Source organism: Acinetobacter sp. YQ_14 (assembly GCF_043102985.1).
Taxonomy (GTDB): Bacteria; Pseudomonadota; Gammaproteobacteria; order Pseudomonadales; family Moraxellaceae; genus Acinetobacter; species Acinetobacter venetianus.
In genome coordinates this window covers 57,184-172,526 of the sequence record NZ_JBICJJ010000019.1, presented here as the reverse complement: position 1 = coordinate 172,526, position 115,343 = coordinate 57,184, and the positions used below count along the sequence as shown (strand labels likewise).

Genomic DNA, 115,343 nt, shown 5'->3' with positions numbered 1-115,343 from the left:
ACAGGTTTGGTTAGGCGATGTGCAAATTTGCTTAGATGGTGGTGCAAATCCAGACTATACCGAAGAAGCTGGTGCCGCTGTCATGGCGAAAAAAGAAATTAGCATTCGTATCGATCTAGGTCGCGGTTCAGCAACGGATACGGTCTATACCTGTGACTTTTCTTACGACTACGTCAAAATTAATGCCGATTATCGCTCGTAAATTTGCGTTATAATAAAAGCCTCCACAGTGGGGCTTTTTTATATTGCCTATTTGTGGACGATGTGATTGACCTCGAATGATCACCATACCCACGTTATAAGTTTGCAGTGATGCAAGCACGCAGGATAGAGAAGACGTTTTATGAATGATGCGAATTTAATTGCGAACGAAGCCAAAAATATTGTGCAAGCGCATTTAGATCGTTTGGGCGAGCCTAAGGACAATAGCCTTAGCCCAGAAGTGAAACAAGAGAAGTTTGCGCAGATCGCAGCAGAGCTCAAAAAACGAGATGCTGTACTTGTGGCGCACTATTACTGTGATCCTGATGTGCAAGAGCTTGCAGAGCTTACGGGTGGTTGTGTTTCTGACTCATTAGAGATGGCACGTTTTGGTCGTGATCATGCTGCTTCAACCCTTGTGGTTGCTGGAGTAAAGTTTATGGGCGAAACTGCAAAAATTTTATCTCCTGAGAAAACAGTATTAATGCCGACATTAGAGGCAACCTGTTCTTTGGATTTAGGTTGTCCAGTCGATGAGTTCACAGCATTTTGTGATCAGCATCCCGACCATACTGTTGTGGTTTATGCAAATACCTCAGCTGCGGTGAAAGCACGCGCAGATTGGGTGGTTACATCTAGCTGTGCTGTAGAAATCATTGAGCATTTGGATAGCTTAGGTGAGAAAATTATTTGGGCACCAGATCAACACTTAGGTCGCTATATTCAAAAGAAAACAGGCGCTGACATGTTGCTGTGGGATGGTGCTTGTATCGTGCATGAAGAATTCCGTGCCCGTGGTATTGCACAAATGAAGGCACTTTATCCAGATGCAGCTGTTTTGGTACATCCAGAGTCACCTGAATCTGTGGTTGATATTGCTGATGCGGTGGGAAGCACATCGCAGCTGATTAAAGCAGCACAGACCTTGCCGCATAAACAAATGATTGTGGCAACTGATCGTGGTATTTTCTACAAAATGCAGCAAGCAGCGCCGGATAAAGAATTATTTGAAGCTCCAACTGCAGGTGAGGGGGCAACCTGTCGTTCATGTGCACATTGTCCGTGGATGGCAATGAACGAACTCGATGGTATTTTGCATGTACTACAACATAGTGATCAAGAAATACACGTTGATCCTGCTTTAGCTGAGCGAGCTAAATTACCATTAGATCGAATGTTGAACTTTAGTGCTTCATTAAAGCGTTAAAAAACGCCAAGGTGTTTGTTAAATATACATTTGATAAGGATTTATTACATTTTTGAAAAATAGGTGTTGACGTTCTAGGGCGTCGCGCCTAGAATGCACACCGTACCGCACGATGTGCGATACAATAAAAGCTGAGAAAAATCGGAGCATAGCACAGCCTGGTAGTGCACCTGGTTTGGGACCAGGGGGTCGTAGGTTCGAATCCTACTGCTCCGACCATTTAAAATAATGTTGCAAAACATTGTTTTAAGATCGGCGAAGTATCGCTTGATATTAATATCATCGTTATGCGCCTGTAGCTCAGTTGGATAGAGCATCCGCCTTCTAAGCGGATGGTCACAGGTTCGAATCCTGTCAGGCGCGCCATTTGGTCGCTTGGTACATAGAACTAAATGTTGATGGTGGATGTAGCTCAGTTGGTAGAGCCCCGGATTGTGATTCCGGTTGTCGCGGGTTCGAATCCCGTCATTCACCCCACAAACGGAGCATAGCACAGCCTGGTAGTGCACCTGGTTTGGGACCAGGGGGTCGTAGGTTCGAATCCTACTGCTCCGACCATCATCTTAAAGATGAGATAAATTACCGCTAAGTTAGCGGTTTTTTTATATCTAAATTTTAATATTCTCATAGCTATATTCATTTAAAAAGTTCTATCCATACTCTTTATTTTATCTAATTTTATATTAAGGATTACTAAGTTAAATATCTGAATGATTTAATAAAAAATCACGACTAAATTTTAATTTTTAGCCACTAAATATATGTCTATCAAAAATATAAGAAAAATAGATCGTTTGCATTTCAGCGGTTTTAAGTGATAAGTATAGGAGTACAAAACTTTAATAAAGATTCAAACAGTTGATTTAAACAATAAAAAGAGAGGTCGCGAATGCATAATATCAGCTATGTATTGATTAGTATTTTAGGTGGTTTAATCGTTCCTCTACAATTGGCAATGGTGAGTGCCTTTCGTAATGCCAGCGGTGCTTCACAAATACAATCAACACTTGTGCTTTATGTGGGTGGAGCGGTGGCTTCATTGATCATTGCATTGATGATTGATGGAAGTGTTAAGCCGTCTTTATATCAGCAAGCCTCTTGGTGGATGTGGTTGCCTGGTCTTTTAGGTTCACTCTATATTTTATGTATGTTCCTTGCTGCTCCTAAAATTGGTGCAACTAATACCTTACTCTGGGTATTTTTAGGTCAGATGCTGTTTGCCACACTTGTCGACAGTACAGGCTTTCTTGGGATGCAAGTAAAAAAAGTAGATGGTTTAAAGCTATTGGGACTTATGTTTATTGTGATTGGCGGTTTAATCATGATTTATAATGAATATAGAAATATGAATGCTTAAGCACATTTTTGTTAAATTTTCTCCGTAATAGAACGTATTTATCAGCAACAAAACTAGATCGCTTTCGGGAAGTTAAGAAGAATCTTCACCAGTTCAGATTGTTTGTGTGTTGATGTTTTTCTATAAATTGACTGTATTTGCTTTTTGACAGTATCTGCACGCACTTTATTTTTCTGTGCAATTTCTTTAGTTGAAAAACCGTCTAAGAGACTTAGTGCGACTTTACACTCGGCAGGTGTAAATTTGAACACAGAGCTTAATAGTTGAATATCTACAGAGATTGAATGTTCAGGATGAAATAAAGTGAGCATCACTAGAGGACGAATGCCAAAAGCTTTTAACTCTTGCTCAGTCGCAAGTAGGCTGGCAAAGATATACAGTGTTTCACCACTTTCTGACTGTATTTTTATACCGCCGTCTTGAAGTAATTCATTATCAAATGTTTGTTGCCTAAAAAGTGCTTCGATTTCGCGGAGATTATCTTTTAATTGCTGTTGATAAGGTTGATCTAAGTAGATTTGATTATTCTGCAGTTGAATGAGATTGGTTTTTTCTAATAGTGTTGAAACCGCAGTATTGTAATGAACCACACCTCCAGATAAGTTAAGCAATACGATCGGCTGATGCAGCTTATTTATCAATGAATAACCCACAATACTATCGGTAGAAAATTTATATAGTTGGCGTTGAGTTTTGAGGACGCGTTCCAAATGCGGAAGCAAGCGATTTAAGAAGTCAATTTTTTCATTTTGTAGGGGCTGTTGTTTTTCTGATGTATGAATAATGAAGGCAATACAAAGCTGCTCATCTAATACCAATGCTTTCACGGCAACATAGCGTAAATCAAAAGGCAGTAACACTTGCTGATATAGCTTGGACTGTTCAACAAAGGCATGATCAATATGGTGATGACATTGATACCATTTATGCTGATCTTCTAAGCTAAGTTGTAAGAAATATTCCCAGCGAGGATCTGAATCAACTGGATAATGTAAATAAGCAAGATCAGATGCTACACGGTCAACATCATTTAATCGACCGCCACCTGCACTAAAGGAAATCGCTTGATTACAGACATCTAGTGCTTGAACTTGAATATAGGTCGCATCCAAAATCTGAGTTAAACGTTGTCCAAAATGAACCCAGTTCTCAGGTGTATCTAGAATTTTATAAATTAAATCAATTAATTCATCGTAGTACTGATTTAGAGTTGATTGAGACATCTTTATTGCTGAATCTATACATGATTTAAATGTAACTGATATGTATCAAATTAACAATATTTAACAAAAGTGGATTTTTCACTAAAAATAATTGAATGGATCTTAATGCAATTAGAATATTTTACATTTTGCTGAGATGACCAAAACGATTTTCTATGTTTTGAAGAATCGTATTTAGATTTAATAAATGAAAGCATATAAAAGTTTTGGATATTTTTGTAGATTGATGAATTATGGCAAAGGGGATGCTGCATTTAGCTATTGAGATTTTGAGTTGCAAAAGCTAATTTTAATTATTTACATCTGTTAGACAGGCGATCGTTTGTTTATAAGATATCTTAGGCATAATGCTTTAACTTTTATAAAGAAAATAACAGGGAAAGAAATGACACAAACAGCATTTGATTTTGTAGTGATTGGTGGCGGCTCAGCTGGTTGTGTACTGGCTGGGCGATTGTCTGAAAACCCAAATGTTTCAGTTTGCCTTTTGGAAGCTGGTGGTGATGGAAATAGTTGGCTGGTAAATACACCTGCCGCTGCCGTAATTAGTATTCCAACAAAAATAAATAATTGGGCTTTAGAAACAATTCCGCAAAAAGGACTAAATGGACGTAAAGGATATCAACCACGAGGAAAATGTTTAGGAGGGAGTTCAGCCATCAATGCGATGGTTTATGTTCGCGGCCATCGTGATGATTATGATCACTGGGCTGCTTTAGGAAATACAGGGTGGTCTTATGATGAGGTGCTCCCTTATTTTAAAAAATCTGAGCATAATGAAAGAATTAAAAATGAATATCATGGACAACATGGCCCGTTAAATGTCAGTGAGCTACGTTCAGATAATCCATACCAAAAAACCTTTATTGAGGCCGCTAAGCAGGTGGGTTATCCATTGAATGATGACTTTAATGGTGCTGAGCAAGAAGGCTTAGGTGTTTATCAAGTTACTCAAAAGAATGGTGAGCGCTGGAGTACGGCGCGAGGCTACTTAGTTCCGCATCTAGGTAAGCGCCCAAATTTACATGTCGTGACTCAAGCAAGTGTTTCGAAGATCGTCATTGAAAATGATCGGGCTGTCGGTGTTGAATATAAACACAAAGGTCAACATTTAACGATTCAGGTAAATAAAGAGGTCTTATTATCTGCTGGTGCTTTTCAGTCACCGCAAATATTAATGCTTTCAGGTATTGGACCACGCCAAGAATTAGAAAAACATGGGATTCCTGTTGTTAAAGATTTAGCGGGTGTTGGTGAAAACTTGCATGACCATCCAGATTTTATTTTCGCGTATAAAACTAAGCAAATGGATGGAACATTTGGGGTTTCGGTTGGTGGTAGTGTCGATTTAGTGAAGCAAATAGGGCGTTATCGTAAAGAGCGCCGTGGTTTGATCACCACTAATTATGCAGAATGTGGTGGTTTCTTAAAAAGTCGTCCTGAGCTAGATAAGCCGAACCTACAGTTGCATTTCGTGATTGCAGTGGTGGATAACCATGCTCGAACCATGCATACAGGTCATGGTATTTCATGCCATGTGTGTTTGTTGAATCCGCGTGCACGTGGTTCAGTTAAACTCAGTGGTAAAAATGCCGATGATCCATTGCTCATTGATTTTAAATTCTTAGAGGATGAACAAGATCTTCAGGATATGGTTGATGGTTATAAAGTCACGCAAAAGTTAATGAATGCACCTGCTTTAAGTGAAAAAATTAAAGAAGATATGTTTACAGCCAATGTGCAGTCTGATGATGAAATTCGTGAGATTTTACGCCAACGTGTTGACACGGTGTATCACCCAGTCGGCAGTTGTAAAATGGGCGTGGATGATATGGCCGTGGTTGATCCTGAACTGAAAGTGTATGGTGTCCAAGGTTTGCGTGTGGTTGATGCGTCGATTATGCCAACCGTCGTAAATGGTAATACCAATGCGCCAACGGTGATGATTGCTGAAAAAGCGGTGGATTTGATTCGTCAAACTTGGAAGTAAACTATAATTTACTGGAGCTAAGGTAGAAATATCTTAGCTTTTTTCATTTTCAGTGTTGCTGCGAGGCGTTTCCAGCATACGCGGAAAAGTGAAGTTATAATCTTGTAGTGCTGACTTAATTGCTGCGATATATAGATATTTAGGTCATAGTTTTTGACAATCATCCTTGTCAGGATTGGGTCGTATGTTGTTTGCTAGCCTTTGTAATAGATCAAAGTGCTACAGTTAAACAATGGGAATAAAACAAAAAAGGAAAGCATCCTATGAAATCTCTAGTTTGTCATAATGCACAGCTACAACTTGAAGATTCACTTGAACTCATTCCGACGAAAGGGCAGGTGTTACTTGAAGTGGTACGTTGTGGTATCTGTGGTTCAGATTTACACATGCAGCATCACTGTGATCATATGCATGATTTGGCAGCACGTGTGGGTTTCGATGGAGTTGCGAAATCCTCGGATAAATTGGTTTTCGGGCATGAGTTCTGCGGTAAAGTCTTGGATTATGGTCCAAAAACACGCCGTAAATTAAAAGAAGATACTTTAGTTTGTGCAATGCCACTCTTAAATGTTGATTCACAGGGTTATATGCCTACAGGACTTTCAGCGATTGCATCAGGAGGATATGCAGAACAAGTCTTGGTTCAATCGAGTTTGATGTTTGAAGTTCCAAATGGTTTAGATGCCGATAGTGCAGCGTTGACTGAGCCAATGGCTGTTGCTTTACATGCGGTACGTCGTAGTCGAATCAAGAAAAATGAGCCTGCAATTGTCATTGGCTGCGGCCCTGTTGGTTTGGGTGTGATTATTATGCTCAAAGCAGCGGGCGTTAAAACTGTCGTTGCTAGCGATTTTTCACCGAATCGACGTCGTTTGGCTGAACAGTGTGGCGCAGATATCTTGATTGACCCTAAACAACAATCTCCATTTAGCAGTTGGAAAGAGCTTGGCTTATTGGGTAACGTCTCTGAAGCAATCAATATGGGGATGGGAATTTTTGATAAAGTTCAGACCTACTCATTACCTTGGGTCAATGCGATGCGCGTAGGCGATAAGCTCGGTTTATTACCGAAACGTCCTGTGATTTTTGAATGTGTTGGCGTGGCTGGAATCATGCAGCAAATTTTAGAAGGTGCGCCATTGTTCTCGCGTATTGTCGGCGTTGGTGTCTGTATGCAAAGCGATAAAATCGAACCTGCATTGGCAATCAACAAAGAGTTGGAAATCCAATATGTACTGGGCTATACACCGCTTGAGTTTCGTGACACGCTACATATGATTGCTGAAGGTAAAATTGATGTCTCACCGCTGATTACGGGTGTGGTTGGTTTGGAAGGTGTGGGGAATGCCTTTGATGCTTTACGTGATCCTGAACAACACGCAAAAATTTTGATTGATCCTAAAAAATTAGGCTCAGATATTCAGTTGATTTAATTTTAATCTTGGTAATAAAAAAGCTGCGATAACGCAGCTTTTTTATTACCAAGATTAAAAGCTCTTGGTGAGAGAGAAGGTCACAGTTGAATCAATAGGATCAGATACTTTTGCGTTTGGATTACCATTGCTGTATTGCTTGTAGTAATCATCTTTATCCCATGCTTTGCTGTAGATCAGACTTGCTGCAAGATTGTAAGGCAACTCTTTATTCACTGAGAAACTCGCATCCTGAAAGTTTGCATCAGAGAAGTTTTTAATTCTTTGATTGCCGTAGTGGGCATCGACAGACCAGCCTTGCGTAATCGGTTGATGCCAATTCACATCTAAATAACCTGAACCACGGGAATGCTTATTGTTACCTACACCTAGGGTATCTGAGTTATTACCGAAATAGTCTTGGGTATAAGTCACTGCATATCGAATGGTTAGTGGTCCATAAGTAACTTCTGGGATAATTTCACCATAGTTAAAGCTTGTATGACCTGTCTCAGCGGTCGTTTCAGCACCCGGATAATAATAGTAAGCAACTTTGGTGCCTACAGTTAAATCACCAAAGCTACGGCTATAACCTGTATAAACATCCCATTCGACAGACGCATCGCGGATAAAATGGTCACTTACAGTGGATGCCCATGTTCCCGCATAAAAACCGCTATCATGGTTATAGTCTAGGCCACCTTGGATCGCTGGTTTGCCCCAAGTTTGTTGGAAGCCGCGCGAAACATATTGGCTGGCAACAGTAATATTGGCGCTGAAAGGAGATGCCGTTTCAGCTGCGAGGTCTGTTGCATTTGCTGTGTTGAAACATAACCCTAAAGGTAGAGTGAGTAAAAGTTTTTTCATTTCCTTCCCCTTAAGTTTTCAGCACTCCGCATCATGCGAAGTGCTGATCAAAATAATTTGTTTTAATAAAACGGACGTACTGGTGGTTGTCGAACAGATGCTGTTCCAGCCTTGTAATAACCTGCTTGTGAACGTGGTAATTTTTGCCCACGAATTTGATCCGCAATTTTTTCTGCCATCATAATCGTGGTGGCATTTAAGTTACCTGTGATAATGATCGGCATGATTGACGCATCGATCACACGTAGGCCTTGCACGCCATGTACACGACCTTGCCCATCGACGACAGCCATATCGTCTTCACCCATTTTGCAGCTACAAGATGGGTGGTATGCAGTTTCAGCATGTTCCCGTACAAATGAATCCAGTTCAGCATCGGTTTTTAATTGCATGCTTGGGCTAATTTCCTCGCCACGATAAGGATCGAGCGCAGGTTGATGCATGATTTCACGCGTGATACGAATGCCATCGCGGAATTCGCGCCAGTCTTGTTCTGTTGACATGTAATTGAACAAGATACTTGGATGCTCAAACGGATCTTTCGATTTGAGTTTGATCCGACCACGGGAAGGTGAGCGCATTGAACCAACATGGGCTTGGAAGCCATGTTCATTCACAGCATTACTACCGTTGTAGTTAATCGCAACAGGTAAGAAGTGATATTGAATATTTGGCCATTCAAACTCATCAGATGAACGAATAAATCCACCAGCTTCAAATTGATTGCTTGCGCCAATCCCTTTGCCGAGGAATAACCACTCCGCGCCAATTGCAGGTTGGTTATACCATTTCAAAGCAGGGTAAAGAGAAACGGGCTTTTTACATTTGTACTGAAGATACATTTCCAAATGATCTTGCAGATTTTCACCTACACCCGGTAAGTCTTGTACCACCTCAATATCCATTGATTTGAGGAAGGTACTTTGTCCAACACCTGAGCGTTGTAAAATTTGTGGTGATGCGATTGCACCTGCACAGAGTAAGACTTCACGCTTTGCATGCGCTTGTTTCATATTGGCTTGATCTGAACCAATAATATATTCAACACCAACAGCTTGCTTATTGCTAAACAAGATTTTATTGGTCATAGCATGTGTGACGATGGTGAGATTTGGACGACTTTTTGCCATATCCAAATAACCACGAGCAGTACTTGAACGGCGGCCTTGAGGTGTGACCGTACGATCCATTGGACCGAAACCTTCTTGCTGATAACCGTTTAAATCATCTGTGCGTGGATAGCCTGCTTGTACGCCTGCTTCGACCATTGCATTAAATAGTACATTATTGCCTTGTTTGGGTGTTGCGACTGAAACAGGACCTTTACCGCCGTGATAATCGTTCGCGCCAATGTCGCGTGTTTCTGCTTTTCTGTAATAAGGTAAACAGTCTGCATAAGTCCAATCTTCAAGCCCTTTATGAGTTGACCATTGGTCTAAATCCATTGCATTCCCACGGATATAGCACATGCCATTGATCAGTGATGAACCACCTAAACCTTTACCTCGACCACATTCCATACGGCGATTATTCATATGTGGTTCAGGGTCAGTCAAATATGCCCAATTGTAGCGACGACCTTGTAATGGAAAAGCCAATGCAGCAGGCATTTGCGTGCGGAAATCAAGGCGATAATCTGGGCCGCCAGCTTCTAATAATAAAACCGAAACATCTGAATCTTCAGTTAAACGTGCAGCGAGGACGTTACCCGCAGAACCTGCACCAATAATAATATAATCGTATTCTTGCTTATTCATAATCTGCCTTTATTTGTTGCAAGATCAACTGAATGTTTGAGATTCAGTTGATCAAGATAAGATAAAGCGCAATGCTTTTAGAAAATGCTTTGGTAATCACCAAGCTCAACTTGAACGGATTTGATGCGTGTGTAATGAGACAGTGTAGAAATACCATTTTCACGGCCTACACCTGATTGTTTATAACCACCTACTGGCATCTCAGCAGGGGATTCGCCCCATGTATTGATCCAACAAATACCAGCTTCGATTTGATGAATAATACGATGTGCTTTGTTGATGTCTGGTGTCACCACACCAGCAGCTAAACCAAAAGTCGTGTTATTGGCACGACGAATCACTTCATCTTCAGTTTGATAACTTAGGATACTCATGACAGGGCCAAAGATTTCGTCCTGTACAATGCGCATATCGTCAGTACAATCTGTAAATACCGTTGGTAACACATATGCACCCTCGGCCAATTCACCTGATGCTCTATCGCCGCCGATCAGTAGTTTTGCACCTTGTTGTTTGCCTGCATTGATGTAGGAAAGAACCTTTTCCATATGCGGGAAACTGGTCAATGGGCCGAAATTGGTATCTGCGTTCATTGGGTCGCCGATACGAATACGTTGCACACGTTCCAAAATCGCTGCTTCAAATGCAGCTTTTAAGCTTGATGGAACAAAGACACGCGTACCATTGGTACAGACTTGACCTGAACTAAAGAAGTTTGCCATCACCGCAATATCAGCGGCTTTGTTGATATCCGCATCTTCACAGATGATCAAAGGCGATTTACCACCAAGTTCCATGGTCACTTCTTTCAGGCTTGAAGCGGCAGCACTTGCCATCACTTTTTTGCCTGTTTCAACGCCACCAGTAAAGGAGATTTTTTCAATCACTGGATGTTCTGTAAGCCATTGTCCGATGTCACGACCAACACCTTGCACGACATTAAACACACCATTTGGTACGCCAGCTTCGGTATAAATTTCTGCAAGTTTGTATACAGTTAAAGGTGTGATTTCACTGGGTTTGAAAATCATGGCATTGCCTGCTGCAAGCGCAGGAGCTGATTTCCATAAAGCGATTTGGATCGGATAGTTCCAAGCGCCGATACCTGCCACGACACCTAAAGGTTCACGACGAGTATAGAAAAAACTCGTTTCACGCAGAGGAACTTGCTCACCTTGAATCGCTGTCGCCAAACCTGCGTAATATTCAAGAACATCTGCACCCGTCACGATATCAACAGTAGAGGTTTCGCTATAAGCCTTACCTGTATCTAAAGTTTCAAGTTCAGCAAGCTCATCATTACGTTCACGTAAAATATCAACTGCGCGGCGTAAAATGCGTGAGCGTTCCATAGCAGTCATTGCTGCCCAGACTTTTTGACCGTCTTGAGCGCTTTGAACTGCTTTTTCAATATCTTGTTGAGAGGCTTGTTGAATTGTGGCAATGACTTTGCCATTGGCAGGGTTGATGCTGTCAAAGCTCACACCACTGGTGGCATTGACGTATTGACCGTGGATATACAATGGATGAATCTGCACATCATTCATTTTGTCTCTCCTGTAATTTTGGTTTTGCAAGTTCAAGTTGCGTATCTAAATAATCATATGCAATGCTTCGCGCAGCCTGACGATCAAACCCGTCATCTTCAATCAGACCACCACGTAACCATAATCCATCAATCAGTGCAGCAAGACCGCTTGCCGCAATATTTGCTCTGTCTTCTGGCATCAATTGCAAGAATTGGTGCTTCAAATTGGAATACAAACGTCGATCATTAATCCGTTGTAAACGAGCAAGTTCTGGAATATGCATACTGGCAGACCAAAAATCTAACCAAACGCGCATTGCGATTTTGTTGACCTGACTAATGTCAAAGTTTGAGTCAATAATTGCCTTAATCTGGTTTTCTGGCTGTGAATCTATTGTGGCAGCCTTGTATTGCAGAGAAATTAGATGCAAGCGCTTCAGCATTTCTCTCATACAGTTGTTGATCAAGCCCTGTTTGTCACCAAAATAGTGACTTACGATACCTGTCGAAACTTGGGCTTTTTTGGCAATTTGAGCGATGGTGGTTTGCGATAAACCGACCTCATAAATCACTTCAAATGCAGCGTTTACGATTTCTTCACGCCGCTCATGCTCTGGTTTAACTCTGCGTTTAGTCATGTGTATATGCCATAAATGCCTATAAAAATTAAGGCGTTATATAAAACACTGGATGCACAAAAATTATAACACAATATAATGATACTTTTTATTGATTGAACGTTCAATCAATAAAAAGTATCATATTTGCAACAGGGTCGTTTTACACAACTCTTAAAGGTATCATCGGAGATACCTGTTAAGGTGTCAGAATTGTAGGTTTAATTGATTGAATTTTGTGTTCGGATCAATGGTCTGATCATCAAAGGGAAATCATTTTTTACAATACTGTTGATTACAAAAATACAGCTTCACTCGCGATAGGTTATTCACCAAATGACTGTTCGCTGCTGTGCCTTCTCGTTGTTTTCGTCAATAAATCGTGGTTGAGTTATTGAGAAAAACAACATTTTTATAATTTAATTTTACTTGAGGATTGTATGGTAACAGATAATCCAAGAGCAGTTGATGATTCATCTATTCAAACAAAAGATCAGTTAAATCGTGTGGTCTTTTATGTTTCAGCGCTCATTATTTTAATATTTTCACTCACTACGATTTTATTCAATGACTTCGCCAATCACATGTTGAATGTGGTGCTCGCTTGGGTCAGTGATAAGTTTAGTTGGTACTATTTATTAGCCGCTACGCTTTACTTAATCTTTGTCGTCTTTATCGCTTGCTCTCGTTATGGCGATATCAAATTAGGCCCAAAACATTCCAAACCTGAATTTAGTTTACTGAGTTGGTCGGCGATGCTATTCGCCGCAGGGATTGGTACGGATTTAATGTTTTTCTCGGTGGCTGAACCACTATCGCATTATATGAATCCACCTGTGGGTGAGGGGCAAACCTATGAAGCTGCTCGTCAAGGGATGGTTTGGACATTATTTCACTATGGCTTAACGGGTTGGGGGATGTATGCCTTAGTTGGAATGGCTTTAGGTTATTTTAGCTATCGTTACAATCTGCCTTTGACGATTCGCTCAGCTCTTTACCCAATCTTTGGTAAAAAGATTGATGGTCCGATTGGTCATACCGTAGATACGGCCGCAGTGATTGGTACGATTTTTGGTATTGCCACAACTTGTGGTATCGCCGTCGTACAAATTAACTATGGTTTGCACGTTCTATTCAATACGCCTGAAAGTTTATGGGTGCAGTCGGGTCTGATCTTGGTTGCGGTCATCGTGACGATTATCTCGGTAACGGCAGGGGTCAACAAGGGGATTAAAGTCTTATCGGAAATCAACATTTATGCCGCTATTGGTTTGATGTTGTTTATTTTATTACTCGGTAATACTGAATTTTTACTCAATGCCTTAGTTCAGAACTTTGGTGACTATATCAGTCGATTCCCAAGTTTGGCTTTAGAAAGTTTTGCTTTCCAGCAACCGAAAGAGTGGATGAGTAGTTGGACACTATTCTTCTGGGCTTGGTGGGTTGCATGGTCTCCATTTGTCGGTCTATTCCTTGCACGGATTTCTAAAGGTCGTACCATTCGTGAGTTTGTGTGTGGGACATTGATTATCCCATTATTATTCACGATTACATGGTTATCTATTTTCGGTAATAGTGCGTTGTATAACGTTATTTTTGACGGCAATACCGCATTGGCACAAACCGTATTGACTGATCCTGCACATGGTTTCTATGATTTACTTGCACAGTATCCATGGTTCCCATTTGTTGCTGGTGTCGCGACAATTACAGGCTTACTGTTTTATGTAACATCAGCCGATTCTGGCGCACTGGTATTGGGTAATTTCACCACTAAATTCTCCAATGTTGATAACGATGCGCCACGTTGGTTACGCGTATTCTGGGCAGTTGCGATTGGTTTATTAACCCTTGCGATGTTGATGGCAAATGGTATTACTGCTTTACAAAGTGCCACCGTGATTATGGGCTTACCGTTTAGCTTTGTGATGTTGTTAGTAATGGCTGGATTGTACAAGTCATTACGGCTTGAGGATTATCGTAAAGCCAGTCGAAGCCTGAACGCCGCACCTGTCGTGGGGAACGTCGATATCCTAAATTGGAAGCAACGTTTGTCACGAGTGATGCATCATCCCGGAAGCAGTGAAACGAAACGGATGTTGGATAACGTCTGTGCGCCAGCTGTGAAGACTGTTGCGGATGAATTGATTAAGCGTGGAATGAATGTCGAAGTTACACAAGGCGAGCTTGAAGATAGCGATATGCTCTATCATCTTGATTTAACAATCAATATCGAAGAAGAGCATAACTTTGTCTATCAGATTTGGCCTGTACGTTATATTGCGCCTACATTTAGTGAGCGTGGTAAACGTGGTAAGCAACACTATTATCGTTTGGAAACCTTCTTATACGAAGGCTCTCAAGATAACGATTTAGTTGGTTATACCAAAGAACAAGTGATTAATGACATTTTAGATAAGTATGAACGTCATATGACTTTCTTACATATCAACCGCATTAGTCCGGGAAATCGTCCGTTATATCCTGATTCTCAGGATTAACAAATAAAAAAACCTCACGTCAATGTGAGGTTTTTTATCGCTTATGATTACAAAGCGCCGTATTGCTGCCACGTTTCACCTGTCTCATAATGTGAATAATGGTTTTTTAATTCATGTAACGATTGAGTTTGATAAAGCGCAAAGATGATCATAATTAAAAACAGGCTAATTAACTTAATCAAACGCTTATGTTTATAATTTCCTGAATACAAATAAAAAATACAATAAAAAGCCAAGATCAAATAAGTACAAAACAGTGAGTTAAAGATCAAATAAATCAGTAGTGCTGCGGTTAAAACGAAAGCAGTTCGATTTTTTAAAATATTAGGGCGTAAGCTCAACACTGTCAGCGCCAATAGACCAAACGCAGTCCAAAACAAATAGCCATTGCCACCGATAATGACGATATAGGTTGCTTGTGCCCACAATAAGATGAGCCATACAAAGACAGAAAAAATAATAAATTTAGACGAGCCTAAAGAAGCGGGCAAAGTGTGTTTCATATTGAATTAAATTTTAAAATAGCCAATAAGGTGAAATTTAAAAACGAAAATTAAATAAAGCTTTGGTTTTGCTTTTCACGAGAAAAACACAGACCAAAGAAAGTGAACCACCAATTAACATCGCAGGAATCACGCTAAAAAGACGTGCCATCACGCTCGACTGAACAGCACCCAGCTCGTTGCTAGAGGTGACGAAGATACCGTTAATGGCAGCTACACGACCAAGCATGTCTTTGGGTGGGATAAGTTGCAGTATCGTTTGACGAATGACAATGTTGATGCTGTCACAAGCTCCCATAATAATGAGAACTACAGCAGAAAAATAGAGGTGTCTGGTAACAGCAAATAACAGCGTACATAAAGAGAAGCCCGTAATTGCAATTAGCATGGTACGCCAAGGCTGATACTGAGGAGGAAAACGTACTAAAAGTGCCATCATCACCAGACTACCAACGGCAGGAGCTGCACGTAACACACCAAAACCATCTGCACCGATATGTAAAATATCTTGAGCAAAAATAGGCAATAGGGTGATGATTCCCGCAAAAAATACGGAACTTAAATCGAGGAACATCACCCAAAAGATAATTTTTGTTTTAAAAATAAATTCTAGTGCTTCTTTCAGACTGTTGGAGATTGATTCAGTTTTGAGTTGAGGAAAGTCTCTCGGCTGCATACACCATAGTGCAATACTTCCAGCAGTAAATAAACTGCAAATCACAGCAAAGGTAATGTTCAAGTTGAGATGTGCCAGTAGTAATCCACCGAGTACGGGTGCAAGAATGCCGCTTGCTTGCCAGCACATGCTAGTCCATGTTGCTGCATTGGTATAAAGATGTTCTGGAACGATAAAAGGTCGTAAAGAATTAAAACAAGGGCTATAAATTCCACGAATACAACCAAATAAAAATAAGATTGAAAAAGTTGTAATCAATAGAACATTTGAGCTGATGTGCTGTGTATGGAATGAATCAAAGCTGAGCCAAAGTGCGAGTGATAGTGGAATCGAAAGACTAAAACTGATTTGTAGGATACGTTGGCGATTAAAGCGATCAGCAATATAGCCGCCCCACAATGACAGAGCTAGAAAGGGCAGAAAATCCATTAACCCGACTAAACCAAGCATCAGGGGATTTTTGGTGATTTGATATAAATGAAATGCCACGAGGACTTCTTGGATCAGCACTGCAAAAGTAAGACAGCATTGGTTCAGCGTCAATAACCTAAAGTCACGACTAATAAATGCAGCAAAAGCAGACTGAGCAGAAGTAGGAGACATGATCAAAAAAATTAAGCGATAAAAGAACAAAAAGGGAAGAGTCGAAACTCATCCCTTTTAAAGTTGGATTATGAAAGGTTTATTGAGCTACAGCTTCTGCTTTAGCTGCCTTGTTCGCAGGCGTTAAATTTGCAGGAGTTGTATAGTTCAAACCTAAAGTAGAACTGGTGTAATGACGGATTTGATCAAGTAATGCTGGATTCGCAGAAAGATCTTGACCATAAGAACGCACGATTTCATGCAATTTCTCATTCCATTCGCCATTTGCTTTTTCTGGGAACGCTTGTTCAATCAAGTTCAACATGATGTATGGTGAAGTTGAAGCACCAGGAGAAGCACCAAGCAATGCAGTTACAGACTTATCTTGCGATGCGAAGATTTCTGTACCAAATTGCAATTTAGCTGGTTTACCTGGTTCTTTCTTGATGATTTGAACACGTTGACCACCTTGCTGTAAGTGCCAATCTTTAGGATCTGCTTCAGGGTAGTATTTTCTTAACTCATTGAAGCGATCTTCATCAGACATCAACACTTGGCTTACGAGATACTGAACAAGATCAGCATTTTGTAGACCGATTGCAGCCATTGGTAAAACGTTGTTTTTGTTGGTAGATGCAAGCAAATCTAACTGTGAACCATGTTTAAGGAACTTGTTTGAATACGTTGCAAATGGTCCAAACAACACATATTTTTTACCGTCGATATAACGAGTATCGATATGTGGAACAGACATTGGAGGCGCACCAAGATCAGCACGACCATACACTTTTGCAGTATGTTTTGCTGTGATCGCTGGATTGTCAGTTACTAGGAATTCACCGCCAACAGGGAAGCCTGCATATTGTTTCGCTTCAGGTAAGCCAGTCATTTGCAATAATTTAATGGCTGCACCACCTGCACCAATAAATACAAAACGTGTTTTCACATGGTTGACTTCACCAGACTTCAAATCTTTGAAAGCGACAGACCAAGTGTTGTCATCATTTTTGCTGATGCCAGTCACTTCAGTAGAGGTTCTGAGTTTAAAGTTTGGACTTTTCTCAAGGTGATTCACCAATTGAGTTGTGATCGCACCGTAGTTCACGTCAGAACCGACATCCATACGTGTTGCTGCAATTTTCTGTTGTGGATCACGACCATCCATCACCAATGGAGCCCATTGCTTAATTTCAGATGCATCTTCGCTAATCTTCATACCAGCAAATAGAGGATCTTGAATCATGGCTGCATAGCGCTTTTCCATGAAATCTACATTGTCACCCCAAACGAACGCGATGTGCGGTACTGGGTTGATGAATGTGTTTGGTGTATTTAAAACACCTTGTTTAACTTGATACGACCAGAATTGCTTGGCAATTTCGAATTGACCTGCAACTTTCACTGCTTTAGAAATGTCCATTTTACCGTCTTTTTCAGAGGTATAGTTCATTTCCATAAAGCCTGAGTGACCTGTTCCCGCATTGTTGAAACCATTTGAACTTTCTTGAGCAACTGCATCAAGACGTTCATACATGCGGATATTCCAGTCAGGTTGTAATTCGTTGAGATAAGTACCAAGTGTGGCACTCATGATACCGCCGCCGATGAGTACAACATCAACAACAGGTTCATCGCTTTTAGTTTTTATTGCCTTAGACGTAATTGGTCTAAAAAGAAAGGCAATAGCAATAACTATCAGTACTAAGAGTAGTACCAATAAGTACTTCCAAAATTTTTTCATTCAATTTACCTTAAAAATTAAATGACTCCCTATATGGATGATATAGAGAGAAGAGATTTAAATGATGAGTGAGCGCAAAGGCACATCAGAATAGGGGGTTGCCCGTGCTGATGTTAGAGAAAATAGTTTGTGAATTTTACTTTAAAATAGGCAGTGTTTTTGTTTACCAAATGTTAAAAAATGTGATTTACAAGTCATTTTAAATTGTGTCTTATAGATATTATTGTTTCATATTCTAATAGTACTTGGGTTTAAATTATTGATAATAAGGTTTTTGTCTGTTTTATGGGCGATCTATACGAGGTATATAGTAGTTTTTACAGAAAGGCTGGAGAAACAATGAATTTATCCACCTACATAAATAATCGATTTATATATACATGAAAAATTACATGATTAAAAATCGGATTTGAATCATGTTTAATGTCATCAGTTGATAGTTTGAAAAAATTAAATCTCGTTGATTTAGCGTTTCAAAAAATATTTTTATATAATCATTTTGGAAAAATAATAATAAATTTCAGACCTTAGCATTTACCCAACATTGACACTCATAAACTCTGAGATTATTCTTTGAGTGCTGGCCTACATCGCCAGTCGGTTTTGACGGACCGTTTTTGGACTACATCAGGATTATTTCTTCTGAGGAATAGTTTTGCATGTAAACTTCTCGTCCCCTCCCGTAGCGGTAGGACGGGAGTGGGACACCTTCGGGTGTGCTGGGGTCCAACCAGTCCGTCAACCCACTTTCGTCCTGCCACCATAATTTTAAATGCAATGGCAGAGTTCCGAATCGTTTAGGAGTTGGCCATGTATTTTATTCTCACACTTCCTGATTAGTCTTTCATTCGGTTTGATTGCTTTTGGCTTTCAAGTCTTAGTTCGTTGCGACTAAAAAAACATATCGACAATAAAAATTGAGATGCGCTAAAGCCGTCTTTAAGGGCTTTTGTATGCCTTTTTTGCTCAGCGTGAGAGCAAAGGCATTTTTATCTCATTCAAGTACAACAAAAAATGATGAGTAGATGGGAATTTGTATGTCAAATCGAGAATTATCACCAAGAGCATTGCAGGTTGTTCAGACTTCAATCCAGTTATTTAATAGTTATGGTTTTCATAGGGCAGGCATAGACTTTATTTTGCAGCAAACCAAAATCGCTAAAATGACGTTTTATAATAATTTTCAGTCTAAAGAACGATTTGTTGAAATATGCATGACCTTGCAAAAAGATCGGCTCAAACAAGATGTACTTGCAATGATTTATTCATGCAGACACTACACAGCAGTCGATAAACTCACAGAGATTTATCTTTTACATGCAGACCTGAATAGTCCTTACCATCTTTTGTTCAAAGCTATTTTTGAGATTGAAAAACTATATCCTCAGGCTTATCAAGCCGTGATTGAGTATCGGGAATGGTTGGTGGATGAGGTTTATCAATTGCTTTTAGTGGCTAATGTGAAAGCCTCTAAAATTGATGCAGAGATATTCCTGTTTGTGGTGGATGGGGCGGTGGTGCAGTTGTTGGGAGGAGGTGAGGTGGGTATAGGGACGTTGTTGGAAGGGTGGTTGGTGGGGGCTAGAGAAAAGTAAAATCTTTCTAATGTTATTGCATTTTTATTTTACGTAGTAATATTGAAGAATTAAACCCTAACTAACTTATAGAAATCTCTAGCTTTATCGAATATTACCTATCAAGACTAACTCCCATATTTGTTGCAAGCATTTCAAGGATTTTCCAATCTAATGGCCATTCATCTTTTGCTTTACTCCTCTTGGTTTCAATTAACCAATATATAAAAAGGACAATACTTTGTTGGTAAATATTGAAAAAAATATATTTTTCATTAATTATTTCAATCAAATAGGGTTTTCTCTTGATAAAAGAATTAATATCTTCTATTGTCTTTTCATCAATCAGATATTCAAATGTATCAAGAATGATAAGTGCTGATTTTTGGTTGTTTGGTGCTAATTGAGTGTACGTTGAATAAAGTGAATCTAAAGATTCAACTATTTTATAATCCTTTATAGGACCAGCATTAATTTCTTTAGTTGCATCACAGAAAAAAGAATCTGTTGTCTCAATAAGTGCCATACATTTGGCTACTGTTCTGTGAACAATAGGTTTAATTTTTTTTTGCGATTTGTATATAGCATCGTGTGTAAGTTCAGCATGTGCATGCTGTAATAAAGTTCTTATTTGAACTTCACAGGCCGTATTCTCTGATATTAAATAGCCCTGATATTCAATTTTTTCTTTAGGTCTTAAAATGTAATGCATTGATTTATAGGCAAATAAGAGAGGCTCTTTTTCCATTTCTTGCTCATAATCTTTAGCATTTGTTGCATCCCATAAGTTATTATTTTTTATACACTTAGTGATTTTCTTTATGTCATCTGTTAATAAAACAACAAATCGAATACCTACTTTATCCTCTATGTCGTTGTAAGGATCTTTATAGTTTTTACCACGATTGAACGCTTTATCTAATAAAGATTGATTATCTTTGGTGCGCTCTTTAGGTTGGATTTTAAGTAAAATATTCGGATCTAGCTGTTCTTTGATCAATGAATCTATAATTTGAGAGATGATAAACTCTCCCCAAGCTTTATAAGAGGGTTTATCATTTTCCCATTTAGATAAGAACTCAGTCTGATTCATTTTTTTACAATTAATTCAGACTTAACAATAATTTGTGTCCACTTTTGGCTATTTTTACCATCTTCGCTCTCTTCTATATATGGTTTTATAATTACATCAGTTTCAAATGTATGTGGATCTGCTTCAAGTTTAACGTTGTTTCCAAAAGTAACTTTATGGAGTTTTAATTTTGTTTCTATAAATTTAATATCTTTTGTAAAGGCAGTGACAGGTAAAGAGTTGTTAGTTAAGTGAGCTTTATAACTGTCTCGTATATCAATATCTAAATAAGATTCTGCAAAATCATTAGGGTCTATAGTGGGGGACTTATCAACTTTGAGATAAGTGTTCAATGCATTAAAAAGTTCATATTTCTTTTCTGTAGGTATATTAAGATTTTGAATGAACTCTCTAGTTGTTTCAAAAAAAAGTTTTGTTGTTCTTGCACTTGTCTCTGGATACCCGCATCCTGCAAACTTTCTATAAAAGTATTCTGCAGAAACTTTACCATCTGCTTGATTGATTTGGCTATCAAAAATTAGAACTGACCATTTATCATTCAAATCTTTAGATGCAGGATCAAAATTTTGCTTTTTACAAAATCCGACTGTTTTAAAAAGTCTAGAGTTCGGGGTTAAAAGCAATTCTTCTATATGATTTAATGAAATTTGCTTTGTAATTGGGTCAATGTATTTTTCATAGCCGCTATGTATTTCAGCTTTAAGAACTCCAAGTATCTCACTTTGAGGATAACCTTGTTTTCCTGTAAATATGACTACAATTCCACCGCTAATTCCTCTTCCTTTATCAAACTGAGCTTGTGCTAATTTATATGCAATTTTATAAGATGACTCTTTAAAATCGTAGTCAGAGTCATTGATACAATTATCAATTAAAGTTGGTAAGTCATCAGATCCTTGATCAAGAATCTGCATTTCAATTGCTTTGGAATCTTCACCTAAAGAAATAATCACTCTGTGTTCAAAATCAGCCATGGCGCTAGGGGCAAAATTTAAGTATTGCTCTCCTTTTTCTGGCGGTTTAATGTGATCTGATTCTTTTCTATAAATTTGATGAATAATAATTCTATCTACTTTTAGATTACAAATTGACATTTAGCCCCCTAAAAAATAATAAATTTTTGAAAGCATATTGCCTTATCATTATAAATAACTCAATAAATTAAAATTATAAATTAAAATCTCTAACGACATTTAGTGACGCTTTAATGGGTTTTAGAATGATGTTTCAAGAGCCTATTTTTATTTAATGAAAATAAGAAGCCGCTATTCTAAATAGCGGCTTCTTATTGAAAATATAAAACTCTATGTAACTTACCAGCTTAACGCACCACCAGTTTGGTAGTCTGTTACGCGCGTTTCGAAGAAATTCTTCTCTTTACGCAAGTCCATCATCTCAGACATCCATGCAAATGGGTTTGTTACACCAGCAAATTGCTCTGGTAAACCAAGCTGAGACAAACGACGGTTACAGATGAACTTCAAGTATTCTTCCATCATGCTTGCATTCATACCCAATACACCACGTGGCATCGTGTCACGAGCATATTCGATCTCAAGCATTGTACCTTCAAGAATCATTTGAATCACTTCTTGTTGGAAAGTCGCTGTCCACAAGTGTGGGTTCTCGATCTTGATCTGGTTGATCATGTCGATACCAAAGTTCAAGTGCATTGATTCATCACGTAAGATGTATTGGAATTGCTCAGCAACACCATTCATCTTGTTACGGCGACCCATACTCAAGATTTGAGTAAAACCACAGTAGAAGAAGATACCTTCAAGTACACAATAGAACGCGATCAAGTTACGAAGTAAAATTTGATCGTTCTCAGGCGTGCCTGTGTGGAAAGTTGGATCACTCAAAGACTGTGTATATTTCAAGCCCCAAGCTGCTTTACGCGCAACAGATGGAACTTCACGATACATGTTGAAGACTTCGCCTTCGTCCATACCCAAAGATTCGATACAGTATTGGTAAGCATGTGTGTGAATCGCTTCTTCAAATGCTTGACGCAAGATGTACTGACGACATTCAGGATTCGTAATATGGCGGTAGATCGCCAATACCAAGTTGTTTGCAACTAACGAGTCCGCAGTCGAGAAGAAACCTAAAGAACGCATGATGATCGTACGCTCATCTTCGGTTAAGCCATTTTCAGACTTCCAAAGCGCGATATCGTGGTTCATGTTGACTTCTTGTGGCATCCAGTGGTTTGCACATCCGTCTAGGTATTTCTGCCAAGCCCACTCGTATTTAAATGGAACAAGTTGGTTCAAGTCCGCACGACAGTTGATCATTGCTTTATCATCAACTTGAACACGCTGTGCGCCCATTTCGAGTTCTTCTAAACCGGGTGCAACATCTAAATGTTCTAAGGCTTCAGATGCTCGAGCCAACGAATTGGTTGGATTTGTTGATCGCACGGAATCGGTTCCAGCGGGTTGTGCAGCTGCCACACGCGGCGATGATGGCTCTGCATCAGATACCACCTGCGTATTAACCGTTTTTTGCGAGTCGAGGGACGTAGACTTGTGTTCAGGTGTAGTCGGTTTTTGCGAATCATCTTCAAAATCGTCCCAACTTAGGATAGACATTTTTCGTTCTCTCTTCGTTGTGTATAGCCGTTAGACATCACTAAACAACGATGTCTTAAAATATACGCTTATTTTGTGTAAGCAAAATTAAGTTTTATTGATATTTATTTCAAAGGCGAATTCACGCCAACATCCCTAAGACTTATTTTGCTTACGCTGTTGTTTACGAATGGCTAAAAATGCATAGACCATCGGTACATAAAAGAAAATAAAAGCAAAGATTAAAACCGCAAGTCCCAACATATAGTTATGGCTGATATGCAACATAATCTTTGCCTCTACTTCAATATTTTAACGCTCTCAAATTTCCTTTAAACAAAGCGGATTTTTATTTCCGCATTTGCTTCGAGGAATTCCCCTCCGTTTAGGAGGGGATAAGCGAGTCTTACTGACAAGCCTCACAATCTGGATTGTCGATTGAACATGCCATTGGTACTGGAGCAGCAGTGGTAAAACCATCTTCTTCAGCTTGAACTTCTGGTTTTTTGTCTTCAACTGCTTGAGCTGCAACTACTGGTGCTTCAACAGATGCCGGTTTAACAGCATTTAATGCACCTGTATTGATTGTTGATTTCTCAGCAGATGTCGCACCCAAAGCTCGGAGGTAGTAAGTCGTTTTAAGACCACGTAACCATGCCATCTTATACGTGATGTCAAGTTTCTTACCATTTGCACCAGCGATGTAAAGGTTAAGAGACTGTGCTTGGTCGATCCACTTCTGACGGCGTGAAGCAGCATCTACGATCCAACGTGTATCCACTTCAAACGCAGTTGCAAAGATTGCTTTTAATTCTTCAGGAATACGCGCGATCTTTTGTACTGAGCCTTCGAAGTGTTTTAGGTCATTCACCATCACTGTGTCCCAAAGACCACGTTCTTTTAATGCACGAACAAGGTAAGGGTTGATCACAGTGAACTCACCAGAAAGGTTCGATTTCACATATAAGTTTTGGAACGTTGGCTCAATAGATTGAGACACACCACAAATGTTTGAAATAGTTGCAGTTGGTGCAATCGCCATCACATTTGAGTTACGCATACCATCTTTTTGAACTTTAGAACGTAAGCTGTCCCAATCCAAACGTTGTGTACGGTCAACTTCAAACATGCGCTCTGGACGAGATTTTGCAACAAGCTCTAAAGAGTCGATTGGAAGAATCCCTTGATCCCACAATGAACCTTTGAATGTTGAATAAGAACCACGTTCGATCGCAAGGTTGCTTGAAGTTTCGATTGCGTAATAGCTAATCACTTCCATCGATTCGTCAGCGAAATCAACAGCTGCATCTGAACCATAAGCGATGCCCATTTCATAAAGTGCATCTTGGAAGCCCATGATACCCATACCCACTGGGCGGTGTTTCATGTTTGAGTTTTTCGCTTGTGGTACAGCATAGTAGTTAATGTCGATGACGTTATCGAGCATACGAACAGCTGTTTTAATCGTGCGAGCTAATTTCTCACGATCTAACACACCACCTTGAACGTGTTGTACAAGGTTGATCGAACCTAAGTTACATACCGCGATTTCATCTTGGTTTGTATTTAAAGTGATTTCTGTACACAAGTTCGATGAGTGAACTACACCAACGTGTTGTTGTGGTGAACGCAAGTTACATACGTCTTTGAATGTGATCCATGGATGACCTGTTTCAAACAACATTGAAAGCATTTTGCGCCATAAATCTTTTGCACGTACTTTCTTGTGTAGCATGTTTTGTTCTTTTGCTACAGCTTCATAGTGTGCATAGCGCTCAGCAAACTCAGCACCAGTTAGATCGTGAAGATCAGGTACTTCTGAAGGTGTGAACAGTGTCCACTCAGCATCTTCAAACACACGTTGCATGAATAAGTCTGGAACCCAGTTTGCAGTATTCATATCGTGTGTACGACGACGGTCATCACCCGTATTTTTACGTAGCTCTAGGAATTCTTCAACGTCTAAGTGCCAAGTTTCTAAGTATGCACATACTGCACCTTTACGCTTACCACCTTGGTTTACCGCAACAGCTGTATCATTGGCAACTTTAAGGAATGGAACAACACCTTGAGATTTGCCGTTTGTGCCTTTGATATAAGAGTTCAACGCACGAACAGGTGTCCAGTCATTTCCTAAACCGCCTGCCCATTTTGATAGCATAGCGTTATCACGCATTGCACCGTAAATGTCATACAGATCATCACCAATAGTTGTTAAGTAACAGCTTGATAATTGTGGGCGTAATGTACCTGAGTTAAACAGGGTAGGCGTAGAAGCCATATAGTCGAAGCTAGACAATAAGTCATAGAATTCGATTGCACGCTCTTCTTTATTTTCTTCATTGAGCGCAAGACCCATTGAGACACGCATAAAGAATAATTGTGGTAACTCAAAACGCACGCCATTTGAATGGATGAAGTAACGGTCAAATAAAGTTTGTAGACCTAAATAGGTAAACTGGTTTGAGCGTTCTGGTTTGATCGCAGCAGCTAATTTAGCAAGGTCGAAATTCAGCAAATCTTCTGAAAGTAAATCAAGCTCGATACCTTTCTTTAAGAAAGTTTCTAAAGCATTGCCTTCAAGTGTATCTGAAGGTAGACCTAAGAATTCAAGACCTGTGCTCACCAATTCATTTGATAATAAACGTGCAGTCACATAAGTATAGTTTGGCTCTTGTTCGATACGCGTACGGGTCGCCATCATCATGGTCGTCGCGATATCGCTTTCTTTTACGCCGTTATATAAGTTTTTAACGGTCTCATCAACGATCGCTTGAACATCAATCCCTTCCAAACCGTCACTTGCAGTCTGGATGGTTGCAGTCAACGCATCAAGATCTAATGGCTGGAGCTGGCCATTGCTGTCAGTGATTTGTAATGTTGGATGGTGGTTTGCGCCTGCTTGCTGACGAGCAGATGCACGTTGTTCACGATAAATGACGTATGCACGAGCAACTTTTTGTTCGCCAGTACGCATCAGCGCTAACTCAACTTGATCTTGAATTTCTTCAATATGAATCGTACCGCCAGAAGGTAAACGGCGGTTGAAAGTGTTCATAACCATCTCTGTGAGTTGAGAGATACGGTCATGGATACGACTAGAGTCAGTACCTTGTTGACCTTCAACGGCTAAAAATGCTTTCCCAATCGCAACAGAAATTTTCTCGGCATTAAATGTCGCAATCTCACCGGTGCGCTTAATGACCTGAAGTTGGCCAGGAGTAGAAGTGATGATGCTCATGTCAGCATAGCTCCATTATCATCTATTTTTATGTTCATGGACCGTTTGAATCGAGCAAAAAGTATGCCACGATGTTTGAGGGATAAACACAATACTTAGTGGTTAAAGTTTATTTTCAACACAAGATACGGGATTTTTGGCAGCAGATCAATCCTTGACATTTTGGTAAAGTTTTTTTCATGTCTTAACTGCTGAATTCACAGGCACATAGCATATCAAAGCAGTTAAAAAAGGCTTATAGATAACTCTGTGGATAACTCAAAAAACAAACACTTAAATTATTTTTGGATAGATAAGAAACAAATTGTTTAATACTGGTACAAAATTTATACTCAATATTCATCCTATTTAAAAGTAGCTGTAAAAACAGAAAAATATATTAAAATTCATAATTTTAATAAAAATATAACAAAACTATGTAGGCGTGTATCAGTTTGGTGAACGCCTACTTGTTTACAATGTAAACGTGTGTATATTGCAAATCATAAACCAATGTATCTGTCAGATTTTTATAGATAGATTCTCTCCAATTGTAGGGGCAAACAAATGAGCCAAGAAGAAAAGTTACCGAAGATTTTGATCGTTGAAGATGACGAACGTTTAGCACGCTTAACACAAGAGTATTTGATCCGTAACGGTTTAGAAGTTGGGGTTGAAACTGATGGTAATCGTGCCATTCGTCGCATTATTAGTGAGCAACCAGATTTAGTGGTGCTAGACGTGATGTTACCGGGTGCAGATGGTTTAACCGTTTGTCGAGAAGTTCGTCCACATTATCACCAACCGATCTTGATGCTTACTGCACGTACTGAAGATATGGATCAGGTACTTGGTTTAGAAATGGGTGCAGATGACTATGTTGCTAAGCCTGTTCAACCGCGTGTATTGCTCGCACGTATTCGTGCATTATTGCGTCGTACAGACAAAACTGTAGAAGATGAAGTTGCACAGCGTATCGAGTTTGACGATCTTGTCATTGATAACGGTGGTCGCTCAGTAACGTTAAATGGCGATTTAGTAGACTTCACAAGTGCTGAATATGACTTATTATGGTTATTAGCTTCAAACGCTGGTCGTATTTTATCTCGTGAAGATATCTTTGAACGTTTACGCGGTATTGAATACGATGGTCAAGATCGTTCAATCGATGTTCGTATTTCTCGTATTCGTCCAAAAATTGGTGACGACCCAGAAAATCCAAAGCGTATTAAAACAGTGCGTAGTAAAGGTTATTTATTCGTTAAAGAAACCAACGGGATGTAAATCTCATTCTTCAGAGCTTTAATCACGCCGTACTTTTCAAAGAAAAGCTTACCTCCCTTGATCAGTGGGAGGTGAGGGGTGATTCAAAATTAGCTTGGAACTATTTACCTTATGGTGAGTCGAGTACTTAAAAACAGCATATTCTTGCGTATTTATGCTGGGTTGGTGGTATTGGTTGTTGTGGTTGCCGCATTTTGTTATTTGTTGGTGCAAATCATTAACTACCAAAGAGCGCAAGAATATCGCGAGTCTCTTACAGATGGTATTTCCTATGTCATCAGTGAGGGGGTATCTCGTCAGCCAGAAAAACAACAAAAATTAGATTGGATCTCAGATGCTTCTGATTTGTTGGAACTGCCGATCTATTATGTTGGCGCTGAGCGTGTAGAACTTTCTCGTACGGAGAAGAAACGAATTGCTGAGCAAAAATCGGTGGTTCGCTACGATGCAAATAATGGTATTGGTTATATCATTATTGGATTGAAAGATGATCCAGAGCATTTTATTTATATCAAAGTAGATAAGATCGGTGAGCGTCAAATGAAGGCGCTGCCAATTTTTGTGCTGGATTATTTGATTTTTTATCCGGGACAAGAACGAGAATATTTAGCCAAAATCAAAAAGCATTTCTACTATCCAATTGAAATTGCAAATATTCGAGATATCAATTTAGATTCAGAGCAAATTGGTCGTCTGCGTCAAGATCAAAGTGTGCTTCTATATAAAGATAGTGCAACTGTGCGTGGTACGACGATCTCGATTGTTTCACCAATGCCAAATCATCCTGCCCAAGTGCTGATACTCGGTCCAGTTCCAATGTTTAATTGGATGCCGTTCCAACTTTCAGCTGGTATTACCTTATTTAGCTTGTTCTTATTGAGTCTTGGTGTATATGGTTTGATTTTACCGCTTGAGCGTAAGATTCGTCAGGTGCGTTATGCCTTGAATAAAATGAAGTCTGGAGATCTTTCATTGCGTGTACCTATTGAGGGTACGGATGAAATGGCAAATTTGGCGTCAAGTTATAACAACATGTCAGATCATATCCAGCGTTTGATCGAAGCACAACGAGAATTAATGCGTGCGGTATCACATGAGTTAAGGACACCTGTTGCCCGTATTCGTTTTGGTATGGAAATGTTGGCTGAGGAAGATGACTATAGTTATCGTATTCAACAAGTCGATATGATTGATAAAGACATTGAAGCTTTAAATACTTTGATTGATGAAATCATGACCTATGCCAAGCTAGAACAAGGGACACCATCACTTGATATTGAAGATATTGTCTTGGTGGAAGTGCTTGATCAAGTTGCGATGGAAACGGAAGCATTGAAAACTCAAAAAGAAATCGAGTTGATTGCACCGCCATTATCATTGCGAGTTGATGCTGAGCGACGTTATCTGCATCGTGTTGTGCAGAATCTCGTTGGAAATGCGGTGCGCTATTGTGACAATAAAGTTCGCATTAGTGGCGGTATTCGTGCTGATGGCAAGGCTTATGTATGCGTTGAAGATGATGGTCCTGGGATTCCTGAGCAAGAGCGAGCGCGGATCTTTGAAGCCTTTGCACGTTTAGATGATAGTCGAACCCGTGCTTCTGGCGGTTATGGACTAGGTTTATCGATTGTAAGTCGAATTGCATATTGGTTTGGTGGTGAAATCCAAGTGGATCAAAGTCCTAACCTCGGTGGTGCTCGATTTATCATGACATGGCCAGCAAAACGTTATAAACAGCATGTGAAAAAATAAAACCCCAATATTGGGGTTTTGATCAAAAGCTTACTATTCTTGCACCGAAGAGTCTGGTTCTATCAATGGATGGCCAGACTTTAAGTTTTTTAGCGCATCTGCATTAAAGTCAATGAGTAGTGCATTGTTCTTAATATCAATTTTATATTTTTCAATAAGTGCCGTGTCACCATTCAGTGTTTCTACTTTATACGCATCAGCAATATTCAGAATACCTTCAAGATTTGTCGTTGTCGCAGCAAAATCCTCTCTAAAAACTTCGTATATATCTCTTAAGTCGAAAATCGCATTGTCAGCATCAGGATGTTTTCGGATATAACTTTCAACGTGACGCATCAAGAGCTGTGAAAAAAAGAAATAATCTGAGTCATGTGTGTATTCTAGATGCATATTTTTCTCCTTGTTTGCTTCTTTTAGAATACTCATCTATTCGGCCAGCAGTGTATAAAGTTAATTAAACCATGTAGCTGAATTGCAACATATTATGTCGAAAATACGACTTGGTTACGACCTTGTCGTTTTGCTTGATAAAGCGCATCGTCTGCTTGTTTAAATAATTGCTCAATCGAATGTTGATTTTCAGGTGTGCAAATGCAAATTCCGATACTGAGTTGAATAGAAAACTGCTGTTTTTTGTCGAGTTGAATAGGGGTGTTACTGACTTGTTGACGAATACGTTCAGCACATTGATAAACTGCTTCAGGATTTGTATCGGTAATAAATATTGCAAACTCTTCACCTCCTAATCGTCCCAGTAAATCATTTGGAGCTAACAGTGCTTGAATATTTTGCACACAACTTTGTAGTGCGAGATCTCCTGCTTGATGGCCATAGTTATCATTCACTTGTTTGAAGTGATCAATATCTAGCATTAGAAAAGCAGTGGTTTGCGAAGCATTGGATGCTTGGTGCTGTAAGAGTTGCACAGACTGTAGAAACTGGCGACGTGTTAAGCTTGACGTTAACTCATCATGAGCAATGGTATGTTGTAGCTCTTGAATCAATTTGCTTCGAACCATATTGATGCTGGAGACGGTCAAAGGAGCGATCGTCATCATAATTAATCCAAGGCGAATGGAAATCGTATTGTTGAGATATTGTTCTGGATAAAGTAGTAGATAGTTTTGCGATACATGGTAAATCACAAAAGCACAGCTTATCGAAGTGATAATAGCAACTGAAAAATGACGATAGCGAAGTGCACACCAAATCAGTGCAGCTATTGGGTAAAGAAGTGAGCCGGGGCCATTGTCATAATAACCTACAGCAATAGAAAAAATAACGGCAAATAGGGGGAGGCTTTCTTGAACAGTTTGTGTTTTAAACTCAATAAGTTGTTGCTTGAATTCTGAAAAACGTGGCGCACTGATGATTGCGGGTAAAAGCAATAGTGCGTTTTGAATTTCAGCGGTAAACCAATAACCAAAATCTATCCAAAATGAACCTAAAGAAAATTGAGTATTCATATATGGAAGTGTACTTGCCGCAAACAACGAACTTGCTAAACCACCAATACAGCAAAAGCTAAATAAGGTTAAATAAAAGTAGCCTTGATGCATCGAACGGATGTAGGAATTAAACTTTATATAAAGTGTTAGTGTGGTGATGACATAAACCAAGTTGGCCGAGTTTAGGCATATATTTAATAAAAAAGGCGTACCTTGTAACGCATCTGCCAGAAGATAACCTACCGCAGCACCGATAAAACTAATTGGATGGCGGGTTTGTGGAAATCGAATTAATAACCCAAGAAATACAGAGTTTGCTGGCCAAAATGAAGCAAGAAAAGTGAGATGACGTGTGGCAATCCCAAGCAGACAGCAAAGCAGAATGACCCCAGTAAAGAGTGCAAATAGTTGGAAAAATGATTGTGGTTTTAACGCAAGGTTCGCTCGTGACATCCTGACGTATTTCTATGGGTGGATAAGGTTGGCTATTATATAAATTTTGTTCAAAATTTCATCATAAATTTATATTAATGCAGTGATTTAGTTCATCGCGCCAGATTTTTGAACATTGGCTATAAAATAAGAATGTTTTTAATGCATGAATAAAGAAAAAAATGATCAATATTGTGCATTTGATTTGATTATTCGATTTTTAGGGGCGAATTAACAGTGATCTTGGATATATCCACAAATTTATGGACAAAATCATCCGAAAGACTAAAGCGCTTCAACTAGCATGAGAAATTAGAAATCAGGTACAATTGGCGGGATTAATTTTGTGTTTGGTGTATTTGAAGGCCAATACATACATTCTTTGTTAAAAATAGGCCTGCCAGGAGTTATCCCCGCATGAGTGCCATTACTCCATACGATTGGGCAATTATTGCCTTCGTGATCGGCGTTACATTTCTTTGCGTTTTTATGCTCACTGTTCCCTTACTCCTAGGGGGTAAAGCATGGGGACGTGCAAAGCAAGAGCAGTTTGAATCAGGTGTAGTTAGTGCGGGCGGTGCTCGTATCCGCTTGTCAGCCAAATTCTATTTAGTTGCAATTTTCTTTGTGGTTTTCGATTTAGAAGCCCTCTATCTCTATGCCTGGGCAACTTCAGTACGTGAAGTTGGTTGGGTTGGTTTTGCAACTGCTGCAGTCTTTATTCTCGTTTTATTAATTGGTCTGATTTATGAACTTTCAACTGGCGCGCTGAACTGGGCACCTTCTGATCGTCGTAAAGCGGCTGGTATTAAAACGAATATCGGTTCGCCAAATATGAATATTGCTGACATTACTCGATTCAATAACATTGAAGAGTTGGTTGTCGATCCTACTGGTCATATTCCAGCACAGTCTTCTGGTCGTGTTAAATCTAAAACACCGACTACATCATCATCTGAACAGGAGTAAGTCGGGATGAAATATACTTTAACCCGTGCGAATCCGGATGCCGATCAATATCCATTACAAGATCGTCAAATCGTAACTGATCCTCTTGAGGAAGAAGTTAATAAAAGCGTGATGATGACACGTCTTGAAGATGTGTTGCATACAGCAGTGAACTGGGGGCGTAAAAACTCTTTGTGGCCATTTAACTTTGGTACATCTTGCTGCTACGTTGAGTATGCAACGACATTAACAGGCGTACATGACTTGTCACGTTTCGGTGCTGAGGTTATTCGTGCTTCACCACGACAAGCGGATTTGATGATCGTTGCAGGAACCTGCTTTGTCAAAATGGCACCTGTAATTCAACGTTTGTATGAACAAATGCTTGAGCCTAAATGGGTGATTTCAATGGGTGCTTGTGCTAACTCTGGTGGTATGTACGACATCTATTCTGTGGTTCAAGGTGTAGACAAAATCATTCCTGTTGATGTGTACATCCCGGGTTGTCCACCTCGTCCAGAAGCATTAATCCAAGCATTGATGTTACTTCAAGACCAAATTCAATTAGAGCGCCGTCCACTTTCAGCCGTTATTGGTGATGATCTTCAGCCTGTGTATAAGCCAAAGATGATGCCAGAACGTGATCGTAAAAATGCTGATCGTATTGCGGTGAAAAACCTACGCTCTATGGATGAAATTAAATAATTTTAACGATGAGTTTTTGACATATTCGTGATGAATATGGTCATCGAAAAAATTGCCAGAATTTGTATTAAATAGGAAGCCAAGCCAATGGCTGAAACTGACATTGCTATGCCAGAATCAACGCAAGTTGATTCACGCCCAGCATTTGCAATCGTAGAAGAGCTCAAAACCAAATTTGGTGAGAATTTCTACGTGCAGGCGACTTTTGAAGAGTTTCCAACAGTCTGGGTTGAGCGCGCACGCGTGCAAGAAGTCCTCATGTTCCTCCGTAAAGTGGAACGTCCTTATGTGATGTTGTTTGACTTGTCTGCTGTTGATGAGCGTTTACGTGTTCATCGTGACGGGTTACCAGCATCTGATTTCACTGTGTTCTATCACTTATTATCGTTAGAGCGTAATAGTGACATTCGTATTAAAGTTGCATTGAATGAAAATGATTTAAGCATTCCAACTGCAACCAATATTTGGCCAAATGCTAACTGGTACGAACGTGAAGCATACGATATGTTCGGTATTGATTTCGCAGGGCATCCAATGCTCCGTCGTATCTTGCTACCAACTTATTGGGAAGGTCATCCTTTACGTAAAGAATATTCTGCGCGTGCGACAGAATATACCCCGTATATGCAAGACCAAGCGAAGCAAGATTTCGAACAAGAACATTTACGCTTTGTGCCAGAAGACTGGGGTCTAAAACGCGGGAACGATGACGAAGACTTCATGTTCTTGAACTTAGGTCCTAACCACCCATCTGCACATGGTGCGTTCCGTATCGTTTTACAGCTAGATGGCGAAGAAGTTAAAGACTGTGTGCCTGATATTGGCTATCACCACCGTGGCGTGGAAAAGATGGCTGAACGTCAAACATGGCATTCATTCATTCCTTATACGGATCGTGTCGACTATCTTGGTGGTTGTGCGCAAAACATGCCATACGTTATGGCAGTTGAGCAACTTGCAGGGATTAAAGTGCCTGAACGTGCACAAGTGATTCGTGTGATGTTGAACGAATTATTCCGTATCAACAACCATTTACTTTACTGTGGTACAGCAATTCAGGATGCGGGTGGTATGACCCCTGTATTCTACATGTTCGCTGACCGTCAAAAAGTCTATGACATCGTTGAAGCGATTACGGGTTACCGTATGCACCCAGCATGGTTCCGTATCGGTGGTACAGCACACGACCTTCCAAATAACTGGCAAAAGTTAGTTAAGGAACTGTTGGAGTGGATGCCGAAACGCTTAAATGAGTACTATACCGCTGCGCTTAAAAACTCAGTATTTATTGGTCGTACCCGCAATGTTGCGCAATACGATGCAAAATCTGCGTTGGCATGGGGTATTACAGGTACTGGTTTACGTGCGACAGGTATTGATTTTGATGTTCGTAAATATCGTCCATACAGTGGCTATGAAAACTTCGACTTTGATATTCCAGTGGAATATGAAGGCGATGCTTATGCTCGTGTCTTGGTTCACTTCCGTGAAATTACTGAATCATTAAAAATCATTCAGCAGTGTTTGGATAATATGCCTTCTGGTCCATATAAAGCGGATCATCCATTGGCAGTTCCACCACCGAAAGATAAGACATTACAAGATATTGAAACCTTGATTACGCACTTCTTAAGCGTGTCATGGGGCCCTGTAATGCCTGCGGGTGAAGCATCATTTATGACTGAAGTGGTGAAGGGTGCAAGTACCTATTACCTCACATCAGATAAGTCAACAATGAGCTATCGTACCCGTATTCGTACACCAACGTTCACACACTTACAGCAAATTCCTTCCGTGATTAACGGCAGCTTGGTATCTGATTTGATCATTTACTTAGCAACCATTGACGTGGTTATGGCTGACGTGGATCGCTAGGGGTAAACGATTATGATGATTTTGACTGATAAAAAACCACGTGTGAATGTTGAAGGAATTTTGACTGCTGACGAAATTCATGAAATTGAACATCACATTGGTCACTATCCGTACCCACGCGCAGCCTCTTTGGATGCATTGAAGTGTGTACAACGCCGTAATGGTTGGGTAGATGATGCACAAATGAATGCAATTGCGCAGTTGTTGACTATGAGCGTGGCGGATCTTGAAGGTGTTGCAACCTTCTATAACCGTATCTACCGTCAACCAGTTGGCCGCCATGTAATTCTATTGTGTGACTCAATTGCATGCTTCTTGATGGGTGCAGAAACTTTAGCTGAAGCATTTCAGCGTGAGTTGGGTATCCAGTATGGACAAACCACAGCAGATGGTCGTTTTACCTTGCTCCCAATTTGCTGTCTAGGCAACTGTGACAAAGGTCCAACATTAATGATTGATGAGGATACGCATGGTCTTGTAGACGTATCATCAGTTAAACAGTTATTGGAGAAGTATGTATGAATACTGAACCAAAACCAATTTATGGCGACGGTAATCCAGAAACTCATCCGCTGACTTGGCGTTTGAGCAAACAAGAACACGTTCGCGCTGCTGATGACTACGAAGCACTTGAAGGTTATGCTGGCTTTAAAAAAGCCCTAAGCATGCCACCAAAAGACGTGCTTGAAGTCATTAAAGCTGCAACGGTCAAAGGTCGTGGTGGTGCAGGCTTCCCAGCAGGGATTAAATGGTCATTGATGGCACCAAATGATGGTGGTCCACGCTATTTGATCTGTAATGCCGATGAAATGGAACCAGGTACTTTTAAAGACCGTTTGTTGATGGAAAAACTTCCTCATCAATTGATCGAAGGCATGCTGATTGCAGGTTATACCTTAGAGGCAACTCAAGGTTATATCTTTATCCGTGGTGAATATGTTGAAGCTGCTCAATACTTAAATGAAGCATTAGAGCAAATCCGTGCCAAAGGTTACTTGGGTGACAACATCCTTGGAACAGGCTGGAACTTTGATATGCATGTTCACACAGGTGCTGGTCGTTATATCTGTGGTGAAGAAACGGCATTGATCAACTCATTGGAAGGCCGTCGTGCGAACCCGCGTACTAAGCCACCATTCCCGCAAGTTGCAGGGGCATGGGGTCGCCCAACGATTGTAAACAACGTTGAGACCTACAATAACTTGCCTGCAATTATGTTGCGTGGTCCAGAGTGGTACATCAACTTATCAGCACATAAATCTAAAGACCCAGGTACTAAGATTTACGGTGCTTCTGGCAAAGTAAAATTCCCAGGACTTTGGGAACTACCTTTTGGTACAACTGCGCGCGAAGTGATTGAAGATCATGCGGGCGGTATGCGTGACGGTTTAACGTTGAAAGCATGGTTACCGGGTGGTGCATCAACAGATTTCTTAGCGGCTGAACATATTGACTTGCCTATGGATGCTGAAAGCATCATGAAAGCAGGTTCACGTCTAGGTACGTGTTTGTTGATGGTTGTTGATGAAACTCAATGTATGGTTTCTGCTACACGTAATTTAGAAGAATTCTTTGCGCGTGAATCTTGTGGTTTCTGTACACCATGCCGTGATGGTTTACCTTGGGCAGTGAAAGCGCTTAAAGCACTCGAAACAGGCGAAGGTAAGAAAGAAGATATCGACCATTTACAAGAACTGACTCGTAAATTATGGATCGGTAAAACTTTCTGTGCTCACGCACCAGGTGCGATGGAGCCGCTTATGGGCGCACTTAAATATTTCCGTAGCGAGTTTGAGGCAAAGGTTAAAACCCATGCTCCAGCTCTAGACGTAGAACAAGCTTAAGGAATTCGACTATGGCTACAATTCATGTCGATGGAAAATCGTATGAAGTCAACGGCACAGAAAACTTGCTACAAGCATGTCTTAGCCTTGGCATCGACATCCCGTATTTTTGTTGGCACCCATCCTTAGGTTCTGTTGGTTCTTGTCGTCAATGTGCGGTGACTCAGTATGCAAATCCTGAGGACACACGTGGACGTTTGGTGATGTCATGTATGACACCCGCTGCTGACAATACCTATATCTCGATTGAAGACAAAGAAGCAACGGATTTCCGTGCGTCGATCGTTGAATTCTTGATGACGAATCACCCACATGACTGTCCAGTGTGTGAAGAAGGTGGTCACTGTCATTTACAAGATATGACGGTAATGACTCAGCACGACCGTCGTCGCTATCGCTTTACGAAGCGTACTCACTATAACCAAGAGTTAGGTTCGTTCATTGCGCATGAGATGAACCGTTGTATCGCTTGTTATCGTTGTGTGCGTTACTACAAAGACTATGCGGGTGGCACGGACTTTGGTGTATATGCCAATGCTTCACGTGTTTACTTTGGTCGTCCAGAATCAGGTACTTTAGAATCTGAATTCTCTGGTAACTTGACTGAAGTTTGCCCAACAGGTGTATTCACGGATAAAACACATTCAGCACGTTATAACCGTAAGTGGGATATGCAATATGCACCAAGCGTATGTCATGGTTGTTCTTCTGGTTGTAACATCTCTCCGGGTGAACGCTATGGTGAAATCCGTCGTGTTGAAAACCGTTTCAATGGCTCTGTAAACCAATACTTCCTTTGTGATAAAGGTCGTTTCGGTGTGGGTTATGTCAACCGTGAAGATCGTCCACGTCAACCACAATTCCGTAATGGTGAAACTGTTGCTACTGTGACTGTGGATCAAGCACTTGATCAAGTGATTGCACAGCTTCAAGGCAAAAAAGTGCTAGGTATTGGCTCTCCACGAGCAAGCTTGGAATCAAACTACGCACTTCGCGAATTGGTTGGACAAGACAACTACTCAACAGGGATGTCTCAAAAAGAGCAGAACTTGGCTGAGCTAGCTGCATCAATCATGCAAACGCAGGGTATTTATAACCCGAACATGCGTGAAATTGAAAGCTATGATGCGGTATTGATCTTAGGTGAAGACTTAACGCAAACTGCACCACGTATGGCTTTGTCAGTACGTCAAGCGGCGAAAAATAAAGCCAAAGAAATGGCGGCTGCAACACGTACGCCAGACTGGTTAGCTGAACCTGTACAACGTATTGGTCAAGATGCAAAATCTCCAATTTATATCCTTGCGGCTACGCAAACTCGTTTAGCAGATGTAGCAACGGGTGAAGTCGTCGCATCGCCAAACGATATTGCACGTTTAGGTTTTGCTGTTGCTGCTGCGGTTAAAGGTGAGTCACTTGCTGGCCTAGCTGATGATGCAAAAGCATTTGCTCAAACCATTGCGGATACGTTGAAAGCAGCGAAAAAGCCATTGATTATCTCTGGTACAAGCTTACAAGATCCAGCGATTATGGAAGCAGCTGCACAAGTTGCACAGAATCTAGGTGAAAATGCGGGCTTGTCATTGACTGTTCCTGAAGTGAACACAATGGGCTTGGCATTGTTCGGTGGTTTAAGCCTAGAACAAGCTTTTGCACTAGATTATGATGCAGTCGTTGTTGTAGAAAATGACTTAACGCGTCGTTTGCCAGTTGCTCAAGTTCAAGCTGCATTTGATAAAGCTCAAACTGTGATCGTTTTGGATCATAGTGAAACTGAGACTTTGAAACTTGCTGATATCGTACTTTCTGCTGCAAGCTTTGCTGAAGGTGATGGTACTGTTGTGAGCCAAGAAGGTCGTGCGCAACGTTTCTATCAAGTGTATGACCCAAGCTATTACAAGCCTGAATATGCGATCAAAGAATCATGGCGCTGGTTACATGCCGTTGAGACGGGTCTTAAAGGCAAAGCAGTCGATTGGACATTGTTGGACGATGTCATTGAAGACATCGTGAAAAATGTTCCTGTGCTTGCTGCAATTGAAGATGTTGCTCCAGATGCTGGCTATCGTATTCACGGTTTGAAAATTGCACGTGAACCACGCCGTTATTCTGGTCGTACAGCAATTCGTGCGCCTTTATCGATTCATGAACCAAAACAACCGACTGATCCAGATTCAGCATTAACGTTCTCTATGGAAGGTTATGTGGGTAATCAGACAGCATCTTCATTAGTACCATTCGCATGGTCTGCGGGTTGGAACTCTCCTCAAGCTTGGAACAAATACCAAGATGAGGTGGGTGGTCACTTAAAAGGTGGTGATTCAGGTGTACGTCTATTTGATCGCTTAGCAAAACGTCCTGCACGTAGCTATGTAGCACCGTCGGCTGTTGTTGTGAATCCTGAAAGCTTCCGTCTTGTACCAATGCACCATATTTTTGGTTCTGGCGAATTCACCATTAAAACACCTGCGATGGAATCTCGTATTCCTGAAGCGATGTTTGCGGTGGGTGAACAAGATGCGACACGTTTAAATGTTCAAGATGGTCAACGAATTACAGTTCAAGCGGGCGAAACTAGCATCAGTTTACCTGTGCAAGTGATTGAATATTTACCAACAGGCTATATTGGTTATCCAATTGGTTTAGCACCAACAGTTTCATTGGCAGAGCCAGTGTCTGTGGCGGTAGGAGTGTAATTCATGAATCAAGAAATTATACGTCAAACGCCACTTTGGGCTGAAAATTGGCCAATTGCTTATTCAGTGATTCAAGCCATTGTGATCTTGCTTGTGGTGGTTTTGGTTGCTGCTTTGATGTCATTCATTGAGCGTCGTCTGTTAGCATTATGGCAAGACCGTTACGGTCCGAACCGTGTTGGTCCGGGTGGTATGTTCCAGATCGTTGCCGACATGCTCAAGATCATGTTTAAAGAAGACTGGACACCAAAGTTTGCTGACAAGCTCACTTTCCGTTTAGCACCAGCAGTTGCGATGGCAACTGCTGTACTCTCATTCATGGTCATCCCAGTGAGTCCTACACTAGGTGTTGCTGATATGAGTATCGGCCTATTGTTCTTTATGGCAATGGCGGGTATCGCAGTCTATGCGGTGTTATTTGGTGGTTGGTCTTCAAACAACAAATACTCATTACTCGGTGGTCTTCGTTCGGCTGCTCAAACCATTTCTTATGAAGTGTTCTTGGGTATCTCGTTGATGGGTGTGGTTGCAATCGCAGGTTCATTTAACCTTCGTGAAATCGTTGAAGCACAACGTGATATGTGGTTCATCGTTCCGCAATTCTTAGGTTTCTTAATCTTCGTGGTTGCTGGTGTTGCTGTGACTCACCGTCATCCATTTGACCAACCAGAAGCTGAGCAAGAGTTGGCCGAAGGTTACCATGTTGAATATGGTGGTATGAAGTGGGGGATGTTCTTCGTTGCGGAATACGTCAACGTTGTTTTGATCTCAGCTTTGATCGTGACTTTATTCTTCGGCGGATGGCTTGCACCATTTAACTTAGAAATTCCATTTGTTCCACCAGTATTCTGGTTCGTGATTAAAACAGCATTCTTTGTAATGATGTTTGTCTTGGCGCGTGGTTCGTTAATGCGTCCTCGTTATGATCAAGTCATGAACTTTGGTTGGAAAGTGTGTTTGCCATTGGCGTTGGTCAACTTGTTGGTGACTGGTGCTGTGATTCTGATGAATCAGGCCTAGGACAGCAGGGAGTACAAAATGTATAAAATTCTAGCTGGATTCGGATCGATTGTTCGTTCGTTATGGATGGTGTTTAGCCATGTAACGCGTAAACGTGACACGATTTTATATCCAGAAGTACCGGCTGAACAAATTGTTCCACCACGCTATCGTGGTCGCATTATCTTAACGCGTGATCCTGATGGTGAAGAGCGTTGCGTGGCATGTAACCTTTGTGCGGTTGCTTGCCCAGTTGGCTGTATTTCATTACAAAAAGCAGAAAAAGAAGATGGACGTTGGTATCCAGAGTTTTTCCGCATTAACTTCTCACGCTGCATTTTCTGCGGTATGTGTGAAGAAGCATGTCCAACAACTGCAATTCAGCTCACACCAGATTTCGAACTTGGTGAATATGTACGTCAAGACTTAGTTTATGAGAAAGAAAACTTACTTATCTCTGGACCGGGTAAATATCCTGACTACAACTTCTACCGTGTAACAGGTATGGCGGTTAGCGGTAAAGAAAAAGGTCAAGCACAGAAAGAAAGTGCACCAGTTGATGTACGGAGCTTATTACCATGATGTGGCCATTTTATTTGATGGCGCTCGTGGCCATCGTTTCAACAGTTCGTGTTGTAACCAATACGAATCCTGTGCATGCACTTTTAAGTTTGATCGTTTCACTTCTTGCTGTTGCAGGTATTTTCATGATCGTGGGCGCGCCGTTTGCGGCTGCGCTTGAGATCATTGTTTATGCTGGTGCGATCATGGTCTTATTCGTCTTCGTTGTCATGATGTTGAATCTTGGACAAGATACGATTGAACAAGAAAGCAAATGGTTGTCTTCGGATGCTTGGGCTTATCCAGCAATGTTGAGCTTCATTTTAGGCTTGATTTTGGTATGGATGCTAGGCGGTGAATACACCACAATTTCTGCACCTATGGGTACAGAAATTGTTGGGCCTAAAGCAGTCGGCCAAGCACTATTTACTCACTATCTATTATTGGTAGAAGTTGCCGCGATGTTATTGCTTGCAGCACTTGTTGCAGCATTTCACTTAGGCAAACGTGAACCAGGTGCAGAAGAGGATAAAGAATAATGGGACACATCCCTTTAGAACATGGTTTGATCGTTGCGACCATCCTTTTTGCACTGGGTTTTTACGGTGTAATGGTACGACGTAACTTTTTATTTATGCTTATGAGCCTCGAAGTGATGATGAATGCTGCTGCGTTAGCATTTGTTTTAGCGGGTAGCGTTTGGGCGCAGCCAGATGGACAAATCATGTTCATCTTGATTCTGACGCTTGCTGCTGCAGAGGCGTGTATCGGTCTTGCGATCGTCCTTCAGTTTTATCATCGCTTCCATCACTTGGATGTGGATGCTGCTAGTGAGATGCGCGGATGAGTACATTATATTTAACCGTTTTATTTCCGCTCATTGGTTTTATCCTGTTAGCGGCAGGGCGTGACAAACTTTCTGAAAATGTAGCCGCTATTATTGGTGTGGGTTCAGTTGGTTTATCTGCTCTATTTGCTTTAATTGCGGGTATTGCATTTACCAACAGTGGCGAAGCAGTGTTTGTTCAACACCTTTGGACTTGGTTCAGTGTTGGCGGTTTTGAGCCAGGTATCAGTTTACATTTGGATGGTTTGTCATTACTCATGACAGGCATGATCACAGGTGTGGGTTTCCTGATTCATATTTTCGCATCATGGTATATGCGTGGTGAAGAAGGTTATGCGCGTTTCTTCTCTTATTTCAACCTATTCGTTGCCAGCATGTTGTTGTTGGTATTGGGCGATAACTTAGCGTTATTGTTCTTAGGTTGGGAAGGTGTTGGTCTGTGCTCATATCTATTGATTGGTTTCTACTACTCTAACCCTGCAAATGGTTGGGCAGCAATCAAAGCATTTACAGTAACACGTGTGGGTGACGTATTTTTACTCATCGCATTGTTCTTGCTCTATCAACAATTTGGTACGTTGAATACACAGTACATCGTTGAAAATGCAGCAACTGTCATGACGCAAAGCTCATCATTGTCGATCTGGACAGCATTGATGTTGTTCTTAGGTGCGGCGGGTAAATCAGCGCAAATTCCATTACAAACTTGGTTAGCTGATGCGATGGCTGGTCCTACACCAGTATCTGCATTGATCCATGCTGCAACAATGGTTACAGCGGGTGTGTACTTATGCTGCCGTATGTTCTCTGTGATGGAAATGGCACCAGAAGTAATGCAGTTCATCTCGATTACAGGTGCTGTAACTTTACTGGTTGCTGGTTTTGCGGCATTGGTTCAAACCGATATCAAACGTATCTTGGCCTACTCAACTATGAGTCAGCTCGGTTATATGTTCATGGCTGTGGGTGCTGAAGCATATCAAGCTGGTTTGTTCCATATGTTGGCTCACGCATTCTTCAAAGCGTTATTGTTCCTTTCTTCAGGTGCAGTGATTTTGGCATGTCATCACGAACAAAACATTTTCAAAATGGGTGGATTACGTCATAAGATTCCATTCGTATTCTGGTGTTTTGTGATCGGTGGTGGTGCATTAGCCGCGCTTCCAATCGTGACTGTTGGCTTCTTCTCTAAAGATGCGATCTTGGGTGCCGTATATGCACAGTCTACAATTGCAAATCTTCCACTTTACAATACTTTGTACTGGGTTGGTGTTGCAGGTGCATTCTTAACGTCTATCTATACTTTCCGTTTAATCTGGGTGGTATTCTTCGGCGAAGAGAAAACGCATGCACATGCGATTCATGGCGTGACTTATTGGGGACCACTTGCGATTCTTGCTGTGTTATCAACAGGAATTGGCTATTTCCTTCAAGCGCCAGTTGCAAAATTATTGACGACTGCAAGTATTCCAAGTTTTGTTGTTCCTGAAACATTAGAAGCTGCTGTTGCACATGCTGAGCATTTAGCAAGTGGTATTGCACTTGCTGGTTTAGCAGTTGGTATTTTCTTATTTGCCTTTGCTTATGGTGCGGTTAAATCTTTTGCTCAAACGTCATTGGGTTCTGGTTTAGCACATATCTGCCGTACAGCATTTGGTTTTGATGCTTTGTATGACATCGTATTTGTAAAACCTTATTTATTGATTGCTAAAATCTTAGGTCGTGATCCAGTTGATGGTTTATGGCTGGTGCTTCCTGCAATCGTGAAAGGTGGAAATAGCTTTACAAGTTCACGTCAGACAGGTTCATTACGTGAATACGCATCAAGCATGTCACTCGGTGTAGTGGTGTTATTGATGATCTTGATCGTTATTCAGGTTGTGGGGAAATAAAATGGAAAACAATTTAATTTTACCCGCACTGATTTTAGTTCCTTTCATTGCTGGTTTTATTTGTTGGTTGGTTGATAAATTCGACCAACAACTACCACGTTGGATTGCCTTAATCGGTATGCTCATTACCTTTGGTTTGGGCATTGCACTTTGGCAAAGCGGTACATATAGCTACGAGTTGGGCGGTAAAGTCCCAACTTGGGCAGCAGAATTCCATCTTCCTTGGATTCAAACTCTCGGTATTAGCATTCACTTAGCGGTGGATGGTTTATCTCTTCTTATGGTGCTCCTCACTGCATTACTTGGTGTGCTTGCAGTTGGTTGTTCATGGGGCGAGATCCAAAAGAATGTTGGGTTCTTCCACTTAAACCTCCTTTGGAGTTTAGGTGGGGTAATCGGTGTATTCTTGGCGATTGACTTATTCTTGTTCTTCTTCTTCTGGGAGATGATGCTTGTACCAATCTACTTCTTGATTGCGTTATGGGGTCATAAGGGGTCGAATGGTCGTTCACGTGTTTACGCTGCTACCAAATTCTTCTTATATACTCAAATCGCTGGTTTGATCATGTTGATTGGTATCTTAGGACTTGTTGTCTATGGATACATGATGACAGGTATGATCGGCTTTGATTACAACTATTTATTAGCTGTTGCGAACCACTTACCACCTGAAGTTGCTTATGCATTCATGCTGTGTTTCTTCATTGGTTTTGCGGTGAAATTACCAGTATTCCCATTACACGGTTGGTTGCCTGATGCGCACGCGCAAGCACCAACAGCGGGTTCTGTGGATTTAGCAGGTATTTTGATTAAAACGGCTGCGTATGGTTTGCTTCGTTTCGTTATTCCATTCTTTCCAGCAGCATCAGCACAATTTGCTGATATCGCAATTATTCTGGGCTTGATTGGTATTTTCTACGGTGCATTCTTAGCGTACCAACAAACAGATATGAAACGCTTACTTGCGTACACGTCTATTTCGCACATGGGTTTCATCTTACTTGCAATCTATGCAGGTAATATACTGACTTTCCAAGGTTTAATGATCATGATGTTGGCACATGGCTTGTCATCTGCGGCACTGTTCATTATGTCGGGTCAAGTTTATGAGCGTTTACATACACGTGATTTACGCTTAATGGGCGGTTTACGTGGTCAGCTTCAATACTTACCATTCTTCTTGATGTTCTTTGTTGCAGCACTTGTTGGTGTACCAGGTCTAGGTAACTTTATCGGTGAATTCCTGATTCTTATGGGTTCATTCAAAGCTTACCCAGCTTTCACTATCATTGCAGCAGTGAGCTTGGTATTTGCGGGTCTTTATGGTCTGATTCTGATTCACAAAGCATTGTTTGGTGAGCCGAATCCAGAACAAAAGCAGCACTATACAAGTCCATTGAAAGATCTATCAGCGCGTGAAGTTGGTATTTTGATGATCTGTGTGATTGGTCTAGTTTGGTTAGGTATTTACCCACAAACATTCTTGGATATGTCTCATTCAAGCATGCAATGGTTAGTAAATAGTTATATGCCAGTACAAGAAGTTGTTGAAACTGTTCAACAGGCTGCAACTCAACTTGAACATGTGGAGATGCAATAAATCATGAACTTCACAATTTCTTTTTCTGAGCTAATGCCTCTTGCTCCAGTAATGATTGTGGCATTGACTGCAATTGTTGTGATGTTGTTGACTGCGATCAAACGTAATCACAATCTTATCGCGACAACTTCAGTGATAGGTTTAAACCTCGCTGCAATTTATATCGCATACACTGCATATACAGGACATTTTGCACCTGTAAATGTTATGGGCATGTTTATGGTTGATCCATTTACCATGCTCTATCAATTCTTGATTTTGATTGCTGCATTAGCGTGCTGTACCTTGTCACACGCTTATATTGAGACCTATAAAGAAAACCGCGAAGAACTTTACATCTTGCTACTGTCTTCAGTTGTAGGTGCAATGTTATTGGTTGCAAGCTCTCACTATGCAGCTTTCTTCATCAGCTTAGAGTTGATGTCGATTCCTGTATACGGCATGTTGGCGTACACGTATCAACGTAGTCAGTCTTTGGAAGCAGGGATTAAATACCTTGTACTTTCAGCAACGGCTTCTGCAATGTTGCTTATGGGTATGGCATATATCTATGCGTACACAGGTTCATTGTCATTCTATGATTCTGTTCAAGCGTTGATGACTGCGATTAAACAGCCAATGGTGTTATTAGGCTTAGGCTTAATCATCTTTGCAGTTGCATTTAAACTTTCACTTGCACCGTTCCATAAATGGACGCCAGATGTATATGCAGGTGCACCAGCGCCAATGGCGACATTCTTGGCAACGGCTGCAAAAGTTGCAACGATTGGTCTGTTTGTACGTTACTTACTCACTTCAGGTGCGATCTTAGTTGAATCGCTAGTTACTGTGTTAACCGTGATTGCAGTGTTATCGATCTTGGTGGGTAACTTACTTGCTGTGCGTCAAGTAAACTTAAAACGTATTTTAGGTTATTCATCAATTGCACACTTTGGTTATTTACTGATTGCATTACTCAGCATGACTTATGCAAGCTTAGGTAGTGTAACTGTTTATGTGATCACTTATGTATTAACGACAATTGGTGCATTCGGTGCAGTTGCTTTAATGTCGAGTCCATACAACAACGTTGATGAGGCTGAAAGCCTTGCAGACTACCGTGGTTTGTTCTGGCGCCGTCCGATTTTAACTGCAACGCTGACTGTGATGATGTTGTCTTTAGCGGGTATTCCACTAACAGCAGGCTTCATTGGTAAGTTCCTCGTCGTTATGGCTGCGGTGACAACACAACACTGGTTCTTAGCTGCAATGATCGTGGTGGGTAGTGGTATCGGTTTATACTACTATTTACGTGTAATGGTTGTGATGTATATGACACCACCAGACGTACCACGTATTGATGCAGATGCACATTGGGGTACTAAAGTAGGCGGTATCATGGTATTAGGTGCTGCATTGCTTGTGTTATTCCTAGGTATCTATCCTGATCCAATGATTAACTTAGCATTGAAGGCAGAGATTCTTTCTCCATTGCATTTTATGTTGTCACAACAACAGTAATTATCTGATTTGTACAAAAAAGCCTCCAAAAATTGGGGGCTTTTTTATTGAAGAGTAAAAAAACACTTTATAATAACCGAAGATTAATATTACCTAGGTACCCACTCGTGTCTATCCAAGAAATTCGCCATCCGCTTATTCGCCATAAAATTGGTCTATTACGTCGTTCAGACATTAGTACCAAGAATTTTCGTGAGTTAGCGCAAGAAGTCACGATGTTATTGACCTATGAAGCAACAAAGGATCTTCCTGTTGTTGATCATGAAATTGATGGATGGGCAGGGAAAGTCTCAACTCAACGTATCGCAGGGAAAAAAATCACTATTGTACCGATTCTTCGTGCTGGTATTGGTATGCTAGAAGGGGTGCTGAACTTGATCCCAAGTGCTAAAGTCAGTGTTTTGGGCTTAGAGCGTGATGAAGAAACTTTAGAAGTTCGTACCTACTATAAAAAATTAGTCCCTGATGTTGCCAATCGTATTGCCATGATTATTGATCCAATGTTGGCGACTGGTAACTCTTTAATCGCGGCGATTGACGTATTAAAAGCAAGCGGTTGTAAAGATATTCGTGTGATGGTTCTTGTTGCTGCACCTGAAGGAATTGCAAAAGTAGAAGCCGCACATCCTGATGTACGCATTTATACAGCTTCAATCGATCAAGGCTTAAATGAAGATGGTTATATCGTACCTGGTTTAGGTGATGCTGGTGATAAGATTTTTGGTAGTGTCCAAAAAGATTAATTTTTAAAAATAAATAAAAGAGACGAGATCCTGTCATAAATTTTATGAGAGATCTAAAGTCTCTTTTTTTATTTTCTATATACTATGAATATCGGTTTTTAAAAGTAGGGTAAACGTCATGAAACAAGATTTTTATCAAGGCAAAGTAAAACAATATAATCCTGATAAGGGCTTTGGTTTTATCGGTACAACAGAGGGTGATGTCTTTTTTCATATTTCAGATTTCCCTGCGGAAGAAGGTGAGCCTAAGCGAAATGAAAAAGTGAAATTTGCTGTAGTAGAAAATCAAGGTAAGTTTAAAGCGATTCAGATTGAGCGTGTTGATCCAAATCCAGCAAAAACCAAGAAAACTCAAATCTCAAATCATAATAAAGCGATTACATCGGAATTATTATCAAATTTTAGACGTTGATTTTCATTGAAATATCATGGAAAAAGAGGCTTTTTAGCCTCTTTTTTATTAGAATAGTGTCAATATAAAAATAGAGTGTGAAAGATGTTTATTGAGGGAAAAATTAAAAAATACAATTCAGAAAGAGGTTTTGGCTTTATTGACGTTGATGGTGATCACGCTGATGTTTTCTTCCATATTAAAGATTTTCCTAAAACAGCAGGCGAACCTAAGATTGGTGAAAAGCTAAAGTTTTTGATTGTTGAGGGTAATGGAAAATTTAAAGCGGCAAATATTGTACGTTTGGATTTGAAGACAGTCAGTACAAACTATCCAAATCATTCTGATAATGGGGCAAGTGATCCAAAGCTGATGTTAAAACCTACTCAGAGTAGTAAAAAGGGACTGGCATTTACCATCGTTGGCCTTATTATCATTGCGATTTTAGCAGGGCTCGTTTTCCAAAAGTATCAAACTTTTCAACAAGCCAAAGCATTGAAAACGGCTCAATTAATTGAAGAGCAAAAAAGAATAGTTGAGCAACAACGAGAAGCAGTGGGTGAGCTGCCTGAAGTTAAACTCTCGGAAAAGACGGAACACGCTTTGAAAGCACCATCAACTCCGCCAGTACAAACGTATAATGCATCGCCTGTAACTGCAACTCAAAAATTTAGTTGTGATGGACGACAGCACTGTTCACAAATGAGGTCGCTTGAGGAAGCTCGATGGTTTGTTAGAAACTGTCCGAATACTAAAATGGATGGTGATAATGACGGAGAACCGTGTGAAAATGATTCTCGTTGGAGATAAAAAAGATCAGGTTTAAACCTGATCTTCACAGAATTGTAGAAATGCTTTTAGGCCTGGACCTTGATATTTTTGACGATGTACCAGCATAAAGAGTGGGCGAGTAAGCTGCCAAAATGGTGTATCTAAAATAACAAGTTGTCCTTTTTCAGCTAAAGGTTCAATAGCGAGTCTTGATACACATGACATGCCTAAGCCACCTGCAACGATTTTTAAAATAGCTTCGTTATGACCAAGTGTTAAACGGATATTTGCATCAGGTAGGTCTTGCAAAATCGCGTTATCAAATACTTCTCGAGTACCTGAACCTTCTTCACGTAAAATCCATTCAACGTCATGGAAATCAGTGGGTGTGATTGGGCGATTTAATTGCGCTAATGGATGTTCAGGTGCGCAACACACAGCCAACTCGTCATCTCGCCAATGAATGCACTGTAATTGTGGTAAATGGCATGAACCTTCGATTAATGCTAAATCAAGTTGGAATTGATTAACCGCTTCAATCATTTGGCGGGTATTACCGACTTGTAATTGTAGATGTGCTTGTGGATGGCGCTGTAAGAAATCAGCCATAAGATCAGGCATCAAATAATCACTGATGGTAAGTGTTGCACCTAGACGTAAATCAATACTTTGCAATTCGCCTTTAGCTGCTTGCTCGAATGATTCACAACGACCTAAAATCTCTAAAGCTTGTGGGAGTAGGAAGCGTCCCAAATCATTGAGTTGTAGGCGTTTGCCTAAACGATCAAACAAAGGTGCACCAAGACCATCTTCTAAATCAGCTAAGGCCATGCTTGCCGCACTTTGGGTGAGTCGGACAGCATCACTAGCTTTGGTTACGGTTCCTTCCTGAGCGACCGCCACAAAAACAGCCAATTGGCGTAAGGTCATGCGCATGTTAAATAGCCTTAATGTTTTGAGTATCCATCAATTATTCGATCATGCTAACATGAGCTTACTGTTTCGTGCCACGTTCAAATCATGTCAATTGAAAAATTTAGCGTAGAAAAAGTTTTATCTGTACACCGTTGGACTCACAATCTTTTTAGCTTCACGATGACCCGCCCAGCACATTTTAAGTTTACTGCGGGGCAGTTTGCCCGTATTGGCTTGATGGTCGAGGGCGAACTAGTGGTGAGAGCTTATTCTGTTGTTTCTTCGCCCTTTGATGAAACCTTAGAGTTCTTCTCAATCGTTGTTCCTGATGGTGCTTTTACTTCGAATTTGCAACACCTCAGTGTTGGCGATGAACTTTATCTCGAAAAAATATCTTATGGCTATTTAACATTGGCGCGTTATCAACAACCGTTGCCGCAAGATTTATGGTTACTGGCTACAGGAACGGGTTTAGCGCCATTTCTATCTATGTTGCAAGATTTTGAAACGTGGACTAAATATCAGCATATCAATTTAGTCTATAGCGTACGTACTGTATCAGAGCTGGCATACGTTGAGCGGATTCAGGAAATTGCTGAAATGTTTGGTGAAGGACATTCAGGATTCAAATTTATTCCGATCATTACGCGTGATCCAAATGCAGCACTACATGATCGCTTACCGATTCTGATTGCAAATGGTGAATTAGAAAAGTCTGTAAGCTTAGCACTCGATCCTGAAACTAGTCATGTGATGCTCTGTGGTAATCCTCAAATGGTGGAGGATACCAAAGAGGCGCTTAAACAACGCGGATTAACCATGAATCGTCGTGGTGAAGGGAATATCGCAGTAGAGAATTATTGGTAATGAACTAGCGTTAAGGCTGCTATAGGTTAGAGACGATGGATATGTTTAATGAACAAACATATCCATAAATTCACGGATTTCTTGAATGGCGGTATCAACATCAGTCGTGAGCCAAGTCGGTTCAAATAGACCAATATAATGCTCTAAACGTTCTTGTGGAACAACCAAACGCACAGGACAGTCTTCTTCAAGTAAACGCCAAGGAAGAATCGGCACTTCATTGTCTAAAAATGGCTGTACATTACGAATATCAACGATCATCGCGTTGATACAATCAGGTAGTGGCATCACAGAAAATTCTTCTGTACGACGACGGAAATATTCTAGATCTCCCCACTTTAATATATAGCTCGGTTTATTAAACTCGATAATCCCAATCAAATGTTCATCACGAGTGTGATGCAAAAAACATTGATGTGTAACATCAGTGTCTAAATCAAGAGAAACACTTTCTCGGCTGTAGGACATAGAGCAAAACATTAAAGAAACGGCAATCGAACATTATAGCTTATTTTTACTACATTCTAAAAGCGCCTATATTTTATACAATAACCTAAACGAGAAAAAGTAGAGTTCTGCAACCAAAACAACGATAGTCCGAAGATTTTTCACACAATGCAACAAAGCCTATTGCTAAGATGATTACGTGAGAAATAAAAGATGAGGGGTTGCTATCATGCATGATTTTAGTAAGCCACATCCTCATGTGGCGAGCAAAGAGGAAATTGCGAAAAAACGGAAATTGCCAGTGTATATGTTAATCATTGTTGGAATATTTCTGATCGCTTTACTTGTTTATATGGTTGCTGACCATTCTGCAAATCCAACTGCACAAGTGATGATGTCACATTTGCAGTCGGCATTATTGAATGCTTAGCCAATCATACTTTCAGACCATTTAAATTGATTTGAAAGCTCATTGGTGTGAACTGGTGGGCTTTTTTGCTTATTTTTGAGTGCTTTTTGTTGTATTAGTGCTGCCATTTATTGATTGATAAATAGACAAAAACTAAGGTTTAGGCATCCATAATTCTTGTTATTCGTTCAAAGAATAATCGTGGGTAGCTGGGTTTTACTTTAAAACACGACATAAGGATAAAAACATATGAATGATTTTTTTGGTGGTCCATCTCAGAGAGGGGGATTTGATGCAATGTATTATTGGGATCAATTTCATCCGATTTTAGCGGCAGTTGTAATCTTACTGTTAGGTTGGATTATTGCTTTAGTTGTTGCCGCTGGCGTGAAGAAGCTATTACAAAAACTTGATACCAATCATAAATTGTCGTCGGCTACAGGCCATCCTTCAAACATTGAAAATCTAATCTCAAAACTGGTGTTTTGGTTCGTTATGATTCTCGCTGTCGTTGGAGCATTAAACGTATTAAATATTAGTGGTGTAAGTGACCCATTCAGTAATATGGTCGGGCGAGTGCTTGCCTATATTCCAAATCTATTGGCTGCTGTTGCTGTTGGTTTTATTGGTTGGATTATTGCTCGTCTGGTGAGAGTTGGATTGACCAATGTATTGGCTAAAACGGACTTGGATGAAAAACTAAGTAGTGAAGTTGGTGTCAGTTCGCTGAGTAGTAATATTGGCGAGATTTTCTATTGGTTAGTGTTGCTATTATTCTTACCAATTGTACTTTCTATTCTTGGCTTAACAGGTTTATTGATTCCTGTTCAAAATATGGTCAATGAGGCAATTGCTTTTGTTCCGAACCTATTCATTACAGGTGTGATTATTTTTGTCGGATATATTCTTGCAAAAATTGTACGCGGTATTGTCGAGGGCTTAACCAATAGTTTGGGGCTGCAAGCACAAGCTGAGAAAATTGGATTATTTAAAAGCTCAAGCGTATCTAAGTTCTTAGGTTCTTTTGTTTTCGCGATCATTATTATCACGACGTTAATCGTTGCATTTGAAGCATTGGGTATAGAAGCTATTTCTCAACCCGCAACAGCGATGTTGAATGAAATCATGCATGCGATACCACAAATTATTGCTGCTGGTTTGATTTTAATCGTAGCGTATGTGGTTTCCCGTTTTGTTGGACGCTTAGTGGCTGAATTAATTTCAGGTGCAGGCGTTGATGAAATTCCAATGAAATTGGATTTACAACGTTTCCTTGGTCAAACACGCGTTTCGGATATTGTTGGCTATTTGATTGTTTTCTTCACAATGCTATTTGCTGTTTCAGAAGCTGCAAATCGTCTTGGACTTGAGCAAGTGAGTGTGCTCATCGCAATGTTTATCCATTTCGGTGCAAATATATTGCTTGGTGCTGTGATTTTAGTGATTGGTTTCTGGCTAGCAAACATTGTTGCAAACGTGGTTCAGCGTGGTGAATACAATAGTTCTCGTTGGTTGGGAAATCTAGTTCGTATCTTGATCATGGGCTTAGTGATTGCGATGGGTTTAAAAGCCATGGGCATTGCAGACTCTATCGTCAATTTAGCATTTGGTTTAACATTGGGTTCAGTTGCAGTCGCGTTCGCACTGGCATTCGGTCTAGGTGGTCGTCAGCCTGCTGAGCGTTTGTTAGGTGATTTGTTGGACAAAGCGAAAGCTGAAGGAAAACAGCCCAATCCGCTGAAACAGAATGAAATGACATCGAGTGTAAACCCGACATCTACACCGCCATCGTCGCCATATTCTGATGAATAGTAAAAATAATCTTTGATTTTTTGAATCAATTCGACCACTCTAAGCAGGGTGGTCGTTTTGTTTGTATTCACGCTATTGGTCACTATGTTGTATTGCAATAGGATAGTAAATGACAATCTATTTAGACATATGGCACTTTGTTGAGCGTTAAATGTCTAGAAAGAAAAACTTGACCTAAAATGCAATTCATTTATAGCTAAAGTATCAATAGTCTCTAAATAAAAAGTCTATAGGAGAATTAAATGAAGAAGCCTAACCGCGTATTTGCGCCAATTATTATTGCTGGAATCACTGTTGGCTTTTTAGCTAGTGCTTATAAATTTGTGGTTGCTAAATCCAGTCCAAGCAAAGAGAAGACAGTTTCGAATGCACAGCAAGCACCTTCTTCAGAGGCGGCCAATTCTTCAGATCACCATAGTTAAATCCATCATAATCTGCCGAATCGAAACTGGAATTAAACAAATTGAGCAGCAGCTTGTGCGGATGACCATGCCCATTGGAAGTTATATCCGCCTAAATGACCTGTCACATCCAGTACTTCGCCGACAAAATATAAGCCTTTCTGTTTTTTGCTTTCCATCGTTTTGGATGACACTTCGCTGGTATCGACACCACCTAGTGTGACTTCGGCTGTTCGATAGCCTTCAGTACCAGATGGTTTTACTGAAAATGCATGAAGTTGTGTTGCAATGTGTTCAAGCTGAGCATCGCTAATATTGCTGATCGCGGTTTCGCTTTGTTCTGCCCAAATCAGTTGCTGCAATTCTAAGACAATACTTTTCGCAGTGAATTCATTCAGTAAAGTCCTTAGTAGAACTTTAGGTTGCGCTTTTTTCTTTTCTTTAAAAAATTCAGTTAAATCTTGGCTTGGGAAGAGGTCAATTTTAAAACTTTCACCGACATGCCAATAGTTAGACAGTTGCAATGAACTTGGACCACTTAAACCACGATGTGTAAAGAGTAGGGCTTCGGTGAATTGATGACGGTCATTGATCAGCGTTGCATCTAAAGCATTACCACTCAAGCGAGTCGTTACTTCTTTAAACTGATCTGAAAAGGTAAATGGAACTAATCCCGCACGGGTTGGATAAACATGGTGTCCAAACTGTTGTGCAAGCTCATAGCCGAATCCAGAACCACCCAAAGTTGGAATAGATAAACCACCAGTCGCGACAACGAGAGATTCACATTGATAAGTTCCCTGATTGGTATCAATGATAAAACCTGAATCAGCTTTGGGTTGAACATCCTGAACTTCACAATGCGTTTGAATATTCACGTACTTTGCTTTTTCACATTCTGTGAGCAACATTTCTAGGATTTCTTTTGCGCCTTTTAAAGTAAAAAGCTGACCATGCTTACGTTCTTCATATTCGATGCCATACTCGCAGACCATTCCAATGAAGTCCCAATTGGTGTAGCGAGTCAATGCGGAAATTACGAAATGTGGATTTTCTGAAAGATAGTTGGATGGCTCAACATCAAGATTGGTAAAGTTACATTTACCACCACCAGACATCAAAATCTTTTTGCCTACTTTATTGGCTTTTTCGAGTACCACCACGGAGCGCCCACGCTTAGCTGCTTCGGCAGCCAGCATCAAGCCCGACGCACCAGCTCCTAAAACCACAACATCCACTTGATGAACCATGAGCAATACTCGATAGAATATGAAAAGCGGGCAATTATAAAAGATTTAAAGCATTTTGAGTATGTTGATTGTTGGGTTGAAAAATATACTTTTAAAATTAAAGCATGTTATAAAGTTGGTCTCGATAGAGGGGATTAGAATAATGAATGATAAGACATTTTTAGAAGATACATCGCCAAATAAACAAGATCAATTGAGACAATACACACTGATTGCTTATGGATTATACGCTGCCAGTATTTTTGTCGGTTTGACCAGTATTGCGGCTGTGATTATGAATTATATCAAGCGTGATGAGGTTAAAGGCACATGGCTTGAGAGTCATTTTGAATGGCAGATAAAAACATTTTGGATTACTTTAATCGCTGGACTGATTGGTTTTGTCCTGACATTTGTCTTGATTGGTATACCTGTTTTACTTGCGGCTTCGATTTGGTTTATTTACCGAATTGTCAAAGGCTTGGTCGTGTTTATGGATAACAAACCGATTGGAGATGGTTGGTTTTAAGTTTCATTTTAAAAAATCAGAGCTGCCTGAGGGCGGCTTTTTTATTTGATGCGTCCCTGTAACCCACCTGTATGAATCACTAAAATTCTAGTATGAGTAGGAAAATGATTTTTTCCAATTAAATCAAATAAACCCATCATCATTTTAGCCGTATAGACTTGCTCCAAGGGAATGGCATGTTGCTGTTCAAATTGCAGCATAAATTGCAGCAGCTCAGGAGAGCTCTTTGCATAGCCACCACCGCAATATTGATCAGTGAGCGACCAATTAAGTTTATCAGTCCATTGTTGAATATCGTGTCGAAGAAATTCACCTTTTAATGCAGAAAACCCCAAAACTTGTTGTCGATTTGAACTGCTTTCAATGATTCCTGCAATCGTTCCGCCAGTACCTACTGGACAGCAAATGACATCATAATTTGTTTGATCTTCGGGTGATAAAATCTCTTGTGTCCCTTTGAGTGCAAATGTATTTGTTCCACCCTCAGGAATGATATACGCATCAGGATAGTGTTGTTTTAGTTGTAGCTGATAATCCGTGTCATGCCGTAGTCGATATTCAGCTCGACTGACAAAACGAAGTTGCATACCAAAATCATTTGCGCTTTGCAGGGTGGGGTTGAGTGATTGTGTGTGTAGCTCATCACCACGAATAATGCCGATGCTTTGAAAACCGAATAACTGTGCCGCATACGCCGTTGCTGCAATATGATTTGAATAAGCACCGCCAAAGGTAAGGATTTGCTTAAAACCTAGTTGCTTTGCTTCGAGTAGATTGTATTTGAGTTTAAAAAACTTATTTCCTGAGATTTGAGGATGAATCAGGTCAAGGCGCTTCACCGTGATCTGAATAGGATATGGGGTATCTAATGTTTGATAAGGGGTAGGAAAAGCAATGTGATCAAACATGTTTCAACATCAGAAATCGGTTTGATCACATTGTAAATGTATTTGATTGAGACTGTCAGTAGGCTTTAGGAATCTGTATTGACTGAGGTAATCACAGACATCCCTGGACGTAAGTTTTCGATACCTTTTTGATTTGGATCAATCGTGATACGTACTGAGATACGTTGAACGACTTTGGTAAAATTTCCCGTCGCATTATCAGGTTTAAGCACACTAAACTCTGAACCCGCAGCAGGAGAAATTTGCTCAACGTGCCCTGTAAATTTTTGATGATTGAGTGCATCTACTGTGAAATAGGCTTTTTGTCCAATTTTCATATTGGCAATTTGGGTTTCTTTAAAGTTGGCAATCACCCAAGTTTGTTTGGGAATCAAATACAGTAGTTGTGTTCCAGCGGCGACATATTGTCCAACACGAGGATTGACCTCACCCAGTTGACCATCAAGCGGTGCAGTAATCGTGCTGTAATCCTTGGTGGTATTGGCTTGATCTAATTGAGCTTGAGCACTATTGACCTGCGCTTTTAATCCGCTCTCGGCAACTTGAGCCGTTTTTAACGCTTCTTGAGCAACTAAAATATTGGCCTGAGCTTGTTTGAGTAAAGCCAAATTATTTTGTGCATCTGCCGCAGCTTTATCCTGTTCAGATTTTGAAGCAGCACCACTATTTCCAAGTTGTTGATAGCGTTTAAGCTGTGCAACAGACAAATCGTATTGTGCTTTCACTTGATCCAGTTTCGCTTGTGCTGAAACTACATCTGCTTGGCGTTGTGCAATCGCTTGAGTTTGATTAGCAAGGCTATTTTGTGCTTGTTCTACGCCAGAAACAGCCTGAGTCACTTTTTGGTCATAGGTGGTTGCATCAATATGCATCAGTACTTGACCTTGCTTAACATGATCAAAATCTTTTACTAACACATCTTTGATATAACCATTGATTTGCGACGAGAGAATCGTTGTTTTTCCTTTTACATAGCTGTTATCTGTTTGTTCAACAGCTGTATGGAATGGCCCAATCCTCCAAGCCCATAAAATAATGGTAATCCCGACCAGCAATACCAATAACATCCACCACAAGGTTGAGCGTTTGGTTTTAATCAGTTTACTCGTTGGAGGAGGTGGCGGAGGAGGCAATTGATTTGGTGTTTCAGATGCTTTCGCTGTTTCCGTCTCCGCTTTGGCTTGCTCAACTTGAGCTGCCTGATTTTCGGGTTTCTCTTGATTTTCGTCTGACATAATTTTTTCTCAATCAAATACTATAAGGGTTAATTTGCTGCTTGCAGATTTCTTCGGGTGATGTACTTATTGCGGACATACTTAAACAAGCCCCATAGCAGTAAAATGACGGCAAAAATGCCATTCAGTACGATCACATCGTTATAGGCACGAACTTGTGCTTCACGAGTGACGACTTTATTTAAGTTCTGAGCCGCTTGATTACTTTGCAAAACAGGATCATTGGTTGTAACCATGGCACTATGCTGATAAGTCTGTAAGCGTTGTGCGACAAGTGGGTTTGTTGGATCTAAGTTACTGTTGATCTCAACTTTATAATTATTGGTTTGGTGTTGTTGGTAGGTATTAAAAAATGATGAGCCAACCAAACCACCAAAGTTCTGTGTTGCCGAGAACAACACGATAAAGGTCACGACATATTGTGGACCGCGTTGTAATGTCCGCATGAAACCCATCAGTAGCAGTGGCCCAATGAATACACCGCCTGCAAAACTCACTAAGAATTGACTACGATAAAAGTTTGCTGGACGGACATCACTGGTCAGGTGATAGTCCAATGCACAAGCAATTAAAATTAAAATTTCGGCGAGGAATAAATTTAAAATCAAACGCTCACGATGAAAGGTAATCGCACTGAAAACCGAACCAGCAATCGTTCCGCAGAAGATCACAACATAAAGTGGCACAAATTGGTCAGGTCCCATTCCCATAGTTTTCAAAAAGTTCACTGCGGCATAGCTTTGTTCCGACATTAATAAGCGTAGAGCAAAGGCACTCACAATAAAGCTTAATAACTCTCCTGCTGCAAGCCATCGAGTCATGATCAGTGGGTTGCTACGATAGTGTTCGTAGGTTAGGCCAAGTACGATGAGGCAAAAACCGACAATCAAGATATAGGCCAGCCATGGACTATTGAACCACCAAAGAATAGGGCCTTGAGTTAAAACAATACATAAACAAGCAAAACCGGGTGCGAGTAAAGCAAAGGTAAAGAAATCTTGTTTCTCGAAAACATCTAAACGTAAGCTTCGTGGTAGTTTGAGCGACACGACCATTGCAAAACAGCAAATTGCTAAGCCTAATTCAAAGGTGTAAATCACATCCCACTGATTCGCACTCAAAAGAAAAGGCGAAATAATCCAAGCTAATGGCAGCCCAAGTTGTTGGAAACCGAAAGCCAAATAAATCCCTTTCGGCATATCTGCACGGCTAAAGGCTTGCATGGTGTAATACATGCCTAATGAACTGAGTGGGGCAGCAGCTAAACCCGCGATGAAACGCACGAAAAGTGCCATTTCATAGGTCTTAACAAAGATATGCAGAATCAAAACGCCGATAAAAACCAGCAGACCAATTTCTGAAAATAAGCGTAAACCATACTGCTGACGCGCTTTAAATAGAATCAAGTTGGAACTGACATTCGCCATCACATACACAGCAGGTAACCATGCTGCCTGTGATGGTGTTAAGCCATATTCACCCTGAAAAATGGGTAAGTTTGCAACAATAAAGCCGTTACTTAGACTTGCTGCAATCGCGATAAATAAACCAATAACAAAATAGGCCAAGCGCTTCGGTGTTGCATGGGCAATAGCCGCAGGTGACCCGGGCAAAGTTGGACGCTCATCCACAGACCAGTTTGGAGGGGTTTCAAGATAGCGAGGTGTTTTATCCATATTATCCTCGAACTAAATTTTAATGCCGTTTAATAATAATTCTATTGCACGTCTAGCGAGCCTAACTTGATCGGCAGCAGTATGTCCTTGAAATGAAGAACCTAAAATCGCCGTGATCATCGCAAAATCTTGCGTGGTTAAATCAGGGCGGCATAAATGATGTTGTATAGCTTGATCAATGAGTGGTTGTAATGCTTTATCTCGCCGTTCATAAATATTTAGCATGATTGGGTCTTGGCGATCAATAATGCGCCAGTAATCAATCAGTACAACGAGCTGAGGAAGTTGTTCCAAATTACTTTCAATCAAACGAATGAAACCATCGTCATAGGGCATCAAAGCCTGTGCTCTTTGCTCTAAACGTGTAATTGCACGTTCTAATAATGCTGCTATCAGTGCCTTACGATCGGCAAAGTTTCGATAAAAGGTTGCTCGGCCAACACCTGCATGATCAATAATCACCTGTAATGGCACATGAACGCCTTGTACTCTGAAGACTTCTTCAGCAGCATTCAGTAATTCATCACGATTGTGAGCTGCCAATTGTTGACGTTTGACCATGAGAGAAATTCGATTAGAAACTTAACTAATATTTAACGGACATTTTTGTCCGATGTAAATATGGAGCATTTCTTTATTTTGTTTAGTTTCAGTAAAAGAAAGCTTTTAACTCAATTATTCAGCGAGATTCAGTGCTAAAAATAGAAGAAATAATTTTAGTAAAAACATAATAGATAGGTCGATCATGCGAGCATTTGCATCTCGTTTTGCCAGAGGGGTGAAGCACCGCCCATATTTATCAGCAACTTTTTCATTGGGTTTGTTGATTTATGCAGTTTTGCATTTTTTTACTCAGTGGCATTGGGCAACATGCTTGCAACTGGGATGGAATATTGCGATTTGGCTGTATTTATTTTTGACGCTGAAAATGATGTGGCATTTAGACGCGGCACATATTCTTGAGCGAGCGAAACAGCAAGATGAAGGCAAATGGATGATCTTGGTCGCTGTATTAATCGCGATTGTCGTGTGTTTTATTTCAATTGTGGTGCAGTTGAGTCATGTTCCCAAAGATGATGCTCTCTTGAAAGGTATTCTAATTTTACTAACAATCGGGACAATCTTTTCTACATGGTTGTTATTACATACCTTATTTGCTATTCATTATGCGCATGATTATTACCTTGCAAAAAGTCATTCAGATGAGACTGGCTTGGAGTTTCCAAAAACAGAACAACCTGATTATCTCGATTTCATTTATTTTAGTTATATCATTGGTACCTCGGCGCAGACAGCTGATGTTTCGATTACCAGTTCTCAAGCTAGGCATCTTAATATTTTTCATTGTGTGCTGGCTTTTATTTTTAATACGGTGATTTTGGCAGTTGCAATCAATGTTGCAGCAAGTCTGATCGGGTTTTGACTGATAAATTATTTTTATTAATTTTATTAAAATTCATCATTTTTATTTGGTTAATGAGTTGGCTATTTTAAAAAGCACCACGATTCTTTTTTGGAATAATAATGAATACCCAACATCATGTTAATCAGCAGCAATATCAAGACAAATCTCAAGCTTATTTAAATAGTTCAGTGCATGCACAGGGCATCGAGTTTGAGAAAATGCAGCAGTGTATTCAAGCACATCAATTAAAACGAGTTTTAGATTTAGGCTGTGGTGGTGGTCATGTTAGCTATCAAGTTGCGCCGTTTGTAGAACAAGTAACAGCCTATGATTTAACACCGTCGATGGTTGAATTAGTTGTGTCTCAAGCACAGCAAAAAGGATTGCAAAATGTTGTAGGGCAGCAAGGTGCAGCAGAATCTTTAGCTTTTGCCGATGGCAGTTTTGATTGTGTTATTAGCCGTTATTCAGCGCATCATTGGCAAAATGTCGCGCAGGCCATGAGTGAGATGCACCGTGTATTAACAGCATCAGGTAAAGCTATTATTATTGATATTTTGGGCAATTCACATCCTGTTATTGATACATTTTTTCAGACGATAGAAACGATTCGTGATCCGAGTCATGTTCGAAATTATAGTTTGCAAGAATGGATGCGTTTTGCAGAATATGCAGGATTTAAAGTTGAAATGATTGAAAAACAATCCTTGAATTTAGAGTTTCAAAGTTGGACGGAACGCATGCAAACACCAGCTCATGCTGTGCAGACCATTCGATATTTACAAAGCAAAGCATCTGATCAAGCCCAACAATATTATCAAGTTCAGTCGGATGGTTCGTTTACCAGTGAAGTTGTTTATCTGGTTTTGTCTAAATAGAAACTAAGGAATAAGTCAGAGCTGACCTATTCCTTATCATTTGATTAGTGGAAGACCGCTTCTAAAGCTTTTAACCCAACTTTTGGATCAAGCAATCCATTATAAATATCAGGTACTTCTCGATCGACACCAAATAATTCATAGATGGCGAGCATCGCTCCACGAATTGAATATTCGACTGTGAACACTACATCATCTTCAAGTTCAACGAACTGACCTAAGAATGCAAAATTTGCTGCATTTTCAGGAATCAAAAGTGGACGATCGCCTTCTTTACGACATGCAAAAAGCGCAGAAGCATAAGGCATCATGACGGTTGTGATATCCGTGTGTGCAAGTACATGATCTAAAATATCGTCAAAACCAAGCTGCTGGATCAGTTCGATTAAGATTTCTTGACCTGTCGCTTCACTCATTGGTTTTTTAATGTAGTCACCGATATGGTCGATTTCAAAACCATAACCCCATAGCGTAAATTTGCCTTCAGGTAAGTCTGCAAAATGGGGTTGAGCAGGGACGACCACAGAAAGATGCCAACCAGACTCAAACCATGTCATTAATGCGCCAGTTCCAGGTTCATTGCCTGTATAAGCAATAATACGTTTCAGCAGCACATCATCATGCATTGTCAGTGTAAATGACTTCCATTTATGTTCATCGACATTGCCATAAAACGTCATAGGTCGACCGAAGTCAGGTGCTTTTTGCGCTAATGTCTCCCATAATCTCCACCCATGATCTTGTCGATCTCGAATCAGTTCAGGGACATCATGTTTATCGCCGTAACGTGAGTCAGCCGTAATAGAACCAAGTGTAAACAGTGCAACATCTTCAGTGTTAAGTTCAATCTGTTCAGTACCTTCTGGAACTTTTAAATAAAGTTTAGTTGCTTTACGTTCACCTGTTTGTGCATCTTCACTAAAATCTGCATCGGTGACATAGCTGCCAAAACGAACATCAACGCCTTGTTCAACTAACCAGCGTTGTAATGGCAAAATCATAGAATCATATTGATTGTATTTAGTCCGTTTAACACCTGCTAAAGTGTGGATTCTTGGCAGTTCTTGGATAAATCTTAGGAAATAACGACGTAGTTCCACCGCACTATGCCACTTCTGGAATGCAAATGTGGTGCGCCACATTCGCCAGAAATTGGTTTGAAAAAATGCGTCATCTAAAAACTCATCAATACGACGACTACCGATACGATTTTCTTTTAGGGCAAGCAGTCTAAGCATTTGAGCCCGATGCATGGTCGACAGCCCCAATTTCTCAGCATCTAAAATCGTGTGTTTTGAGTCAATCAAACGGGCTTGAGCATGGGTTTTGATTTGTTCATTAAACTGCGTGCATTCTTCTCGAACTGAGGTATTTGGATCTTCTAAAGATGGAATCGTCGAAAATAAGTCCCAAGTACATAAATAGGTTTCATCTGTGAGCATGCGCCCGCCACGAGTTACCCATGCATGATTAGGATTGAGCGGATTATGACCGCCATCCATTGAGCCACCAGAAACGTCTAGCTCTTCTAAAATATGAATATTTTGTGCTGGCACTTTTGCATCTCGAATGGCAAATGCAGCAGCAGCCATACCTGCAATACCGCCGCCAACAATCCAGATATGTGATTTTGAAGTATTTAATGTGTTCTGTTTTTTACTTTGCATCTGATGTGCCTCATTGTTTTTTTGATAAAATGGATAAAACCATAATTTTATTATGGGTTTTATGTTGTGGAAAATAAATGAAATTTACAATTAAAAATATTATAAATTTTGATCATAAAATTAGTTTTATGGAAAAAACGGATATTTTATAAACTCAGCATTAGACTGTGTTATGTTCTAACCATTCAAACAGAAAAAAGAATTGAGTTTTTACTCTAAATTTAAGATTTTAAAAATATTTATAATCTATCAGTAAATCTTTTCAGAAAAATTAATGATTTTCTCTAAAAATTTTTCTATCTCTAAAAAGTAGTTTTAAAGTAAAATATTCGCTGGAAAATTCTTCTAATCTTGAGGTTTATCTTGGAATCTTTATTGATTTTAGGTTCGATTGCGTTGGCACTTATGCTTGGTGCAATTAGCCCCGGTCCTACATTTATTTATGTGGCAAAAAACTCAATTGCGATTTCACGTAAACACGGGTTATTTACAGCCCTTGGCACGGGTACAGGTGCGGCATTATTTGGGTTTTTAGCGGTCATGGGGCTACAGGCGATTTTATTGGCTGTACCATCAGCGTACCTGATTTTAAAAGTGTGTGGTGGTCTCTACTTGCTTTGGCTGGCCTATAAAATTATTAAACATGCTAAAGAACCGATGGAAACAGCTGATAACTCAGTTCAAACAATGAGTTTTGCGCAAGCTTATCGATTAGGCTTGATCACACAGTTAAGTAATCCCAAAATTGCAATCGTATTGGCAAGTATTTTCACTGCATTGTTGCCGAAAGAAATTCCAACTTATTTTTATGTGGTTTTGCCAATGCTGTGCTTCTTTATTGATGCAGGATGGTATTCCTTAGTCGCTGTTGCACTATCTGCGGAAGGGCCACGAAAAGTCTATTTGAAATCAAAAGCGATTTTTGATCGTGTAGCGGGTGGGGTAATGACGCTGCTTGGTTTGAAGTTGATTTTTGGAATGAAGTAATAAAAAAGAGCGACCAACAAGGTCGCTTTTTTATAGGTTAAATTCTGCTTATTCCACTTAATCTTTAAAATGGATTGGAATCCATTGATAGCTTTTTCCATCAGCTGAATAGATGTGCCCAATACCCGGAAATGGTAAATGTGGTGCAGCAATAGTTTGACCATTTTTAGCAAAATTTGCAAATTGCTTTAAGCGAGTTTCAACGGCTTTTTTCGGGTCAATATCATATTCGATTGCAGTTTCAGGCCGATCAAACTGAACAGTATGAGAATGTACGATATCACCAATAAAAACTACAGATTCACCTTTGGTTTTTAGCTCATAGCTAAAATGCCCCGGTGTATGTCCAGCCGTGTTAATGACGTTAAAACCTTGAATGTCGTCACCGAGTTTATAAGTTTTAAAGCGTTGTTTGGCTTGGTAAGGCGCAATCGCTTGTTTAATTTTCTCAACTGTACCTAAGTAATTGGCTTGTTTTTCTTTCGGTAGTTTTGCTGCTTGTTTCGAATCTAACCAATATTTTGCTTCATCATCTGATACATAGACTGTCGCATTAGGGAAATTTGCGACGCCATCTTTACTGATGCCGCAGACATGATCGGGGTGTAAATGTGTGAGTAGAATGGTATCGACTTGTTCAGGTTGATAGCCTGATATTTTTAGGTTTGTTAAAACAGAACCTAAGTGTGCGCCGAAACAACTGGCTGCACCGCTATCGACTAAAACCAGTGATTTCCCTGTATTGACGAGGAAAGCATTTACTGAGGTTTGTACGCCTTTCTCTTGATCTGCATAGTATTTCTTCAAAATTTGTTGCACTTGTTGTTGAGAAATATCTTTAAATAAGTTTGGCGACATAAAGTTAGTGCCATCTAGCAGGGCAGTGATTTGTATGTCACCTGCTTGGTATTGGTAGTAACCAGCAACCTGTTTTTGTTGTTCAATGATTGGTAAAGTTTTGGTTTTTTCTGCATGGCTGAGTAAAGGGAAGCTGCTCAAGAATGAGACAGAAAGGAGGAGGGCAGTTTTTTTCATAGAATCATTACATTTATTAGAGAAAAACTTTTTTACCATGAATTCAAATAAAATTGGGTGTTTGAGCGCAGAAAAAAATCCGCTTTTGTAAGCGGATTTTATCGGATGTTCTTGTCTTAGCGTATGGCTTTACTGCTGAGGTATCTTGGAAAAATCCACCATTTCAAACTCTTCAAGATCACAATTTGCCAGTGCACATTTCTGCTCAGTATAGGTCGCCTCACCTAAATTCTGTTTGGCCTTATTTGCCCAAAACTCAGCTTTTTTGGCGTTTTGCTGTTCAAGGGGCAGTCGAAATCCATATTCATCTGCAAGTGTCATTTGTGCAGCAACAGAACCTTGCTGTCCTGCTTTTTCGAGTAAGGGGATGTATTGTTCAGTACTTGAATAGTATTGCGCCAGCAAATAACTTGCATAAGCATCCTTTTGATCGGAAAGCTTTTGAATTGGCTTAAGATCGATTTGTTCTTTTAACGCTGAATCTTGTGAAAATAGAGCAAATTCTAAAAGTGCAACAGATGCAGTTGAGTCTCCTTGTTTGATATAGCGATTCATCTGCTTTAAAAATAAGTTTTGTTGTTGATCGATATATTTTTTTGCCTTCTCCTCATTATTCTCTGAAAGTAGCTGTTTTAATGTAGGATCAACTTTTATATTTTGATTCTCGTCATCCGATTGAAATAAAGTATTGAATATTAATTGAACTTGATCTTTAGCAAGTTGTACTTGAGGGCTAAATTGAGATTGAATTTCCTGAGCTAAAGCAATTTGAAAAGAAAAAATGCTGAAAAAGAAGATGGTGATTATTCTCTGGAACATGTTTTACCTAATGTATTTATCGTTCATTTAATATTTTGGTTGAATTATAGAAATAAAAAGAGGGCTTCCGAAGAAACCCTTACATCAGTTTTATATATTAAGACACTTTATCACCAGCTTTAGCACCAGATTCAGGTGAGATCACCCAAACACCTTCGCCATTACCAGCTGCAAGTACCATACCGTTAGAAATACCAAAACGCATTTTACGAGGTGCAAGGTTAGCCACCATCACTACCAATCTGCCTTTTAAGTCTTCTGGCTGATAGAACTCACGAATACCACTAAATACATTACGTGGTTCAGCTTCACCAACATTTAAAGTGAGTTGAAGTAATTTATCAGAACCTTCTACCGTTGCAGCTTCTAAAACTTCTGCTACACGGAGGTCAACTTTCATAAAGTCTTCAATACCAATGATTTCAGCTTCACCAACTTTAGGCTCAGGCTTCTTCTCGACTTTCTTCTCTTTTTTCTTTTCCACTTTTGGTGCTTCTGCCGCAGCAGCTAAAGAGTCTTTAGATGCATCAACCATGGCTGCAACTGCTTTAGGATCAACACGCTGCATAAGCGGTTGGAATTGAGCAATTTCATGAGCAACTAAGATTTGCTGACGTGATGCAAAGTTAAAGCTTTCAAGTTGTAAGAATGCTTGAACTTGAGCCGCAAGTGTCGGAAGAACAGGAGCTAAATAAATCGCAAGCTGACGGAATAAGTTAATGCCGACTGAGCATACATCATGAACTTGTTGTTCTTGACCTTCTTGTTTAGCAAGTGCCCATGGCTTTTTCTCGTCGATATATTGATTCGCTTTATCCGCAAGTGCCATGATTTCACGGATCGCCGCAGAAAATTCACGATCTTCATAGGCTTGAGCAATTGAATCGCCCGCATCAATAAAGCTTTGCACAAGTTCAGGTTCTGCACATGTGCTTGAAAGCGTATTGTTGAAATTGGTGTTAATGAATTTTGCACAACGGCTGGCAATATTCACCACTTTACCAACAAGGTCAGAATTCACTTTTTGAACGAAGTCATCTAAGTTCAAATCCGAATCTTCAACTTTGTCTGAAAGCTTAGAGGCAAAGTAATAACGTAAATATTCAGGATTCAAATGCTGTAAATACGTTTCAGCTTTAATGAATGTGCCGCGAGACTTCGACATCTTCTGACCATTTACAGTTAAGAAACCATTGACGAATAAACCTGATGGCGTGCGGTAGTTTGCACCTTCAAGCATTGCAGGCCAGAACAGTGCATGGAAGTAAACAATGTCTTTACCGATGAAGTGATAGACTTCATTTTCAGAATCTTTTTTCCAGAAATCATCGAAGCTTAGATCAGGGCGTTTAGTTTTAATGTAGTTTTCAAAACTCGACATATAACCAATCGGCGCATCAACCCAAACGTAGAAATATTTATTTGGTGCATCTGGAATTTCAAAGCCAAAATAAGGTGCATCACGAGAAATATCCCAATCCGCTAAACCTGCGTCAAACCATTCATCAAGTTTGTTGGCAATGGATAAAGGTAAGCGGCCTTCGTCACGCGTCCACTTCTGTAAATATTCTGCAAAATTTGGCAGCTTAAAGAAATAATGGTCTGAAGATTTCTCAACAGGTGTTGCACCACTTAGCGTTGAGCGAGGGTTCAGTAATTCGGTTGCATTGTAAGTCGTACCGCAGACTTCACATGAGTCGCCGTATTGATCTTCCGCTTTACATTTCGGACAAGTGCCCTTGATGAAACGGTCAGATAGGAACATGCCTTTTTCAGGATCAAATAACTGGGTTACAGGACGAACTGCGATGTTGTCTGCTTCACGGTTTTTGATATAAATCTCAGAAGCGCGTGCTTTGTTTGCATCACTATGTGTTGAATCATAATGATCGAAATGCACGCCAAAACCATCAAAATCACGAATATGCTCTTTCTGCACATTGGCAATTTGCGCTTCTGGGCTAATCCCATTCGCTTCAGCACGTAACATGATCGCAGTACCGTGAGCATCATCCGCACATACATAAGTCACATCATGGCCCATTGCACGCATCGCACGAACCCAAATATCTGCTTGGATATAACCGAGTAAGTGACCCATATGGATTGGACCATTGGCATAAGGTAGGGCATTGGTGACTAAAATTTTACGCACGGATATTGTTCTCTCATTCGTATTTGCAAGGCAGATGATTTTACATGACTTAGGACAGACTTGCACAAATGAATCAGGGAAATCTTTTAATCCTATTGTGATCTCATCGTTTTAAGACTTCATGCAATCTTCACATTGGCTTCAATCAAAGCACATTTGTTTGATTGAGAATAATTACAATATCAAAGAATGGAAAATAAAAATGAGATCTTGGTCTTTAGTCTGTGCATCATTGGTTGCGAGTTTGGTGTCTGTTTTAAGTTTTGTTATTCCTTTCTGTGTATTTTTATATGTTCAGCAGGATCATGTGACACGCCTAGCGAGCCGAGGATTTGAAGTTATGGTCTATCTGACACCGATTTTATGGCTAATTGGCTTTATTGCTTACGCTATTGTATTGGCGGTATTGAAGTTGCCGAAAAAGATTTTCGATCTTGTTCAAATTTTAAAATCGGGCTTGGTTCTTTTTATTGTGTGGATGTCATTCGTTTTAATGATTTTTTTAGAAGCTCAAGTTGATCAGACTGATGTCTCAGTATTATTTATTGGTTTGATGGTTTATTTTGCACTTTTGTTTTTAATGGTTTTGGGATGTATGAGTGCGAATGCTTGTTATTTTGTGCTAGAGAATAAAAGGAAAGAGATATTCTAATCTGTATTAAAACTCAAGCCTAAAACATGTGCCCCGAAGGATCACATGTTCTGCATTTGCTTAACCGTCACACTCTGCTTTGAGTTTTTTCTTAAAGAGATGATTTTCCCTTTAGATAAGAAATGAATGTGATAGCTCTTTAAGCTATTGGTTTTAGGATCAACTGTAATTTCAGCAAATAAAGGCGTTTGCCAAAGTTCATCACTGCCCAGCGTCCCTAACCAAGCTTGCGCTTTGATTGCAGCGGTAAATTCATCTTTAATTTCTAAATTGCTGATGCTGAGTTCACTGCACCAATGAACAGTTTTTGGGAACTCAACTTTAGAAAATTTCCAACAAATCGAAAGCGCTAAACTACTTTCAATGCCAGCATAATCTTTACTTTCATGGTGAATGACTGGAATCAGTTGTTCAGCCAAATCTCCTTCAAACGAAAGAATCATATTTTGGATTCTTCTTTTACTTGAAAGGATGTACTTCAAACGCTTTTCTTGAGCTTGCAGTTCATTTTGAATTTCTAAGAGTTCATTTTCATTCATATATACAGTTCTATAGACAAGGACTATGATTTTGATATGAGCAAAAGTATATCTGATCTATCCCCTTATATTGTTAATAGTTTTTAATTCATAATTGATGGTTCTAAAAATGATCGAAACGCCTAGACTGATTTTGCGCCAATGGTTGCCAGAGGATTATCCGTACTTTGCTCAGATGAGTGCGAATCCCAAAGTGATGCAGTATTTTCCGAAGTTACTGTCACGCTCTGAAAGTGATGCATTGATTGATAAATTCCACGACATCATTGATCATCAAGGTTGGGGATTTTGGGCGATAGAATTAAAAGCAACGCATCAATTCATTGGCTTTGTTGGTTTACATGAACAAGCAACACAGTTTTCATTTTCGCCATGTGTAGAAATCGGTTGGCGTTTAGATCATGCGTATTGGGGACAGGGCTATGCGACGGAAGCGGCTCAGGCTGCTTTAAAATTTGCCTTTGATCAATTGGCATTAGAAAAAGTAGTTTCATTTACGACTTTCGAAAATACCAAGTCTCAATCAGTCATGCAAAAGCTCAATATGACATATGTGAAAGACTTCCAACATCCAGCTTTGGCAGTGGATCATCCTTTATCTTGGCATGTACTTTATCAAATAGAAAAAGATGATTTTTTGCTGAGTAAATGACAATTAGATCTTGTTTTGTAAAGCTTTAATGTGGAAGTGTAGTGATCGGAAAAGTATTTGAATCTTCCTGTATTTGCTTTGTTTCAATTTGCAGCGAATAGCGAAAACATCCTTTAAACGCGTTATAAATGAGTCTGATCCAAACAATATGTTTTTTAGCTATAGTGAGGAATGAACATGACAAACGAAAAAATTGATGAATTAAAAACTCAAGCAAATGAATTAGGTAATGATCTGAAATACAAAGCGAAAGAAGCTCAGTTGCAAGGCGAGAAAGCCGTAGATGATTTAAAGCATTCAGCTGAGGAATTGAAGCTGAAAGGTGAAAAAGCTTTAGATGACTTGAAGAAAGATGTATCTGAGCAAAACGAAGAAGGCAAACAAGCATTTTCAAGTAAAGTAGATGAAATCAAAGCCAAACTTGAAGATACACAACACAATGTTCAAGATAAGTTTGATCATTTGAAAGAAGAAGCTGGTCATAAGTTTGATGATGCAAAAGCAAAAGCTGCTGAATTGAAAGATGAAGCCTCTGCGAAATTTGATGATCTCAAAGCTCAAGCAGGTCATAAGCTAGATGATCTCAAAAAAGCGGCATCAGACACATTGAATAAATTTAAAGGCTAACCTTAATTTATTTTTATTAATGTTTTCTCAAGCTCATATTCTGGAAATACATAGGCTCTAAAAAATGAGCAATTATCTTTCTGGATATGAGCTTCAACTTTCTAATACTGCTACACTAGCCACACTCAGTGATACGTTGATCTGTTTTTGGAGTAAACAAAATGTCGTGGCTTTCTTCCTTAAAATCTGTTTTTTCACCAGCACAAGAAGTGAAGGAAGATGATATTCAAACTGTTCTCCAAAACTATGTTTTACCTAACTCTAGCAACGCTTTAAAAGATCGCATTAGCCAAGTGAATGTAGAAGGTCGGGTGTTACAGCTAACGATCAATACTTATCCTGAAGAAAAAGATTATTTACAACAGATCCATGATGATCTCGCTGATGCGTTAGAGAAATGCGGCATTCAAGAGTTGAATCTACATATTATTCAACAGAAACATGCAGCTCATGGCGAAGCAGGGCACAGTTGTTCATCTAAGCCAAAAGCTGAAAATAGCAATCTTCCACCTGTGATGGATGCATCTCCAAAAGCAGAAGTTGATCCAAACAATCCACCGATTCAAAAAGCAGCACCACAGCAACGTGATGTAGCGGCGCATCCTCGTATCCAAAATGTGATTTTGGTGTCATCAGGCAAAGGCGGTGTAGGTAAATCTACAACAACTGTAAATCTTGCACTTGCATTACAAAAGTTAGGTCTAAAAGTAGGCGTTTTAGATGCTGATATCTATGGGCCGAGTATTCCAACGATGTTGGGTAATGCAGGTAGAACACCGCTCATCGAAAATGAAAATTTTGTTCCTATTGATGCCTATGGCATGGCGGTTTTGTCGATTGGACATTTAATTGGTGCACATAATACACCTGTCGCTTGGCGTGGGCCGAAAGCAACAGGGGCATTAATGCAATTGTTTAATCAAACCCTTTGGCCTGATTTGGATGTGCTTGTAATTGATATGCCACCTGGTACAGGTGATATTCAACTTACACTGGCGCAACGTATTCCAGTAACAGGCGCAGTGATTGTAACAACCCCACAAAACGTTGCACTTATGGATGCAACTAAAGGTATTGAGCTATTTAATAAAGTTAACATTCCCGTGTTAGGTGTGATTGAAAATATGTCTACGCATATTTGTTCTAACTGTGGTCACGAAGAGCAAATTTTTGGTACGGGTGGGGGTGATCAGCTTTCTGAACAATACGAGATTCCATTGCTCGGACGTTTACCTTTGAACGTTCAAATTCGTGAAAATGCCGATAACGGTAAACCAAGCGTTGTTGCCCAAGATGAGGCAGCAGATAGTTATATGAACATAGCACAAGCCGTTATGGTGCAAATGGATAAATTACCCAAGCGCCAACGTGATGATAAACGCATATTTTAAATGACCTAATAAAGCCCAGCGAATAAAGCTGGGTTTTTACTATTTGATTAAAAAAGTTATTTATTTACTTGTTTTAAAATAATTTATAAATCTAAAAATTGGTATACAGATTGCTTGTAAGCTATTTTTACAAGTCTATAGGCAAATCATGTTGTTTAAGCGAATCATGGCTATCACAAGCGTTTGTAGTGCATTAATTCTTGGTGGGTGTAATGATAATAACAACCAATCATCTAGCTCATCATCTCCCCAACTAAAGCAAATACAGCCAATCATTATACAAGGTGCCTTGCCTGTAGAGTCTGAAAGCATGGCTGCCAAACTAGATAATGTAAGTATTGAAACCATTGGTGGTTGGAAATTTTGGAAGGGAACATATAAGAGTTATCCCGTCATTATTTCTAAAACTCGAATGGGCATGAGTAATTCGGCTGCTGCGACCGCAATTGCAATTCAGCGCTATCAACCAATTGCTATCATTAATCAAGGAACGTCTGGTGGTCATGATCCAGCATTGCATGTATTCGATATTGTCCTAGGCAAATACACAACCAATATCGGTGCATTTAGAACGCCTAAACAGCCTGTTGGTGGAGGTTCAGACTCACTGACGTGGAATGAAGCATTTGATGTGTTACCCGATGATGAATCAGATCCTGAGCCAATTGCGATCAGAAAGTTTGAAGGGGATGGCGACTTACTTCTTGCTGCTTATAAAGCCAAAGTGAACTACGCAAAAGGTCAAGTTGTTGAGGGTACGATTGGCTCCGCAGATGTGTGGAATAATGAGCTTGATCGAATTAATTTTTTCCATACCCGATATGGAACTTCTGTTGAGGAGATGGAAGCGGCTTCTGTTGCACAGATTGCTCAACAATTTAATGTTCCATTTCTAGGTATTCGTATTTTATCCAATAACATTACCAATAATGGAGCATATGATCCTGCGACTGGAGAGGCGTGTCAGGATTATGTTCTCGATGTGGTCGAACAATATATGAAAGCGAAAAGTCAAACGAATTAATTGTTAATAGAACAATAAGGAGGGATTGTTAAGCGGTCTCTTCTTTTTGATATTTAGTTCTTTTTTTCCAGCTTCTAATGACAAGAAAACGCCAAATAACATGGGTAAGAACATAGAAAATAATTGCAAATAATATGGCTTCAATCACTAAACCAGACACTAAAATTTTCGCTAAACTAAAATCAATATGACCATGACCGAAGTTTTTAATCCAATTTACGATTTGGTGAAGTACACCGAGTAGCATTTCTTTATTGATCATGTTGACATGATAGATCTTAGTACCAAACCAAAAGCCTAGATAGAGAATGGGAACCACTGTAAAAGGATTGGTTAACCAAGCCATGCAAAGACCGATTGGTAAATTTACCTCAAACCAAAGAACAGTCAATATAATAAATAGACTGTGAAATGGAACAGGAAGAATTCCCCAAAATGTTCCAATAAACATTGCTTTTGCAATCGAGTGGCGATTTACGTACCAAAGTAATGGATTTAAGGTTTGTTGACCAAAAATTCGCATAAACTTAATACTTGCAACCTTTTCAGATGAAGGTAGCCACTTATGAAAGAATTGCTTAGGCATAAAGAAATGGTGACATAAGATAAAAGCATGATCGCTGTATGATTATAAAATAACATTATTTGCTTAGATAAAACTTAAAAATTTTTCAGGGTCATTATCTTTATAAAATATAAGAAAATTTTCAAAGTAATCTTTACATAGACGTTTTATTAAACACCTTTAAATAAATGACTATTGAGTAGCTTTTGCTTGAAATTCATAAATATGAAATAAAATAAATAGTTGGTAAATGATTGAAGCAATAAGGATATAAGTGCTTACAGTTGTTTTTTTGCTATAAATTTGTAATTGGATTAATCTCAAATAATCCTTTAGTGAGGTCATTTGATGATTTCATGGTTTTTTATTGGTTTAGTTATAACCATATTATTTACTCCCGGTCCAACAAACACTCTGCTTGCATCTTCAGGTGTACAAGTTGGTATCAAAAGATCACTTCTACTTATCCCAGCAGAAGCGATAGGCTATATTTTGGCAATTACGGTTTGGGGTTTATTCATAGGTAAAATTTCAGCAACTTTGCCTTTAGTTCCAGCTTTTCTTAAGTTGATGAGTGCAGCATATATCTTATATCTAGCTGTGAAGTTATGGCGTACTGCAAACCAACATGTGGCATTAAATCAGCCCACGATTCGACCACGTGAATTGTTGTGCGCGACATTGTTAAATCCCAAAGCTCTTTTATTCGCATCAGCAATTTTTCCAGCTTTAGCATGGAAAGACCAAGAGGTTTATCTCTTACATATAAGTGTATTTGTAGGCTTGATTTTGCCGATTGCATTATTTTGGATTTATGTTGGGTCAATGTTAGCTACCAATAAAGTAAAATGGTTATCACAGTCTAAGTTACAACGCACAGCTTCGGTAATCTTGGTTAGCTTTTCCATCCCAATCAGTTATTCCGCACTAATTAATTTATAAACGATATTGCAGTATTCATAGCAACAGTCCTGAGCTGTTATTTTCATTGTTGCTGTTTTGCGTTAAAGTAGCCGCCAATCATTCATTAAGATTTTGGATAAAAGTCATGGCAATAAAATCTGATCGTTGGATTCGTGAAATGAGCGAAAAACACGGCATGATTGAACCTTATGCAGAGAATCAAGTTCGTTTCGGAGAAAACGGAGATAAGTTGATTTCTTATGGGGTATCTAGCTATGGCTATGATGTTCGCTGTGCGCGTGAATTTAAAGTTTTCACAAATGTGCATTCTGCAATTGTTGATCCAAAAAACTTCGATGATAAAAGCTTTATCGATATTGAGTCTGATGTTTGCATTATTCCACCAAACTCATTTGCTCTTGCGCGTACAATTGAATACTTCCGTATCCCACGCAATGTTTTAACTGTTTGTTTGGGTAAATCAACTTATGCGCGTTGCGGTATCATTGTAAATGTAACACCTTTAGAACCAGAGTGGGAAGGTCACGTAACACTCGAGTTTTCAAACACAACAAATTTACCAGCGCGTATTTATGCGGGTGAAGGTGTCGCCCAAATGCTTTTCTTTGAAAGCGATGAAGTGTGTGAAACATCATATAAAGATCGTGGTGGTAAGTACCAAGGTCAAACAGGTGTGACTTTACCTAAGACTTAAATTAAAAAACCCATCATTTGTAAATGATGGGTTTTTTAATACAATGATTTTTAAAAATTCTTCATTCATCATAATAATTCTTCAGACGAATGAAGCTAGCAATTAATCAAAAATAAGATACAATCATTATAATTTGATTTGTTTTTGTACAGGATCACGGAAATTACTACGGCTATAAGTGAGTATTTGATCAAACAGAAACAAGTAATAAAAAGAACATATGGAAGTTTAACACGGAGGTCGTTATGCGGCGGTTTAAGTCTCTACATTTTGCTATGTTGGCGTTGGGTAGTGTATGCCTAAATTCTGCCTATGCGTCCTCCGAAGGTTTGCAGAGTCTGAGTGATAGTGAGATGTCTGCTACAACAGGGCAGGCATTGATGAGCCTATCCTATATTTCTCCAAATGATACGAATAGTAACACTAGTTATAACGGTAATATGGGTTTTTATCGGTTAGCTTTAGATGCACAGCTTGAGCTTAATGCGAATATAAAGAAGCTGCAGCTTGGTTGTGGAGGGGTTAATGGTGCTGGAGCTTGTGATATTGATATTGATTATTTGAGTTTGAGTGGTGGCACTGTAGATAGTACTCGAGATGAGCGAGCTTCTACTTCTGCCATCATTACAAACCCTTTTTTAGAGTTTGCTATAAAAAATCCAGATTCAGCATCTACTCGTGAAATCCAAGGATTTCGATTAAGTGCAAAATCACTAGATGGACTATTGACCTTTGGCTTAGAAAATGGAGATGCCGCTACAGGAATCAATTCTTTGAGTGGTTATATGGTGACAAAACCTACAACGGGTACAGTGACTACTAATCCTTTTTATGGTATTACCCAAGCAGAAACAAATACTGCTATTACAGGTCGAGCTACAGTCATTGGAAATGGGTTCACTGCACCATTTACATCTAACTCGTATAATTTGAATTTGGGTGCAGGATCGGGTAGCTTAACAATGGGACAACAAACGATCACTGGTAAGCGAATTTCTTCTGTGAACTTATTGGCAGATGCAACGGTAAGCGGAATTGCTATTAGTGGTACAATGAATGCAACTGCCTCCCTGCTGGGTATACCTGTCGCAATCGCTGGTGATGTCAATGGAACAGTAAATAATTTAAGTGTAAAGGCAACTATTAATCAAAGTCTAGGTTACTTTCACGCAGCACAATTAAATGGTTCTGCGGGCTATTTAGGTGTGCAGGGGGTAAATATTATGTGGCCAGACGCAGCATCAGTAGCACAAACAGGTTGGTGGCTAGAACTTACAAACCCAATTGATATTGGGCAGATTACACCTTCGGGCAATGTTGAAATTGCGATGCCAACTATTGTAGAGGCCTTGGGTAAAGTGAGTGAATATTTAAACCAAGATGGTAACGCTGTGGAGTGTGGTTTTTTAGCAACTAGCTGTTTGGCTGGTACGCTAAATGTTGGTCCTGTCGATTTAGCAGGTGCAACGCCAGCGTCAATGACATTAACGAATATTGTATTACAGAAGCAAACTTTTGCGCCTAACTGTTATGGCACATTAAAGTTTTGCTAAGATTGAGATTTGATCATATTCTAGCCTTAAGTTAGGCAGGAAATTCTGATTTGTCCCTTGTAAGGTGAAAAGGAATAGATCACCTAGAAAAAACAAGGATTATGAAAGAAAAATAAATATGGTGCAAAGCATCGTGTAAACAGGAAAGTCAAGATGACTACACTTAATTATACGGTAAGGTTTAAAAAAACCGTTTTAGCAAGCTTAGTTGGTTTTTGTTCAAGCCAATTTAGTTTTGCATTTGAGGAATTGTCTGATGCTAGTTTGAGTAATACAACTGGTGAAGGCATTGCAATTTTACCACAAAATACTTACATGGTTTTTCGTGGAGCTGGTCCGAATGAGACTATAACTCAAATTTTGACTGACAGAAGTAAAGATACGGGATATATCAACTATATGCCTGTGGGACCTCTGAGCTTAGCTGCCGCTGACACCAGTGGGAACGGTACTATTGGTGCGGAAGACCATGCAGTAGGTAAAGCAGATTTGTTTTTATACGGTTTAGCTCTATCTAAATCGGATGGTAATGCAAATACTCGTATTGCAACATCAGAGTCTGCAGCTACGATCTCTAGTTGGGGAACGGTGGCTAATCCTTGGGTGCTTAAAGCTCAAACAAATAATAACGTTCCGAATTTCAATAAATCGGACAATTCTGTTTATCCAGTAACTTACTTGTCCTTGGAGGCGCCCTTATATCAACCAAGTATAGATGGTACTGAAGGCTTAGATGCTTATAATTTGAAATTAGGTGTATGGGCAGATGCTTTTGTTAGAAATCCAAATGTAAGTAGTACTATTACTGATGGTTCTCAATTTCAATATGGTTCTACAAATGGAATGATTGGAACAATTGACCCTAGTCGAGCAAACCGACTGCGATTGCAAGGCGTTATCAATGGATTTAGTGTGAATGGTAGTCAGTTAAGTTTTTTCCAGACATTAAATGGTGCCACAGCAATAGATGGAATGAGTCCTTTTTATAATAATACACTAGGGATGTCTGGCTTAATACGTTTGAATACAGGAAACAGTCAAAATACTTCAATAATTACTGAAAACGTAACGAATTCGAGTCAAACTTATGCTAATGGTGGTACCAATAATGGATGGCAAGTGGTTCATGCTGGAGCAAACTCGACGTTAAGCACGTCAACGACAGGCGACTGTAATAATACATCTAGTACATCTGCATTAGGTGTTGGTGCTGGATGTCGATATTATGTTGAAAAGAGAACTCGTACTGATTCCATTACATCTAATAAGACGCGAAGTAATTTTAATGATACTAGTAAGGTGCTGAGATTAAGTACTAGAGAGACTTCAGACTCTCCAAACCGAGCAAATAATTTATACACGCCAGCCCTAGATTCTACAAATCCTATTGCACCAAATTTTTCAGATAATGAAGGGTTATATTTATATTACCCAAATATTAATTTAGTTTTAGGTAATCTTTATCAACCTGTTATATTAGGCTCAGATGGAAAAAACTTTAGCATAGAGTTAACCCGTGTTACAAATAAGCCTGCAATATATAAAAAGATTTATACAGATTATTTTAATACAAATAATGGTTATGAAGGTTCGACTTGTAATGTTTATCAGTGCGATAACGCAACACATAGTAGCATTAGTATTGGTACCGCTTATAGTCCTGATGGTGGAAAGACATTATTAGCTGATAAAAGTGAAGGAGCTGTTGGTGTTTCATTTGGTCGGGTTATTTCAACAGCAACTCAGGTTTCTGGTGCAACAGCTGGTTCAATGGTTAATTTAGCAAACACGGTATCAGGGACTCGCTCAACAACAATGACGGAAGTGCGTTATAAACAACGACAACAGAATGTTGAGTCTTGGAGACAGAAGTATAGTTGTGGAGCTCTTTGGGGAAGCTGTTCTGCTACCCCAGGATACTTATATCAATGGGAATACAATCAAGGTAGCGGGAATTGGGTGATTATTGATCCACGAGTCAAGCCAAATGATGCGGCAACTTGTTCAGGTGGAATCGCTGGATGTACTAATACTTCTGGTACTACACCAATGTATGGAACTATAGCAAATCGGAATTGGGCTAATTCTTCTGCTTGGCTAACTGCCAAGAATGTGACACTTGATGGATTTATTGGTGCAGGAAATGGAACAACTGGTTATGTTATGCCTTCTACGAATCAGGCGCCAGCTTTGGCAAATATAGGTCCATTAAATAACCTCGGTTCTGCTGTTATTGATGGCTTATTAATCCAACATCTCAAGCTAACAACGAAAGGTTTATAAGGAGACTGTGATGATAAAACATATTACCATTACTCTTTTATCTCTTGTTACTAGTGTGGCTTATGCTGATCTTGAATCTTTAGATAATCTTGAGCTTCAATCTATTCAAGGTCAGGCTGGCGCTGATATCTCTCTATTGATGTCACTTAATCATACAAATACTTATCAGTTTGATGATGGTATTGGTGGAGTTTGTGATAAATCCGCTGCCAATAATACAGGATTAGGTTATTGTCATTTCGCTTTATCAATTAATAAGCGTTTTGTAAAAAATGGCTTGGCAGTTAGTGATCCAACGCAGGCTAATCCAGCGAATCGATTATGGTTAGTTTTCAAAGGTATACAAGGAACTATTAATTTACAGAAAATGGGCTTAGATGGAGTTGATCTAGTTTATAAAACAGATGGAACAAATAGTTTTGATAAAATAAAACCTGCGATGCAATTTAGCTTTGATGCGAGTTTACCTATTTTAATTCGTAATTTAGGTTTTAATGCTTTATCCATTGAGCAAGATAATTTTACAAGTTACATAGATGCGACTGGAAAAGTAGTTGAAAATGTAACTGGCTCAACTCCTGCACAAGATTATGGTTATTTAAAAGCAACTACTTATACTTCAGCGACTGCTCCGAACTCAACTTATGATGTTGGTAAGGAAACTGGTTTTATGGGGTTGAAAATGAATGGTAATTTAGCATTGCAAGGTAATATTAAGATGTTTAGTTGTGATAGTAGTCATCCCCGTTGTTAATCTGAATATGAAACAAATTTCAAAGGATTGAAGAGATGAAGAAAAATAAGAAGATGACAGGTTTTGTAATGACGACTTTGGCAGTAAGTCTAATGTTAGCGAGCCATAGTGCATTCGCTTTACAAAGTTTAGATGACCGTGCTTTGAGAAGTGTAAATGGTCAAGATGGTATTCATATTTCTACGTCTTATGATGCTGTAGATGTTCAACAGTTCTATTGGCAAGATGATGCTGGTAGAGGCAGTAGTGGTGCTACAAATTCAAAGTTAAGAGCGATAGCAGAAGGTTTTAAAATTAGGCAAAGTAATGCCTCATCTTTAACGTTAGGTACCGATTACAAAATAAATATTGGGAGTGAAGCTGGAAAATCTGGGCTAGATTTAGAGTTGTCGAGTAACCCTTCTTTAATTACTGTGGATTCATTCAAAGTTTGTGACACTGAGGCAGCAGCTCGTTGTAGTGATCCAATTGGTACTTTAGGTATACAAACAAGTTCGCCAATAGGCCTTACTTTTCAGACTAGAGATGGATTGTTTAGTAAAACAAGCCAATCTAGCTTGGTTCTTGGTTTAAAAAATATAAATATTTATTTAGGGCAAGTAGATGTAAATAGTCAGTTAAACCAGCTTATTCTTAAGAATTTAAACTTCAATTTCTTAGGTAAAGGTGTCATGTATGTTGATGATAAAGAAGGAATGCGAATTCAAACGAATGCTGTTGGTACTTCAAATGCTTTAATAAGTGACAAACCAAGTTCTAGTTTAGGTTATGTAGATTTTACAAGAGTTGAAGATAGCGGTAGTGCTGCTATTACGGCACAATCTTATAAGAATAGTTCAAATAAGGCGACCAACGCTGGTCTGAACTTAGAATTTATGATGAATAAAAACGTAAATAATACCAATAATAATACTAGATATGCAGTAACAGCTGATACAAAAAGCCCTACTGGTGCTGTGGGGTTAATTCGAGTAGGCGCAAGTGGCCGAATGGTTAATGGTTCATTACAAGTACGAGGCATTGACAGCGGCACACTTTCAAGTCCTATTATTGCTACTGGACAATATGGAAACCCTAATAACACAAATATTTTAGGAACTGCAAATAACGGTGCAGGTACCTCTAGTTTAGGTGGAAATATTATTGGAAGTTCTGGTATTGGATTTCGCATGAAAGCTGATTTTACTACTGATAGTGATATGATGCTAGACACGAACATGGATGGGGTGCTTAGTGCGGCTGAAAAAAGCAACGCGACAACATTGGAGATAGGTGGAGCTGGTCTAAACACATATGGTTTTGAGTTTGGTAACTTAACTGGGTTGCAATCAGGAACTCGTGGCTCTTTTGATAGTGGAAATGTTTATATCAATTTAGTAGATACAAAATCAGTTTTATTACCAGCAAATTACATGTTCCAAACAAGTCGTTTTGGTGGTACTAGTGGTAGTTATTTAACAAGCGCATCAGACTATACCCAGAATATTCATACTGGCACAAGTAACACCAATCCATATAGTATGCTAATTGCGATACGCGGAGCAGAGTTCCAAGCTATTTCTAGGCGTGGCCGGTTTACAAATAGTGCAACTTATAACCCAGCTTCTGGATACCAACCAATCATTGAGCACGACGGTTCTAATACTACAACTAATAAGTTAAATACATGGGGTTTAGCTTTACCTTTTTATAATTTGAATGCGAATTTGGCAATGTACGGAACAACTGCCGATGCTTCAACAGTATATACTTATGATATGAGTGGGAATAAAGCGGTGGTAGGTACTGGTCAAACTCCTCGTTTAGGTTTCTCTTTAGCAATGAGTACAGATGGTATAGACCGTAATGGTAGTTTTGTTGCACAAGGAAATAAAACCACATCAATTTTAGTGATTGATGGTGGAGATAATGATAATAACAGTGCCAATGGCATTCAACCTACAAATTATTATATGGGGTTGCGCAATATAGATATGCTTCTAAAAGGAGGGGGAACTATTGGGGTCGAAAAAGGTAGTTTAAATCTTAGTTTAAAGGATATGCTTATTGTAATGTCTGCTGAATTAGCCGCAGGTTATTTGCCTGGGTCGAAATATAAAACTTGTGCTCAAAATGCAAGTGCAATAGGTTGTGCTAATGGCAGTACCGCGCCATCTGATAATTTTGCTTTAAAGGATGATGTGTTAGTCGGTTTGAAATTGCGTTTAGGTGGAAATATAGATTTCTCTCTTATTCCGAATAGTGAATATAAGGAAGATGGTACTGGTAACAGTTTGAATATTGTTGGTAACTTGGAATTGACTGGATCAAATAATACGATTCAAATTAGTGATCCTATTGATGGTTCTACACTAGGTTTAGATAATTTAAGTGGTAACATTGCATTCAATAACGCTATTGTTATAGGTCGTCATAGTTCTGGTGAGGGGATGGTAAGTTTTAATACAGGGCTCACGTTCAACCCAAACCGTTCAACTGATGGGGTTTTTAGAGCTCGGGACATTAATTTATATCCGCCAACAACTGGTGCAGGAGCAAGGTTGGGTGAAATGGTACTTACAGGTGGTCGGTTGAATAGTCAATTGGGTATTATTCCACGAAATTAGTTATTGTTTTCTGATTTTCTACGCATTGTTATGGTGTTTTTCTATGCTAGAATATTGGTTGTTATTTAAGCGCTTGTCTTAAGGATTAGGACAATGAAGAAAAAGAATATTTTAGGATGTTTATTGTTATTGAGTCCTTACTCGATGGCAATGCAACCAATGGATGATCAGAGTTTATCTTCTACTGTTGGGCAAGACGGGATAAATATTTCTGTAAATAACTCTAAGGTCGAGTTTAATCAGATTAGCATCATCGATACCGATGGATTATCAAATAATAGCTATACATCATCAAACTACACTAATCGTGCAGGTCTGGTTATAGCTGGGATTCCTGGGCAGATACCAGTTACAGCCTCTAAACCAAATCCCGTAGCGATTGTAGGCATTGATTCGAGTAATGCAGATACATCATTACCTACAATTAATGCAAGTATTGATACTGATAAAGGTAGTGGTACAAATGGAGCATTTGCAAATATTGGATTGTCATTTAGTGGAAATTACACAGGATTTAGAATAAAGCCTTTTTCAATATATACAGCTGATGCGAATAATTTATCTAGTATTAGTGGTAGTTCTTATAATAGAAAATCAATTTTTGATATTTCTAGTGCAATAAAATTGCAATTTGGTGTTAAAGAGCTGCTACGAGTAAAAGATAATTTTGATATTAAATTTGTTGCGTCGAATAAGCCTACTATGAATATCCAACTTGGGGCTGCTCCCCAAGGGAAAATGATAATGTTTGGTGGGGCAATTGATTCAATTTGTGGCACTGGTACAGGTTGTAATATGATGCTTGTTTCTGATTATTCGACGCCAGGTGATTCAACGACTACACCTGTAGGCGCTAGTTTTGATTTACAGTTTAAAGCAACAAATAGTTCAACAGGTTTTAGGCTAAACGGTTTCTACGCTGGAATAGAAGCGCCGACAAATACAGAGGCTGGCGGTATTGTGTTTGGAAATTCTAGTAAAACCGATGAATTTGATTTAAGTTTAAACAACGTAAAACTTGGTAATACAATAGGTACACTTGATCCAAATATTTTTAATGGATTGCAGAATAACTCAATCGGAAATATTGGAATGAAAGGAGCTTCCATCACTAATCTTCAAATGAAAATTAGTGGTATGTAAATTTAGAATAAAAAAGGGAGATGCTCTCCCTTTTTTATATTAAATAATCAAGAATTTTATCTAGCTGCTTCTCTTTTTTTACTTTTCCCCATAGCTCTTGTGCTTCTGGATAAGCTTTAGTCATCATCCCCAACCATTGTTTATAACGGCCAATCATTCCGATTTCTGTTTTATATTGACCACTCAAGAAACGTTGCTGTAATTCGACTAAATCAAACCATGAAAGAATTGCTTGGTCTTTATTTTGGCGGATACACAAAGTTAAATCTGGTGTGGTTACTGCACCGCGACCAATCATTAAGTCTTGGCAATGAGATTGTTCTAAACAGGCTTTGGCGTCTGCATTATTCCAAATCTCGCCATTTGCGATGACATTAATTTTTAATGCTTTGGTAATCGGTTGAATTTTTTCCCAATAAGCAGGAGGTGTATAACCATCTGCTTTGGTTCTAGCATGTACAGTAAGCCAACTGGCACCTGCATCTTCAATGGCATGTGCATTGTCTAGAGTGTGATCTTCATCTAAATAGCCTAAACGCATTTTTGCAGAAACTGGAATGTGCTTTGGAACAGCATCACGTACAGCCTTGACGAGTAAATGGACGGTTTCTGGTTCATCAAGCAGAACTGATCCACCACGATGTCGATTCACTGTTTTAGCAGGGCATCCAAAGTTTAAATCAATTGCAGGAGCACCTAGCTCAACGACTTTTGCTGCATTAGCAGCAAGCATGTCTGGATTGTTGCCAAGAAATTGTACATGTACAGGCGTGCCAGCTGCGGTTTTACCGCCATTTTTCAGTTCTGGACAAAAGCTATAGTAGATGTGATCTGGCTGAATGCTATCAGTAATACGTATAAACTCGGTCACGCACCAATCAAAACTGCCAACATGGGTGAGCACATCACGCATGATTGGATCAGTAAGACCTTCCATCGGAGCGAGTACAAGTTTCACGATTTTTACCTAAATAAGCGAAAACAGCGTTATACGCATTTTAATAAAGTCTGTCTAGTTTTTATGATTAGTGAAAAAAATTAGCGACCTAAAATCATTTCTAAAACAAATTTACTGCCGATAAATCCAATCGCGAGCAAGATAAAACCCGTTATGGTAAAGCGAATTGCCTTGCGCCCACGCCAACCGAATTTGTAGTGGCCAATTAATAGAGCACCATATAAAAACCACGAAATAATACTGAATGCAGTTTTATGTGCGAGATGTTGTGCGAAGAAATTATCGATGGTAAAGAAGCCAAATAGCAAGGCAACAGTTAAAAGTCCAAAACCTGTAATGATTAAGTCAAATAGCAGGGATTCCATCACTTGAAATGGAGGAAGTAAATTGACCCAAATTCTTCTTTTTTGTTTTTTCTTAAGCTCACGATCTTGAAACCATAGTAGTACAGCTTGAATCGTCGCCATTAACAAAACTGCATAAGCAGAAAGCGATAAAATAATATGAAAATCAAGACCAACGCTATGTTGTTCAATCACTTGATTGGCTTGACTGAATGCATAACCTAAAATTAAACCAATAGCAGCTACAGGTGTGCCAATTAAATTTAATGGTAAAATCGGTCGAATCAAACTTAAAACTAAACTTAGCGCAAGCATTAAGCCAGAAGTAAAAGAAATAAGATTGAACACATCATAATTGACACCAATCAGTGTCACCATATCTTGATAAAGAACTATCCCGTGAAGAGCAAGCCCCAAGACGACGATAAGACCATAGCACCAAATATTTGGAGTACGTTTTGACATTAAATGGATAAACAGATACCAAAAAGAACTGGTATATGCGACCAGTGCCAAAATTGTGTAAACCAAGGGGAGACTGATCATGTCAAACCTTTTTTAGGAGGATGAATAATATTCACCATATAAGATATAAATTCGCTTCGAACTACAGTATCCTATAGCATTCTATGCATAAATTTTCTATTTTAAGAAAGATTTTTTTGCAACTAGCCATTTTAAGCGGATTTCGCAATGTTTGATACCTTAACAGAACGACTCACACAGAGTTTAAGAAATGTTACTGGCTCAGGGCAGCTGACCGAAGACAATATTAAAGATACCTTACGTGAAGTACGTATGGCACTTCTTGAAGCCGATGTGGCGTTACCTGTAACTCGTGAATTTATCGCGAAGGTTAAGGAAGAAGCACTCGGTCAGGAAGTTATGACTCAGCTTTCTCCTGGTCAGGCATTTGTAAAAATTGTCTATGATGAACTCACCAAGATGATGGGTGAGGCAAATGAGACCTTAGATTTAAGTGCAAAACCTCCTGTTGTTGTATTACTTGCTGGTTTACAGGGTGCTGGTAAGACGACAACTGCCGCAAAATTAGCGCGTTTCTTAAAAGAACGTCAAAAGAAAAAAGTGATGACCGTTTCTGCTGACGTGTATCGTCCAGCGGCAATTAAGCAGTTAGAAACAGTTTCAAATGATGTTGGTGTTGGTTTTATCCCATCTGAGGCTTCTGAGAAGCCGATTGATATTGTGAATCGTGCCATTGAGCAAGCGAAAATTCAGTTTGCTGATGTCTTGATTGTCGATACAGCAGGTCGTTTACATGTCGATGAAGACATGATGGACGAAATCAAAGAGTTACATGCAGCGGTTAAACCAACAGAAACATTGTTTGTTGTCGATGCGATGACAGGTCAGGATGCTGCCAATACTGCAAAAGCTTTTAATGATGCTTTGGCTTTAACTGGTGTGATTCTCACTAAAACTGATGGTGATGCCCGTGGTGGTGCAGCACTTTCTGTTCGTGCAATCACAGGCAAGCCAATCAAATTCTTAGGTATTGGTGAAAAACTTGATGCATTAGAGCCATTCCATCCTGATCGCGTAGCGCAACGTATTTTGGGTATGGGTGACGTCCTTTCTTTGGTCGAAGAAGTTGAACGTAAAATCGACAAAGAAAAAGCCGAAAAAATGGCGAAAAAATTGCAAAAAGGCGGTACCTTCAACTTTGAAGATATGCTGATGCAATTTGAGCAAATGAGCAAAATGGGCGGCATGATGGGCTTCTTGGACAAGTTGCCTGGTATGAGTAATGCGGGTATTCAGGACGCGATTGAAAAAGCAAATCCTGAAAAGCAAGTTAAGCGTATGGAAGCGATTATTCAATCCATGACGGTTAAAGAGCGCCGTAACCCAGATTTAATGAATCCAAGTCGTAAAAAGCGTATTGCTGCGGGTTGTGGTATGGATGTTGCTGAAGTCAATAAGCTGATCAAGCAACAAGCACAAATGGCGAAAATGATGAAGAAGTTTGCGAATCCATCTGGTATGAGCAAGATGTTGAAATCATTAGGTAATATGCAAAAACAATTTGGTGGCGGAAATATGGGACCTCTATTTGGTAATAATGACCAAAAGAAATAATCTCTCTTCCATTAAAAAAGGTGCTTTAAGCACCTTTTTTATTTGAATAATAAAGTGTGTTTGTATGAAATTAATACAAAATATCTACATTAAAATAGAATAAAAAGAATGAAAATTAAATTTAAATATATGTTTTATATTAATAAATAGTGTTGAGTATGTCACATAATTTAAGCGGTAAAGTATTTATTATGCATTCTGAGAATGCTGACCCCGAACAAGCACTGGTATCTATGGTTGGATCATCAGTTAAAACGCTTAGGTGTTGATGTAGAGCGTATTTTTTTGGCAGATGCAAATCATCCTGATGCTGAGGTTTGGCAGACTTGTCTTGAAGCACAATGCAATAATTTAAATGATCAGAGTATTGTGATTGCACATGGCCTTTCATGTCTCGCAACAGTGCGGTTTCTAGCAAAAAAGTTGCAACAGACAAATATAAAAGCAGGCTTATTTTTAGCAGGATTTAACGAGCGAGTGCCTCAACATCCTGAATTTGATGCTTTTGTTCAAGCGTTTAGTTTTGATAGTGGGATATTAAGAGCGAATATCTTGCGGCGTATTGTATTCTTTTCGAGTAATGACCCAGTTGTTCCAGTGCCATTAACTTTTAAATTTTCACATATGTTAAATGCCCAGTTGATTGAGGTTGCTCAAGCAGGGCATTTCCGTGCTGAGGATGGCTATGCTGAATTTCCTCAATTATTGGATATTCTTCAGACCTTACTCAAAGCCGAATTAAACTGAACATAGTGCTTCAGTCCTTTGAGTAATAGATCTGTTTCAACTTGAGGTTGATAGTGATTTAAGAATTTAGCAAATAAATGAGCATCGCCACCTGTGAGAATAAGATGTTTAGGTGACTGCTGCATAATTTGATTAATGGTACTAATCAAACCCAATAAAATTCCATGATGAACGGCATCAACCGTATTATGGCCAGGATCTAAATTATCGAAGGCAGAATCTGGAATTTTAATTCCTTTAGTATTCTGAATCAGGGAGTCTCGTTGTAAGTATAAATTTGGCAGAATATAACCACCTAAATGCTGAAAGCCTTCAACTAAATCAATTGTTAAAGCCGTACCGCACCCGATAATACAAAAGTTTTGGTCAACTTTCGCCATCGCGAGCACTTGTAACCAACGGTCAATTCCCAATTGGCTCGGCACATCATAGCCACATTTCAGACCTGCATATTCAGCATGTACTTTGGCAAAGATCACAGGGATATTTAGAATATCTAAAATAAATTGAATACGTTGATTATTTTCAGGATCTAAAACAGAGGAAATACCCACGCGACTGAGATTTTGATGACGGAAGTGTTGTATGAGTCCAAGCAATAAGTCAGCTGGAGACTGTAGATGTAACTCAGCAGCATGCTCAATTACTTGATCTTGTTCAGTGATCCAGTATTTTAAGCGTGTATTTCCAATATCGAGCCATAAGCTTTTCATAACGGACTGCTTTCCTTATAGTGAAGCCAAGCGTAGACGCCCTTGATAAAATTGCTGTGCCTGATCAGTGTGGATAATCACAGCACCGTCATGGGATATTCCTTGAAAAATACCCCGAACTTTACCTTTGGCATGTTCAAATTCAACTTCTTGATTTAGCCAAATCGCATGATGATTAAAACGTTCAGCTAAATTATAGCTGCCATGTTCAAACCATTGTGCTGCTTGTTGAATAGCCGTGTAAAGTTCAGCAATCAATGTTAAACGATCAATCTGATGTAAACCTAACATTGCTAGAGAGGTGATCGGTTGATCAGCATTTTCAACTGGAGGAGTGTTGAGATTTAAGCCAACTCCGATGATTGCCTGATGAGCAGAGAGTGGTTCGACGAGAATTCCGCCCCATTTCCCTTGTGGACTATATAAATCGTTTGGCCATTTAACCTGCAACGTTAAACCGTGTAAGCTAGGCATTTGTAAAATATTCAGTGCAATTTCAAGTGCAAGGCGACCGTCGAGTGCTGTTTTAGTTTGAATCAGTGTGCTGAAATAAATATTCCCTTCAGGAGATGACCATTGACGATGGTGTTGACCACGTCCTTGCGTTTGTTGTGCACTGCACACCAGTCCTGTCGTAATGCCTTTTTGTGCAATTTCACGCATATCATCATTGGTCGATGTGGTGGTGGTTTTAAGTAACACCACTTCTGGAAATTGATTTTTTGCGTTTAATAATTGCTGTAACTGGCGAGTTGCGAAATCATCCATCATTTTTTACGAGTAGCGTGGTCATGAGTTTATGGAGTTAATCATATATTTGCTGATTGGTGCAATTGCTGGATTTACAGCAGGGCTATTTGGTGTCGGTGGCGGGCTTATTATTGTTCCAATTTTATATGTCGTTTTTTCTCAAATGAATTATGACCCGAATGTGATTATGCATATTGCAGTTGGAACATCACTAGCAACTATCATTGTAACGTCTATTAGCTCTGTGATGGCTCATCATAAAAAAGGGGCTGTGTTATGGCATGTTTTTCGTAATTTAGCACCTGGTTTAGTGATAGGTTCATTTCTGGGTGCGGGCGTGGCTGATTTAATGTCAGGTCAACACTTACAACTCTTAATCGGTTTGTTTGCTGTTGCGATGGCATTTAAAATGTTTAGAGGCGCACATGCTGTAATTGATCCCAATCGACATTTACCTTCTGCACCTTGGCAATTTGCCGCTGGTGGAGGAATTGGTGTTGCTTCAGCAATCTTTGGAATTGGTGGTGGGAGTTTAACTGTACCTTATCTGAATCGTCATGGCGTGGTGATGCAGAAAGCAGTTGCAACCTCTGCGGCATGTGGATTACCTATCGCAGCTGCGGGCGCTATTGGTTTCATGTGGTTCGGGGCTCAAGAAAAAATTGATGTGCCAAACACGATTGGTTATGTCCATGTTTATGCCTTTTTAGGTATTAGTGCGATGAGTTTTATCACTGCAAAATTAGGTGCGAAGGTTGCACATCGTTTATCACCCGCAATGTTGAAAAAATGTTTTGCAGGTTTACTGGTTTTTGTGGGCAGTTATTTTATTTACAAAGGGTTATTTTAAGCCCTTTAATTGATCAAACCATAGTGTACTTCAATTGTTGCAATTAATGTTTCGACCAATAGTAGAACATCATCCTGTTGACGAGCGTCAATAAAAAACAATGGATAATTCAATGCTTTTTGACGCAGCCATTCTCTATACATAGAGAGGGTACGCTCTGGCTTTCGATCTATATGGCTAATGGCAATCACGATATTATTGCCGAAAGGTTGGAATGCTTGAACAAACTGATCTAAATCAAAGAGTGGATTTTCCGCAGCATGGTCAATCATTACAATTGTTCCAATCGCACCTTTGCAAATGACTGACCAAATAAAATCAAAACGATCTTGTCCTGGTGTCCCATATAGACCAACTTTCACACCATCATCTAAAGTGATTTCTCCGTAATCAATTCCGACGGTGGTGAGTAGCTTCTCATGTGATTCAATGTCTGTATTCAGTGCTTCAGTACCGAGCACTTCGATTTCTGATAGAGCTTTAATCGCTGTGGACTTACCTGAACCCATCGTTCCACCAAAGACAATTTTATATTGATGTAAAATCATAATGTTGTCCTAAATTAAAAACCCAAACGATGACGTAAGCGACCAAATAGCTTCTTCATAAAGTGTTGCTCAGTCTCGTTATGTTGTTTTTTTGGTTGATAAGTCGTTTGATGGTCTTTAATGACTTTACCGTAGTTGGTTGCTAAACATACGCCAATAAAAAGTCTAACGTATTGTTCTGACAGATTGAGTTGAGTAGCAACCGTTGTAATTTGTGCTCCTTGTGCGAAACAAGCAGACATTCTTAAAATATTTTGGCGATCAATTTTATTTTTTGGTTGTGGCCAAATTTCGAGATAAAAACTTGAGGTGGATGCAGGGCACAACTCTATAAAATCAGGTGATGACCAGATTAAATTCCATAGCCATTGTTTTAAATCTTGTTGTTGTGAATCCGTGATCCAAGATAAGTTATTTTGCGTCGCATAGGTGTAGTTAAGGCTTAGATCGGTCGATTTGGACTGATAATCTGGACTTTGCCATAACCACTCATTGCGAGGATCAGCAATTGCAAGTAAACCATCATTATTGAAGATCTGTATTTTACCGTTCTTAGGATTCTGAATTTCGTCTAATACATCTTTGATCTGTTTGTATTGAATAGGCTTAGCGTTTTCAATAGCATCGAATTGCGGTTGATCTTTAAGCATAGGTGCACCTAAGAGCTTCTCATTGAGCCATTGATGCAGTGAGTGAATATGATGGATTGGTAAATAGAGAATGTCATTTTCTATTGTACTGCTTTTTTCTATATTGTTGATGAGTCGCAATACTTTGATATTACTATTTTTAATCAGGTTTTGAATATTGGGTGAATCTAAAAAGATATGATTGATCATCAAAATATCGAGTTTTGGTTCAGCAATATTGCTCCAATTTACTTGGATATGATTGGGAACTGCACTTAGAACACGTTCTTTTAACTCGTTCAGTACTCTGAGACTCATCCCAAAAATTGCAATATTAACAGCTTGCTGAACATCCATGATGAGACTCATATTGAAGAACTGAATAATTCAGCAAAGATAAAATGTGTTTATTTTAATAAAAATATTATTTTATGTGATTTATATCAATAAAATTTTGGTAAGTGGTTCTATCTTTCAGACATTCGGTTAATCAGACTTTACAAACTTAACTTTTTGATCTTATTCGTAGAAAAATAAAGCTTCTGTTCAACTTTTTTAGAAAAAGCATGCTTTTTCATCGCGATTGGCTTAAAAAGCAATAAAATTGTCAGACAATGATATAGAATTTATGAGGCGAGATCAGTTAAAACAAAAAAGCGCAAACAGCATTGGACAATGCGTATAACAAAGATAGCGAGGGGATCATGAATCTCGATGAGGCTGATAGTCTTTCTGAACAGATTGCAAAATATATAAGTGAACAGATCATTAGTGGAGAATTGGTCGAAGGAGAGCGTATTCAAGAATTACGCATCGCTAAAGAGTTAGATGTAAGCCGTGGCTCAGTCCGCGAAGCATTGTTAATTTTAGAGCGGACTTATTTGATTGAGATTTTTCCACGTCGTGGTGCAATTGTCTCTGAAATGTCAGCGCAACAGGTCAAAGCATTATTTGATACCAATGTCATGGTGTTGGGTCATATCGTGCAGAGAATTAGTGAGACTTGGCGAGTCAATGAAGCAGAGCAATTGCAGGTTCTTCTTGATCAGTTGGTGGAGTTTGTCAGAGCTGGGGATATTGAAAAGTTCTACGATGCGATTTTTAAATATTTAGCTGAACAACATGAAATGGTGGCAAACCCATATCTCATGAAGTTCTATAAAGAACTGTTGCCATCGTTACGCCGTAGCTATTTTTTAACGTTAAATACTTCTCGTCGAGAACTTCAAGAATCATTTACCCTGTTTAAGCTTGTGATTGATGCTATTTTAATCCGAAAATCACAACAAGCTGCTTTATTTATGGAAGATTTTTGTCGACACTTGCGTAACCTTGTGTTGGAATCTCTGACACGTATGAAACAGATTGAATTGGCTTGGGCTAGACGCTCACGCCGCTAGTTAGGGCAGTATGCGTTTAAGCAGTTTAAAACTTTCAGGCTTTAAATCTTTTGCCGATAGTACAACATTACATTTTAAGGCAAACCGTACTGCGGTTGTTGGGCCAAACGGTTGCGGTAAATCGAATGTTATTGATGCGATTCGCTGGGTTATGGGCGAGTCAAATGCACGTCAGTTGCGTGGCGGCAGCATGCAGGATGTCATTTTTACGGGGACAGCCAAGCGTAAACCTGTTGGTGTAGCAAGTGTAGAGCTTCGCTTTGATAATACTTATGGCAAGTTAGGTGGTGCTTATAACGCCTATAATGAGCTTGCCGTTCGCCGACAAGTGACTCGTGAAGGTAAGTCAGAATACTTCTTAAATGGTACGCGTTGTCGTCGTCGTGATATTACCGATATTTTCTTGGGAACAGGGTTAGGCCCACGTTCTTATGCAGTAATTGAGCAGGGCATGATTAACCGTCTTGTCGATGCCAAGCCTGAAGAAATGCGAGTGTTTATTGAGGAGGCGGCTGGCGTTTCTCGTTATCAAGCACGTCGCCGTGAAACGCTACAACACTTAGAACACACTGAACAAAATCTCGCACGGCTAGACGATATCGCAGCAGAACTAAAATCCCAACTGAGAACACTCAAACGCCAGTCGGAAGCAGCGATTCAATACAAAACTTTAGAAGGTCAAATCAGAACGCTAAAAGTTGAGATTCTTTCTTTTCAGGCAAATCAGAGTCAGAAGTTACAACAAGAATATACCGTGGAAATGACGGAACTTGGCGAGCGTTTTAAGCTTGTTCGTTCTGAGTCCAGTACGATTGAACATGACTTAGAGGCGACCAGTGCTTTATTTCAACGTTTAATTCAGCAGTCATCACCTTTACAACTAGAATGGCAACAAGCAGAGAAAAAGTTAGCTGAATTGAAAATGACGCTGGAGCAGAAGCAAAGCTTATTTCAGCAAAATAGTAGTAGTTTGGTACAGCTAGAACAGCAAAAAGTACAAACCAAAGAACGTTTACAGTTATCTGAACTTCAAGTTGAAACCTTAACCACTCAATTTGATGAGCAAAATGAGCAATTACTTGAGTTGGAACAACAGACTCAATCTGCTGAACAAAATTTAAGTGATGTTCAGGTACAGCAAAAGCAAGCTCAACAACAATTTGAACAACTGAAAGCACAAGTCGATCAGCAACAACAAAAAAAGTTGCAGATGGCAGCGCAAATTGAACAGTTAGGCAAAAATGTGCTGCGGATTGAACAGCAAAAGCAAACTGTGCAGACTCAAGCGAGTCAAATTCGTGCACAAGTTCAAGATGATGAGCAGGAACAGCTTGAGCAATTACAACAACAACTTCAACAAGAAATTATTGCATTAGAAACTGCAATTGAGCAGTTACAGCAGGATGTTCAGAAACAGCAAGATCAACAACAGATTTATAAGACCGATGTACAGAACCTAAAAACAGAGATTCAGGTTTTATTGGCAGAACAAAAGAACTTAAATCAATTGGTCGCAAAGCAAAGTCCCAAGCATGATCAAAATGTGGTTCGACTGATGCAAAGCTTGCGTTTAACTGCGCAAGGTAAAATGCATGCTGCCATTATTGAAAAGTTCTTGGTCAAATGGTTACAAGCGCAAGTATTGGATGATGAGCAGTCATTTCAGGAAGGAGTTGCTCGCCAACTTAAACCTTCAAAGCAGCAATCTGTTCGAGTTGGCAATGACACTTGTTTGAGTGACTACATTGAAGCACCACAGTCTTCACTTTGGGCAAATGTAACCGTTGCAGATGATTTAGCGATAGCATTAGATCATCAAGCCGAACTCCATCAATCACAATCGATTTTAACGCTAGATGGTTATCATGTCGGTGCAGATTGGGTGATTGGTTTACACTACGACGAAGACAGCCAAAGTGCGCAGGGGATGTTGAGTCATCAAGTCCGTTTAGAGGAAATTGAACAGCAACTCGAAGAAAAGCAGCCGCAGTTAATTGATTTAGAAAATCAATTTTCAAAATATCAGCAAGATTTACAGCGACAGCAACAAAATCTGCAACAGCAGCAGCTCACACTAAAACAAAAGCAAAAAGAGCTGCAACAGTTAGATGTACAGGTTGCTAAATTGCAAAGCACAGCTCAGGCTTTTGTATTACAACAGCAACAATTGGCAGATCAACTTAAACAGCTCGATGTACAGCTTGAGGAAGATGCCATGCAGCGTGATGATCTTGAGATTGATCTACACGCACTGGCATTGAAATTAGAAGCCGTATTGCCGAATTATAAGACCTTACAATTTCAAGTCGAAAATTTGAATGAACAATTGGATGAGCAACAGCAACAACTCACGCAACAGCAACAACAACGTGAAGCATTGCGCCGTCAGACGTCTCAAGCCAATCAGCAAATTGAGTTGTTAGAGAAAGATATTTCATTTCTAAAAACTCAATATCGACAAATTATTGAACAAATTGAACAGGCGAAGAAATTTGTAGATCCAATTCAACTCGAGTTACCAAATTTAGAGTCTCAATTCCAAGAGCAGTTCCAGCAAACTGAAAAGTTGCAAAAAAATTGGAATGAATGGCAGCTCGAATTGAATCAGGTACAAGAGAAGCAACAACAATTAACGGAACAGCGTCATCTGGCACAACAGAAAGATGAGCAAGTACGTGAATTGCTTGAGCAAAAACGTTTGGCGTGGCAAGCAGCAAAATCAGATCGAGAACACTATTTAGAACAGTTGAAAGAATTAAATACTGAAGCTTTAAATGATGTTTCGATTGAAATTAAAGAACATCAGCAAAAACTCGAAAAAGCTCAACAGCAATTTGAAAAAATTGGTGCTGTAAATTTAGCTGCCTCCCAAGAGTATGAGGAGGTTTCGCAGCGTTTTGATGAGCTTAGTCACCAAATGCAAGATTTGGAAAATACAGTCGAGCAGCTTAAAGGTGCAATGAAGAGTATTGACCAAGAAACGCGTAAGTTGTTTATGACCACTTTTGATCAAGTCAATCAAGAGTTACAACTGTTATTTCCAAAGGTGTTTGGTGGTGGTGAAGCGACTTTAAGCCTTGAAGATGATTGGCAATCTGGCGTGAAGTTGATGGCACGTCCACCCGGCAAGCGTAACAGTTCTTTAGCATTGCTTTCAGGTGGTGAAAAGACCTTAACGGCTTTAGCGTTGGTCTTTGCTATCTTTAGGTTAAACCCTGCGCCATTCTGTGTTTTAGATGAAGTCGATGCACCACTTGATGATGCCAACGTACAGCGGTATTGTAATTTGGTAAAAGAGCTTTCTGAACAAGTGCAATTCATTTACATTACACATAATAAATTGGCAATGACAATGGCAACTGATTTACTGGGAGTGACCATGCCAGAGCCAGGCACATCAAAATTAGTGACTGTCGATTTAGAACAGGCAAAAGAATACGGGTTAGTTGCGGAGTCTTAGTATGGAAATGAATACAATAATAGGCATTGTTATCGCCGTTGTGATTATGCTCGTTGGTTTAGTGATGATTTTAAGAAAACCAAAACCAGTTGAGCCGTCACTAGAAGCTGATTTACATATTAATCCAGAAAGTCAGCAGCCAGTGATCCCGCGCCATGTTCGTGATCAACTTCAAACTGAGGCAGTCACCGCTGCAACTGCACGAGTAGAACCAAGTTTTAAAGTGGAGTCAGCAGAAGCACAAGTAGAAACTCCTGAGCCTGTCGTAATTGTTGAAGAAAAAGTAGATGTTGTTGCTGAACAAGAAGATACAAAAACAACAACTGAACCTGTAGCTGAACAGGTTGAAGAAAAACAAATCAATGCTGAGGTCGAAATTGAGGCTGAAGCGGTTGATAAAGTTGCAACTTTAGAGACGTCAGAAAAGTCAGACGAAGAAAAATCAGAAGCTGAGCTTAGTTTAAATCCAAATATTGAAACTGTTGCTATTGAAGAGTTTGATGGTGAAAGCAATATCTTGGATGTACATTTACATGAACAACAACGTTATGATGATGAAAGTGCTTTAGCAACCGCTGAACAGATTATTGCCTTGAATGTATATCCGAATCCACGCCGTGCATTGTCAGGTGATAAAGCCTTAAAAGTACTGTTGAAATATGGCTTACGTTTCGGTGAAATGTCATGCTTCCATCGCTATGAAAATACTGATGAACCAAGTGCTTTGATGTTCTCTGTATTACGCATGACGGATAATGGCCCAGCAGGTTTCGATTTAGAAACTTTATCGGGTGAGCAGGTACAAGGTTTGGCTTTTTTCCTTGCATTACCAAATAGCAAAGCGGTTACAGGTTATGACATGATGACCAGTATTGCAGGCTTAATTGCGCGTGAAGTGGATGGTAAGGTCTACGACGAAAACAATTTAGAGTTTACACCGCAGTTGAAAGAACATTGGCGTCATCATGTGATTGATTATCGTCCAAATCAAGCAACAGCTTAATGAATCTTTTATAATAAATTCAGTGAAAAGTTATAGGGCGGTTTTTCCGCCCTTTTATATGGTGAAATTTAAATGGAACACAACTCAGTTATTGAGCAAATGCGTCAGTTGATTCAACTGATTGCAAAACATAATCATGCTTACTATGTGATGGATCAACCTTCCATTTCAGATAGTGAATATGACCATTTATTTCATCAGCTTAAAGCCTTAGAACAACAATATCCAGAATGTATTCAGGCTGATACACCAACCAATAAAGTGGGTGGTCAAGCACTATCAAAATTTGAAAGCGTGACCCATGCAGTCCCAATGTTGTCATTGGGTAATGTCTTTAATCAGGAAGACTTGTTTGCTTTTGCTCGTCGTATTGATGAGCGCCTACCGAATCAAAAAGTTCAATACGATGTTGAACTTAAACTCGATGGTTTAGCGATTTCACTGTGGTATGAAAATGGTGTGTTGGTTCGTGGTGTAACTCGTGGTGATGGTGAAACAGGTGAAGACATTACTCAGAATGTAAAAACCATTCGGAATCTACCTAAAGTATTATCAAGTCAGCATCAAGCCATTCCAGATTTCTTGGAAGTTCGTGGTGAAGTCTTAATGCCTAAATCGGGTTTTGAAAAGCTCAATGCTGACCAAGAGGCGAAAGGAGAGAAAACCTTTGCCAATCCGCGTAATGCTGCGGCAGGGAGTTTAAGACAGCTTGATCCAAATGTTGCTGCTTCGCGTCCATTGGCGTTCTATGCGTATGGTATCGCGCAGTGTGTCCCAAATCATGGTTTGGCTACGATGCACGATAGTTTGCATTGGCTGACCAAATTTGGTTTTGAAATTGCAGAACGTCAATTCCTGTGTGCTTCGATTGAGGAAGTACAACAACGTTATGAACAAATTCAACAAGAGCGCCCAAATCTTAAAGTCGAAATTGATGGCATGGTGATTAAGGTGGACAGCCTTAAGCAACAACAACAACTCGGCTTCCTGAGTCGTGAACCGCGTTGGGCAACGGCATATAAATTCCCAGCACAAGCCGCTTTAACCAAAGTTGAGAATATTGACTGGCAAGTAGGCAGAACAGGAACTTTAACGCCTGTTGCGCGTTTAGCACCTGTTTTCGTAGGTGGTGTGACTGTATCGAATGTGACCTTACATAACATTGGTGAAATCCACCGTTTAGATGTACGTGTAGGCGATACTGTGAGCGTCTACCGTACTGGCGATGTGATTCCAAAAGTGGAAAAAGTTTGGGCTGAGTTTCGACCTGCCGATGCTGAAATTGTGCATCTTCCTAGCAATTGTCCAGTCTGTGATTCACCTGTTGTGATGCCAGAGGGGGAAGCGTTGGCACGTTGTTCGGGTGGTTTATACTGTGCAGCGCAACGAATTGAAGCCATTCGTCACTTTGTTTCGCGTAAAGCCTTAGATATTGAAGGTTTGGGCGATCGTTGGGTAGAGTCGTTATTACATCTCGATTTACTCAAAGATGTCGCTGATATTTATCATTTGCATGAACATCGTGACACCTTATTGACCATCGAGAAAATGGGTGAGAAATCCGTTCAAAATCTGATTGATGCAATCGAAGCAAGTAAGAAAACCACCTTGGCACGTTTTATTTATGGCTTAGGTATTCGTGGTGTAGGTGAAACTACAGCACGCATGTTAGCCAATACCTTCCAAACTTTGGATGCTTTGAAAGCAGCCGATGTTGAAGCACTTAAGAAAACGCCAGATGTTGGTGATATTACAGCGGAGTGGATTGCTGACTTTTTCCAAGCACCGCATAACATTGAAGTACTCGATCGTTTATTGGCGGCAGGGATTCATTGGGATGCACCGACTGCACCAACACGTCAACCATTGAATGGTGAAAGCTGGGTGGTAACAGGCACACTTGAAACTATGGGGCGTGATGAGGCGACACAAAAGTTACAAGCTTTGGGTGCACGTGTCAGTGGCAGTGTTTCGAGTAAAACCAAATGTGTGGTTGCGGGTGAAAAAGCGGGAAGCAAATTGGATAAAGCACAAAAATTAGAAATTCGAGTGATGAACGAACAAGAATTTTTGGAGTTTTTAGCTCAGTATGAAGTTTGATGAAGCAGATAAGGAAATCGCTAAATTAATCATAGGTTTTTGCCTAGCAGCAATTCTCCCTATTCTATTGATGATCACGTATCATCATTATGATAGCGCGACCAAATGCAAGCAAACACAAGTGTTGGATAATGTGCGAGAGTTACTAAATACTCAACTTTTAAATACTGTATTAGAAAAAGTTGAATTACGACAAAGTGTATTTCTAGATCTGTTAAAAGAGCAAGAAATACAAAAAAAGTTTATTTGTCTGCAGAAAGATGGTCGACAAGCGGAGAAATGTTGGAAGGAATTTCAATTAGATATTCAAGAGGAAATGAAATTGTTTGATCAAGCTGTTGATCAGTTTGATCAAGTGAAATCGAATAATCTTGTTGCTTCTGATTCTATTTATGATCAAGGGTTATTAAAGTCAAATATATATCAGCCAAATCATATAGTTGAGTTCGCTTATCAGCAAATAAAACGATATTTAGTTGATCAAATGGATCAAGAGGATGCTTCACTATCTCAACTTGATTTCGAGTTACGTTGGGAATTAAGGCAGAAGCTATATCGATACACTGGTTTAAGGTTAGGTCAGGTGAAGAGTCTTGAGTCTGAAAATGATTCACAAAAAATCTGTAGTGTGAACGTTGAATTTCAAAAAGGTAAGATGGCTAAACTCATCTATCAACCTTATGAAAAGCTTGAATCCACTGGTCGACATGGGACAAGAAAAGAATACCTAGCGTTGCTCTATTTAGAAGACCAACATGGTAATCGTTATAAGGATATTGGTGAATACATCATAGAAGCATTTAAGATTAAATAATTGTAGTTAAGCACCTCTCAATGATGAAATTGAGAGGTGCTTTTTTATTAAATATATTTTTTCACAATTCCATCATCTAGCAATTGCTGAAAATGCTCACAAACGCTCTCACGAATATCGCGGTATTGAATTCCCAACTCATTTACACTGCGTTCAGCATTAAAGTAAATCGGATAACCCATATTGAGTTTTACAAACTGACGAGAATGTCCGAGCATGGGTGCAATCAGTGAGAATGCTGTTTTTGGTACAGTAAAATGTGGGAAAGGATATTTATAACCAAACTTTTGCGTTAATGCTTTACCCATTTCAAGTAAGCTTAATGTTCCACCGCAGATGATATAGCGACCTTTGGCTTGTGGATCTAAAGCGGCTTTCACATGTGCATCAGCAACATCTCGTACATCAACAATGCCATTCCACATTGGTGGCACACCGAATAGGGTCGTACCATTGCCGAACTGTTGCAATACTTCAATACTACCTGATTGGCTTGCATCGGTCAGTGACGGCCCCATAACCAGTGCTGGATTAATACAAACTAAACTCCAACGACTTTGCTGATCTGCGATCTCCCATGCTTTGCGTTCAGCAGCCACTTTTGAATATGAGTAGGGTTGATGCGTTTCGTTGCTGGTGTTATTCCAGTCATTTTCATCAAACTCATTATTTGAAGTATCTAGAATTTCAATTGCATCACCATAGGTCGAAGCAATGCTTGAAGTGAGTACCACACGTTTAACGGATTCAGTACGGTTGACACTATTGAGGACATTTTCAGTACCTTTGACTGCAGGCTCAATAATGTCTTTTACCGCATCTTTATAATTAGTCAAAACGAAAGGTGATGCGGTATGAATCACCACCTCACAGCCTTGCATTGCATCATCAAAAGAATTTGGATCAAGTAAATCTGCTTTGAAAAATTGGATTTGTCCAGATGACTTCTCGGCGATGTCATAAAGATGTTGGATTTTATTGGTTTTAGATGGATCACGAACCGTCGCATTCACCTTATATCCTTGATTTAATAGCCGTTCAATAATCCAGCCAGCGATATAACCCGTTGCTCCAGTGACCAAGATTGGTGTGCTTTTATTCATTTCTTTTCCACATTGTATTTTTGTGATTGCTCTTATTTAGCGAATTTTGATTGAACAAACAACAGCTGACCAGTCATTTTTTTAAATTTATTGATTAAAACGAAGGGTTAAATAAGAAGCATTGTGAATGGTTACAAAAATGAAAATAAAGGTTTTCTTCATAAATTATGGGTTTAGGATCAAGATGTTCGTTTGCAAGCGCTTATTTTACTTCAAGAATTTTACTTAATTAAAACTGTAAATGCGTATGTTTCTCATTTTAATTTTATAAAAATCATAAACTTACACAAATTTAACTTTGCAATTATATTTTAACTTGCACATAATAGTGGCATTCGATAGGAGTAAGTATTATGCGTGGCAATCCAGAAGTCATCGACTATTTAAATATGCTCATTGGCGGTGAGTTGGCTGCTCGTGATCAATATTTAATTCATTCAAGAATGTACGAAGATTGGGGCTTAGGTAAAATTTACGAACGTATTGATCATGAGATGCAGGAAGAAGCTTCTCATGCAGATGCCATTATTCGCCGTGTTCTGTTTTTAGGTGCACAACCAAACATGAACCGTGAAGACATTAATGTGGGTACTGATGTCGTAAGTTGTTTAAAAGCCGATTTAGCACTTGAATATCATGTACGTGAAAAACTTGCGACAGGAATTAAGCTTTGTGAAGAGAAAGGCGATTATATTAGCCGTGATATGCTTCGTCAGCAGCTTTCTGATACAGAAGAAGACCATACCTATTGGTTAGAAAAACAATTACGTTTAATTGAGTTAATTGGTTTACAGAACTATATTCAATCGCAGATCTAATATTCTAAATCAATAAAAAAACTCAGCTTAGTGCTGAGTTTTTTATTTCCGCATTTACTTTTTCGTTTGGGCGTCTTTCAAGTCTTTAAGCACCTGATCCGCATGAGTTTGTGTGTTGACACTGGTATAGTGATACATAATTGCACCCTGAGGGTTAATTAGAAAACTCTCTCTTTTAGCAATTTTTGCAATCCCGAAATTTCTTACAATCCCAAACTTTCCGGCAAGTTCACCTTTGTCATCAGCCAGAATAGGAAATGGCAAGCCAAGTTTTTCTGAAAACTTTTGGTGTGAAGCGACATCATCTAAACTTACCCCTAAAACTACAGCATTTGATTTTATAAATTGAGGGTAGAGTGACTTGAACTGATTGGCCTCTTGTGTACAACCTGCTGTGTTGTCTTTAGGATAAAAATAGAGCACGATCCATTTACCTTTATACTGGTTCAAAGTATGCCATTTACCACTTTGATCCTGTAGTTTAAAGTCTGGTGCGGACTGTCCAACCCATTCTTTCTGCACGGTATTTTTTGAGGAAAATAAGTTACTTTGTGCTACGGTTAGACTTGGAGAAGTCATTAAAAATAGTGAGCTACAAAGAATAAGAACTTTGGATTTTATCGTATTCATCATTTTGATCTCAAAGTGTAATCGCACATATTTTAGCAAATTGAAGTGGGGCGGCTAGGAAAAATAACGAATATATGCGATGTTTTATACAAAATGATTGTTCAATCAAAAGGTATACGTTTGTCTAAGAAGATTTTACTGATCACAGGATGGGGTGGTGGAGCCGAATTATTGCAACCTTTGCACGAAGCATTGCAACAGCAAGAACATTGTGTAGATCGAATCAATATTTTCAATGCCTTAGATGAGCGAGTTTTGCAACAACAAATTGAATATGCAAGAGCGTTTGATGTAATTCTTGGATGGTCGCTGGGTGGACAACTTGCAACATTATTAGTCCATCAAATAGAAAAGCGATATGTGGAACAGAAGATTTTAATTACTTTAGCTTCAAATCCTTGTTTTGTAGCGCAAGAAAACTGGTCGACTGCAATGCCTGTTGAAACATTCCAACAGTTCAAACAATCATTTGAGCAGGATGCGATTACAACTTTAAAACGCTTTGGTTTACTTGTTTGCCAAGGTGCGGATACTGCAAGAAGAGATTTTTTAGCAATGCAAAAGTTGATTCGTTCACAGCCGATTGCATTATTGAAGCAAGGCTTATTGATGTTGGAACAACTCAACTTGGTTGAGATGTATGAAAACTATCAAGGTGATCAGCTTCATGTGATTGCGGAGCATGATGCTTTAGTTCCTTACCAAGTTATGCAAAATATTCAGAATTTAGCTGCAAAAAAATTATCAGTAGTTTCTATTGATGGTGCTTCACATGGTTTTCCATGTTTTATGGTTGAGCGAACTGTGCAAATAGTTGAGGATTTTCTGGATGAGAAGGTTTAATTTTGTTTGAATTGAAAGTTCTCGCAATATATTTTAGATTTTGACAAGTTTAAGATAAAACCTATTGTATCGATCTTACTGAATTGTGCCGAGTCCTCATCCATTTTCAGGATATGCCTTCGGCGACCTACTTTCCTTCCGGGAAAAGTAGGCAAAACCATTTGTCATCTGCAAAACCTGTTCACTTCTGTCATTTTTCCTTTTGATCAAGTGTATGAAGCCTTGTATTTTATTTATACCACGCAGGTTGCAGATGACATTTCCGAGTATCGAAAAGTGTGATCAGGCAAATGGTAAATTTTGAAATAGTAGCAAATGAGGTAAAGGATGACCGATTTATTTGATTTAGAACATATATGGCATCCCTATACCTCGATGTTAAATCCACTGCCAACTTTTAAAGTGAAACGTGCTTATGTTGCAACGATTGAACTAGAAGATGGTCGAACTTTAGTTGATGGCATGTCGTCATGGTGGTGTGCGATTCACGGTTATAACCATCCTGAGCTGAATCAAGCGGTTGCAGATCAATTGCAGAATATGGCGCATATCATGTTTGGCGGCCTAACCCATGAACCTGCGATTGAATTGGGAAAATTATTATTAAAAATTACGCCGCCGAACTTAGATAAGATTTTCTACGCAGACTCAGGTTCGGTTGCAGTTGAAGTGGCTTTAAAAATGGCAGTTCAATATTGGGCTGCATTGAATCAGCCTAAGAAAACCAATTTTATTACTACACGTTCTGGCTATCATGGTGATACATGGAATGCGATGTCTGTCTGCGATCCAGTCACGGGGATGCATCAGATTTTTGGTAGTAGTTTACCGAATCGAATTTTTGTTCCTGCGCCACAAAGCCGTTTTGATGGTGAGTGGAATCCGCAAGATATTCAAGAACTCAAACAGCAGATTGAACAGCATCATCACAGTATTGCTGCACTGATTATTGAGCCGATTGTGCAGGGTGCAGGGGGTATGCGTTTTTATCATCCTGAATATTTACGTCAAGCCAAAGCTTTGTGTGAACAATATAATTTATTGTTGATCTTTGATGAAATCGCAACAGGCTTTGGGCGTACAGGCAAAATGTTTGCTTGGGAACATGCACAAGTTGAACCCAATATTATGTGTATCGGTAAAGGTTTGACTGGTGGCTATATGACATTATCCGCAACCTTAACCACCAAGCAGGTAGCTGAAACCATCAGTCGTGGTGAAGCGGGTGTATTTATGCACGGTCCAACATTTATGGCAAATCCATTGGCTTGTGCTGTTGCCTTGAGAAGTACCCAATTATTGGTTGAGCAAGATTGGCAAGCGAATATTCAACGGATTGAAAAGATTCTGGCTGAACAATTAAATGATTTAGCTCAGCTTGACCATGTTGCAGATGTACGGGTTTTAGGTGCGATTGGGGTGGTGGAGTTAACCGCCAATGTTGATATGAAAACCTTACAGCAACAGTTTGTAGAACGTGGTATTTGGGTACGACCATTTGGAAAATTGGTCTATGTGATGCCGCCGTATGTGATTAGCGATGATGAACTACACTATTTATTAGCACAGCTGATTGAAGTAGTGAAAAGCATGCAGGGAGTCAATGCCAATGTCCTTGCTTGATCATTATGCTGAACAGCTTGATCAACTCAAGCAACAAGGTAATTTTCGCCAATTTACTTCAAATCAACAGCATGGACGATTTATTACCATTCAAGATCGAACCATGTTGAATTTGGCATCCAATGATTATTTAGGCTCGGCTTCTGATCTAAAGTTAAGAGAGGAGTTCCTCGATACACTAAAAATCGAGCGGGCATTATTTAGTTCATCTTCTTCACGCTTACTGACTGGTAACTATGCAGAATACGAACAATTTGAAAATAGCCTAAGCAAAGCCTTTGGTCGTGCTGCATTAGTGTTTAATAGCGGCTACCACATGAATATTGGTATTTTGCCTGCGCTGGCTGATAGCAAAACCATTATTTTGGCGGACAAGCTTGTGCATGCCAGTATGATCGATGGTATCCGATTGTCTACAGCTCAATATGTGCGTTATCGACACAATGATTTGCAGCATTTGGAACAGTTATTGCAAAAGTATCATCAAGATGAGCAAATTGAACGCGTTATTGTGGTGACTGAAAGTATTTTTAGTATGGATGGTGATGAAACGGATTTAGCGGCACTGGCGCAGTTAAAGCAACGTTTTGTCAAAACCATGTTGTATGTTGATGAAGCTCATGCCATAGGTGTGAGAGGTGAGCAAGGGCTAGGTTGTGCTGAGCAATATAGCGTATTGCATCAGATTGATTTCCTTGTTGGCACTTTTGGTAAAGCGATTGCCTCAATTGGCGGTTATATTATTTGTGATCCTATCATTCGTGATTATTTGATTAATAAAATGCGCCCTTTGATTTTCAGCACAGCGTTACCACCAATCTCGATGGCATGGTCTGACTTTATCTTTAATAAAGTTTTAAATATGCAGCAGCAGCGTCAGCACTTGGCTGAGATCAGTCATTTTTTACAGCAGGCGGTGATTGCAAAAGGTTTTTCAAGTCCATCGAGTAGCCATATTATTCCAATTATTGTCGGCGAAAGTAACGCAGCGATTGAAAAAGCACGTTATGTTCAGCAACAAGGTTTTTATGCCATGCCTGTGCGACCGCCAACAGTACCGCAAAATAGTTCACGTTTGCGTATCTCATTAACATCTATGGTTCAAAAAGCTGAATTAGAAAAATTGGTGGAATGTTTGTGAGTGTCGATAAAGCTTTAGTCGCTCAACGTTTTGCCAAAGCAGGGCAAAGTTACATTGAGCATGCTGTAGTGCAAAAGCAGATCAGTGCACAGTTATTTCAATATCTGAAAGCGTACTGTCCAAAGACTTTTGATTCTGTACTTGAGATCGGTTGTGGGTCGGGTAATTTAACGCATTTATTTCAGACTCATTTTCAGTTTGATCAATTATTTTTAAATGATCTTTATGAGGATGTAGATCAGCATTTTTCAACGATTCAAAATATAGCTTGGTTGATCGGAGATATAGAGCAGCTTGAATTACCATCAGAATTGGATGCGGTGATTTCGAGTTCAGCTTTGCAATGGATGACTGATCTACCTGCATTATTACAACGAATTCATGATGCGTTAAAACCGAAAGGCTATTTGAGTTTCTCTACATTTGGTGAAAATAATTTAATTGAAATCAAAAAGCTGACTGGGCAAGGTTTAAGTTATTATTCTAGTGAAGTATTGAAACAGAAACTTGAAGAAAATGGCTTTGAGATTGTGTTTATGCAAGAAGAACAAAAACATCTATATTTTGATGATCCTAAATTAGTGCTGCATCATCTAAAAGCGACGGGGGTGACTGCAACAGCAAAGTCACATCGTTGGACCAAGCAATCTTTACAGCAGTTTTATTCTGATTATCAACAGTTTCATGATGAGCAAGGTTTTCGCCTAACTTATCATCCGATTTACGTGATTGCGCGGAGAAAAGCATGAGTGCAGCAATTTATTTTGTCAGCGGTATTGATACAGAAATTGGTAAAACTTATGCCACAGGTTATCTCGCCAAGCTTTGGACCGAACAAGGGCAGCGTGTTATCACCCAAAAGTTGGTGCAAACAGGGAATATCGATGTGTCTGAAGACATCGAAAAACACCGTGAAATCATGGGGAGTGGCTGGTTTCAGGAAGATCATGAAAAATTGACCATGCCTGAGATTTTCACTTATCCAGCTTCACCACATTTAGCTACACGTTTAGATGGGCGTGAGTTAGATTTTGCCAAGATCGAAGCTGCAACTAAAGAGCTTGCTCAGCGTTTTGAGGTGGTGCTGTTAGAGGGTGCGGGCGGTTTAATGGTGCCTTTAACCACAGAGTTATTGACCATTGATTATATTGCTCAACATCAATTTCCTGTGATTTTGGTGACTTCTGGACGTTTGGGGAGCATTAACCACACATTGTTGAGTTTAGAAGCTTTAAAACATCGTGGTTTGAGTTTGTATGCTTTGGTATATAACTTAAAAGATGAATCGAAAGATCCACTTATTTCTAAAGATACAGCGGATTATTTAAAAAGTTATTTAGCGAAGCATTTTCCTGATGCTCAATGGATTGAGTTGCAAAAGTTTAATTAACTTAAGCTTTAATTAGAAAAAATATTAACTCTTCACGGAGTCTCGCCGAGTTCAAGCTAAAGTTAGGGATAAATAACTGTGTCTTGCACTTCAGTTGAAATATATTTCAACTTCGTTCAGGTTCGTCCTACTTTGGTTTCGCCCAAAGTAGGCAAAGGCATTGTCATCCACAAAACCTGAGGTACGAATAGCAAAGATTAATAATCTTTGCCGTACCGCAAGGCGAAAGCTATGCTTGAGCATGAACTACGCACTACGTTTGTCTTGCGCTAAGTCAAAGCTTTAATCGCTTTGACTTGCTCAGGTTATGGATGACGTTTCCGAGTATCATGTTTCAAGTGAGAGTTTTGATTGTATAAAAGTAAGGTCTAAAATGAACAAGAAAATTAAATTAGTTCTATCCATTTTATTTGGATTTTTGATTCCAGTTTCAGCATCCTATGCTGCTGTCCCGACAGATAAAACCATCATTAGTTGGATCACTAATTTGCAAGATTCAAATGCTAATCCACCACAAGCCATTCAGATTGATCACACGGAAAAAGTAAAATTAATTTCAGGCGAAGAAGCTTATTTATCTGGTGTTAGTTTTGAAAATGCAGGTCGTAACTTTTGGGCAGGTTATGTGCTGACTCGACCAAAGCTCAAACAGGCTCAGATATTAAAAGAGTTCGGTGGGCAATCGAATACATTTAAAGTGCATCCAACTGTGTATAAAGGTAAACCGATTGAATTAGTTGAAATCGAAAGTGCTGGTTCAGGGCAAGGCACAGTTGAATCTACAAAAAGTTTAGTTTATCTCAATCAATGGAATGCAAAGTTAATAACAGAAGTTCAAGAGTCATCTTATGCTGGGCGTTTTGATGAAAAACTTGAAAGTGAAGATTGTCGTACTGGTGCTGATAATACTGGCTATTTAAATGTGATGCCTTATTCTCCGTTTGTTGTTAAAACGACAGTCATGGGTGATGCATGTGATGACAAACCAAAAGGCTATAAGGTGAATAGCACCATCATCCCTATAGTGGTAAATGAAATAAAATAAAAAAGCTAACAAGCGAGCTTGTTAGCATAGGAGCAACTTAGATTTGTGAAGCTTAGTTGATTGTTTTTATTTTTCTAGTTATTACTGACGATTCCTATCTTAGTGACATTACTTTGCTGAGCTAAAGCCATCACCATCGCAATATTTTTATATTCTGCTTGGGCATCAGGTTTAAATTTAATTTGATCCTGATCTGCCTTTTGAGCCACATTTTCAAACAGTGCTTTTAGTGCTTGGCGATCCGCGACCACCTGATCATTCCAAAAAATCTGACCTTGAGCATCGACACGTAAATTTATCACTTCAGGCGGTTTTTGGTCAGTCGGCGGCGGAGGCGTACCGTTTGGCAAGTTGATATTAATGGCATTATTTGGAATCGGGATGGTAATGATGAACATGATTAACAATACCAACATGACATCAATTAAAGGTGTCATGTTGACATCAAGCATGACATCATCTTCACTACTTTTTGGACCGACATTCATACCCATGAGTGACTCCTTAATCTGACCTTATGGTGAACTAGGTGGTGTAGTGACAAATGCGATTTTGCCAATACCAGCTTGTTGAGTTGTACTTATAACCTGATCAATCGCCTCATAATGTGTAAGTTGGTCGCCACGAATATGAACCTCAGGTTGAGGGCGTTTTTGCGCCTCAACTTGAAGACGTGCAAGCAAGGTTTCTTTATTTGCAACGTGTTGTTCATTCCAAAAAATATCGCCAGTTTTATTGACTGAGAGCTGAATATTTTGTGGTGTGGTGGCATAAGGCGTATTTTTTTCCTCAGGAAGTTTGACTGGAACGGTATGCGTGACGACTGGAACAGTAATTAAAAAGATAATTAGCAATACCAACATGATGTCCACAAGCGGAGTCGTATTTATCGTTCCGATTACATCATCGTCACTTTGATCTGAATTAATCATCATGCCCATAATCGTATTCCTTATTTAGAATTACGGTTTGGGTGATTGCTGTTTAGGTCACCACTGAGAAGTACAGCATGTAGGTCTGAGCCGAAAGAGCGAACATTGTCCATCACGGCTTTATTGCGGCGAGTGAGCCAGTTATAACCAAGTACAGCTGGTACTGCGACAGCAAGGCCAATTGCAGTCATGATAAGAGCTTCACCAACAGGTCCAGCAACTTTATCGATAGATGCTTGTCCTGAAATACCGATTGCAGTTAATGCGTGGTAGATCCCCCAGACTGTTCCAAATAATCCAACGAAAGGCGCAGTTGAACCGACGGTAGCGAGGAAAGCTAAACCATTGCCAAGATGACTTTGGACTTTTTCAATTGCACGTTGAATTGAGATTGTCACCCAAGTGTTGAAATCGATACGTTCTAATAATGTGCCGTCATGATGTTTTGTTGAGTGAATGCCTTTTTCAGCAATATACCGATAGGTACTGCTAGGATCTAAACTTTCTTTTGCACTATTTAATGTATCTGCTTCCCAGAAGTTACGCTCAGCTTCAGTGCCGTGACGCTTGATTTTACTTTGTTGAAATACTTTAGAAAAAATGATGTACCACGTTCCAATTGACATTAAAACTAAAATAAAAAGTGTGGTTTTTGCGACGAGATCACCTTCACGCCATAGCGCTTCCAAGCCATAAGGATTATGTACTTTTTCTTCAGTAGCGGGTAACGGTGGCGGAGTTGGTGTGGCTTGGGTAACGGCTTCAGTATTTGTTGTTGTGACAGCCGTTGCTTGAGTAGTTTCATCAGCCCATACCGTGTGCAGAGGTAATAACGTACTGGTAGAAATGAGACCGATTGCTGCGAAGCGTGCGATATGTTTTGCTGTTTTATTCATCTTAAATTCTCCAAAAATTTGTTTCATTTATTCAATTAATTAAGAAATTGTGAAAGAGTATTCAACTTCGTACCAATCTTGTTGAGGTACGCCATCTTTCATTGCGGGAGTAAATGTACATAGACTAAATGCTTTCGAAGCGGCTTTATCTAAGGCTCTAACACCACTGGATTTCTTAACTTTTGCATCTATCACTTTTCCTGAACCATCTACTAGAAGACGCATTCGAACAGTACCTTCTTCACCTGCCATTTCTTGTTCACGTGGATAGTCTGGTTTTTTACAGCCAGCTTCACCTTCGGAAACACCACGTGAAATGCCTGCTGGTTTAGCTGGAGCGGAAGGTGCGGCTGCAACGGTTGGAGCTGCAACTGGACTTGGACTTGCTGCAACAGGTGATGGTGTAGGAGTTGCATCCGTAGCCTTTGTCGTCTGAGTCGGTGCAGGCTTTTGAACAGGTTTCACAGCCTCAACTGGTTTCGGTGGTGGATCAGGAATTTTTGCCACTTTCTCTACCATTTTTGGTGGTTCTGGTGGCTTTTCCTCTGGTTTTGGTGGTGGAGGCGGCGGTGGTTCTATATCTTGAATAATCTGTAGTTCTACAGGTTTCTCGACAGGTTTGATAAAGTCAGTCGCTAAACTTGTCATCAGAATATAGGCGATCACGAGGTGTAAGAATAAAACCACACCAATACCGACTAGGCGTTTGGCGGATTGATTTTCACTCTCAGAAAAGGGTATGCCCATAATTGCTCCTGAAATTGTAATCATCAATTCACGTTTAACTTGAGAAGGAAAAGGTTCGTAATGGGGGAAATACAGACCATTTCTCCTTGTGTGAATTGATGATTACGGTGGATCACTACAGCATCAAAATCATGTTGTAGTGATGAACATATTAAAATTTGAAAGTGCTACGAACGAAGTAAGTACGACCGAGTACATCTGCATAACGTGGGTCATAACCCATTTGGAAGTTGTCCAATACATTTGATGCTGGTGGTTCTGCATCGAACATATTTTTAATACCTAAGGTGAGTTCTACGTTTTTGAAGCCTTTGTAGGTTCCTGAGAGGTTGTAGGTTGTGTAGTCACTAACTTTATGGTTTTGACCAGCAGAGTTTTGGTCTTTATAACCTTTAGAGAAGTTTTGTTGGAGGTTGAGTGCCCAGTTTTCATAGCGCCAATCTAGATTTGCAGTATGTTTCCAACGTAGAACAATGGCTTGATAGTCTAGACCTGCATAGCTACCAGCAACACCAATCCACGGCATACCTTCATCTTCTTGATATTTGTAATCAGTAACATAAGTTCCATCAATGCTGAAGCCAACCTGACCAGTACTTGTCATTGGAGAACGCCAAGCCATGCTTGCATCAAAACCTGAGGTTTTAATACCACCTAAGTTTTGTTGTACTGTATTAATATAATTGAGTGAACCGTCTGCATTTCGAACAAATTTATCTGCATATTTTTCAGGATCACCGAAAATAGCCGTCTCAGAGATAGTTGTAATTTGATTCTTAACTTTGATATCAAAGTAATCTAGGGTGAAAACAAGATTTTTGGTTGGTTGGAACACTACACCTGCGGTGAATGAATCAGACTTTTCAGGTTCTAAGTCTTTGTTACCACCATCTTGACGATCAAACTGCATTCCACAGTCACGTGCAGGTAATGCACCAGTAGCAGGAACACCACCCGGACAAAGAACAGGGTCATTATAAGTTGCAGCGGTATTGGTAATCGAAGTTGGTGAGTACATTTCGCTAAGCGTTGGCGCTCTAAAGCCTTTGGTATAGCTTGTTCTGAACATCAACTGTTTGATTGGTTCCCAACGAAGAGAGAATTTGGGATTGAATGTGTCACCAAAATCGCTGTAATCATCGTATCGCGCGGCAAGCTGAGCTTCTAATGTTTTATGAAGTGGGATATGGAGTTCTGTGAATACTGCCTTGATGTTTCGAGAACCTTCATTAATAGGTTCATTTGGATCTACGCCAGTACTCGGTGCAACACTGGCAATTTCAGAGATGGTTTTTGATTGCCAATCATCTTTGCGATAACTTGCTCCAACCGCAAAACCCACATCGCCTGCTGGAAGAGTATAAATAGGGCGACTAGCAGTGAAATCAACGATTGTTGAATCTAATTTAGCATCTAAATATTTACCTTTAACGCCTAATGTACTCCAAACATCACCATCTTCTGCGGCTTGAGGGCCAAATGGGTTAAGCGTGCCATTGAGTAAAGCTTCTGCTGTTTTATCGTAGTTAAGATAACCACTTAAAATATTATCAGCAGCATTACTTCGTGCATATGTTACCCCTGTATTAATATCCCAGCCGTATGCTTCACCTTCGATACCAGCAAAAATACGATGTGAATCATTGACACTGTTACTGATACGATTGCCAGCTTGCGAACGTAAATATAGTTCTAAAGGACCGCGGACATTATCCATTGCTGGAGTGATGCCATTACCTGGATAATATTTACTGGTTGGGTTCATTGGTAAATCAAAAAATACATCTGGAGCAACAGAGGTAGTTACCTCACTGCGTGCATATAAATATTCCCCAATCGCATTGAAGTTATCATTGATTTTTGCTGTGACTCGTCCCATGACAGAAATATCTTCAGTTTTAGGAACGATACCGATCACGGCTTGGCTGTTATAACGGCAAATATCTCCATTTGCTGTAACCAATGGATTGCTACTGCATCCTGTTGCTGCATATGGGTTACCAAACTCTTTGGTCACAGTATCTGCTAGGTTTGCGGGAAATGATCCACTACTGGTACGGTCAACGCCTAATTCAGGAATAACACCTCCACGACGACTGACCTTACGGTCTTGTGCCATAACATCTTCGCCACGACGATAATCAACTACACCAAATGCATTGAAACCATCTTCATCTAAGTCACCGAAACCACCAAAAATAGAATAATTTTGTTGTTCACCACCTTTTTGTTCAGGCTTTTGATAACCAGCACTGAAATTTAGGCCATTGAATTGTTTTTTGGTAATGAAGTTCACAACACCACCAATCGCATCTGTTCCATAAACGGCGGAAGCGCCATCTTTCAGAACTTCAATACGATCAAGCATTGCAAGAGGGATGATATTGAGATTGGCAACGCCACTGTCATAAGCATTTGCAGCAAGGCGTCTACCATTTAAGAGTACTAAGGTTTTATTTGAACCTAATCCGCGTAAGTTAGCAGATGAGCCAACAGTTCTACTCGCACCAACGTTTGATGCGGTAACAAAGTTTGATTGGTTGGCTGTAATTTTTGCTAAAGCCTCCTCTGTTGTCGTGATCCCTTGTTTTAAAATTTCATCGACTTTTACGATGGTTATTGGTGATGCACTTTGTGCAGCAACGCCCTTGATCGATGAACCTGTAACTGCAACTTTTACGACTTTCGTCGGTTTCTCATCGGTAGATGATTCTGTTTCAGCAGCATGGGTCATAGTTAAACACAACATACTTAGGCTCAGGGTACTGAGTTTTAGTATGCATTTGCTCGCTTTTGGCATAGCACTTGATTGAACGAAATTGGTATTTTTCATTGAATTTATAACCCCTAAATAGATGGTCACTCTAAAAGAATGATCACAAGCGTTTTAGCAAGACATGTGCCAAATACGATTTTTAAGGGGGATTTAAACTTGATTTTAAAGTGTAAAAGTGTTCTATTTTTAAAAATAAGTTTTTCATATTTTTACTAATTATTAAAAAAATATGAAATTAAAAAATTTTTTTAAATTGTCATTTTTATACAAAAACCATAATTTTTTTATGAGCATTAAAATGAATCATGCTATTTTTATGATGCGTTAAATTGGTGCGAATTAATTTTATTTTAGTTATTTTAGGTGTTTATCTATAGATATTTATTTGATTAAAAAAAGTATATAAGAAAATATGATTTGGCATAAAGTTACTCTTCATTAAGATGAGAAAAAATAATATTTTAGACTATGTGTTAAAAGTTTTTTAATTGATAAAACTATTTTATTTGAAAAGTGGCATGAAAATAGCAAATGTTTTTTAGTCTTAAAGTAGATTTTTCCACTTTTATTATTTTTACGAAAGGTAAAAAATAATTAAATTTATGATTTTGCTAAGAAAGGTCATTTAATTAAATGAAGGTGGTTAAGTCTTTGTGTGGTTGAATGCTATTCGAAAGTCTAGTATTTATTAAAAAACGATAATGTGAGCATTGAGTTGAAGTCTAAATTTTTTACGGTCACGTTGTTTTCAACCGTTGTTGCATTTGCGCCGATGGGATATGCCAAAACCCCAGCACAAGCTGACAAAGTTCTTCGAATCGCTTTTGAAGCGCCAGATGACGGTTTTGATATGGTGAAAACCTTCAATTTTTATAGTGGCAATGTTGCGGATGTCATTTTTGAAAGGCTTGTCCAATACGATTATTTAGCCAATCCAGTAAAACTAGTTCCATCTACGGCTGAAAGTATGCCGACCATTCAGGACAATGGGAAAGTTTATATTTTTAAAATAAAACCAGGTATTTATTTTACAGAAGATCCAGCATTCAAAGGTAAACGGCGAGAGCTAGTTGCTGAAGATTATATTTATTCAATTAAACGTATTTTAGATCCGAAAAATCACTCCTCATCTTTTGCTTTTATCGATCATAAAATTGTCGGCGCAAATGCACTTGTCGATCAAGCGAAGAAGTCAGGAAAATTTAATTATGATGCTTCTATTCAGGGTCTAAAAGCTTTAGATCGATACACGATTCAATTTACTTTGACCCAGCCTGATTATAATTTTC

General features: G+C 39.5%; 101 protein-coding genes, 4 tRNA genes and 1 pseudogene (2 of these 106 only partly in view). 65 read left to right on the top strand and 41 right to left on the bottom strand.

Features of this window, described 5'->3' with window-relative positions; genetic code table 11:
- From argJ to ACF8D3_RS09675, 7 genes are all read left to right on the top strand, one after another.
- Positions 1 to 202: the end of a bifunctional glutamate N-acetyltransferase/amino-acid acetyltransferase ArgJ gene (gene argJ, locus ACF8D3_RS09705; RefSeq protein ID WP_392471255.1), read on the top strand. 1,019 nt of this gene lie to the left of the window's left edge; 202 of the gene's 1,221 nt are visible here — the last part of the coding sequence; its start codon lies beyond the left edge, outside the window; it ends in the stop codon at positions 200 to 202.
- Between the two features lie 141 nt (positions 203 to 343).
- Positions 344 to 1,408 (top strand): quinolinate synthase NadA, encoded by a 1,065-nt coding sequence (gene nadA / locus ACF8D3_RS09700; RefSeq protein WP_004881386.1) that lies wholly within the window; start codon positions 344 to 346, stop codon positions 1,406 to 1,408.
- A gap of 142 nt (positions 1,409 to 1,550) precedes the next feature.
- Positions 1,551 to 1,627: transfer RNA gene (locus tag ACF8D3_RS09695), tRNA-Pro, on the top strand.
- Positions 1,628 to 1,697: 70 nt separating this feature from the next.
- A tRNA-Arg gene (locus ACF8D3_RS09690) sits at positions 1,698 to 1,774 on the top strand.
- 35 nt (positions 1,775 to 1,809) lie between these two features.
- Positions 1,810 to 1,885, top strand: a tRNA-His gene (locus tag ACF8D3_RS09685).
- Between the two features lie 4 nt (positions 1,886 to 1,889).
- Positions 1,890 to 1,966, top strand: a tRNA-Pro gene (locus ACF8D3_RS09680).
- Positions 1,967 to 2,297: 331 nt separating this feature from the next.
- On the top strand, positions 2,298 to 2,765 hold the full coding sequence (locus ACF8D3_RS09675; RefSeq protein WP_019385138.1) for a DMT family transporter: 468 nt from the start codon (positions 2,298 to 2,300) through the stop codon (positions 2,763 to 2,765).
- Between the two features lie 53 nt (positions 2,766 to 2,818).
- Here the strand turns inward: ACF8D3_RS09675 and ACF8D3_RS09670 are convergent, their stop codons facing one another.
- Positions 2,819 to 3,988: a helix-turn-helix transcriptional regulator gene (locus ACF8D3_RS09670; protein WP_286943346.1), complete on the bottom strand. Its 1,170-nt coding sequence runs from the start codon at positions 3,986 to 3,988 to the stop codon at positions 2,819 to 2,821.
- Between the two features lie 385 nt (positions 3,989 to 4,373).
- Here ACF8D3_RS09670 and ACF8D3_RS09665 point away from each other — a divergent pair, with 385 nt between their 5' ends.
- Positions 4,374 to 5,978, top strand: coding sequence for a GMC family oxidoreductase (locus ACF8D3_RS09665; RefSeq protein WP_286990059.1), 1,605 nt, complete (start codon positions 4,374 to 4,376; stop codon positions 5,976 to 5,978).
- A 263-nt stretch (positions 5,979 to 6,241) separates the two neighbouring features.
- Positions 6,242 to 7,411: a zinc-binding dehydrogenase gene (locus ACF8D3_RS09660; protein WP_286943520.1), complete on the top strand. Its 1,170-nt coding sequence runs from the start codon at positions 6,242 to 6,244 to the stop codon at positions 7,409 to 7,411.
- 54 nt (positions 7,412 to 7,465) lie between these two features.
- Here the strand turns inward: ACF8D3_RS09660 and ACF8D3_RS09655 are convergent, their stop codons facing one another.
- From ACF8D3_RS09655 to betI, 4 genes are all read right to left on the bottom strand, one after another.
- The gene (locus ACF8D3_RS09655) at positions 7,466 to 8,257 is read right to left on the bottom strand and encodes a TorF family putative porin (protein ID WP_286943518.1); all 792 of its coding nucleotides are present in this window, start codon (positions 8,255 to 8,257) and stop codon (positions 7,466 to 7,468) included.
- Positions 8,258 to 8,319: 62 nt separating this feature from the next.
- The gene (gene betA / locus ACF8D3_RS09650) at positions 8,320 to 10,014 is read right to left on the bottom strand and encodes a choline dehydrogenase (RefSeq protein ID WP_392471254.1); all 1,695 of its coding nucleotides are present in this window, start codon (positions 10,012 to 10,014) and stop codon (positions 8,320 to 8,322) included.
- Positions 10,015 to 10,091: 77 nt separating this feature from the next.
- Positions 10,092 to 11,561, bottom strand: a complete 1,470-nt coding sequence (gene betB / locus ACF8D3_RS09645; RefSeq protein ID WP_392471253.1) for a betaine-aldehyde dehydrogenase — start codon at positions 11,559 to 11,561, stop codon at positions 10,092 to 10,094.
- Positions 11,554 to 12,180: a transcriptional regulator BetI gene (gene betI, locus ACF8D3_RS09640; RefSeq protein WP_007480908.1), complete on the bottom strand. Its 627-nt coding sequence runs from the start codon at positions 12,178 to 12,180 to the stop codon at positions 11,554 to 11,556. Before betI ends, betB begins: the two co-directional genes overlap by 8 nt.
- Before the next feature lie 419 nt (positions 12,181 to 12,599).
- Here betI and ACF8D3_RS09635 point away from each other — a divergent pair, with 419 nt between their 5' ends.
- A complete protein-coding gene (locus ACF8D3_RS09635) occupies positions 12,600 to 14,660 on the top strand; it encodes a choline transporter (RefSeq protein WP_004881361.1) in 2,061 nt (686 codons plus the stop codon).
- Positions 14,661 to 14,707: 47 nt separating this feature from the next.
- Here ACF8D3_RS09635 and ACF8D3_RS09630 read toward each other — a convergent pair whose 3' ends face one another.
- The 3 genes from ACF8D3_RS09630 to mqo all read right to left on the bottom strand — a co-directional run bounded on the left by ACF8D3_RS09630 (position 14,708) and on the right by mqo (position 18,162).
- Entirely contained in the window at positions 14,708 to 15,163 is a 456-nt protein-coding gene (locus ACF8D3_RS09630; protein ID WP_392471251.1) for a hypothetical protein, read from the bottom strand.
- A 37-nt stretch (positions 15,164 to 15,200) separates the two neighbouring features.
- Positions 15,201 to 16,442, bottom strand: a complete 1,242-nt coding sequence (locus tag ACF8D3_RS09625; RefSeq protein ID WP_392471249.1) for an MFS transporter — start codon at positions 16,440 to 16,442, stop codon at positions 15,201 to 15,203.
- Positions 16,443 to 16,521: 79 nt separating this feature from the next.
- Positions 16,522 to 18,162: a malate dehydrogenase (quinone) gene (mqo, locus tag ACF8D3_RS09620; protein ID WP_019385127.1), complete on the bottom strand. Its 1,641-nt coding sequence runs from the start codon at positions 18,160 to 18,162 to the stop codon at positions 16,522 to 16,524.
- Between the two features lie 1,037 nt (positions 18,163 to 19,199).
- Here mqo and ACF8D3_RS09615 point away from each other — a divergent pair.
- Entirely contained in the window at positions 19,200 to 19,757 is a 558-nt protein-coding gene (locus ACF8D3_RS09615; protein WP_392471248.1) for a TetR/AcrR family transcriptional regulator, read from the top strand.
- A 94-nt stretch (positions 19,758 to 19,851) separates the two neighbouring features.
- On the opposite strand, the gene ACF8D3_RS09610 is transcribed toward ACF8D3_RS09615, so the two are convergent.
- The 5 genes from ACF8D3_RS09610 to ACF8D3_RS09590 all read right to left on the bottom strand — a co-directional run bounded on the left by ACF8D3_RS09610 (position 19,852) and on the right by ACF8D3_RS09590 (position 26,646).
- Entirely contained in the window at positions 19,852 to 20,829 is a 978-nt protein-coding gene (locus ACF8D3_RS09610; protein WP_392471246.1) for a GTP pyrophosphokinase family protein, read from the bottom strand.
- Entirely contained in the window at positions 20,826 to 21,923 is a 1,098-nt protein-coding gene (locus ACF8D3_RS09605) for a nucleoid-associated protein (protein WP_392471245.1), read from the bottom strand. Before ACF8D3_RS09605 ends, ACF8D3_RS09610 begins: the two co-directional genes overlap by 4 nt.
- A gap of 219 nt (positions 21,924 to 22,142) precedes the next feature.
- Entirely contained in the window at positions 22,143 to 23,426 is a 1,284-nt protein-coding gene (locus ACF8D3_RS09600; protein WP_004881351.1) for a ribonucleotide-diphosphate reductase subunit beta, read from the bottom strand.
- A gap of 135 nt (positions 23,427 to 23,561) precedes the next feature.
- Complete coding sequence (locus ACF8D3_RS09595; protein ID WP_167317666.1) at positions 23,562 to 23,696, bottom strand: preprotein translocase subunit YajC; 135 nt, start codon at positions 23,694 to 23,696, stop codon at positions 23,562 to 23,564.
- A 115-nt stretch (positions 23,697 to 23,811) separates the two neighbouring features.
- Positions 23,812 to 26,646 (bottom strand): ribonucleoside-diphosphate reductase subunit alpha, encoded by a 2,835-nt coding sequence (locus tag ACF8D3_RS09590; RefSeq protein WP_392471244.1) that lies wholly within the window; start codon positions 26,644 to 26,646, stop codon positions 23,812 to 23,814.
- A gap of 546 nt (positions 26,647 to 27,192) precedes the next feature.
- Between ACF8D3_RS09590 and bfmR the strand changes: the two genes are divergently transcribed.
- Positions 27,193 to 27,909 carry a response regulator transcription factor BfmR gene (bfmR, locus tag ACF8D3_RS09585; RefSeq protein WP_004881343.1) on the top strand — a complete coding sequence of 239 codons (717 nt, stop codon included), beginning with the start codon at positions 27,193 to 27,195 and terminating at the stop codon, positions 27,907 to 27,909.
- 111 nt (positions 27,910 to 28,020) lie between these two features.
- Positions 28,021 to 29,661, top strand: coding sequence for a sensor histidine kinase BfmS (bfmS, locus tag ACF8D3_RS09580; RefSeq protein ID WP_007480951.1), 1,641 nt, complete (start codon positions 28,021 to 28,023; stop codon positions 29,659 to 29,661).
- A gap of 33 nt (positions 29,662 to 29,694) precedes the next feature.
- Here the strand turns inward: bfmS and ACF8D3_RS09575 are convergent, their stop codons facing one another.
- Together ACF8D3_RS09575 and ACF8D3_RS09570 are read right to left on the bottom strand one after the other, a co-directional pair.
- On the bottom strand, positions 29,695 to 30,051 hold the full coding sequence (locus ACF8D3_RS09575) for a hypothetical protein (protein WP_004881341.1): 357 nt from the start codon (positions 30,049 to 30,051) through the stop codon (positions 29,695 to 29,697).
- A gap of 92 nt (positions 30,052 to 30,143) precedes the next feature.
- Positions 30,144 to 31,562: a sensor domain-containing diguanylate cyclase gene (locus ACF8D3_RS09570; protein WP_286942886.1), complete on the bottom strand. Its 1,419-nt coding sequence runs from the start codon at positions 31,560 to 31,562 to the stop codon at positions 30,144 to 30,146.
- Between the two features lie 396 nt (positions 31,563 to 31,958).
- Here ACF8D3_RS09570 and ACF8D3_RS09565 point away from each other — a divergent pair, with 396 nt between their 5' ends.
- From ACF8D3_RS09565 to ACF8D3_RS09490, 16 genes are all read left to right on the top strand, one after another.
- On the top strand, positions 31,959 to 32,510 hold the full coding sequence (locus ACF8D3_RS09565; RefSeq protein ID WP_004881337.1) for an NADH-quinone oxidoreductase subunit A: 552 nt from the start codon (positions 31,959 to 31,961) through the stop codon (positions 32,508 to 32,510).
- Between the two features lie 6 nt (positions 32,511 to 32,516).
- Positions 32,517 to 33,194: an NADH-quinone oxidoreductase subunit B family protein gene (locus ACF8D3_RS09560; protein WP_004881335.1), complete on the top strand. Its 678-nt coding sequence runs from the start codon at positions 32,517 to 32,519 to the stop codon at positions 33,192 to 33,194.
- A gap of 87 nt (positions 33,195 to 33,281) precedes the next feature.
- On the top strand, positions 33,282 to 35,069 hold the full coding sequence (gene nuoC, locus ACF8D3_RS09555; protein ID WP_061518379.1) for an NADH-quinone oxidoreductase subunit C/D: 1,788 nt from the start codon (positions 33,282 to 33,284) through the stop codon (positions 35,067 to 35,069).
- 12 nt (positions 35,070 to 35,081) lie between these two features.
- Entirely contained in the window at positions 35,082 to 35,591 is a 510-nt protein-coding gene (gene nuoE / locus ACF8D3_RS09550) for an NADH-quinone oxidoreductase subunit NuoE (RefSeq protein WP_004881330.1), read from the top strand.
- Positions 35,588 to 36,913, top strand: a complete 1,326-nt coding sequence (gene nuoF / locus ACF8D3_RS09545) for an NADH-quinone oxidoreductase subunit NuoF (RefSeq protein WP_004881327.1) — start codon at positions 35,588 to 35,590, stop codon at positions 36,911 to 36,913. The genes nuoE and nuoF overlap by 4 nt, the downstream gene beginning before the upstream one ends.
- 11 nt (positions 36,914 to 36,924) lie before the next feature.
- Positions 36,925 to 39,609: an NADH-quinone oxidoreductase subunit NuoG gene (nuoG, locus tag ACF8D3_RS09540; protein ID WP_286942884.1), complete on the top strand. Its 2,685-nt coding sequence runs from the start codon at positions 36,925 to 36,927 to the stop codon at positions 39,607 to 39,609.
- Between the two features lie 3 nt (positions 39,610 to 39,612).
- Positions 39,613 to 40,629, top strand: a complete 1,017-nt coding sequence (gene nuoH / locus ACF8D3_RS09535) for an NADH-quinone oxidoreductase subunit NuoH (protein ID WP_061393340.1) — start codon at positions 39,613 to 39,615, stop codon at positions 40,627 to 40,629.
- An 18-nt stretch (positions 40,630 to 40,647) separates the two neighbouring features.
- Positions 40,648 to 41,190 (top strand): NADH-quinone oxidoreductase subunit NuoI, encoded by a 543-nt coding sequence (gene nuoI / locus ACF8D3_RS09530; protein ID WP_004881322.1) that lies wholly within the window; start codon positions 40,648 to 40,650, stop codon positions 41,188 to 41,190.
- Positions 41,190 to 41,708 (top strand): NADH-quinone oxidoreductase subunit J, encoded by a 519-nt coding sequence (gene nuoJ / locus ACF8D3_RS09525; RefSeq protein WP_017196614.1) that lies wholly within the window; start codon positions 41,190 to 41,192, stop codon positions 41,706 to 41,708. Before nuoI ends, nuoJ begins: the two co-directional genes overlap by 1 nt.
- Positions 41,708 to 42,016, top strand: a complete 309-nt coding sequence (nuoK, locus tag ACF8D3_RS09520; RefSeq protein WP_004881318.1) for an NADH-quinone oxidoreductase subunit NuoK — start codon at positions 41,708 to 41,710, stop codon at positions 42,014 to 42,016. Before nuoJ ends, nuoK begins: the two co-directional genes overlap by 1 nt.
- Complete coding sequence (gene nuoL, locus ACF8D3_RS09515) at positions 42,013 to 43,908, top strand: NADH-quinone oxidoreductase subunit L (protein ID WP_061393339.1); 1,896 nt, start codon at positions 42,013 to 42,015, stop codon at positions 43,906 to 43,908. The genes nuoK and nuoL overlap by 4 nt, the downstream gene beginning before the upstream one ends.
- A 1-nt stretch (position 43,909) precedes the next feature.
- Positions 43,910 to 45,508 (top strand): NADH-quinone oxidoreductase subunit M, encoded by a 1,599-nt coding sequence (gene nuoM, locus ACF8D3_RS09510; RefSeq protein ID WP_004881315.1) that lies wholly within the window; start codon positions 43,910 to 43,912, stop codon positions 45,506 to 45,508.
- Positions 45,509 to 45,511: 3 nt separating this feature from the next.
- Positions 45,512 to 47,008 carry an NADH-quinone oxidoreductase subunit NuoN gene (nuoN, locus tag ACF8D3_RS09505; RefSeq protein ID WP_286942880.1) on the top strand — a complete coding sequence of 499 codons (1,497 nt, stop codon included), beginning with the start codon at positions 45,512 to 45,514 and terminating at the stop codon, positions 47,006 to 47,008.
- 107 nt (positions 47,009 to 47,115) lie between these two features.
- Positions 47,116 to 47,751, top strand: coding sequence for a uracil phosphoribosyltransferase (gene upp, locus ACF8D3_RS09500; RefSeq protein WP_019385118.1), 636 nt, complete (start codon positions 47,116 to 47,118; stop codon positions 47,749 to 47,751).
- 118 nt (positions 47,752 to 47,869) lie between these two features.
- Positions 47,870 to 48,163 (top strand): cold shock domain-containing protein, encoded by a 294-nt coding sequence (locus ACF8D3_RS09495; RefSeq protein ID WP_004881310.1) that lies wholly within the window; start codon positions 47,870 to 47,872, stop codon positions 48,161 to 48,163.
- An 84-nt stretch (positions 48,164 to 48,247) separates the two neighbouring features.
- Positions 48,248 to 48,952 (top strand): cold shock domain-containing protein, encoded by a 705-nt coding sequence (locus ACF8D3_RS09490; RefSeq protein WP_286942877.1) that lies wholly within the window; start codon positions 48,248 to 48,250, stop codon positions 48,950 to 48,952.
- Positions 48,953 to 48,964: 12 nt separating this feature from the next.
- Here the strand turns inward: ACF8D3_RS09490 and gigC are convergent, their stop codons facing one another.
- Positions 48,965 to 49,849, bottom strand: coding sequence for a LysR family transcriptional regulator GigC (gene gigC, locus ACF8D3_RS09485; RefSeq protein WP_004881307.1), 885 nt, complete (start codon positions 49,847 to 49,849; stop codon positions 48,965 to 48,967).
- A gap of 84 nt (positions 49,850 to 49,933) precedes the next feature.
- Here gigC and ACF8D3_RS09480 point away from each other — a divergent pair, with 84 nt between their 5' ends.
- Positions 49,934 to 50,695 (top strand): ferredoxin--NADP reductase, encoded by a 762-nt coding sequence (locus tag ACF8D3_RS09480; RefSeq protein WP_392471242.1) that lies wholly within the window; start codon positions 49,934 to 49,936, stop codon positions 50,693 to 50,695.
- Between the two features lie 45 nt (positions 50,696 to 50,740).
- Here ACF8D3_RS09480 and ACF8D3_RS09475 read toward each other — a convergent pair whose 3' ends face one another.
- The gene (locus ACF8D3_RS09475) at positions 50,741 to 51,163 is read right to left on the bottom strand and encodes a hypothetical protein (RefSeq protein ID WP_017196615.1); all 423 of its coding nucleotides are present in this window, start codon (positions 51,161 to 51,163) and stop codon (positions 50,741 to 50,743) included.
- A gap of 208 nt (positions 51,164 to 51,371) precedes the next feature.
- Here ACF8D3_RS09475 and ACF8D3_RS09470 point away from each other — a divergent pair, with 208 nt between their 5' ends.
- The 3 genes from ACF8D3_RS09470 (at position 51,372) to ACF8D3_RS09460 (ending at position 53,785) form a co-directional block, all read left to right on the top strand.
- Complete coding sequence (locus tag ACF8D3_RS09470; protein ID WP_004881301.1) at positions 51,372 to 51,572, top strand: hypothetical protein; 201 nt, start codon at positions 51,372 to 51,374, stop codon at positions 51,570 to 51,572.
- Positions 51,573 to 51,800: 228 nt separating this feature from the next.
- Complete coding sequence (locus tag ACF8D3_RS09465; RefSeq protein WP_007480974.1) at positions 51,801 to 53,363, top strand: mechanosensitive ion channel; 1,563 nt, start codon at positions 51,801 to 51,803, stop codon at positions 53,361 to 53,363.
- Between the two features lie 242 nt (positions 53,364 to 53,605).
- Entirely contained in the window at positions 53,606 to 53,785 is a 180-nt protein-coding gene (locus ACF8D3_RS09460) for a hypothetical protein (protein WP_004881297.1), read from the top strand.
- A gap of 32 nt (positions 53,786 to 53,817) precedes the next feature.
- On the opposite strand, the gene ACF8D3_RS09455 is transcribed toward ACF8D3_RS09460, so the two are convergent.
- Positions 53,818 to 55,014 carry an NAD(P)/FAD-dependent oxidoreductase gene (locus tag ACF8D3_RS09455; protein ID WP_286942870.1) on the bottom strand — a complete coding sequence of 399 codons (1,197 nt, stop codon included), beginning with the start codon at positions 55,012 to 55,014 and terminating at the stop codon, positions 53,818 to 53,820.
- A gap of 142 nt (positions 55,015 to 55,156) precedes the next feature.
- Between ACF8D3_RS09455 and ACF8D3_RS09450 the strand changes: the two genes are divergently transcribed.
- The gene (locus ACF8D3_RS09450; RefSeq protein ID WP_007480977.1) at positions 55,157 to 55,522 is read left to right on the top strand and encodes a hypothetical protein; all 366 of its coding nucleotides are present in this window, start codon (positions 55,157 to 55,159) and stop codon (positions 55,520 to 55,522) included.
- Positions 55,523 to 55,563: 41 nt separating this feature from the next.
- On the opposite strand, the gene ACF8D3_RS09445 is transcribed toward ACF8D3_RS09450, so the two are convergent.
- From ACF8D3_RS09445 to ACF8D3_RS09430, 4 genes are all read right to left on the bottom strand, one after another.
- The gene (locus ACF8D3_RS09445) at positions 55,564 to 56,430 is read right to left on the bottom strand and encodes a 1-aminocyclopropane-1-carboxylate deaminase/D-cysteine desulfhydrase (RefSeq protein ID WP_286942868.1); all 867 of its coding nucleotides are present in this window, start codon (positions 56,428 to 56,430) and stop codon (positions 55,564 to 55,566) included.
- A 65-nt stretch (positions 56,431 to 56,495) separates the two neighbouring features.
- Positions 56,496 to 57,665 carry an HlyD family secretion protein gene (locus ACF8D3_RS09440; protein ID WP_130134517.1) on the bottom strand — a complete coding sequence of 390 codons (1,170 nt, stop codon included), beginning with the start codon at positions 57,663 to 57,665 and terminating at the stop codon, positions 56,496 to 56,498.
- 29 nt (positions 57,666 to 57,694) lie between these two features.
- The gene (locus ACF8D3_RS09435; RefSeq protein ID WP_286990065.1) at positions 57,695 to 59,341 is read right to left on the bottom strand and encodes an MFS transporter; all 1,647 of its coding nucleotides are present in this window, start codon (positions 59,339 to 59,341) and stop codon (positions 57,695 to 57,697) included.
- A 12-nt stretch (positions 59,342 to 59,353) separates the two neighbouring features.
- Positions 59,354 to 59,902: a TetR/AcrR family transcriptional regulator gene (locus ACF8D3_RS09430; RefSeq protein WP_286941120.1), complete on the bottom strand. Its 549-nt coding sequence runs from the start codon at positions 59,900 to 59,902 to the stop codon at positions 59,354 to 59,356.
- Positions 59,903 to 60,086: 184 nt separating this feature from the next.
- Between ACF8D3_RS09430 and ACF8D3_RS09425 the strand changes: the two genes are divergently transcribed.
- Together ACF8D3_RS09425 and ACF8D3_RS09420 are read left to right on the top strand one after the other, a co-directional pair.
- Entirely contained in the window at positions 60,087 to 60,764 is a 678-nt protein-coding gene (locus ACF8D3_RS09425) for a DUF1345 domain-containing protein (protein ID WP_286941118.1), read from the top strand.
- Between the two features lie 101 nt (positions 60,765 to 60,865).
- Positions 60,866 to 61,624, top strand: a complete 759-nt coding sequence (locus ACF8D3_RS09420) for a class I SAM-dependent methyltransferase (protein ID WP_061393329.1) — start codon at positions 60,866 to 60,868, stop codon at positions 61,622 to 61,624.
- A 44-nt stretch (positions 61,625 to 61,668) separates the two neighbouring features.
- Here the strand turns inward: ACF8D3_RS09420 and ACF8D3_RS09415 are convergent, their stop codons facing one another.
- Positions 61,669 to 63,342, bottom strand: coding sequence for an oleate hydratase (locus ACF8D3_RS09415; RefSeq protein ID WP_286941124.1), 1,674 nt, complete (start codon positions 63,340 to 63,342; stop codon positions 61,669 to 61,671).
- Between the two features lie 309 nt (positions 63,343 to 63,651).
- Here ACF8D3_RS09415 and ACF8D3_RS09410 point away from each other — a divergent pair, with 309 nt between their 5' ends.
- The gene (locus tag ACF8D3_RS09410; protein ID WP_372595739.1) at positions 63,652 to 64,278 is read left to right on the top strand and encodes a LysE family translocator; all 627 of its coding nucleotides are present in this window, start codon (positions 63,652 to 63,654) and stop codon (positions 64,276 to 64,278) included.
- A gap of 57 nt (positions 64,279 to 64,335) precedes the next feature.
- Here the strand turns inward: ACF8D3_RS09410 and ACF8D3_RS09405 are convergent, their stop codons facing one another.
- The 3 genes from ACF8D3_RS09405 to metG all read right to left on the bottom strand — a co-directional run bounded on the left by ACF8D3_RS09405 (position 64,336) and on the right by metG (position 68,287).
- On the bottom strand, positions 64,336 to 65,313 hold the full coding sequence (locus ACF8D3_RS09405; protein ID WP_286941114.1) for an MBL fold metallo-hydrolase: 978 nt from the start codon (positions 65,311 to 65,313) through the stop codon (positions 64,336 to 64,338).
- Positions 65,314 to 65,442: 129 nt separating this feature from the next.
- On the bottom strand, positions 65,443 to 66,132 hold the full coding sequence (locus ACF8D3_RS09400) for a sel1 repeat family protein (RefSeq protein WP_392471239.1): 690 nt from the start codon (positions 66,130 to 66,132) through the stop codon (positions 65,443 to 65,445).
- Between the two features lie 97 nt (positions 66,133 to 66,229).
- Entirely contained in the window at positions 66,230 to 68,287 is a 2,058-nt protein-coding gene (metG, locus tag ACF8D3_RS09395) for a methionine--tRNA ligase (RefSeq protein WP_286941110.1), read from the bottom strand.
- A gap of 202 nt (positions 68,288 to 68,489) precedes the next feature.
- On the opposite strand from metG, the gene ACF8D3_RS09390 reads away from it, so the two are divergent.
- Positions 68,490 to 68,939: a hypothetical protein gene (locus tag ACF8D3_RS09390; protein ID WP_286941107.1), complete on the top strand. Its 450-nt coding sequence runs from the start codon at positions 68,490 to 68,492 to the stop codon at positions 68,937 to 68,939.
- A 41-nt stretch (positions 68,940 to 68,980) separates the two neighbouring features.
- Here ACF8D3_RS09390 and ACF8D3_RS09385 read toward each other — a convergent pair whose 3' ends face one another.
- Positions 68,981 to 69,478, bottom strand: a complete 498-nt coding sequence (locus tag ACF8D3_RS09385) for a hypothetical protein (protein ID WP_286941105.1) — start codon at positions 69,476 to 69,478, stop codon at positions 68,981 to 68,983.
- Positions 69,479 to 69,587: 109 nt separating this feature from the next.
- Between ACF8D3_RS09385 and ACF8D3_RS09380 the strand changes: the two genes are divergently transcribed.
- The 4 genes from ACF8D3_RS09380 (at position 69,588) to ACF8D3_RS09365 (ending at position 73,172) form a co-directional block, all read left to right on the top strand.
- A complete protein-coding gene (locus tag ACF8D3_RS09380) occupies positions 69,588 to 70,130 on the top strand; it encodes a GNAT family N-acetyltransferase (protein ID WP_286941102.1) in 543 nt (180 codons plus the stop codon).
- 177 nt (positions 70,131 to 70,307) lie between these two features.
- Positions 70,308 to 70,757: a hypothetical protein gene (locus tag ACF8D3_RS09375; protein WP_004881255.1), complete on the top strand. Its 450-nt coding sequence runs from the start codon at positions 70,308 to 70,310 to the stop codon at positions 70,755 to 70,757.
- Between the two features lie 161 nt (positions 70,758 to 70,918).
- Entirely contained in the window at positions 70,919 to 72,148 is a 1,230-nt protein-coding gene (gene apbC, locus ACF8D3_RS09370) for an iron-sulfur cluster carrier protein ApbC (RefSeq protein ID WP_019385095.1), read from the top strand.
- A gap of 148 nt (positions 72,149 to 72,296) precedes the next feature.
- Positions 72,297 to 73,172: a 5'-methylthioadenosine/S-adenosylhomocysteine nucleosidase gene (locus ACF8D3_RS09365; RefSeq protein ID WP_075316059.1), complete on the top strand. Its 876-nt coding sequence runs from the start codon at positions 72,297 to 72,299 to the stop codon at positions 73,170 to 73,172.
- A 28-nt stretch (positions 73,173 to 73,200) separates the two neighbouring features.
- Here the strand turns inward: ACF8D3_RS09365 and ACF8D3_RS09360 are convergent, their stop codons facing one another.
- Positions 73,201 to 73,758: a DUF2062 domain-containing protein gene (locus ACF8D3_RS09360; protein ID WP_004881250.1), complete on the bottom strand. Its 558-nt coding sequence runs from the start codon at positions 73,756 to 73,758 to the stop codon at positions 73,201 to 73,203.
- A 327-nt stretch (positions 73,759 to 74,085) separates the two neighbouring features.
- Between ACF8D3_RS09360 and ACF8D3_RS09355 the strand changes: the two genes are divergently transcribed.
- From ACF8D3_RS09355 to ACF8D3_RS09325, 7 genes are all read left to right on the top strand, one after another.
- Positions 74,086 to 74,679, top strand: a complete 594-nt coding sequence (locus ACF8D3_RS09355) for a LysE family translocator (RefSeq protein ID WP_075316058.1) — start codon at positions 74,086 to 74,088, stop codon at positions 74,677 to 74,679.
- A gap of 106 nt (positions 74,680 to 74,785) precedes the next feature.
- Positions 74,786 to 75,355 (top strand): dCTP deaminase, encoded by a 570-nt coding sequence (dcd, locus tag ACF8D3_RS09350; RefSeq protein WP_004881246.1) that lies wholly within the window; start codon positions 74,786 to 74,788, stop codon positions 75,353 to 75,355.
- 245 nt (positions 75,356 to 75,600) lie between these two features.
- Positions 75,601 to 76,908, top strand: coding sequence for a hypothetical protein (locus tag ACF8D3_RS09345; RefSeq protein ID WP_286942616.1), 1,308 nt, complete (start codon positions 75,601 to 75,603; stop codon positions 76,906 to 76,908).
- A 153-nt stretch (positions 76,909 to 77,061) separates the two neighbouring features.
- Positions 77,062 to 79,191, top strand: coding sequence for a hypothetical protein (locus ACF8D3_RS09340; protein ID WP_286942618.1), 2,130 nt, complete (start codon positions 77,062 to 77,064; stop codon positions 79,189 to 79,191).
- 10 nt (positions 79,192 to 79,201) lie between these two features.
- A complete protein-coding gene (locus tag ACF8D3_RS09335) occupies positions 79,202 to 79,945 on the top strand; it encodes a hypothetical protein (protein ID WP_286942620.1) in 744 nt (247 codons plus the stop codon).
- Between the two features lie 35 nt (positions 79,946 to 79,980).
- Entirely contained in the window at positions 79,981 to 82,551 is a 2,571-nt protein-coding gene (locus ACF8D3_RS09330; protein ID WP_286942622.1) for a DUF6160 family protein, read from the top strand.
- A gap of 93 nt (positions 82,552 to 82,644) precedes the next feature.
- Positions 82,645 to 83,694: a DUF6160 family protein gene (locus tag ACF8D3_RS09325; protein ID WP_392471237.1), complete on the top strand. Its 1,050-nt coding sequence runs from the start codon at positions 82,645 to 82,647 to the stop codon at positions 83,692 to 83,694.
- 34 nt (positions 83,695 to 83,728) lie between these two features.
- Here ACF8D3_RS09325 and ACF8D3_RS09320 read toward each other — a convergent pair whose 3' ends face one another.
- Positions 83,729 to 84,652, bottom strand: coding sequence for a tRNA-dihydrouridine synthase (locus ACF8D3_RS09320; protein WP_286990066.1), 924 nt, complete (start codon positions 84,650 to 84,652; stop codon positions 83,729 to 83,731).
- A gap of 80 nt (positions 84,653 to 84,732) precedes the next feature.
- A complete protein-coding gene (locus ACF8D3_RS09315) occupies positions 84,733 to 85,542 on the bottom strand; it encodes an inner membrane protein YpjD (RefSeq protein ID WP_392471236.1) in 810 nt (269 codons plus the stop codon).
- 147 nt (positions 85,543 to 85,689) lie between these two features.
- Between ACF8D3_RS09315 and ffh the strand changes: the two genes are divergently transcribed.
- Together ffh and ACF8D3_RS09305 are read left to right on the top strand one after the other, a co-directional pair.
- On the top strand, positions 85,690 to 87,096 hold the full coding sequence (ffh, locus tag ACF8D3_RS09310; RefSeq protein WP_004881228.1) for a signal recognition particle protein: 1,407 nt from the start codon (positions 85,690 to 85,692) through the stop codon (positions 87,094 to 87,096).
- Between the two features lie 158 nt (positions 87,097 to 87,254).
- Positions 87,255 to 87,843, top strand: a pseudogene (locus ACF8D3_RS09305) (RBBP9/YdeN family alpha/beta hydrolase).
- Here the strand turns inward: ACF8D3_RS09305 and ACF8D3_RS09300 are convergent.
- Together ACF8D3_RS09300 and ACF8D3_RS09295 are read right to left on the bottom strand one after the other, a co-directional pair.
- A complete protein-coding gene (locus tag ACF8D3_RS09300; protein ID WP_392471234.1) occupies positions 87,813 to 88,556 on the bottom strand; it encodes a pantothenate kinase in 744 nt (247 codons plus the stop codon). The pseudogene ACF8D3_RS09305 and the gene ACF8D3_RS09300 overlap by 31 nt on opposite strands.
- Positions 88,557 to 88,571: 15 nt before the next feature.
- On the bottom strand, positions 88,572 to 89,324 hold the full coding sequence (locus tag ACF8D3_RS09295; protein WP_392471233.1) for a biotin--[acetyl-CoA-carboxylase] ligase: 753 nt from the start codon (positions 89,322 to 89,324) through the stop codon (positions 88,572 to 88,574).
- A 31-nt stretch (positions 89,325 to 89,355) separates the two neighbouring features.
- Between ACF8D3_RS09295 and ACF8D3_RS09290 the strand changes: the two genes are divergently transcribed.
- A complete protein-coding gene (locus tag ACF8D3_RS09290; protein WP_392471232.1) occupies positions 89,356 to 90,156 on the top strand; it encodes a sulfite exporter TauE/SafE family protein in 801 nt (266 codons plus the stop codon).
- A gap of 5 nt (positions 90,157 to 90,161) precedes the next feature.
- Here the strand turns inward: ACF8D3_RS09290 and ACF8D3_RS09285 are convergent, their stop codons facing one another.
- Together ACF8D3_RS09285 and ACF8D3_RS09280 are read right to left on the bottom strand one after the other, a co-directional pair.
- On the bottom strand, positions 90,162 to 90,704 hold the full coding sequence (locus tag ACF8D3_RS09285; protein ID WP_392471230.1) for an ATP/GTP-binding protein: 543 nt from the start codon (positions 90,702 to 90,704) through the stop codon (positions 90,162 to 90,164).
- A gap of 14 nt (positions 90,705 to 90,718) precedes the next feature.
- The gene (locus ACF8D3_RS09280) at positions 90,719 to 91,690 is read right to left on the bottom strand and encodes a hypothetical protein (protein ID WP_392471228.1); all 972 of its coding nucleotides are present in this window, start codon (positions 91,688 to 91,690) and stop codon (positions 90,719 to 90,721) included.
- Positions 91,691 to 92,037: 347 nt separating this feature from the next.
- Between ACF8D3_RS09280 and ACF8D3_RS09275 the strand changes: the two genes are divergently transcribed.
- The 5 genes from ACF8D3_RS09275 to ACF8D3_RS09255 all read left to right on the top strand — a co-directional run bounded on the left by ACF8D3_RS09275 (position 92,038) and on the right by ACF8D3_RS09255 (position 100,110).
- The gene (locus tag ACF8D3_RS09275) at positions 92,038 to 92,733 is read left to right on the top strand and encodes a GntR family transcriptional regulator (protein ID WP_004881216.1); all 696 of its coding nucleotides are present in this window, start codon (positions 92,038 to 92,040) and stop codon (positions 92,731 to 92,733) included.
- Between the two features lie 10 nt (positions 92,734 to 92,743).
- Complete coding sequence (gene smc, locus ACF8D3_RS09270) at positions 92,744 to 96,193, top strand: chromosome segregation protein SMC (protein WP_392471226.1); 3,450 nt, start codon at positions 92,744 to 92,746, stop codon at positions 96,191 to 96,193.
- A 1-nt stretch (position 96,194) separates the two neighbouring features.
- Complete coding sequence (locus tag ACF8D3_RS09265; protein ID WP_019385073.1) at positions 96,195 to 97,196, top strand: cell division protein ZipA C-terminal FtsZ-binding domain-containing protein; 1,002 nt, start codon at positions 96,195 to 96,197, stop codon at positions 97,194 to 97,196.
- Between the two features lie 72 nt (positions 97,197 to 97,268).
- Positions 97,269 to 99,296 (top strand): NAD-dependent DNA ligase LigA, encoded by a 2,028-nt coding sequence (gene ligA / locus ACF8D3_RS09260; protein ID WP_392471224.1) that lies wholly within the window; start codon positions 97,269 to 97,271, stop codon positions 99,294 to 99,296.
- Complete coding sequence (locus ACF8D3_RS09255) at positions 99,286 to 100,110, top strand: hypothetical protein (protein WP_392471223.1); 825 nt, start codon at positions 99,286 to 99,288, stop codon at positions 100,108 to 100,110. The genes ligA and ACF8D3_RS09255 overlap by 11 nt, the downstream gene beginning before the upstream one ends.
- 47 nt (positions 100,111 to 100,157) lie before the next feature.
- Here the strand turns inward: ACF8D3_RS09255 and ACF8D3_RS09250 are convergent, their stop codons facing one another.
- Positions 100,158 to 101,213 (bottom strand): SDR family oxidoreductase, encoded by a 1,056-nt coding sequence (locus ACF8D3_RS09250; protein WP_392471221.1) that lies wholly within the window; start codon positions 101,211 to 101,213, stop codon positions 100,158 to 100,160.
- A gap of 353 nt (positions 101,214 to 101,566) precedes the next feature.
- On the opposite strand from ACF8D3_RS09250, the gene bfr reads away from it, so the two are divergent.
- A complete protein-coding gene (bfr, locus tag ACF8D3_RS09245; protein ID WP_392471219.1) occupies positions 101,567 to 102,031 on the top strand; it encodes a bacterioferritin in 465 nt (154 codons plus the stop codon).
- 54 nt (positions 102,032 to 102,085) lie between these two features.
- Here bfr and ACF8D3_RS09240 read toward each other — a convergent pair whose 3' ends face one another.
- Positions 102,086 to 102,664, bottom strand: a complete 579-nt coding sequence (locus ACF8D3_RS09240; RefSeq protein ID WP_392471217.1) for a peroxiredoxin — start codon at positions 102,662 to 102,664, stop codon at positions 102,086 to 102,088.
- 90 nt (positions 102,665 to 102,754) lie between these two features.
- On the opposite strand from ACF8D3_RS09240, the gene ACF8D3_RS09235 reads away from it, so the two are divergent.
- From ACF8D3_RS09235 to ACF8D3_RS09210, 6 genes are all read left to right on the top strand, one after another.
- On the top strand, positions 102,755 to 103,504 hold the full coding sequence (locus tag ACF8D3_RS09235) for a hydrolase (RefSeq protein ID WP_392471214.1): 750 nt from the start codon (positions 102,755 to 102,757) through the stop codon (positions 103,502 to 103,504).
- A gap of 327 nt (positions 103,505 to 103,831) precedes the next feature.
- Positions 103,832 to 105,127 (top strand): adenosylmethionine--8-amino-7-oxononanoate transaminase, encoded by a 1,296-nt coding sequence (gene bioA, locus ACF8D3_RS09230; RefSeq protein ID WP_392471212.1) that lies wholly within the window; start codon positions 103,832 to 103,834, stop codon positions 105,125 to 105,127.
- Positions 105,114 to 106,268: an 8-amino-7-oxononanoate synthase gene (locus ACF8D3_RS09225; RefSeq protein WP_392471209.1), complete on the top strand. Its 1,155-nt coding sequence runs from the start codon at positions 105,114 to 105,116 to the stop codon at positions 106,266 to 106,268. The genes bioA and ACF8D3_RS09225 overlap by 14 nt, the downstream gene beginning before the upstream one ends.
- Positions 106,259 to 107,017: a malonyl-ACP O-methyltransferase BioC gene (gene bioC / locus ACF8D3_RS09220; protein ID WP_392471208.1), complete on the top strand. Its 759-nt coding sequence runs from the start codon at positions 106,259 to 106,261 to the stop codon at positions 107,015 to 107,017. Before ACF8D3_RS09225 ends, bioC begins: the two co-directional genes overlap by 10 nt.
- Positions 107,014 to 107,658, top strand: coding sequence for a dethiobiotin synthase (gene bioD / locus ACF8D3_RS09215; protein ID WP_392471205.1), 645 nt, complete (start codon positions 107,014 to 107,016; stop codon positions 107,656 to 107,658). Before bioC ends, bioD begins: the two co-directional genes overlap by 4 nt.
- A gap of 373 nt (positions 107,659 to 108,031) precedes the next feature.
- Entirely contained in the window at positions 108,032 to 108,703 is a 672-nt protein-coding gene (locus ACF8D3_RS09210) for a hypothetical protein (RefSeq protein ID WP_392471203.1), read from the top strand.
- Positions 108,704 to 108,777: 74 nt separating this feature from the next.
- On the opposite strand, the gene ACF8D3_RS09205 is transcribed toward ACF8D3_RS09210, so the two are convergent.
- From ACF8D3_RS09205 to ACF8D3_RS09185, 5 genes are all read right to left on the bottom strand, one after another.
- The gene (locus ACF8D3_RS09205) at positions 108,778 to 109,197 is read right to left on the bottom strand and encodes a biopolymer transporter ExbD (protein WP_004881193.1); all 420 of its coding nucleotides are present in this window, start codon (positions 109,195 to 109,197) and stop codon (positions 108,778 to 108,780) included.
- A gap of 21 nt (positions 109,198 to 109,218) precedes the next feature.
- Positions 109,219 to 109,644, bottom strand: coding sequence for a biopolymer transporter ExbD (locus tag ACF8D3_RS09200; protein WP_007481092.1), 426 nt, complete (start codon positions 109,642 to 109,644; stop codon positions 109,219 to 109,221).
- Positions 109,645 to 109,655: 11 nt separating this feature from the next.
- Complete coding sequence (locus tag ACF8D3_RS09195; protein ID WP_061518098.1) at positions 109,656 to 110,531, bottom strand: MotA/TolQ/ExbB proton channel family protein; 876 nt, start codon at positions 110,529 to 110,531, stop codon at positions 109,656 to 109,658.
- A 39-nt stretch (positions 110,532 to 110,570) separates the two neighbouring features.
- The gene (locus ACF8D3_RS09190; RefSeq protein ID WP_007481094.1) at positions 110,571 to 111,278 is read right to left on the bottom strand and encodes an energy transducer TonB; all 708 of its coding nucleotides are present in this window, start codon (positions 111,276 to 111,278) and stop codon (positions 110,571 to 110,573) included.
- 151 nt (positions 111,279 to 111,429) lie between these two features.
- Positions 111,430 to 114,111: a TonB-dependent receptor gene (locus ACF8D3_RS09185; RefSeq protein WP_392471201.1), complete on the bottom strand. Its 2,682-nt coding sequence runs from the start codon at positions 114,109 to 114,111 to the stop codon at positions 111,430 to 111,432.
- Positions 114,112 to 114,769: 658 nt separating this feature from the next.
- Between ACF8D3_RS09185 and ACF8D3_RS09180 the strand changes: the two genes are divergently transcribed.
- Positions 114,770 to 115,343, top strand: the start of a protein-coding gene (locus tag ACF8D3_RS09180) for an ABC transporter substrate-binding protein (protein WP_392471200.1). It continues 1,214 nt past the right edge of the window; only the first 574 of its 1,788 coding nucleotides appear in the window; its start codon is at positions 114,770 to 114,772; its stop codon lies off the right edge, out of view.

Coding starts and splice junctions, on each gene's coding strand:
- ACF8D3_RS09330 (WP_286942622.1), top strand. CDS start 79,981: ATGAAGAAAAATAAGAAGATGACAGGTTTTGTAATGACGACTTTGGCA.
- ACF8D3_RS09430 (WP_286941120.1), bottom strand. CDS start 59,902: ATGGTCAAACGTCAACAATTGGCAGCTCACAATCGTGATGAATTACTG.
- ACF8D3_RS09630 (WP_392471251.1), bottom strand. CDS start 15,163: ATGAAACACACTTTGCCCGCTTCTTTAGGCTCGTCTAAATTTATTATT.
- ACF8D3_RS09575 (WP_004881341.1), bottom strand. CDS start 30,051: ATGCATCTAGAATACACACATGACTCAGATTATTTCTTTTTTTCACAG.
- ACF8D3_RS09405 (WP_286941114.1), bottom strand. CDS start 65,313: ATGAAAAAAACTGCCCTCCTCCTTTCTGTCTCATTCTTGAGCAGCTTC.
- bfr (WP_392471219.1), top strand. CDS start 101,567: ATGCGTGGCAATCCAGAAGTCATCGACTATTTAAATATGCTCATTGGC.
- ACF8D3_RS09600 (WP_004881351.1), bottom strand. CDS start 23,426: ATGTCTATCCTAAGTTGGGACGATTTTGAAGATGATTCGCAAAAACCG.
- ACF8D3_RS09605 (WP_392471245.1), bottom strand. CDS start 21,923: ATGTCAATTTGTAATCTAAAAGTAGATAGAATTATTATTCATCAAATT.
- ACF8D3_RS09255 (WP_392471223.1), top strand. CDS start 99,286: ATGAAGTTTGATGAAGCAGATAAGGAAATCGCTAAATTAATCATAGGT.
- nuoC (WP_061518379.1), top strand. CDS start 33,282: ATGGCTGAAACTGACATTGCTATGCCAGAATCAACGCAAGTTGATTCA.
- ACF8D3_RS09250 (WP_392471221.1), bottom strand. CDS start 101,213: ATGAATAAAAGCACACCAATCTTGGTCACTGGAGCAACGGGTTATATC.
- nuoG (WP_286942884.1), top strand. CDS start 36,925: ATGGCTACAATTCATGTCGATGGAAAATCGTATGAAGTCAACGGCACA.
- nuoN (WP_286942880.1), top strand. CDS start 45,512: ATGAACTTCACAATTTCTTTTTCTGAGCTAATGCCTCTTGCTCCAGTA.
- ligA (WP_392471224.1), top strand. CDS start 97,269: ATGGAACACAACTCAGTTATTGAGCAAATGCGTCAGTTGATTCAACTG.
- ACF8D3_RS09210 (WP_392471203.1), top strand. CDS start 108,032: ATGAACAAGAAAATTAAATTAGTTCTATCCATTTTATTTGGATTTTTG.
- ACF8D3_RS09615 (WP_392471248.1), top strand. CDS start 19,200: ATGTCAAATCGAGAATTATCACCAAGAGCATTGCAGGTTGTTCAGACT.
- nuoK (WP_004881318.1), top strand. CDS start 41,708: ATGGGACACATCCCTTTAGAACATGGTTTGATCGTTGCGACCATCCTT.
- ACF8D3_RS09285 (WP_392471230.1), bottom strand. CDS start 90,704: ATGATTTTACATCAATATAAAATTGTCTTTGGTGGAACGATGGGTTCA.
- ACF8D3_RS09590 (WP_392471244.1), bottom strand. CDS start 26,646: ATGAGCATCATCACTTCTACTCCTGGCCAACTTCAGGTCATTAAGCGC.
- ACF8D3_RS09660 (WP_286943520.1), top strand. CDS start 6,242: ATGAAATCTCTAGTTTGTCATAATGCACAGCTACAACTTGAAGATTCA.
- ACF8D3_RS09240 (WP_392471217.1), bottom strand. CDS start 102,664: ATGATGAATACGATAAAATCCAAAGTTCTTATTCTTTGTAGCTCACTA.
- ACF8D3_RS09670 (WP_286943346.1), bottom strand. CDS start 3,988: ATGTCTCAATCAACTCTAAATCAGTACTACGATGAATTAATTGATTTA.
- betA (WP_392471254.1), bottom strand. CDS start 10,014: ATGAATAAGCAAGAATACGATTATATTATTATTGGTGCAGGTTCTGCG.
- ACF8D3_RS09375 (WP_004881255.1), top strand. CDS start 70,308: ATGACAAACGAAAAAATTGATGAATTAAAAACTCAAGCAAATGAATTA.
- nuoM (WP_004881315.1), top strand. CDS start 43,910: ATGGAAAACAATTTAATTTTACCCGCACTGATTTTAGTTCCTTTCATT.
- ACF8D3_RS09195 (WP_061518098.1), bottom strand. CDS start 110,531: ATGAATAAAACAGCAAAACATATCGCACGCTTCGCAGCAATCGGTCTC.
- ACF8D3_RS09300 (WP_392471234.1), bottom strand. CDS start 88,556: ATGAAAAGCTTATGGCTCGATATTGGAAATACACGCTTAAAATACTGG.
- nuoH (WP_061393340.1), top strand. CDS start 39,613: ATGAATCAAGAAATTATACGTCAAACGCCACTTTGGGCTGAAAATTGG.
- ACF8D3_RS09465 (WP_007480974.1), top strand. CDS start 51,801: ATGAATGATTTTTTTGGTGGTCCATCTCAGAGAGGGGGATTTGATGCA.
- ACF8D3_RS09280 (WP_392471228.1), bottom strand. CDS start 91,690: ATGGATGTTCAGCAAGCTGTTAATATTGCAATTTTTGGGATGAGTCTC.
- bfmS (WP_007480951.1), top strand. CDS start 28,021: ATGGTGAGTCGAGTACTTAAAAACAGCATATTCTTGCGTATTTATGCT.
- ACF8D3_RS09345 (WP_286942616.1), top strand. CDS start 75,601: ATGCGGCGGTTTAAGTCTCTACATTTTGCTATGTTGGCGTTGGGTAGT.
- betI (WP_007480908.1), bottom strand. CDS start 12,180: ATGACTAAACGCAGAGTTAAACCAGAGCATGAGCGGCGTGAAGAAATC.
- bioA (WP_392471212.1), top strand. CDS start 103,832: ATGACCGATTTATTTGATTTAGAACATATATGGCATCCCTATACCTCG.
- ACF8D3_RS09315 (WP_392471236.1), bottom strand. CDS start 85,542: ATGATCAGTCTCCCCTTGGTTTACACAATTTTGGCACTGGTCGCATAT.
- ACF8D3_RS09400 (WP_392471239.1), bottom strand. CDS start 66,132: ATGTTCCAGAGAATAATCACCATCTTCTTTTTCAGCATTTTTTCTTTT.
- nuoE (WP_004881330.1), top strand. CDS start 35,082: ATGATGATTTTGACTGATAAAAAACCACGTGTGAATGTTGAAGGAATT.
- ACF8D3_RS09655 (WP_286943518.1), bottom strand. CDS start 8,257: ATGAAAAAACTTTTACTCACTCTACCTTTAGGGTTATGTTTCAACACA.
- bfmR (WP_004881343.1), top strand. CDS start 27,193: ATGAGCCAAGAAGAAAAGTTACCGAAGATTTTGATCGTTGAAGATGAC.
- ACF8D3_RS09675 (WP_019385138.1), top strand. CDS start 2,298: ATGCATAATATCAGCTATGTATTGATTAGTATTTTAGGTGGTTTAATC.
- ACF8D3_RS09425 (WP_286941118.1), top strand. CDS start 60,087: ATGCGAGCATTTGCATCTCGTTTTGCCAGAGGGGTGAAGCACCGCCCA.
- ACF8D3_RS09360 (WP_004881250.1), bottom strand. CDS start 73,758: ATGCCTAAGCAATTCTTTCATAAGTGGCTACCTTCATCTGAAAAGGTT.
- nuoJ (WP_017196614.1), top strand. CDS start 41,190: ATGTGGCCATTTTATTTGATGGCGCTCGTGGCCATCGTTTCAACAGTT.
- ACF8D3_RS09440 (WP_130134517.1), bottom strand. CDS start 57,665: ATGTCAGACGAAAATCAAGAGAAACCCGAAAATCAGGCAGCTCAAGTT.
- ACF8D3_RS09570 (WP_286942886.1), bottom strand. CDS start 31,562: ATGTCACGAGCGAACCTTGCGTTAAAACCACAATCATTTTTCCAACTA.
- ACF8D3_RS09380 (WP_286941102.1), top strand. CDS start 69,588: ATGATCGAAACGCCTAGACTGATTTTGCGCCAATGGTTGCCAGAGGAT.
- nuoF (WP_004881327.1), top strand. CDS start 35,588: ATGAATACTGAACCAAAACCAATTTATGGCGACGGTAATCCAGAAACT.
- ACF8D3_RS09185 (WP_392471201.1), bottom strand. CDS start 114,111: ATGAAAAATACCAATTTCGTTCAATCAAGTGCTATGCCAAAAGCGAGC.
- nuoI (WP_004881322.1), top strand. CDS start 40,648: ATGTATAAAATTCTAGCTGGATTCGGATCGATTGTTCGTTCGTTATGG.
- ACF8D3_RS09420 (WP_061393329.1), top strand. CDS start 60,866: ATGAATACCCAACATCATGTTAATCAGCAGCAATATCAAGACAAATCT.
- ACF8D3_RS09625 (WP_392471249.1), bottom strand. CDS start 16,442: ATGTCTCCTACTTCTGCTCAGTCTGCTTTTGCTGCATTTATTAGTCGT.
- ACF8D3_RS09335 (WP_286942620.1), top strand. CDS start 79,202: ATGATAAAACATATTACCATTACTCTTTTATCTCTTGTTACTAGTGTG.
- ACF8D3_RS09665 (WP_286990059.1), top strand. CDS start 4,374: ATGACACAAACAGCATTTGATTTTGTAGTGATTGGTGGCGGCTCAGCT.
- ACF8D3_RS09365 (WP_075316059.1), top strand. CDS start 72,297: ATGTTGTTTAAGCGAATCATGGCTATCACAAGCGTTTGTAGTGCATTA.
- smc (WP_392471226.1), top strand. CDS start 92,744: ATGCGTTTAAGCAGTTTAAAACTTTCAGGCTTTAAATCTTTTGCCGAT.
- ACF8D3_RS09290 (WP_392471232.1), top strand. CDS start 89,356: ATGGAGTTAATCATATATTTGCTGATTGGTGCAATTGCTGGATTTACA.
- betB (WP_392471253.1), bottom strand. CDS start 11,561: ATGAATGATGTGCAGATTCATCCATTGTATATCCACGGTCAATACGTC.
- ACF8D3_RS09445 (WP_286942868.1), bottom strand. CDS start 56,430: ATGTTTGATCACATTGCTTTTCCTACCCCTTATCAAACATTAGATACC.
- ACF8D3_RS09295 (WP_392471233.1), bottom strand. CDS start 89,324: ATGGATGATTTCGCAACTCGCCAGTTACAGCAATTATTAAACGCAAAA.
- ACF8D3_RS09190 (WP_007481094.1), bottom strand. CDS start 111,278: ATGGGCATACCCTTTTCTGAGAGTGAAAATCAATCCGCCAAACGCCTA.
- ACF8D3_RS09480 (WP_392471242.1), top strand. CDS start 49,934: ATGTCAATTGAAAAATTTAGCGTAGAAAAAGTTTTATCTGTACACCGT.
- ACF8D3_RS09235 (WP_392471214.1), top strand. CDS start 102,755: ATGATTGTTCAATCAAAAGGTATACGTTTGTCTAAGAAGATTTTACTG.
- bioD (WP_392471205.1), top strand. CDS start 107,014: ATGAGTGCAGCAATTTATTTTGTCAGCGGTATTGATACAGAAATTGGT.
- ACF8D3_RS09635 (WP_004881361.1), top strand. CDS start 12,600: ATGGTAACAGATAATCCAAGAGCAGTTGATGATTCATCTATTCAAACA.
- ACF8D3_RS09475 (WP_017196615.1), bottom strand. CDS start 51,163: ATGTCCTACAGCCGAGAAAGTGTTTCTCTTGATTTAGACACTGATGTT.
- ACF8D3_RS09385 (WP_286941105.1), bottom strand. CDS start 69,478: ATGAATGAAAATGAACTCTTAGAAATTCAAAATGAACTGCAAGCTCAA.
- dcd (WP_004881246.1), top strand. CDS start 74,786: ATGGCAATAAAATCTGATCGTTGGATTCGTGAAATGAGCGAAAAACAC.
- ACF8D3_RS09390 (WP_286941107.1), top strand. CDS start 68,490: ATGAGATCTTGGTCTTTAGTCTGTGCATCATTGGTTGCGAGTTTGGTG.
- ACF8D3_RS09610 (WP_392471246.1), bottom strand. CDS start 20,829: ATGAATCAGACTGAGTTCTTATCTAAATGGGAAAATGATAAACCCTCT.
- ACF8D3_RS09560 (WP_004881335.1), top strand. CDS start 32,517: ATGAAATATACTTTAACCCGTGCGAATCCGGATGCCGATCAATATCCA.
- ACF8D3_RS09200 (WP_007481092.1), bottom strand. CDS start 109,644: ATGGGCATGATGATTAATTCAGATCAAAGTGACGATGATGTAATCGGA.
- ACF8D3_RS09470 (WP_004881301.1), top strand. CDS start 51,372: ATGCATGATTTTAGTAAGCCACATCCTCATGTGGCGAGCAAAGAGGAA.
- ACF8D3_RS09435 (WP_286990065.1), bottom strand. CDS start 59,341: ATGGATAAAACACCTCGCTATCTTGAAACCCCTCCAAACTGGTCTGTG.
- ACF8D3_RS09495 (WP_004881310.1), top strand. CDS start 47,870: ATGAAACAAGATTTTTATCAAGGCAAAGTAAAACAATATAATCCTGAT.
- nadA (WP_004881386.1), top strand. CDS start 344: ATGAATGATGCGAATTTAATTGCGAACGAAGCCAAAAATATTGTGCAA.
- ACF8D3_RS09450 (WP_007480977.1), top strand. CDS start 55,157: ATGAATGATAAGACATTTTTAGAAGATACATCGCCAAATAAACAAGAT.
- ACF8D3_RS09225 (WP_392471209.1), top strand. CDS start 105,114: ATGTCCTTGCTTGATCATTATGCTGAACAGCTTGATCAACTCAAGCAA.
- mqo (WP_019385127.1), bottom strand. CDS start 18,162: ATGAAAAAATTTTGGAAGTACTTATTGGTACTACTCTTAGTACTGATA.
- ACF8D3_RS09265 (WP_019385073.1), top strand. CDS start 96,195: ATGGAAATGAATACAATAATAGGCATTGTTATCGCCGTTGTGATTATG.
- nuoL (WP_061393339.1), top strand. CDS start 42,013: ATGAGTACATTATATTTAACCGTTTTATTTCCGCTCATTGGTTTTATC.
- ACF8D3_RS09565 (WP_004881337.1), top strand. CDS start 31,959: ATGAGTGCCATTACTCCATACGATTGGGCAATTATTGCCTTCGTGATC.
- ACF8D3_RS09460 (WP_004881297.1), top strand. CDS start 53,606: ATGAAGAAGCCTAACCGCGTATTTGCGCCAATTATTATTGCTGGAATC.
- ACF8D3_RS09455 (WP_286942870.1), bottom strand. CDS start 55,014: ATGGTTCATCAAGTGGATGTTGTGGTTTTAGGAGCTGGTGCGTCGGGC.
- bioC (WP_392471208.1), top strand. CDS start 106,259: ATGTTTGTGAGTGTCGATAAAGCTTTAGTCGCTCAACGTTTTGCCAAA.
- ffh (WP_004881228.1), top strand. CDS start 85,690: ATGTTTGATACCTTAACAGAACGACTCACACAGAGTTTAAGAAATGTT.
- ACF8D3_RS09325 (WP_392471237.1), top strand. CDS start 82,645: ATGAAGAAAAAGAATATTTTAGGATGTTTATTGTTATTGAGTCCTTAC.
- ACF8D3_RS09490 (WP_286942877.1), top strand. CDS start 48,248: ATGTTTATTGAGGGAAAAATTAAAAAATACAATTCAGAAAGAGGTTTT.
- ACF8D3_RS09275 (WP_004881216.1), top strand. CDS start 92,038: ATGAATCTCGATGAGGCTGATAGTCTTTCTGAACAGATTGCAAAATAT.
- apbC (WP_019385095.1), top strand. CDS start 70,919: ATGTCGTGGCTTTCTTCCTTAAAATCTGTTTTTTCACCAGCACAAGAA.
- ACF8D3_RS09205 (WP_004881193.1), bottom strand. CDS start 109,197: ATGGGTATGAATGTCGGTCCAAAAAGTAGTGAAGATGATGTCATGCTT.
- gigC (WP_004881307.1), bottom strand. CDS start 49,849: ATGCGCATGACCTTACGCCAATTGGCTGTTTTTGTGGCGGTCGCTCAG.
- ACF8D3_RS09340 (WP_286942618.1), top strand. CDS start 77,062: ATGACTACACTTAATTATACGGTAAGGTTTAAAAAAACCGTTTTAGCA.
- ACF8D3_RS09355 (WP_075316058.1), top strand. CDS start 74,086: ATGATTTCATGGTTTTTTATTGGTTTAGTTATAACCATATTATTTACT.